Source organism: Tsukamurella tyrosinosolvens (genome assembly GCF_900104775.1).
GTDB lineage: Bacteria > Actinomycetota > Actinomycetes > Mycobacteriales > Mycobacteriaceae > Tsukamurella > Tsukamurella tyrosinosolvens.
This window is the reverse complement of sequence record NZ_FNSA01000003.1, coordinates 3,190,675-3,304,569: the sequence shown is the minus strand read 5'-3', so window position 1 is coordinate 3,304,569 and position 113,895 is coordinate 3,190,675. Positions and strand designations below refer to the sequence as shown.

108 protein-coding genes, 1 pseudogene and 1 riboswitch (2 of these 110 cut by a window edge) are annotated in these 113,895 nt (G+C 70.8%); of the genes and pseudogenes, 65 read left to right on the top strand and 44 right to left on the bottom strand.

Annotated features, from left to right (window positions below):
* From BLW32_RS18375 to BLW32_RS18315, 13 genes are all read left to right on the top strand, one after another.
* Positions 1-1,079 carry the 3' portion of a dihydroorotase gene (locus tag BLW32_RS18375; RefSeq protein WP_068739089.1) on the top strand. 235 nt of this gene lie to the left of the window's left edge, so the window shows 1,079 of its 1,314 coding nt (coding positions 236-1,314); its start codon lies off the left edge, out of view; the stop codon is at positions 1,077-1,079.
* A complete protein-coding gene (locus tag BLW32_RS18370) occupies positions 1,076-1,567 on the top strand; it encodes a PH-like domain-containing protein (RefSeq protein WP_082791149.1) in 492 nt (163 codons plus the stop codon). Before BLW32_RS18375 ends, BLW32_RS18370 begins: the two co-directional genes overlap by 4 nt.
* A complete protein-coding gene (gene carA / locus BLW32_RS18365; RefSeq protein WP_068739088.1) occupies positions 1,568-2,692 on the top strand; it encodes a glutamine-hydrolyzing carbamoyl-phosphate synthase small subunit in 1,125 nt (374 codons plus the stop codon). It abuts the gene before it with no gap.
* Complete coding sequence (carB, locus tag BLW32_RS18360) at positions 2,692-6,021, top strand: carbamoyl-phosphate synthase large subunit (RefSeq protein WP_068739086.1); 3,330 nt, start codon at positions 2,692-2,694, stop codon at positions 6,019-6,021. The genes carA and carB overlap by 1 nt, the downstream gene beginning before the upstream one ends.
* Complete coding sequence (gene pyrF, locus BLW32_RS18355) at positions 6,018-6,812, top strand: orotidine-5'-phosphate decarboxylase (protein WP_068739083.1); 795 nt, start codon at positions 6,018-6,020, stop codon at positions 6,810-6,812. The genes carB and pyrF overlap by 4 nt, the downstream gene beginning before the upstream one ends.
* 78 nt (positions 6,813-6,890) lie before the next feature.
* Positions 6,891-7,373 (top strand): cation:proton antiporter regulatory subunit, encoded by a 483-nt coding sequence (locus tag BLW32_RS18350; RefSeq protein WP_068520865.1) that lies wholly within the window; start codon positions 6,891-6,893, stop codon positions 7,371-7,373.
* Complete coding sequence (locus tag BLW32_RS18345; protein ID WP_068520862.1) at positions 7,370-8,581, top strand: cation:proton antiporter; 1,212 nt, start codon at positions 7,370-7,372, stop codon at positions 8,579-8,581. Before BLW32_RS18350 ends, BLW32_RS18345 begins: the two co-directional genes overlap by 4 nt.
* Before the next feature lie 364 nt (positions 8,582-8,945).
* Complete coding sequence (gene mihF, locus BLW32_RS18340) at positions 8,946-9,260, top strand: integration host factor, actinobacterial type (protein ID WP_068520860.1); 315 nt, start codon at positions 8,946-8,948, stop codon at positions 9,258-9,260.
* Between the two features lie 6 nt (positions 9,261-9,266).
* Complete coding sequence (gmk, locus tag BLW32_RS18335) at positions 9,267-9,863, top strand: guanylate kinase (protein ID WP_074850696.1); 597 nt, start codon at positions 9,267-9,269, stop codon at positions 9,861-9,863.
* Between the two features lie 47 nt (positions 9,864-9,910).
* Positions 9,911-10,183 carry a DNA-directed RNA polymerase subunit omega gene (gene rpoZ, locus BLW32_RS18330; RefSeq protein ID WP_068520856.1) on the top strand — a complete coding sequence of 91 codons (273 nt, stop codon included), beginning with the start codon at positions 9,911-9,913 and terminating at the stop codon, positions 10,181-10,183.
* An 11-nt stretch (positions 10,184-10,194) separates the two neighbouring features.
* Positions 10,195-11,433 (top strand): bifunctional phosphopantothenoylcysteine decarboxylase/phosphopantothenate--cysteine ligase CoaBC, encoded by a 1,239-nt coding sequence (gene coaBC, locus BLW32_RS18325; RefSeq protein ID WP_068520852.1) that lies wholly within the window; start codon positions 10,195-10,197, stop codon positions 11,431-11,433.
* A gap of 38 nt (positions 11,434-11,471) precedes the next feature.
* On the top strand, positions 11,472-12,695 hold the full coding sequence (gene metK, locus BLW32_RS18320) for a methionine adenosyltransferase (protein ID WP_068739081.1): 1,224 nt from the start codon (positions 11,472-11,474) through the stop codon (positions 12,693-12,695).
* A gap of 17 nt (positions 12,696-12,712) precedes the next feature.
* A complete protein-coding gene (locus BLW32_RS18315; RefSeq protein ID WP_068739079.1) occupies positions 12,713-14,704 on the top strand; it encodes a primosomal protein N' in 1,992 nt (663 codons plus the stop codon).
* Between the two features lie 9 nt (positions 14,705-14,713).
* Here the strand turns inward: BLW32_RS18315 and BLW32_RS18310 are convergent, their stop codons facing one another.
* The gene (locus BLW32_RS18310) at positions 14,714-15,388 is read right to left on the bottom strand and encodes a TetR/AcrR family transcriptional regulator (RefSeq protein WP_068523162.1); all 675 of its coding nucleotides are present in this window, start codon (positions 15,386-15,388) and stop codon (positions 14,714-14,716) included.
* A gap of 62 nt (positions 15,389-15,450) precedes the next feature.
* Here BLW32_RS18310 and BLW32_RS18305 point away from each other — a divergent pair, with 62 nt between their 5' ends.
* Entirely contained in the window at positions 15,451-16,023 is a 573-nt protein-coding gene (locus tag BLW32_RS18305) for an ester cyclase (RefSeq protein ID WP_068739076.1), read from the top strand.
* 10 nt (positions 16,024-16,033) lie between these two features.
* Here the strand turns inward: BLW32_RS18305 and BLW32_RS18300 are convergent, their stop codons facing one another.
* Complete coding sequence (locus BLW32_RS18300) at positions 16,034-16,342, bottom strand: hypothetical protein (protein WP_068520845.1); 309 nt, start codon at positions 16,340-16,342, stop codon at positions 16,034-16,036.
* A 108-nt stretch (positions 16,343-16,450) separates the two neighbouring features.
* On the opposite strand from BLW32_RS18300, the gene BLW32_RS18295 reads away from it, so the two are divergent.
* Positions 16,451-18,328, top strand: a complete 1,878-nt coding sequence (locus tag BLW32_RS18295; protein WP_082791148.1) for a neutral/alkaline non-lysosomal ceramidase N-terminal domain-containing protein — start codon at positions 16,451-16,453, stop codon at positions 18,326-18,328.
* Here the strand turns inward: BLW32_RS18295 and BLW32_RS18290 are convergent.
* From BLW32_RS18290 to pdhA, 3 genes are read right to left on the bottom strand one after another with little or no spacing between them, the layout of a single operon-like run.
* Positions 18,289-19,581 carry a dihydrolipoamide acetyltransferase family protein gene (locus BLW32_RS18290; RefSeq protein ID WP_068739673.1) on the bottom strand — a complete coding sequence of 431 codons (1,293 nt, stop codon included), beginning with the start codon at positions 19,579-19,581 and terminating at the stop codon, positions 18,289-18,291. The genes BLW32_RS18295 and BLW32_RS18290 overlap by 40 nt on opposite strands.
* Positions 19,578-20,582, bottom strand: a complete 1,005-nt coding sequence (locus BLW32_RS18285) for an alpha-ketoacid dehydrogenase subunit beta (protein WP_068739074.1) — start codon at positions 20,580-20,582, stop codon at positions 19,578-19,580. The genes BLW32_RS18290 and BLW32_RS18285 overlap by 4 nt, the downstream gene beginning before the upstream one ends.
* 3 nt (positions 20,583-20,585) lie before the next feature.
* A complete protein-coding gene (pdhA, locus tag BLW32_RS18280; RefSeq protein ID WP_068626846.1) occupies positions 20,586-21,713 on the bottom strand; it encodes a pyruvate dehydrogenase (acetyl-transferring) E1 component subunit alpha in 1,128 nt (375 codons plus the stop codon).
* Between the two features lie 153 nt (positions 21,714-21,866).
* Between pdhA and BLW32_RS18275 the strand changes: the two genes are divergently transcribed.
* The gene (locus tag BLW32_RS18275; RefSeq protein ID WP_068739072.1) at positions 21,867-22,358 is read left to right on the top strand and encodes an Lrp/AsnC family transcriptional regulator; all 492 of its coding nucleotides are present in this window, start codon (positions 21,867-21,869) and stop codon (positions 22,356-22,358) included.
* Between the two features lie 78 nt (positions 22,359-22,436).
* On the opposite strand, the gene gdhA is transcribed toward BLW32_RS18275, so the two are convergent.
* On the bottom strand, positions 22,437-23,780 hold the full coding sequence (gdhA, locus tag BLW32_RS18270) for an NADP-specific glutamate dehydrogenase (RefSeq protein WP_068739069.1): 1,344 nt from the start codon (positions 23,778-23,780) through the stop codon (positions 22,437-22,439).
* A gap of 105 nt (positions 23,781-23,885) precedes the next feature.
* Positions 23,886-24,938 (bottom strand): alpha/beta hydrolase family protein, encoded by a 1,053-nt coding sequence (locus tag BLW32_RS18265; RefSeq protein ID WP_068520835.1) that lies wholly within the window; start codon positions 24,936-24,938, stop codon positions 23,886-23,888.
* A gap of 145 nt (positions 24,939-25,083) precedes the next feature.
* On the opposite strand from BLW32_RS18265, the gene def reads away from it, so the two are divergent.
* From def to BLW32_RS18250, 3 genes are read left to right on the top strand one after another with little or no spacing between them, the layout of a single operon-like run.
* The gene (gene def / locus BLW32_RS18260; RefSeq protein ID WP_068520833.1) at positions 25,084-25,620 is read left to right on the top strand and encodes a peptide deformylase; all 537 of its coding nucleotides are present in this window, start codon (positions 25,084-25,086) and stop codon (positions 25,618-25,620) included.
* Positions 25,620-26,555 (top strand): methionyl-tRNA formyltransferase, encoded by a 936-nt coding sequence (locus BLW32_RS18255; protein ID WP_068739068.1) that lies wholly within the window; start codon positions 25,620-25,622, stop codon positions 26,553-26,555. The genes def and BLW32_RS18255 overlap by 1 nt, the downstream gene beginning before the upstream one ends.
* A complete protein-coding gene (locus BLW32_RS18250; protein WP_068523160.1) occupies positions 26,501-27,910 on the top strand; it encodes an RsmB/NOP family class I SAM-dependent RNA methyltransferase in 1,410 nt (469 codons plus the stop codon). The genes BLW32_RS18255 and BLW32_RS18250 overlap by 55 nt, the downstream gene beginning before the upstream one ends.
* A 78-nt stretch (positions 27,911-27,988) precedes the next feature.
* Here the strand turns inward: BLW32_RS18250 and BLW32_RS18245 are convergent, their stop codons facing one another.
* Positions 27,989-28,936, bottom strand: coding sequence for an LGFP repeat-containing protein (locus BLW32_RS18245; protein ID WP_068739066.1), 948 nt, complete (start codon positions 28,934-28,936; stop codon positions 27,989-27,991).
* 193 nt (positions 28,937-29,129) lie between these two features.
* On the opposite strand from BLW32_RS18245, the gene rpe reads away from it, so the two are divergent.
* The 7 genes from rpe to BLW32_RS18210 all read left to right on the top strand — a co-directional run bounded on the left by rpe (position 29,130) and on the right by BLW32_RS18210 (position 34,373).
* Positions 29,130-29,807 (top strand): ribulose-phosphate 3-epimerase, encoded by a 678-nt coding sequence (rpe, locus tag BLW32_RS18240; RefSeq protein ID WP_068739064.1) that lies wholly within the window; start codon positions 29,130-29,132, stop codon positions 29,805-29,807.
* Positions 29,808-29,809: 2 nt separating this feature from the next.
* Entirely contained in the window at positions 29,810-30,802 is a 993-nt protein-coding gene (gene ribD, locus BLW32_RS18235; RefSeq protein WP_068739062.1) for a bifunctional diaminohydroxyphosphoribosylaminopyrimidine deaminase/5-amino-6-(5-phosphoribosylamino)uracil reductase RibD, read from the top strand.
* 45 nt (positions 30,803-30,847) lie between these two features.
* Positions 30,848-31,006, top strand: a riboswitch (FMN riboswitch).
* Between the two features lie 55 nt (positions 31,007-31,061).
* The gene (locus BLW32_RS18230) at positions 31,062-31,694 is read left to right on the top strand and encodes a riboflavin synthase (protein ID WP_068739060.1); all 633 of its coding nucleotides are present in this window, start codon (positions 31,062-31,064) and stop codon (positions 31,692-31,694) included.
* 2 nt (positions 31,695-31,696) lie between these two features.
* A complete protein-coding gene (locus tag BLW32_RS18225) occupies positions 31,697-32,944 on the top strand; it encodes a bifunctional 3,4-dihydroxy-2-butanone-4-phosphate synthase/GTP cyclohydrolase II (protein ID WP_068520822.1) in 1,248 nt (415 codons plus the stop codon).
* Entirely contained in the window at positions 32,941-33,420 is a 480-nt protein-coding gene (gene ribH, locus BLW32_RS18220) for a 6,7-dimethyl-8-ribityllumazine synthase (RefSeq protein ID WP_068739059.1), read from the top strand. The genes BLW32_RS18225 and ribH overlap by 4 nt, the downstream gene beginning before the upstream one ends.
* Positions 33,417-33,863 (top strand): 6,7-dimethyl-8-ribityllumazine synthase, encoded by a 447-nt coding sequence (locus tag BLW32_RS18215; protein WP_068739056.1) that lies wholly within the window; start codon positions 33,417-33,419, stop codon positions 33,861-33,863. Before ribH ends, BLW32_RS18215 begins: the two co-directional genes overlap by 4 nt.
* Positions 33,864-33,920: 57 nt before the next feature.
* Positions 33,921-34,373 carry a PH domain-containing protein gene (locus tag BLW32_RS18210; protein WP_068520816.1) on the top strand — a complete coding sequence of 151 codons (453 nt, stop codon included), beginning with the start codon at positions 33,921-33,923 and terminating at the stop codon, positions 34,371-34,373.
* A gap of 4 nt (positions 34,374-34,377) precedes the next feature.
* Here BLW32_RS18210 and BLW32_RS18205 read toward each other — a convergent pair whose 3' ends face one another.
* From BLW32_RS18205 to BLW32_RS18175, 7 genes are all read right to left on the bottom strand, one after another.
* Complete coding sequence (locus BLW32_RS18205; RefSeq protein ID WP_068626838.1) at positions 34,378-35,865, bottom strand: aldehyde dehydrogenase family protein; 1,488 nt, start codon at positions 35,863-35,865, stop codon at positions 34,378-34,380.
* Entirely contained in the window at positions 35,862-37,442 is a 1,581-nt protein-coding gene (locus BLW32_RS18200) for a GMC family oxidoreductase (RefSeq protein ID WP_074850693.1), read from the bottom strand. The genes BLW32_RS18205 and BLW32_RS18200 overlap by 4 nt, the downstream gene beginning before the upstream one ends.
* Positions 37,443-37,543: 101 nt before the next feature.
* The gene (locus BLW32_RS18195) at positions 37,544-38,998 is read right to left on the bottom strand and encodes a peptide MFS transporter (protein ID WP_068739055.1); all 1,455 of its coding nucleotides are present in this window, start codon (positions 38,996-38,998) and stop codon (positions 37,544-37,546) included.
* A 40-nt stretch (positions 38,999-39,038) separates the two neighbouring features.
* Complete coding sequence (locus BLW32_RS18190) at positions 39,039-40,049, bottom strand: ankyrin repeat domain-containing protein (protein ID WP_068739052.1); 1,011 nt, start codon at positions 40,047-40,049, stop codon at positions 39,039-39,041.
* Positions 40,050-40,089: 40 nt separating this feature from the next.
* Positions 40,090-41,100, bottom strand: coding sequence for a hypothetical protein (locus tag BLW32_RS18185; RefSeq protein ID WP_068739050.1), 1,011 nt, complete (start codon positions 41,098-41,100; stop codon positions 40,090-40,092).
* A 190-nt stretch (positions 41,101-41,290) separates the two neighbouring features.
* Positions 41,291-41,566, bottom strand: coding sequence for a TA system antitoxin ParD family protein (locus BLW32_RS18180; RefSeq protein WP_231857272.1), 276 nt, complete (start codon positions 41,564-41,566; stop codon positions 41,291-41,293).
* A 102-nt stretch (positions 41,567-41,668) separates the two neighbouring features.
* Complete coding sequence (locus tag BLW32_RS18175) at positions 41,669-42,334, bottom strand: DUF4352 domain-containing protein (protein ID WP_068739046.1); 666 nt, start codon at positions 42,332-42,334, stop codon at positions 41,669-41,671.
* 439 nt (positions 42,335-42,773) lie between these two features.
* Between BLW32_RS18175 and BLW32_RS18170 the strand changes: the two genes are divergently transcribed.
* A complete protein-coding gene (locus BLW32_RS18170) occupies positions 42,774-43,121 on the top strand; it encodes a Uma2 family endonuclease (protein ID WP_082791145.1) in 348 nt (115 codons plus the stop codon).
* Here the strand turns inward: BLW32_RS18170 and BLW32_RS18165 are convergent.
* A complete protein-coding gene (locus BLW32_RS18165) occupies positions 43,093-43,992 on the bottom strand; it encodes an intradiol ring-cleavage dioxygenase (protein WP_068739043.1) in 900 nt (299 codons plus the stop codon). The genes BLW32_RS18170 and BLW32_RS18165 overlap by 29 nt on opposite strands.
* Before the next feature lie 160 nt (positions 43,993-44,152).
* Between BLW32_RS18165 and BLW32_RS18160 the strand changes: the two genes are divergently transcribed.
* The 9 genes from BLW32_RS18160 (at position 44,153) to BLW32_RS18120 (ending at position 55,156) form a co-directional block, all read left to right on the top strand.
* Positions 44,153-44,842, top strand: a complete 690-nt coding sequence (locus BLW32_RS18160; RefSeq protein ID WP_068739041.1) for a hypothetical protein — start codon at positions 44,153-44,155, stop codon at positions 44,840-44,842.
* A gap of 63 nt (positions 44,843-44,905) precedes the next feature.
* Positions 44,906-46,564 carry a long-chain fatty acid--CoA ligase gene (locus tag BLW32_RS18155; protein WP_231857271.1) on the top strand — a complete coding sequence of 553 codons (1,659 nt, stop codon included), beginning with the start codon at positions 44,906-44,908 and terminating at the stop codon, positions 46,562-46,564.
* A 59-nt stretch (positions 46,565-46,623) separates the two neighbouring features.
* The gene (locus BLW32_RS18150) at positions 46,624-47,859 is read left to right on the top strand and encodes a hypothetical protein (RefSeq protein WP_068739039.1); all 1,236 of its coding nucleotides are present in this window, start codon (positions 46,624-46,626) and stop codon (positions 47,857-47,859) included.
* A gap of 77 nt (positions 47,860-47,936) precedes the next feature.
* Positions 47,937-48,287, top strand: a complete 351-nt coding sequence (locus BLW32_RS18145) for a hypothetical protein (protein ID WP_068739037.1) — start codon at positions 47,937-47,939, stop codon at positions 48,285-48,287.
* A 67-nt stretch (positions 48,288-48,354) separates the two neighbouring features.
* The gene (gene uvrC / locus BLW32_RS18140; RefSeq protein ID WP_068739035.1) at positions 48,355-50,355 is read left to right on the top strand and encodes an excinuclease ABC subunit UvrC; all 2,001 of its coding nucleotides are present in this window, start codon (positions 48,355-48,357) and stop codon (positions 50,353-50,355) included.
* Complete coding sequence (locus BLW32_RS18135) at positions 50,352-51,419, top strand: SLC13 family permease (protein ID WP_068739033.1); 1,068 nt, start codon at positions 50,352-50,354, stop codon at positions 51,417-51,419. The genes uvrC and BLW32_RS18135 overlap by 4 nt, the downstream gene beginning before the upstream one ends.
* Before the next feature lie 112 nt (positions 51,420-51,531).
* On the top strand, positions 51,532-52,572 hold the full coding sequence (locus BLW32_RS18130) for an iron ABC transporter substrate-binding protein (RefSeq protein ID WP_225535824.1): 1,041 nt from the start codon (positions 51,532-51,534) through the stop codon (positions 52,570-52,572).
* Positions 52,569-54,098: an ABC transporter permease gene (locus BLW32_RS18125; RefSeq protein ID WP_175546320.1), complete on the top strand. Its 1,530-nt coding sequence runs from the start codon at positions 52,569-52,571 to the stop codon at positions 54,096-54,098. The genes BLW32_RS18130 and BLW32_RS18125 overlap by 4 nt, the downstream gene beginning before the upstream one ends.
* Positions 54,095-55,156, top strand: coding sequence for an ABC transporter ATP-binding protein (locus BLW32_RS18120; RefSeq protein WP_068739029.1), 1,062 nt, complete (start codon positions 54,095-54,097; stop codon positions 55,154-55,156). Before BLW32_RS18125 ends, BLW32_RS18120 begins: the two co-directional genes overlap by 4 nt.
* Here the strand turns inward: BLW32_RS18120 and BLW32_RS18115 are convergent.
* The 3 genes from BLW32_RS18115 to BLW32_RS18105 form a co-directional block, all read right to left on the bottom strand.
* Positions 55,147-55,731: a DUF6928 family protein gene (locus BLW32_RS18115; RefSeq protein WP_074850689.1), complete on the bottom strand. Its 585-nt coding sequence runs from the start codon at positions 55,729-55,731 to the stop codon at positions 55,147-55,149. The genes BLW32_RS18120 and BLW32_RS18115 overlap by 10 nt on opposite strands.
* 66 nt (positions 55,732-55,797) lie before the next feature.
* Positions 55,798-57,771 carry a gamma-glutamyltransferase gene (gene ggt, locus BLW32_RS18110; protein WP_068739667.1) on the bottom strand — a complete coding sequence of 658 codons (1,974 nt, stop codon included), beginning with the start codon at positions 57,769-57,771 and terminating at the stop codon, positions 55,798-55,800.
* A 74-nt stretch (positions 57,772-57,845) separates the two neighbouring features.
* Positions 57,846-58,319 carry a M15 family metallopeptidase gene (locus BLW32_RS18105; protein ID WP_231857269.1) on the bottom strand — a complete coding sequence of 158 codons (474 nt, stop codon included), beginning with the start codon at positions 58,317-58,319 and terminating at the stop codon, positions 57,846-57,848.
* A 185-nt stretch (positions 58,320-58,504) separates the two neighbouring features.
* Here BLW32_RS18105 and rapZ point away from each other — a divergent pair, with 185 nt between their 5' ends.
* From rapZ to BLW32_RS18060, 9 genes are all read left to right on the top strand, one after another.
* Positions 58,505-59,362 carry an RNase adapter RapZ gene (rapZ, locus tag BLW32_RS18100; protein WP_068523156.1) on the top strand — a complete coding sequence of 286 codons (858 nt, stop codon included), beginning with the start codon at positions 58,505-58,507 and terminating at the stop codon, positions 59,360-59,362.
* Positions 59,359-60,321, top strand: coding sequence for a gluconeogenesis factor YvcK family protein (locus tag BLW32_RS18095; RefSeq protein ID WP_068520778.1), 963 nt, complete (start codon positions 59,359-59,361; stop codon positions 60,319-60,321). Before rapZ ends, BLW32_RS18095 begins: the two co-directional genes overlap by 4 nt.
* A 63-nt stretch (positions 60,322-60,384) precedes the next feature.
* Positions 60,385-61,362 (top strand): DNA-binding protein WhiA, encoded by a 978-nt coding sequence (whiA, locus tag BLW32_RS18090; RefSeq protein ID WP_173677386.1) that lies wholly within the window; start codon positions 60,385-60,387, stop codon positions 61,360-61,362.
* Between the two features lie 139 nt (positions 61,363-61,501).
* Positions 61,502-62,518, top strand: a complete 1,017-nt coding sequence (gene gap / locus BLW32_RS18085; protein ID WP_068739025.1) for a type I glyceraldehyde-3-phosphate dehydrogenase — start codon at positions 61,502-61,504, stop codon at positions 62,516-62,518.
* Positions 62,518-63,756, top strand: a complete 1,239-nt coding sequence (locus BLW32_RS18080) for a phosphoglycerate kinase (RefSeq protein ID WP_068739023.1) — start codon at positions 62,518-62,520, stop codon at positions 63,754-63,756. The genes gap and BLW32_RS18080 overlap by 1 nt, the downstream gene beginning before the upstream one ends.
* Positions 63,753-64,535: a triose-phosphate isomerase gene (gene tpiA, locus BLW32_RS18075; protein ID WP_068739021.1), complete on the top strand. Its 783-nt coding sequence runs from the start codon at positions 63,753-63,755 to the stop codon at positions 64,533-64,535. Before BLW32_RS18080 ends, tpiA begins: the two co-directional genes overlap by 4 nt.
* Positions 64,536-64,602: 67 nt before the next feature.
* A complete protein-coding gene (gene secG / locus BLW32_RS18070; protein WP_068520767.1) occupies positions 64,603-64,839 on the top strand; it encodes a preprotein translocase subunit SecG in 237 nt (78 codons plus the stop codon).
* A 139-nt stretch (positions 64,840-64,978) separates the two neighbouring features.
* Positions 64,979-67,732: a phosphoenolpyruvate carboxylase gene (ppc, locus tag BLW32_RS18065; RefSeq protein ID WP_068739019.1), complete on the top strand. Its 2,754-nt coding sequence runs from the start codon at positions 64,979-64,981 to the stop codon at positions 67,730-67,732.
* Between the two features lie 69 nt (positions 67,733-67,801).
* Positions 67,802-68,245 carry a limonene-1,2-epoxide hydrolase family protein gene (locus BLW32_RS18060; protein WP_068739017.1) on the top strand — a complete coding sequence of 148 codons (444 nt, stop codon included), beginning with the start codon at positions 67,802-67,804 and terminating at the stop codon, positions 68,243-68,245.
* Positions 68,246-68,249: 4 nt separating this feature from the next.
* Here the strand turns inward: BLW32_RS18060 and BLW32_RS18055 are convergent, their stop codons facing one another.
* Together BLW32_RS18055 and BLW32_RS18050 are read right to left on the bottom strand one after the other, a co-directional pair.
* Positions 68,250-69,908, bottom strand: a complete 1,659-nt coding sequence (locus BLW32_RS18055) for a serine/threonine-protein kinase (RefSeq protein ID WP_068739015.1) — start codon at positions 69,906-69,908, stop codon at positions 68,250-68,252.
* A gap of 142 nt (positions 69,909-70,050) precedes the next feature.
* Positions 70,051-71,199, bottom strand: a complete 1,149-nt coding sequence (locus BLW32_RS18050; protein WP_068520759.1) for an acyl-CoA dehydrogenase family protein — start codon at positions 71,197-71,199, stop codon at positions 70,051-70,053.
* A 212-nt stretch (positions 71,200-71,411) separates the two neighbouring features.
* Between BLW32_RS18050 and BLW32_RS18045 the strand changes: the two genes are divergently transcribed.
* From BLW32_RS18045 to BLW32_RS18030, 4 genes are read left to right on the top strand one after another with little or no spacing between them, the layout of a single operon-like run.
* Complete coding sequence (locus BLW32_RS18045) at positions 71,412-71,747, top strand: YbaB/EbfC family nucleoid-associated protein (protein WP_068626834.1); 336 nt, start codon at positions 71,412-71,414, stop codon at positions 71,745-71,747.
* Entirely contained in the window at positions 71,744-72,052 is a 309-nt protein-coding gene (locus BLW32_RS18040; RefSeq protein ID WP_068739013.1) for a hypothetical protein, read from the top strand. Before BLW32_RS18045 ends, BLW32_RS18040 begins: the two co-directional genes overlap by 4 nt.
* Positions 72,049-72,990, top strand: a complete 942-nt coding sequence (locus tag BLW32_RS18035; protein WP_068739011.1) for a WXG100-like domain-containing protein — start codon at positions 72,049-72,051, stop codon at positions 72,988-72,990. The genes BLW32_RS18040 and BLW32_RS18035 overlap by 4 nt, the downstream gene beginning before the upstream one ends.
* A 21-nt stretch (positions 72,991-73,011) precedes the next feature.
* Positions 73,012-73,704, top strand: a complete 693-nt coding sequence (locus BLW32_RS18030) for a VOC family protein (protein WP_068739009.1) — start codon at positions 73,012-73,014, stop codon at positions 73,702-73,704.
* On the opposite strand, the gene pgl is transcribed toward BLW32_RS18030, so the two are convergent.
* Genes pgl through tkt form a run of 5 tightly spaced genes read right to left on the bottom strand, consistent with a single transcriptional unit; the run spans position 73,701 to position 80,110 of the window.
* Complete coding sequence (pgl, locus tag BLW32_RS18025) at positions 73,701-74,459, bottom strand: 6-phosphogluconolactonase (RefSeq protein WP_068739007.1); 759 nt, start codon at positions 74,457-74,459, stop codon at positions 73,701-73,703. The two genes, BLW32_RS18030 and pgl, sit on opposite strands and share 4 nt — an antisense overlap.
* The gene (locus BLW32_RS18020) at positions 74,459-75,373 is read right to left on the bottom strand and encodes a glucose-6-phosphate dehydrogenase assembly protein OpcA (protein ID WP_068523155.1); all 915 of its coding nucleotides are present in this window, start codon (positions 75,371-75,373) and stop codon (positions 74,459-74,461) included. The genes pgl and BLW32_RS18020 overlap by 1 nt, the downstream gene beginning before the upstream one ends.
* Positions 75,370-76,890, bottom strand: a complete 1,521-nt coding sequence (gene zwf, locus BLW32_RS18015) for a glucose-6-phosphate dehydrogenase (protein WP_068739004.1) — start codon at positions 76,888-76,890, stop codon at positions 75,370-75,372. The genes BLW32_RS18020 and zwf overlap by 4 nt, the downstream gene beginning before the upstream one ends.
* Before the next feature lie 6 nt (positions 76,891-76,896).
* Positions 76,897-78,003 (bottom strand): transaldolase, encoded by a 1,107-nt coding sequence (tal, locus tag BLW32_RS18010; RefSeq protein WP_068739002.1) that lies wholly within the window; start codon positions 78,001-78,003, stop codon positions 76,897-76,899.
* Positions 78,004-78,010: 7 nt separating this feature from the next.
* Entirely contained in the window at positions 78,011-80,110 is a 2,100-nt protein-coding gene (gene tkt, locus BLW32_RS18005) for a transketolase (RefSeq protein WP_068739000.1), read from the bottom strand.
* Between the two features lie 304 nt (positions 80,111-80,414).
* Here tkt and BLW32_RS18000 point away from each other — a divergent pair, with 304 nt between their 5' ends.
* A complete protein-coding gene (locus tag BLW32_RS18000) occupies positions 80,415-81,395 on the top strand; it encodes a heme o synthase (RefSeq protein ID WP_068520740.1) in 981 nt (326 codons plus the stop codon).
* Positions 81,395-82,024, top strand: a complete 630-nt coding sequence (locus BLW32_RS17995) for a maleylpyruvate isomerase family mycothiol-dependent enzyme (protein WP_068738998.1) — start codon at positions 81,395-81,397, stop codon at positions 82,022-82,024. The genes BLW32_RS18000 and BLW32_RS17995 overlap by 1 nt, the downstream gene beginning before the upstream one ends.
* Here BLW32_RS17995 and BLW32_RS17990 read toward each other — a convergent pair whose 3' ends face one another.
* Positions 82,025-82,600, bottom strand: coding sequence for a TetR/AcrR family transcriptional regulator (locus BLW32_RS17990; RefSeq protein WP_068738996.1), 576 nt, complete (start codon positions 82,598-82,600; stop codon positions 82,025-82,027).
* 74 nt (positions 82,601-82,674) lie between these two features.
* Complete coding sequence (locus tag BLW32_RS17985; protein ID WP_068738994.1) at positions 82,675-83,640, bottom strand: quinone oxidoreductase family protein; 966 nt, start codon at positions 83,638-83,640, stop codon at positions 82,675-82,677.
* A gap of 88 nt (positions 83,641-83,728) precedes the next feature.
* On the opposite strand from BLW32_RS17985, the gene BLW32_RS17980 reads away from it, so the two are divergent.
* Positions 83,729-84,298 carry a dihydrofolate reductase family protein gene (locus BLW32_RS17980; RefSeq protein WP_068738992.1) on the top strand — a complete coding sequence of 190 codons (570 nt, stop codon included), beginning with the start codon at positions 83,729-83,731 and terminating at the stop codon, positions 84,296-84,298.
* A gap of 31 nt (positions 84,299-84,329) precedes the next feature.
* Here the strand turns inward: BLW32_RS17980 and BLW32_RS17975 are convergent, their stop codons facing one another.
* The 5 genes from BLW32_RS17975 to mptB are packed head-to-tail and all read right to left on the bottom strand — an operon-like array spanning position 84,330 to position 89,162.
* Positions 84,330-84,623, bottom strand: a complete 294-nt coding sequence (locus BLW32_RS17975; RefSeq protein ID WP_068520730.1) for a hypothetical protein — start codon at positions 84,621-84,623, stop codon at positions 84,330-84,332.
* Entirely contained in the window at positions 84,620-85,600 is a 981-nt protein-coding gene (locus tag BLW32_RS17970; RefSeq protein WP_175546301.1) for a COX15/CtaA family protein, read from the bottom strand. Before BLW32_RS17970 ends, BLW32_RS17975 begins: the two co-directional genes overlap by 4 nt.
* Before the next feature lie 39 nt (positions 85,601-85,639).
* Entirely contained in the window at positions 85,640-86,425 is a 786-nt protein-coding gene (locus tag BLW32_RS17965; RefSeq protein WP_068738990.1) for an ABC transporter permease, read from the bottom strand.
* Position 86,426: 1 nt separating this feature from the next.
* Positions 86,427-87,359, bottom strand: a complete 933-nt coding sequence (locus BLW32_RS17960) for an ABC transporter ATP-binding protein (protein ID WP_068520725.1) — start codon at positions 87,357-87,359, stop codon at positions 86,427-86,429.
* A gap of 6 nt (positions 87,360-87,365) precedes the next feature.
* The gene (gene mptB / locus BLW32_RS17955) at positions 87,366-89,162 is read right to left on the bottom strand and encodes a polyprenol phosphomannose-dependent alpha 1,6 mannosyltransferase MptB (RefSeq protein WP_068520723.1); all 1,797 of its coding nucleotides are present in this window, start codon (positions 89,160-89,162) and stop codon (positions 87,366-87,368) included.
* 64 nt (positions 89,163-89,226) lie between these two features.
* On the opposite strand from mptB, the gene BLW32_RS17950 reads away from it, so the two are divergent.
* The 7 genes from BLW32_RS17950 to BLW32_RS17920 are packed head-to-tail and all read left to right on the top strand — an operon-like array spanning position 89,227 to position 95,467.
* Positions 89,227-89,967 carry a helix-turn-helix transcriptional regulator gene (locus tag BLW32_RS17950; protein WP_170181024.1) on the top strand — a complete coding sequence of 247 codons (741 nt, stop codon included), beginning with the start codon at positions 89,227-89,229 and terminating at the stop codon, positions 89,965-89,967.
* A complete protein-coding gene (gene sufB / locus BLW32_RS17945; RefSeq protein ID WP_068520717.1) occupies positions 89,964-91,394 on the top strand; it encodes a Fe-S cluster assembly protein SufB in 1,431 nt (476 codons plus the stop codon). Before BLW32_RS17950 ends, sufB begins: the two co-directional genes overlap by 4 nt.
* The gene (sufD, locus tag BLW32_RS17940; protein WP_068520714.1) at positions 91,394-92,569 is read left to right on the top strand and encodes a Fe-S cluster assembly protein SufD; all 1,176 of its coding nucleotides are present in this window, start codon (positions 91,394-91,396) and stop codon (positions 92,567-92,569) included. The genes sufB and sufD overlap by 1 nt, the downstream gene beginning before the upstream one ends.
* A gap of 18 nt (positions 92,570-92,587) precedes the next feature.
* On the top strand, positions 92,588-93,358 hold the full coding sequence (gene sufC / locus BLW32_RS17935; RefSeq protein ID WP_068520712.1) for a Fe-S cluster assembly ATPase SufC: 771 nt from the start codon (positions 92,588-92,590) through the stop codon (positions 93,356-93,358).
* Entirely contained in the window at positions 93,355-94,626 is a 1,272-nt protein-coding gene (locus tag BLW32_RS17930; RefSeq protein WP_068738988.1) for a cysteine desulfurase, read from the top strand. Before sufC ends, BLW32_RS17930 begins: the two co-directional genes overlap by 4 nt.
* A complete protein-coding gene (sufU, locus tag BLW32_RS17925) occupies positions 94,626-95,084 on the top strand; it encodes a Fe-S cluster assembly sulfur transfer protein SufU (RefSeq protein ID WP_068738986.1) in 459 nt (152 codons plus the stop codon). Before BLW32_RS17930 ends, sufU begins: the two co-directional genes overlap by 1 nt.
* Complete coding sequence (locus BLW32_RS17920; protein ID WP_068520706.1) at positions 95,081-95,467, top strand: metal-sulfur cluster assembly factor; 387 nt, start codon at positions 95,081-95,083, stop codon at positions 95,465-95,467. The genes sufU and BLW32_RS17920 overlap by 4 nt, the downstream gene beginning before the upstream one ends.
* A gap of 1,065 nt (positions 95,468-96,532) precedes the next feature.
* On the opposite strand, the gene BLW32_RS17915 is transcribed toward BLW32_RS17920, so the two are convergent.
* Entirely contained in the window at positions 96,533-97,192 is a 660-nt protein-coding gene (locus BLW32_RS17915; RefSeq protein WP_068738984.1) for a hypothetical protein, read from the bottom strand.
* A gap of 993 nt (positions 97,193-98,185) precedes the next feature.
* Here BLW32_RS17915 and BLW32_RS17910 point away from each other — a divergent pair.
* The gene (locus BLW32_RS17910; protein ID WP_074850687.1) at positions 98,186-99,397 is read left to right on the top strand and encodes a DUF6161 domain-containing protein; all 1,212 of its coding nucleotides are present in this window, start codon (positions 98,186-98,188) and stop codon (positions 99,395-99,397) included.
* A 122-nt stretch (positions 99,398-99,519) separates the two neighbouring features.
* On the opposite strand, the gene BLW32_RS17905 is transcribed toward BLW32_RS17910, so the two are convergent.
* A complete protein-coding gene (locus BLW32_RS17905) occupies positions 99,520-100,530 on the bottom strand; it encodes an HNH endonuclease (protein ID WP_170181023.1) in 1,011 nt (336 codons plus the stop codon).
* Positions 100,531-101,249: 719 nt separating this feature from the next.
* Here BLW32_RS17905 and BLW32_RS17895 point away from each other — a divergent pair.
* Positions 101,250-101,540, top strand: a complete 291-nt coding sequence (locus BLW32_RS17895) for an uL1 family ribosomal protein (RefSeq protein WP_139286257.1) — start codon at positions 101,250-101,252, stop codon at positions 101,538-101,540.
* A 9-nt stretch (positions 101,541-101,549) separates the two neighbouring features.
* Here the strand turns inward: BLW32_RS17895 and BLW32_RS17890 are convergent, their stop codons facing one another.
* From BLW32_RS17890 to BLW32_RS17875, 4 genes are all read right to left on the bottom strand, one after another.
* Positions 101,550-101,849 carry a hypothetical protein gene (locus tag BLW32_RS17890; protein WP_068738976.1) on the bottom strand — a complete coding sequence of 100 codons (300 nt, stop codon included), beginning with the start codon at positions 101,847-101,849 and terminating at the stop codon, positions 101,550-101,552.
* Between the two features lie 237 nt (positions 101,850-102,086).
* Positions 102,087-103,907: an SAVED domain-containing protein gene (locus BLW32_RS17885; RefSeq protein WP_074850683.1), complete on the bottom strand. Its 1,821-nt coding sequence runs from the start codon at positions 103,905-103,907 to the stop codon at positions 102,087-102,089.
* On the bottom strand, positions 103,904-105,370 hold the full coding sequence (locus tag BLW32_RS17880) for a HesA/MoeB/ThiF family protein (RefSeq protein WP_068738974.1): 1,467 nt from the start codon (positions 105,368-105,370) through the stop codon (positions 103,904-103,906). The genes BLW32_RS17885 and BLW32_RS17880 overlap by 4 nt, the downstream gene beginning before the upstream one ends.
* Positions 105,367-106,374, bottom strand: coding sequence for a nucleotidyltransferase domain-containing protein (locus BLW32_RS17875; protein ID WP_068738972.1), 1,008 nt, complete (start codon positions 106,372-106,374; stop codon positions 105,367-105,369). The genes BLW32_RS17880 and BLW32_RS17875 overlap by 4 nt, the downstream gene beginning before the upstream one ends.
* A gap of 314 nt (positions 106,375-106,688) precedes the next feature.
* On the opposite strand from BLW32_RS17875, the gene BLW32_RS17870 reads away from it, so the two are divergent.
* The gene (locus BLW32_RS17870) at positions 106,689-107,057 is read left to right on the top strand and encodes an XRE family transcriptional regulator (RefSeq protein ID WP_068738971.1); all 369 of its coding nucleotides are present in this window, start codon (positions 106,689-106,691) and stop codon (positions 107,055-107,057) included.
* Positions 107,058-107,060: 3 nt separating this feature from the next.
* On the top strand, positions 107,061-107,624 hold the full coding sequence (locus BLW32_RS17865; protein ID WP_068738969.1) for an ImmA/IrrE family metallo-endopeptidase: 564 nt from the start codon (positions 107,061-107,063) through the stop codon (positions 107,622-107,624).
* 91 nt (positions 107,625-107,715) lie between these two features.
* Here BLW32_RS17865 and BLW32_RS17860 read toward each other — a convergent pair whose 3' ends face one another.
* Entirely contained in the window at positions 107,716-107,919 is a 204-nt protein-coding gene (locus tag BLW32_RS17860; protein ID WP_197467573.1) for a helix-turn-helix domain-containing protein, read from the bottom strand.
* A gap of 346 nt (positions 107,920-108,265) precedes the next feature.
* On the opposite strand from BLW32_RS17860, the pseudogene BLW32_RS27925 reads away from it, so the two are divergent.
* Both BLW32_RS27925 and BLW32_RS17850 read left to right on the top strand, forming a co-directional pair.
* Positions 108,266-108,352: pseudogene (locus BLW32_RS27925) on the top strand (metal-sulfur cluster biosynthetic enzyme); the annotation flags it as partial.
* 13 nt (positions 108,353-108,365) lie between these two features.
* Entirely contained in the window at positions 108,366-108,956 is a 591-nt protein-coding gene (locus BLW32_RS17850) for a hypothetical protein (protein WP_068738967.1), read from the top strand.
* A 10-nt stretch (positions 108,957-108,966) separates the two neighbouring features.
* Here the strand turns inward: BLW32_RS17850 and BLW32_RS17845 are convergent, their stop codons facing one another.
* The 4 genes in view from BLW32_RS17845 to BLW32_RS17830 are tightly spaced (at most 17 nt apart) and all read right to left on the bottom strand, a layout consistent with a single transcriptional unit that may run on beyond the window.
* Positions 108,967-111,648 (bottom strand): fumarate reductase/succinate dehydrogenase flavoprotein subunit, encoded by a 2,682-nt coding sequence (locus BLW32_RS17845; protein ID WP_068738965.1) that lies wholly within the window; start codon positions 111,646-111,648, stop codon positions 108,967-108,969.
* Between the two features lie 17 nt (positions 111,649-111,665).
* Positions 111,666-112,418 (bottom strand): ABC transporter ATP-binding protein, encoded by a 753-nt coding sequence (locus BLW32_RS17840; protein WP_068738963.1) that lies wholly within the window; start codon positions 112,416-112,418, stop codon positions 111,666-111,668.
* Complete coding sequence (locus BLW32_RS17835) at positions 112,415-113,254, bottom strand: ABC transporter permease (RefSeq protein WP_068738961.1); 840 nt, start codon at positions 113,252-113,254, stop codon at positions 112,415-112,417. Before BLW32_RS17835 ends, BLW32_RS17840 begins: the two co-directional genes overlap by 4 nt.
* Positions 113,251-113,895, bottom strand: partial view of an ABC transporter substrate-binding protein gene (locus tag BLW32_RS17830; protein WP_068738959.1) — the end only. 699 nt of this gene lie beyond the right edge of the window; only the last 645 of its 1,344 coding nucleotides appear in the window; its start codon lies beyond the right edge, outside the window; the stop codon is at positions 113,251-113,253. Before BLW32_RS17830 ends, BLW32_RS17835 begins: the two co-directional genes overlap by 4 nt.

The following is a 113,895-nucleotide window of genomic DNA, read 5'->3' as shown; positions in this document are numbered from 1 at the left end:
CTCTCGGCGGATACACCGCGGTCTTCGCCATGGCCAACACCAGCCCCGTCGCCGACTCCGCCGTGGTCACCGACCACGTGTACCGCCGCGGCCAGGAGGTCGGCCTGGTCGACGTGCACCCCGTCGGCGCCGTCACCGTCGGCCTGAAGGGCGAGAAGCTCGCCGAGATGGGCATGATGGCCGCCGGCCCCGGACGGGTGCGGATCTTCTCCGACGACGGCGTGTGCGTCGCCGATCCGCTGCTCATGCGCCGCGCGCTCGAGTACTCCGCCTCGCTGGGCGTGGTCATCGCGCAGCACGCCGAGGAGCCGCGGCTGACCCGGGGCGCCGTGGCGCACGAGGGGCCCGAGGCCGCGCGCCTCGGCCTCACCGGCTGGCCCCGCGCCGCGGAGGAGGCGATCGTCGCCCGCGACGCGCTGCTCGCCCGCGACGCCGGCGCCCGCGTGCACATCTGCCACGCCTCCACGGCCGGCACCGTCGAACTGCTGCAGTGGGCGAAGGGCCAGGGCATCGCGATCACGGCCGAAGTGACCCCGCACCACCTGCTGCTCGACGACTCGCGGCTGCAGACGTACGACGCCGTGAACCGGGTGAATCCGCCGCTGCGCGAGGCCTCCGACGTGGCCGCCCTGCGGAAGGCGCTGCGGGACGGTGTGATCGACTGCGTCGCCACCGATCACGCGCCGCACGCCGAGCAGGACAAGTGCTGCGAGTTCGCCGCCGCCCGCCCGGGCATGCTGGGGCTGGAAACGGCGCTGGCGATCGTCGCGCAGGTGTCGGTGGAGACCGGCGACCTGAGCTGGCGCGACGTGGCGCGGGTGATGAGCGAGAAGCCCGCGCAGATCGCGCGCCTCGACGATCAGGGACGGCCGATCGGCGTGGGCGAGCCCGCGAACCTGACGCTGGTCGACCCCGACCTGGGGTGGACCGTGCGCGCGGACGAGCTCGCGAGCCGCTCGCGCAACACCCCGTTCGCGGAGTTGAGCTTCAAGGCCAAGCCCGTGCTCACGGTGCTCCGCGGCCGGGTCACGGCCCGCGACGGGGTGGCCGCGCAGCCGGGGACCGGGGTGCGGGCGTGAGCGTCAGCGACTTCGCCACGCTCCTGCTCGTGCTCGTGGTGCTCGCGGGCCTCTTCTCGCTGATGGCCTTGGGCTGGCGCCGCCGCGGGCAGCGTCAGGCGGCGTCGGTGGGCGAGATCCCCAGCACCCCCGAGCAGCTCAGTGAGCTGGTCTTCGGCCCGGTGTCCGGCGTGTACGTCGGCAGCACCGTGGCGCCGCACTGGCAGGACCGAGTGGCGGTGGGGGACTGGGGCTACCGGGCCACCGTGAACCTGAGCCGCTACGCCGACGGCTACCTGATGGAGCGCGGCCGCGGCAACCCGATGTGGATCGCCGACGAGCACCTGGTGGAGGTGCGGCGCGCCTCCAAGCTGGCCGGCAAGGTCATGCCCGGCGACGGACTGCTGGTGTTCCGCTGGGAGCTGCCCACCGGCACCGTCGTGGACACGGGCTTCCGCGCCGACGACAAGACGACGTATCGAAAACTGATGGACGTGAGGGAAAGTTAGATGGCTGCCGACAACAAAGCACTCCTGGTTCTCGAAGACGGGACCGTGCACCGCGGGGTCGAGTTCGGCGCCGTCGGGCAGACCCTCGGCGAGGCCGTCTTCTGCACCGCGATGACGGGCTACCAGGAGACGCTCACCGACCCGTCGTACGCGCGGCAGATCGTGGTGGCGACCGCCCCGCAGATCGGCAACACCGGCTGGAACGACGAGGACGACGAGTCCCGCGGGGACAAGATCTGGGTCGCCGGCTACGCCGTGCGCAACCCCACCCGCCGGGTGAGCAACTGGCGCTCCAGCGGCACCCTCGAGGGCGAGCTGGTGGACCAGGGCGTCGTCGGCATCGCCGGCATCGACACCCGCGCGCTGGTGCGCCGCCTGCGCGACCACGGTTCCATGCGCGCCGGCGTGTTCTCCGGCGACGCCCTCGCTCCCGACGCCGAGCTCCTCGACCGGGTGCGGGAGCAGCCGTCGATGAAGGGGCAGAACCTGATCGGCGAGGTCTCGACCACCGAGTCCTACACGATCGAGCCCGAGGGCGAGGCCCGCTTCACCGTGGTCGCCGTCGACCTCGGCATCAAGACCAACACCCCGCGCATGTTCGCCGAGCGCGGCATGCGGGTGCACGTGGTGCCCTCGACGATCACGCTCGACGAGGTGCGCTCCTTCAACCCGGACGGCTTCTTCCTCTCGAACGGCCCCGGCGACCCCGCCACGGCCGCGCACGAGGTGGAGCTCACCCGCGGCGTGCTGGACGCCGGCCTGCCGCTGTTCGGCATCTGCCTGGGCAACCAGCTGCTGGGCCGCGCCTTCGGCCTGGAGACGTACAAGATGAAGTTCGGCCACCGCGGCATCAACATCCCGGTGGTGGAGCACACCACCGGGCGGATCTCGATCACCGCGCAGAACCACGGCTTCGCCCTCGAGGGCGAGCGCGGCGCCGAGTTCGACACCCCGTTCGGCCGCGGCCGCGTCAGCCACGTGTGCGCCAACGACGGGGTCGTGGAGGGCGTCGAGCTGCTCGACGGCCGCGCCTTCTCCGTCCAGTACCACCCGGAGGCCGCGGCGGGACCGCACGACGCCGCCTACCTCTTCGACAAGTTCGCGACTGTTATGGGAGACAAGTAATGCCACGGCGCACCGACATCCAGCACGTCCTGGTGATCGGCTCGGGCCCGATCGTGATCGGCCAGGCCTGCGAGTTCGACTACTCCGGCACCCAGGCCTGCCGCGTGCTGCGCGCCGAGGGACTGCGCGTCTCGCTGGTGAACTCGAACCCGGCGACGATCATGACGGACCCCGAGTTCGCGGACGCCACCTACATCGAGCCCATCACCCCCGAGTACATCGAGAAGGTCATCGTCGCCGAGCGCGACAAGGGCTTCCCGATCGACGCCGTGCTCGCCACCCTCGGCGGTCAGACCGCGCTCAACGCCGCCGTCGGCCTGCACGAGCAGGGCATTCTCGACAAGTACGGCATCAGCCTCATCGGCGCCGACTTCGACGCCATCCAGCGCGGCGAGGACCGGCAGAAGTTCAAGGACATCGTCGCCAAGATCGGCGGCGAGTCCGCCCGGTCCAAGGTCTGTTTCACCCTGGACGAGTGCAAGGAGACGGTCGCCGACCTCGGGTACCCGGTCGTCGTGCGGCCGTCGTTCACCATGGGCGGCCTCGGCTCCGGCATGGCCTACGACGAGGCCGACCTGATCCGCATCGCCGGCGCGGGCCTCGCCGCCTCGCCGACCGCGAACGTGCTCATCGAGGAGTCGATCCTCGGCTGGAAGGAGTACGAACTCGAGCTCATGCGTGACGGCCGCGACAACGTGGTGGTCGTCTGCTCCATCGAGAACGTCGATCCCGTCGGCGTGCACACCGGCGACTCGGTGACGGTGGCCCCGGCCATGACCCTCACCGACCGTGAGTACCAGATCATGCGCGACCAGTCGATCGCCATCCTCCGCGAGGTGGGTGTCGACACCGGCGGCTGCAACATCCAGTTCGCGCAGGACCCGCGCGACGGCCGGCTGGTCACCATCGAGATGAACCCGCGCGTCTCGCGCTCCTCGGCGCTGGCGTCCAAGGCCACCGGCTTCCCGATCGCCAAGATCGCCGCGAAGCTCGCCGTGGGCTACACGCTCGACGAGATCCTCAACGACATCACCGGCGAGACCCCGGCGTGCTTCGAGCCGACGCTCGACTACGTCGTCGTCAAGGCGCCGCGGTTCGCCTTCGAGAAGTTCCCCGGCGCCGACGACACCCTCACCACCACCATGAAGTCGGTGGGCGAGGCGATGAGCCTGGGCCGCAGCTTCGCCGAGGCCTTCGGCAAGGTCATGCGCTCCCTGGAGACCAAGCGCCACGGCTTCTGGACCGGCGCCCCCGTCGAGGGCACGCTCGAGGAGCTGCTGGAGCGGATCACGACACCCAAGGACGGCCGGTTCTACCTCATCGGCCGCGCCTTCGAGCTGGGCGCCACCGTGGAGCAGGTCTTCGACGCCACCGCGATCGATCCCTGGTTCCTCGAGGAGATCAAGGCCGTCATCGACCTCGGCACGGACGTGCGCGACGCCGACCTGACCCCGGACCTGGTGCGGCTGGCCAAGACCCACGGCTTCTCCGACCTGCAGATCGCCGAACTGCGTGGCGTGGGCGAGGACGAGATCCGCGCGTACCGGCACGAGCACGACGTGCGGCCGGTGTTCAAGACCGTCGACACCTGCGCCGCCGAGTTCGAGGCCAAGACCCCGTACCACTACAGCAGCTACGAGCTCGACCCGTCGGCGACCACCGAGGTGGCCCCGCAGACGGAGCGGCCCAAGGTGCTCATCCTCGGCTCCGGACCGAACCGCATCGGCCAGGGCATCGAGTTCGACTACTCGTGCGTCCACGCCGCGCTCACGCTGAGCGAGGCCGGCTACGAGACTGTGATGATCAACTGCAACCCGGAGACGGTCTCCACCGACTACGACACCGCCGACCGGCTCTACTTCGAGCCGCTGACCTTCGAGGACGTCCTCGAGGTCTACCACTCGGAACAGCGCTCCGGCGAGGGCGGCCCGGGCGTCGTCGGCGTCATCGTCCAGCTGGGCGGGCAGACGCCGCTCGGCCTGGCCGCGCGCCTCAAGGCCGCGGGCCTGCCCATCGTCGGCACCTCGCCCGAGGCGATCGACCTCGCCGAGGACCGCGGCGAGTTCGGCCGCGTGCTCACCGAGGCGGGCCTGCCGGCGCCGAAGTTCGGCACCGCCACCACCGCCGACGGTGCCCGCGAGGTCGCGGCCGGCATCGGCTACCCGGTGCTCGTGCGCCCCTCGTACGTGCTCGGCGGCCGCGGCATGGAGATCGTCTACGACGAGCAGGCGCTCCTCGACTACATCTCCCGCGCCACGGAGCTCGCCCCCGACCGCCCGGTCCTCGTCGACCGGTTCCTGGAGGACGCCGTCGAGATCGACGTCGACGCCCTGTGCGACGCCACCGGCGAGGTCTTCATCGGGGGCATCATGGAGCACATCGAGGAGGCCGGTATCCACTCCGGCGACTCGGCGTGCACCCTGCCGCCCACCACGCTGGGCCGCGCCGACATCGACGCGGTGCGCGCTGCCACCGAGGCGCTCGCCCGCGGTATCGGCGTGCACGGCCTGATGAACGTGCAGTACGCGCTCAAGGACGACGTGTTGTACGTCCTCGAGGCCAACCCCCGCGCCTCGCGCACCGTGCCCTTCGTCTCCAAGGCGACCGCGGTGCAGCTGGCGAAGGCCTGCGCCCGGGTCATGCTCGGCCAGAGCATCGCCGAGCTGCGCGAGCAGCAGATCCTGCCCGCCGAGGGCGACGGCTCGCACATGCCGATCGACGCGCCGGTCTCCGTCAAGGAGGCGGTGCTGCCGTTCAACCGGTTCCGCCGCGCGGACGGCACCGGCGTCGACTCGCTGCTCTCGCCCGAGATGAAGTCCACCGGCGAGGTGATGGGCGTCGACCGCGACTTCGGCACCGCCTTCGCCAAGTCGCAGACGGCGATCAGCGGCTCGCTGCCCGCCACCGGCAACGTCTTCGTCTCGGTCGCGAACAAGGACAAGCGCGCGCTGATCTTCCCGATCAAGCGCCTCGCCGACCTCGGCTTCTCGATCCTCGCCACCGAGGGCACCGCGGACGTGCTGCGGCGCAACGGCGTCCAGGTCGAGACGGTGCTCAAGCACTCGGACGTGATCCCCGAGGGCGAGCAGTCCATCGTCGAGAAGATCAAGGCCGGCGACGTGGGCCTGATCATCAACACCCCGTTCGGCAACGCCGGCCCGCGCGTCGACGGCTACGAGATCCGCACCGCCGCGGTGCAGGCCTCCGTGCCGTGCGTGACCACGGTGCAGGGCGCCTCGGCGGCCGTGCAGGGCATCGAGGCGGCGCTCCGCGGCGGCATCGGCGTCAAGAGCCTGCAGGACATGCACGCGGCGCTGGTGAACCGGTGACCTTCGCCGCGCGCGTCGCCACCGCCGCCTCCGCCCGGGGGCGGCTGGTGGTGGGCATCGACCCGCACCCGCCGCTGCTCGCCGCGTGGGGACTGTCCGACGACGCCGCCGGCGTGCGCGCCTTCGGCCTGCGCTGCGCCGAGGCCTTCGCGGGCGAGGTCGGCTTCGTCAAGCCGCAGGTCGCCTTCTTCGAGCAGTTCGGCGCCGCCGGCCTGCTCGCCCTGGAGGAGGTCATGGCCGCGTGCCGCGAGGCCGGCGCTGTCGTGATCGCCGACGCCAAGCGCGGCGACATCGGTTCCACCATGGCGGGTTACGCGCGCGCCTGGCTCGGCGACTCGCCCCTGGCGGCCGACGCCGTGACCCTGTCGCCCTACCTCGGGTACGGCTCGCTCCGGCCCGCGATCGACGCCGCCCGCGACTCCGGGCGCGGCGTCTTCGTCCTCGCGCGTACCTCCAACCCGGAGGGCGCGCAGGTGCAGGCCGACGGCGTCGGGCAGCGCATCGTCGACGACGCGCGCGCCGACAACGCCGACGGAGCAGGCACCGTCGGCCTCGTCGTGGGCGCCACCCGCGATCACGGCCTCGATCTCGACGGCCTGAACGGGCCGATCCTGGCGCCCGGGTTGGGCGCGCAGGGCGCGACTCCGGCGGACCTGGCGGCGATCTTCGGCACCGGCGGCACGGTGCTGCCGAACTCGTCCCGGCAGGTGCTCGGCGCGGGGCCGGACGCGTCCGCGCTGCGCTCCGCAGCGCTCGCGGTGCGGGACGAGGTCGAGCGCTCCCTCGGCTGACCGCCCTGCTCGCCCGATCGATCCCGTCCCGCCCGATCCCGTCCTCGCCCGGTGCACGGGGGGGTTATCGTCGACGGGGTGAACGTCGATGTGACACCGCTTCCCGGCATCGGAGTGCGCAAGGATTTCGAGCTCGCCACCGGCAGGCGCGTCGGAGTGGTGGCGCACCGCGACGGCACCGTCGAACTGTTCCTCTCGGAACGCGACGATCCCGACGCGTGCGCCGCGCAGGTGCCCCTGTCCAGCGAGGAGGCGGGCGTCCTCGCCAACCTCCTCGGGGCGCCGCAGCTGGTCAATCAGCTGCGCGCCGATCAGCGCGAGCTCGAGGGCGTCAACACCCGGCAACTGCCGATCCTCGCCGGCTCGCCCTACGACGGGCGGACGCTGGGGGAGACCCAGATGCGGACCCGGACCAAGGTCTCCCTCGTCGCGGTGATGCGGGCTGGTGAGGTGCAGCCCTCGCCCGGGCCCGAGTTCGTGTTCACCGCGGGTGATCTGCTCGTGGTGGTCGGGACGGCCGAGGGGCTCGAGGCCGCCGCGCAGATCCTGACGAACGGGTGACGCTCCACCTCGACGAGAACACGGTCGCGCTGATCGAGCTCGGAGCCGTCTTCTTCGTCCTGGGCTTCCTCGGTCGCGCCGCCAGCAAGGTGGGCGTCTCGCCGATCCCGCTGTACCTGATCGGCGGCCTGGCCTTCGGCGTCGGCGGCGTGATCCCACTCGGCGAGGCCTCGGACTTCAGCCGCACCGCCGGCGAGATCGGCGTGATCCTGCTGCTGCTCATGCTGGGCCTCGAGTACACCGCGGCCGAGCTCACCACGGGCCTGCGGCAGTCCTGGCTCGCGGGCGTGCTCGATCTCGTGCTCAACGCCACCCCGGGGGCGATCGTCGCCCTCGCGCTCGGCTGGGGGCCGAAGGGCGCCCTCGTGCTGGCGGGCGTCACCTACATCTCGTCGTCGGGCATCGCCGCGAAGGTGCTCAGCGACCTCGGCCGCCTCGGTAACCGCGAGACGCCCGTGGTGCTCTCCGTGCTGGTGATCGAGGACCTGGCGATGGCGGTGTACCTGCCGATCCTCACGGCGGTGCTGGCGGGCATCGGGCTCCTGGGCGAGATCTCCGCGGTGACGATCGCCGTCGTCGTCGTCACCGTCGTGCTGATCTCCGCCGTCAGGTACGGGCACCGCGTCTCGGCGCTCGTCTACAGCGACGACCGCGAGGTCTTCCTGCTCAAGCTCATCGGGGCGGCGCTGCTGGTGGCGGGCGTGGCCTCGGCGCTGCAGGTCTCCGCCGCGGTCGGCGCCTTCCTGCTCGGCATCGCGATCTCCGGATCGATCGCGCACGAGGCGACCCGCCTGCTCGAGCCGCTCCGCGACCTCTTCGCGGCGCTGTTCTTCGTGGTCTTCGGCCTGAACACCGACCCGCGCGCGATCCCGCCCGTCCTCGGCTGGGCGGTGCTGCTCGCGGTGCTCACCACCGGCACGAAGCTCGCCACCGGCTGGTGGGCCGCCCGGCGGGTCGGCGTCAAGCGGATGGGCCGGGCGCGCGCGGGCGCGGCCCTGGTGGCGCGCGGGGAGTTCTCCATCGTCATCGCCGGGCTCGCCGTCGCGGCGGGCGCCGTCGACGGCCGACTCGCGGCCCTGGCGACCACGTACGTCCTGATCATGGCGGTGGTGGGGCCGATCATCGCGCGCGTCGTCGAGCCCGCGGTCCGGGCGGGGGAGCGGACGATGCGGCGCGTGCGCTCCGACGCCTCGCCGTCGGCGGGCTGAACGCCGCGGCACACCCCGTGACGACGGGAAACGGGGCCGTGACGACCGGGAACGGGCCGCCGACACGCCCGGGCCCGCCGCGAAGTGCAGGTATTTTCGCAGGTCACATGAGTTTCACCCGTCACATCGACGAGTCGTCTCGAGTGCGGTCCTACCGTTCTGAAAGCATTGCGGTGCAACGGTTCTCGATTGCAACGCACATCGTGTGCAGTGGTACGCGCCACCGAACCTCGGGGACGCCTACATCACCGCCAAACCGCAGGTGAGAGGGGGGTGGGGTTCCCATCCCGAGCGAATCGTGGGTACCGTCGCAGGAGTCGCAAGTTCGCGGCAAAGACCTAAGTACATCGAAGACGGAGGAATCGTGGCCCTTCCCCAGTTGACCGACGAGCAGCGCGCCGCTGCTCTGGAGAAGGCAGCTGCCGCTCGTCGTGCACGCGCCGAGCTGAAGAACCGGCTGAAGAGCGGCGGCACCACCCTGCAGCAGGTGCTGAAGGACGCCGAGACCGATGAGGTGCTCGGCAAGATGAAGGTCTCGGCTCTGCTCGAGGCCCTGCCCAAGGTGGGCAAGGTCAAGGCTCAGGAGCTGATGACCGAGCTGGAGATCGCCCCCACCCGCCGCGTGCGCGGTCTGGGCGACCGGCAGCGCAAGGCGCTGCTCGAGAAGTTCTCCGCCTGACACGTAGTGTCCGGAGAAGTTCCCGCGGGCCGGAGGGGCCGACTGGTTGTACTGGTCGGCCCCTCCGCCGTCGGTAAGTCGTCAGTGGTCAGCAAGCTCCGCTCGGAGGTGCCCGACCTGTTCTTCTCGGTGTCCGCCACCACGCGCGATCCGCGCCCCGGTGAGGTGGACGGCCGGGACTATCACTTCGTCGGCGATCAGGGCTTCGACCGCCTCATCGCCGACGGTGCCCTCCTCGAGTGGGCGGAGATCCACGGCGGCCTGCAGCGATCCGGGACGCCCGCGCAGCCCGTCTACGAGGCGCTCGACGCCGGGCGGCCCGTGCTGGTGGAGGTGGACCTCGCCGGCGCGGCCAGCGTCAAGGAGGCGCTGCCCGAGGCCGTCACCGTCTTCCTGAGCCCGCCGACCTGGGACGAGCTGGAACGACGGCTGCGCGGCCGCGGCACCGAGAGCGCCGAGAAGATCGCGCGCCGGCTCGAGACCGCGCGGGCCGAGATGGCCACGCGCGACGACTACGACGCGGTCGTCGTCAACGACGACTTGGACCGCGCCGTGAGTGATTTGGTATCCTTGCTGGTCGGACCTGTCGCGCCCAGCGCGTAGACTGGGCGACGAAGCGAGTTCGTGAACTTTTGTGACGTAGGAGACGCGTGAGCACCACCACTGAGACCGTGTACGACCAGCCGCTCGGCATCACCAACCCGCCGATCGACGAGCTGCTCGAGCGCACCTCCTCGAAGTACGCCCTGGTGATCTACGCGGCCAAGCGCGCGCGGCAGATCAACGACTACTACAACAGCCTGTCCGACGGCATCCTCGAGTACGTCGGCCCGCTCGTCGAGCCGGGCCTGCACGAGAAGCCGCTGTCGATCGCGATGCGCGAGATCCACGAGGATCTCCTGGAGCACACCGAGGGCGAGTGAGCTAACAGCCCATGATCATCGTCGGTGTCGGCGGCGGCATCGCCGCCTACAAGGCGTGCGCTCTGGTCCGGCATTTCACCGAACGCGGGCACGAGGTGCGGGTGATCCCCACCGAGTCCGCGCTCAAGTTCGTCGGCGCCGCGACGTTCGAGGCGCTGTCGGGCAACCCCGTCCAGACGGGTGTCTTCGAGTCGATCCCCGAGGTGCCGCACGTGCGCCTCGGGCAGTCGGCCGACCTCGTCGTGATCGCGCCGGCGACCGCCGATCTGATGGCGCGCGCCGCCCAGGGACGGGCCGACGACCTGCTCACCGGCACCCTGCTCACCGCGCGGTGCCCGGTCGTCTTCGCCCCGGCGATGCACACCGAGATGTGGGAACACCCCGCCACCCGCGCCAACGTCGCCACGCTGCGCGAGCGCGGCGCCGTCGTCATCGAGCCCGCCTCGGGGCGGCTCACCGGTAAGGACACCGGCGCGGGCCGGCTGCCCGAGCCCGACGAGATCGGCGCGCTCGCCGACGTGCTGCTGGAGCATCCCGGCGCCCTGAACCGCGACCTCGAGGGCCGCAGAGTCGTCGTCTCGGCCGGCGGCACCAAGGAGGCGCTCGACCCCGTCCGCTACCTGACGAACCGCAGCTCCGGCAAGCAGGGGTACGCCCTGGCCCGGCTCGCGGCGCAGCGCGGCGCGCACGTCACCCTGGTCGCGGGCAACACCGTCGGCCTCGCCGACCCGTCGGCCGTCGACGTAGTGCGCATCGCCTCCGCGCTGGATCTGCAGGCCGCGATGGCCGAGCACGCCGCCGACGCGGATCTCGTGATCATGGCCGCCGCGGTCGCCGACTACCGGCCCGCCGACGTCGCCACCACCAAGCTCAAGAAGGGCGCCGACGGTAAGAGCGAGGCCCTCGAATCGATCACCATGATCGAAAACCCCGACGTGCTCGCCGGTCTCGTCGCCGCGCGGCGCGACGGCACCCTGCGCTCCGACGCCGTCATCGTGGGCTTCGCCGCCGAGACCGGCGACGCGGCCGGCTCGGTTCTGGACTACGGGCGGGCCAAGCTGCGCCGCAAGGGCTGCGACCTCCTGGTCCTCAACGCCGTCGGCGACGGTCGCGCCTTCGAGGTCGACGAGAACTCCGGCTGGCTGCTCGGTGCTGACGGCGGCGAGACCGCCCTGCCCCTCGGGTCGAAGACCGCGATGGCCGCGCGCATACTGGATGCCGCCGTCGCCCGGGTGCACGCCGCCCGCTAGCCTTTCCAATCGCAAACATCATCGAGAGGACGTCCGAAGTGGTTTCCGGTTTCGCCAGTTCCGCCCACCGCCTGTTCACCAGCGAGTCGGTCACCGAGGGCCACCCGGACAAGATCTGTGACGCCATCTCGGACTCCATCCTCGACGCCCTCCTCGCCGAGGACCCGACGTCGCGCGTCGCGGTCGAGACCCTCGTCACCACCGGCCAGGTCCACGTCGCCGGCGAGGTCACCACCTCCGCCTACGCCGACATCCCGCACATCGTGCGCGACAAGGTTCTCGAGATCGGCTACGACAGCTCCGCCAAGGGCTTCGACGGCAACTCCTGCGGCGTGAACATCGCGATCGGCGCGCAGAGCCCCGAGATCGCGCAGGGCGTCGACCGGGCCTACGAGCACCGCGTCGACGGCGCGCAGGACGAGATCGACGCCCAGGGCGCCGGCGACCAGGGCCTGATGTTCGGCTACGCCTGCTCGGACACCCCCGAGCTGATGCCGCTGCCGATCTCGCTCGCGCACCGCCTCTCGCGCCGGCTCACCGAGGTCCGCAAGAACGGCACCCTGCCCTACCTGCGTCCGGACGGCAAGACCCAGGTCACCATCGAGTACGCGGGCGAGCAGCCCGTCCGCCTCGACACCGTGGTCATCTCCAGCCAGCACGCCGCCGACATCGACATCGACGGCATGCTCGCCCCCGACCTGCGCACCCACGTCCTCAACACGGTCATCACCGACCTCAACCTGCCCAGCCTCGACACCTCCGAGGTGCGGCTGCTGGTGAACCCGACCGGCAAGTTCGTGCTCGGCGGACCGATGGGTGACGCGGGCCTGACCGGCCGCAAGATCATCGTCGACACCTACGGCGGCATGGCCCGCCACGGCGGCGGCGCCTTCTCCGGCAAGGATCCGTCGAAGGTGGACCGCTCGGCCGCGTACGCGATGCGCTGGGTGGCGAAGAACGCCGTCGCCGCGGGCCTCGCGGAGCGGATCGAGGTGCAGGTCGCCTACGCCATCGGCAAGGCGGCGCCCGTCGGCCTGTTCGTCGAGACGTTCGGCACCGAGCAGCTCGACCCGATCAAGATCCAGCAGGCCATCGCGCAGGTCTTCGACCTGCGCCCGCGCGCCATCATCAACGACCTCGACCTCCTGCGGCCGATCTACGCGCCCACCGCGGCGTACGGCCACTTCGGTCGCACCGACATCGACCTGCCGTGGGAGCGCACCGACCGCGTGGACGCCCTGCGCTCCGCGGCCGGCCTCTGACACCCGCCCCGACCGGTGTGACCGCACTCGGCCCCGCCGAGGCCGCACAGGCGGCCGTCGAACTCCCGATCGCCCGCGTCCTGCCCCTGCTGCAGGTCAGCCACCTCGATCGGGAGTTCGACTATCTCGTGCCGCCCGAGCTGCACGAGCAGGCGCAGCCGGGCGTGCGAGTGCGCGTCCGGTTCTCGGGCCGGCTCGTCGACGGCTACCTTCTCGAGCGGCTCCCGCGCACCGAGCACGAGGGCAGGCTCGCCCCGCTGCAGCGCGTGGTCTCCCCGCTGCCCGTCCTGACGCCGCCCGTGCTGCGACTCGTCACCGAGGTCGCGGCGCGCTACGCGGGGACCCGGGCCGACGTGCTGCGGCTCGCGATCCCGCCGCGGCACGCGCGCGTCGAGAAGACGCTGCTCGAGCAGGAGCCCGCCGCGCCGACGGTGCCGGAGGCGCCCGCAGCCGCCCTCGGCGAGTACACGCACGGCGCCCAGTTCGCGGCGGCCGCCGTCGCAGGACGGTCGCCGCGCGCCGTCTGGCAGGCGCTGCCGGGGGAGGACTGGGCGGCGCGCCTCGCCGAGCTCGCGGCCACCGTCGTCGCGTCCGGGCGCACGGCCCTGCTGATCGTCCCGGACCAGGCCGATCTCGACCGGCTCGCCGCCGCGTGCGCGGACCTCGACCCCGCGGTGCTGGCCGCCGGCCTCGGACCGTCGGCCCGCTACCGGCGGTGGCTCCTCGCGCTGCTCGGCCGCACCCGCGTCGTCCTCGGCACTCGCAGCGCCGCGTTCGCGCCGCTGCCGGACCTCGGCCTCGTCGCCCTGTGGGACGACGGCGACGAATCCCTCGTCGAGCCGCGCGCGCCGTACCCGCACACGCGGGAGGTCCTCGCGCTGCGCGCGCACCAGGAGGGCGCGGCGCTCGTCCTCGGCGGCTTCGCCCGCACCCCCGAATCGCAGGCGCTCGTGGAGGCCGGCTGGGCCGCGGAGATCACCGCGCCCCGCGAGCTAGTGCGCAGCCGCTCGCCCCGCATCGCCGGGACCGCGGACTCGGACGTCGCCCTGGCCCGCGACCCGCTCGCGCGCTCGGCGCGCCTGCCGGCCGCGGCCTTCGCGGCCGCGCGGGAGGCGCTCGACGCCGAGCGCCCGGTGCTCGTGCAGGTGCCGCGCCGCGGCTACGCGCCGGCGCTGTCCTGCGAGCGATGCCGCACCCCCGCCCGGTGTCGCCGCTGCCACGGCCCCCTCGAGCAGGCCGATCGCGGCGTCCTGCGCTGCCGCTGGTGCGCGCACGAGGACTCCGGGTACCGGTGCCAAGCCTGCGGCGGGACCACGATGCGGGCGGTGATCGTCGGGACGATGCGCACCGCCGAGGAGCTGGGCCGGGCCTTCCCGGGGGCGGCCGTCACCGTCTCGGGCGGCGAGACGGTGCACGCCGACGTCCCTGCGGGGCGGCGGATCGTGGTCGCGACGCCCGGCGCGGAGCCCGTGGTCGAGGGCGGCTACGGCGCGGCGCTGCTGCTCGACGGGTGGTTGCTGCTGGGCCGGGCGGACCTGCGCGCCGCGGAGGAGACCTTCCGGCGGTGGATGAACGCGACCGCGCTGGTCGCCGCCGACGGCGCCGTCGTTTGCGGCGCCGATGCCGGGATCCGCGCGGTGCAGGCCCTGATCCGCTGGGACGCGGCCGGTTTCGCCGCCGCCGAACTCGCCGAGCGGGCCGAGGTCGGCTTCCCGCCCGCCACCCACCTCGCCGCGCTCGACGGTGCCGAGGCCGACATCCGGGCCGTCGCCGACACCGCGACCCTGCCCGACGGTGCCGAGGTGCTCGGCCCCGTCGACCTGCCGCCCGGGGTGCGGATCCCCGGCGCCCCCGACGAGGGGCCGCCGCCGCAGCGGCTGCTGGTGCGCGTCGCGCGGCGCGACGGGCGCGCGCTCGCGCGGGCGCTCTTCCTGGCACAGGTGGGGCGGAGCCTGCGGCGTGAGGGCAACCCCGTCCGGATTCAGATCGACCCGCTGCGGATCGGCTAGTCCGGACCGTCAGCGCTGCGGGAGCCGGGCCTCGACGGCGCTGATCGACAGGGCGATCATGTACTCGAACTCGGCGTCCGCGTCGAACCGCGCGAGATCCGCCGCCACCGACTCGACGGCCGGCAGGCCGCAGGCCGCGAGGCCCGCCTCGCGGCGCGCGATGGCCTCGGCGTCCGTCATGCCGAACGTCGGTGCCGCCTCGAACTCGCGGAGCAGGGTTCCGATGAGGGCGGCGAGCTGCGAGCGCATGAGGTGAACGGCCTCGGCGGGCGGGAAGCCGGCGGTGAGGAGGACCTCGAGGATCGACTGGGTGGGCGCGAGCGCGGCCACGGACTGCACCTGCCGGGTCAACACCAGCGTCGCCGCCCGGGGGTGCGCCTGCGCGGCGGTGCGGAACGCGCGGGCCACGCCCGCGAGGTCGGCGCGGAGATCGCCGGTGGGCTCGTGCACGACGATCGACCGGAGCAGGTGCTCGGTCACCGCATCGAGCAGGTCGTCCTTGTCGCGCACGTGGTTGTAGAGGCTCTTCGCGTCCACCGACAGGTGCCGCGCGATGGACCGCATCCCGACCTCGGCGACCCCGTCGCGGTCGATCAGCGTGAGCGCCGCCTCGACGACCGCGTCGCGCGAGAGTCTCGGCGCCCCGAGGGCGGGGCGCCCCCGACGGGGCCGCGGCGTGGTCATGAACCCCATCATCCCCTACTTTCGGCACCCGAAATTATCCACACTGTGGGTAAAATGGCGCCATGATCGCCCACACGTCCCGTTTCGTGATGCCGCCCGCGTCCGTGCTCCGCGCCCGCGAGAAGGTGGTGCTCGACCACTTCCACGACGAGGTGCGCCAGGACTGGGACGCCACGCTCTCGACGTTCCCGCACCCGCACTACGAGCTGATCGCCCCGATGACGGTGCACGACGGCGACGGCGAGGTGCGCGACTACTACGCGGACACCCGCGTCGCCTTCCCCGACCAGGACCACGAACTCATCGCGCTGCGGCACAGCGTGGACGCGGTGATCGTCGAGTTCTGGCTGCTCGGGACGCAGCGCGGGCCGCTCGGAGCGATCCCGCCCACCGGCGGTCGTCACCGCACCCGGATGACCGCCTACTTCGTCTTCGACGAGCAGGAGAACCTCGTCGCCGAGCGGATCTACTTCGACCAGCTGACCATCCTGCGGCAGCTCATCGCGGGCCTGAACCTGCGCAGCCCGAAAGGCCTGGTGACGCTGGGGCGGGTCCTCGTCGGCGCGCTCCGGATGTCCGGTCGCGAGCCCGACCCGAGGCTGACGCGGACCGCGCCGCCCGGCCTCGACGACTGACCCGCTGGGGTCACTCCTCCTCGTCGGGCGCGGTCGCCTCGATCAGCTCGTCCGCCGTCGCGGCCTCGGGGTCCGGGCGCGGCTCGCTCGCGGCCGCCGGCTCGGCGCCGTTCTCGATGGGGTCCGACGCCGATTCGGGCGCGGCGACCGGTTCGATGATGCCCGGCGACTCGGGCGCAGTCCCCACCTCGCGCGGGGAGTCCCCGGTCTCGATGGTGGCGGTGGGGGGCTTCTCGGTCTCCTCGTCGGCGGCGGCCGCGATGCCGGCTCCGGAGAAGGTGATGGCTGCGGTGGCGACTATTGCTGCGAGAGTACGCATGTCGATGTCCTGGTGTCGGCTGCGGTGGCTGGCGACCGTTCCTTCATCGCGCGACCGACCTTACGCCGGTCGACGCCGCCGCGCAGGGGACGTTCTAACCTCGAAACCGTGACTGCGACGGGTTGGCGGGCCGGCTGGGCGAAGACGGACATCACGGGGGAGCCGTGGGGCGTCGGCCTGATGGGCTACGGCATGCCGGGCCAGCGCGGCCGCGGCCTGCTCACCCGGCAGTGGGCGCGCGCCGTCGTCGTCGCCACGCCCGCGCACCGCGTGGCCTACGTCGTCGCCGACATCGGGATGTTCTTCCAGGCGGCCGTCGACGAGATCACCGACCGGCTCGCCGCCGCGACCGCCGGCCGCCTCTCCGCGGAGAACGTCGTGCTCACCGCCACCCACACGCACTGCGGCCCCGGCGGCCACGGCCGGCACCTGCTGTACAACATCACCACCCTGGGGCAGCACCGCCGCACCTTCCACCGCCTCGTCGACGGGGTGGTGCGCGCCGTCCTCGACGCGGAAGCGGCTCTTGCGCCCGCCGAGCTCTCGCTCGCCCGCGGCGAGCTGCGCGACGCCTCCGTGAACCGCAGCGCGAGCTCCTTCGACCGGAATCCGGACCGCGACCTGTTGCCGCTGCGCATCGACCCCGCCGTCACCCTGCTGCGCATCGAGCGCGATGGGGAGCTGCGCGCCGCGGTCGACTGGTTCGCCGTGCACTGCACGTCGATGGGCAACGGCAACCGCCTCCTCAGCTCCGACAACAAGGGCTGGGCGGCGGCCGCCTGGGAGGCCGCCGAGCGCGCGGACCGTCCCGACTTCGTCGCCGCGTTCGCGCAGACCAACGCCGGCGACATGTCGCCGAACCTCGGCGGCAGCGCCGGCCACGGCCCCACCGACGACGAACGGGACAACACCGCCGAGATCGGCCGGCGCCAGCTCGACGCCGCACGCCGCCTCGCCGACGGGCCCGGCCGGCCGCTGACCCCGGCGCTCGACTACCGGCTCACGTATGTGGACCTCGGCGCCGCGCAGACCGCGACCGGCCCCACCGGGCGGGCCGTCCTCGGTGCCGCCTTCGCCGCCGGCACGACCGACGGGATCGGGTCGCCGGCGTTCCACCAGGGGCTCGGCAACCGCATCGGCGCGATCAGCCGGGCGCTGTATCGCCGCCGGCCGGTCCTCGCCGCGCAGCAGGCTCCGAAGGAGATGCTCCTTCCGGCAGGGGCGCTCGGCTGGGTGCAGGAAACCCTGCCCGTGCAGCTGATCCGGCTGGGAGAGCTGCACCTGCTCTGCCTGCCGGTGGAGGTCACCGTCATGGCGGGGGCCCGGCTCCGTGCCGCCGTCGCCGCCGCGGCCGGGATCGACGCCGACGACGTGTTGGTGCAGGGCTACGCCAACGGCTACGCCCACTACCTCACCACGCCCGAGGAGTACGACGCGCAGCGCTACGAGGCCGGGAGCACCGTCTTCGGGCGCAACGAGCTCGCGGCCTTCGTCGAGGCCGCCCAGCGGATCGCCGCCGACCTCGCCGCGGGTCGCCCCTGCGAACCGGGCACGCCACCGTCGCGGCAGCGCGCCGGGCGGATCGGGTCACCGGCGGGCTCGACGGTGCTGAGCCGTCCCCGCCCGGTCCGCGTCGCGGCCGTGCGGACACCGGCTCCGGACGGCCTGCTCGCCGTCGACTTCGACTGCCCGCACCCGAACCGGGTGATCCCCGACAGCTACGCACGGGTGGAGCGGCGTGACGGTGACCGCTGGCTGCCCGTCGCCGACGACGACGCGCCGTCGACCGAGATCACCTGGCGACGAAGGGGATCGGCGTTCACCGCGACCGTCACCGTCGACCTCGCCGGACGGCCCGGCGAGTACCGGGTCGGCTACGCCGAGGCCGTGCCGGGCCGGTACACCTGGGTCGTCGTCCGGGTTCCCCAGCCTCTCTCGGCGACCGCTCAGAGGTACGCGAGCGCCCGGACCGGGTCCTCGACGTAGTCGGCGAACAGCCGTAGGAAGCCGCCCGCCTCGCCGCCGTCGCACACGCGGTGGTCGAAAGCGAGGGAGATCTGGGCGACCTTGCGAACGACGATGGCACCGTCGACCACCCAGGGCCGGTCGAGGATCCGCCCGATCCCCAGGATCGCCGCCTCGGGGTGGTTGATGATCGGTGCGGAACCGTCGACGCCGAAGACGCCGTAGTTGTTGAGCGTGAACGTGCCCCCGGTGAGCCGCGCGGGCGGCAGCGCGCCGTCCCGGGCGAGGGCGGTGGTCTCGGCCAGCCGCCGTGCGAGCTCCACCGTGGTCAGGGTGTCGGCGTCCGCGATGACGGGGACCACGAGCCCCCGCGGCGTCTGCGCCGCGATGCCGAGATGCACCCGCCCGTGCTGGACGATCTGCCGACGATCGACGTCGACGGACGCGTTGAGCTGGGGGAACCGCCGCAGGGCAGCGACCGTGAGCCGCGCGAGCAGTGCGAGCAGGCCCACCCGCTCCGCGCCAGGGAGCGTCGCGTTCATCGCGGCCCGCGCGTCGAGGAGCGCGGTGGCGTCGACGTCGACCCAGGTGGTGGCCTCCGGGATCTCGCGGCGGCTGGTGGTCAGCTTGTCCGCCACGGCCTTGCGGAGGCCGTTGAGCGGGATGCGGACGTCGCTCCGGCCCGCCGCCGTTCCCTCGTGCGCGGGGGCGGCCGTGCGGGCGGCGAGGGCCGCGTCGACATCCGCGCGGCGGATGACGCCGCCCACGCCCGAGGGACGCACCGTCGACAGGTCCAGTCCGTGCTCGCGCGCGAGGTCGCGCACCACCGGCGAGATGACCCGCGCGACGGCCGGCGCCGCCTGCGCGCGGGGCGGGGCCTCGTGCTCGCGGGGCGGGGCCGGCGGGGATGCGACGGTCCGCGGCGGTGCCGCCGCGCGTCGCCGGCGGGCTGGCTTGTCCGCGCTCGTCCCGTAGCCGATGAGCACGTTCCCCGACGGCTCGTCGAGCGGCGGGGCGGCGGTGGTCGTGGGGCTCGGGGCGCCCACGGAGATCAGCGGCTCGCCCACGCGCAGCGTCGCGCCCGGCGCGCCGTGGAGGGCGGTGACGGTGCCCGCGAACGGCACCGGCACCTCGACGGCGGCCTTGGCGGTCTCGACCTCGACGACCACCTGGTCGACCGTCACGGTGTCGCCGACGCCCACGCGCCAGGACAGGATGTCGGCCTCGGTCAGTCCCTCGCCGAGGTCGGGGAGCAGGAAGACCTGATCGCTCACGGTGCCACCGCCCAACGGGCGTCGACCCGGTCGTCCCACTGCAGCCGGTCGACGGCGTCCAGGATCCGGTCCACCCCGGGCAGGTGCAGCCGCTCGAGCTTCGGTGGGGGATAGGGGATGTCGAACCCGCTGACCCGCAGCACGGGCGCGTGCAGGTGGTGGAAGCAGCGCTCCTGCACGCGGGCCGCGATCTCGGCGCCGACGCCGGCGAAGCCCTGCGCCTCCTGCACCACCACGCACCGGCCGGTGCGTCGCACCGACGCCGCCACGGCCTCGTCGTCGAAGGGGACCAGCGTGCGCAGATCGACCACCTCGAGCGAGATCCCGTCCTCCGCCGCGGCGGCCGCGGCGTCGAGCGCGACGTCGACCGACGGGCCGTACGCGACCAGCGTCGCGTCGCGGCCCTCGCGCCGCACGACGGCCCGGCCCATCGGTGCGCCGACGGTGAGATCGGCCTCCGCCGAGGCGAAGTAGAGACGCTTGGGTTCGAGGAGGACGACGGGGTCGGGATCGTCGATCGCGCGCCGCAGCAGGGTGTACGCGTCGCCGACGGTGGCGGGCGCCGCGACCTTCAACCCGGGCGTGTGGACGTAGTACGCCTCGCTCGAATCGCAGTGGTGCTCGACGCCGCCGATGCCGCCGGCGTAGGGCACGCGGATCACCATCGGCACCGAGAGCGCGCCGCGGGTGCGATTGCGCAGCTTGGCGACGTGCGAGACGATCTGTTCGAACGCGGGGTAGGCGAAGGCGTCGAACTGCATCTCGACCACTGGCTTGAATCCCGCCATGGTCATCCCGACGGCGAAGCCGACGATGCCCGATTCGGCGAGCGGCGTGTCGAAGCAGCGGTCGGCGCCGAATTCGCGGGTGAGTCCGTCGGTGACGCGGAAGACCCCGCCGAGGGTGCCGACGTCCTCGCCGAAGACCACCACGTCGGGATCCGCGGCGAGGGCGTCGCGCAGCGCGGTGTTCAGGGCCTGGGCCATGGTGTGACGGGGCATGTCTCAGTCCTCCTCGGTGGCCGCGGCGGCGGCGAGCTCGGCCTCCACCTGCGCCTGCTGCTCGCGCAGCTGCGGGGTCGGCTCGGCGTAGACGTGCCGGAACAGGTCGGCGGGATCGACGGGGCGGTCGGCGTTCATCCGGTCGCGCAGGTCGGCGGCGGCCGCCTCGGCCTCCTCGGCGACCGCGGCGACGACCGCGTCGTCGATCCGGCCGCGCGCCCGGAGGTGGGTCTCCAGCCGGGTGATCGGGTCGCGGCGCAGCCACTCCTCGACCTCCGCGGACGTCCGGTACCGGGTCGCGTCGTCGGCGTTGGTGTGCGCGTCGATGCGGTAGGTGTGGGCCTCGACGATGACGGGCCCGTTGCCGGACCGGACGAAGTGCGCCGCCTCCTGCATCACGCCCAGCATGGCGATCGGGTCGTTGCCGTCCACCTGTTCGGAGCCGATGCCGTACCCCACGCCCTTGTGCGCCAGGCTCGGCGCGGCGGTCTGCCGGGAGAGCGGCACGCTGATCGCGAAACCGTTGTTCTGCACGAGGAAGACGACGGGCGCGTGGAAGACGGCGGCGAAGTTCAGCGCCTCGTGGAAGTCGCCCTCGCTGGTGCCGCCGTCGCCGCACAGGGCGAGCGCGATGGTGTCGGTGCCGCGCAAGTGCTCGGCGTGGGCCACGCCGGCGGCGTGCAGCAGCTGCGTGGCGAGCGGCGTGCACTGCGGCGCCGTGCGCAGGGCCGCGGGGTCGTAGCCGCAGTGCCAGTCGCCGGCCAGCAGGGTCAGCACCTGCACCGGGTCCACGCCACGGGCGGCGAGCGCCACCGAATCGCGGTACGTCGGGAACATCCAGTCCGTCGGGCGCAGGCACATCGCCGCGGCGATCTGGCACGCGTCCTGCCCGTGCGAGGACGGGTAGACGGCGAGCCGGCCCTGCTTCGTCAGCGCCGTCGCCTGCGCGTCGAACCGCCGCCCCAGCACCATGCGGCGGTACATCTCGACCATCCGGTCGTCGTCGGGGTGCGGGTAGCGCGCGTGCGAGTCGGTGAGCTCGCCCGCCTCGTCGAGGTACTGCACGGGCGTGTCGGCCGGAAGGAACTTCCGGTACGTCGGCTCGCCCGCGAGGTCGCTGGTGGTGGTCACGTCGTCCTCCCTGCTCGGGTTGCTCTTCGAGCGTGCACCCCGCGGACGGGATTCACGTCGAACCGATCAGTAGCGAGACGATCGTCGTAGCATTGCCGGGGAAATGAGCCGATCATCCAGGATCGGGGCGTGACGCGGGACGGAGCTGGACGGATGGCGGACGGTGCCGAGCACCCGGGTCTGGACGACTTCGACCGGCGGATCCTGCAGGTGCTGGCGGAGGACGGCCGCATCTCGATGCGGGCGCTCGCCGAGCGCGTGCACGTCTCGCGGGCCAACGCCTACGTGCGCGTCGAGCGGCTGGAACGCAGCGGGGTGATCCGCGGCTACGCGGCTCGGGTCGACCACGAGCGGGCGGGCTACGGCACGTCGGCGTACATCGGGCTGTCGATTCGCCAGGACGCGTGGAAGGGCGTCGCCGAGCACCTCAGCGAGCTGCCCTACGTCGAGCACTTCGCCCTGGTCGGCGGCGATTTCGACGTGCTCCTCCTGGTGCGGACCCCGGACAACGCGGCGCTGCGCGACGTCGTGCTCGTGAGCCTGCAGGCGCTCGACGGCGTGCGCTCCACCCGCACGTGGCTGATCTTCGACGAGGCCGACGGCCCGGGCGCGCTCGGACCGCCCGATCCCGGCACCGTCGGGTAGGGCCCGGCGCCGTCGGACAGCGCGACGGCCCGGCCACCGCGGAGGCGGGCCGGGCCGTGCGTCGAGCGGGGGGCGGCGTCAGACGACGCCGAGGGCGAGCATCGCGTTCGCGACGCGGATGAAGCCGGCGATGTTCGCGCCGGTCACGTAGTCGCCGGGGCTGCCGTACTCGTCGGCCGTCTCCAGGCAGCGGTCGTGGATGCCGCGCATGATGTCGGCGAGCCGGTCCTCGGTGTAGTCGAAGGACCAGGAGTCGCGGGAGGCGTTCTGCTGCATCTCCAGCGCGCTGGTGGCGACGCCGCCGGCGTTGGCCGCCTTGCCCGGCGCGAAGGAGACCTTGGCCTCGGCGAAGAGCTTCACGGCGTCCGGGGTGCACGGCATGTTGGCGCCCTCCGCGACGAAGTTCGTGCCGTTCTTGATGAGCCGGTCGGCGGCGTCGCCGTCGAGCTCGTTCTGGGTGGCGCAGGGGAGCGCGATGTCGCACGGTACGTCCCAGACCGACCCGCCGGGCACGAAGATCGCGCCGCGCTCGGCCGCGTAGACGTCGATCCGCGCACGGCGGCGCTCCTTGACGTCCTTGAGCAGCTCCAGGTCGATGCCCTTCTCGTCCACCACGTAGCCCGACGAATCGGAGCACGCGATGACGGTGCCGCCCAACTGCTCGACCTTCTCCGTCGCGTACACGGCGACGTTGCCGGAGCCGGAGACCACGACCCGCTTGCCCTCGAAGGAGTCGCCCTGCGTCTTGAGCATCTCGCCCAGGAAGAACACCGCGCCGTAGCCGGTGGCCTCGGTGCGCACCTGCGAACCGCCCCAGGTGAGGCCCTTGCCGGTGAGGACGCCCGACTCGTAGCGGTTGGTGATCCGCTTGTACTGGCCGAACAGGTACCCGATCTCGCGGCCGCCCACACCGATGTCGCCCGCGGGGACGTCGGTGTACTCGCCGATGTGGCGGTAGAGCTCCGTCATGAAGGACTGGCAGAAGCGCATGATCTCGCCGTCGCTGCGGCCCTTGGGGTCGAAGTCCGAGCCGCCCTTGCCGCCGCCGATCGGCAGGCCCGTCAGCGAGTTCTTGAAGATCTGCTCGAAGCCGAGGAACTTGACGATGCCCAGGTACACCGACGGGTGGAACCGCAGGCCGCCCTTGAAGGGGCCGAGTGCGGAGTTGAACTCGACACGGAAGCCGCGGTTGAGCTGCACGTTGCCGTTGTCGTCCTGCCACGGCACGCGGAAGATGATCTGGCGCTCGGGCTCGCAGAGGCGGCGGATGACGGCCGCGTCGACGTACTCGGGGTGCTTGGTGACCACCGGCGCGAGCGAGTCGAGGACCTCCTTCGCGGCCTGGTGGAACTCGGTCTCCCCGGGGTTCCGCCGGAGGACCTCGTCGTACAGCGTCCCCAGCGTGCCCTCAACGTGCGCCATTGCACAGTCCCTTCTGTCCGTAATGACCGTCAGGGGCACATTACGGTGTAAGCAATTGCAGCGGGCTCGCGCCCTGCGCCCGGCGGGATCGCGCTCCCGCCACCGTCACCCGCGCGGCCGGAACTCGTCGACGTAGCCCAGGATCGCCTTCTGCACGACCGGCCAGTACCGGTTCTGGGACTGCGACGGGAGGTAGATGTTGTGCCCCGCGCCGGGCAGCAGCACGGTCTCACCGCGGCCGCCCTTGGCCTTCAGCGCGGCCACGAAGGCCTCGCACCCGGCGGGCCGGACGATGCGGTCCGCGGTGCCGTTGAAGCACGTGACCGGGACCTTGGGGTTGATGTTCTGGATCGGGTCGGCCACCGCGAACTGCTGCGGGAACTCGTCCGGCAGGCCGAGGAAGAGCCGCGTGTTGACGTTGCCGTCGGCCACCGCGCGGCGCATGTCGAGCACGCCGCCCATCGAGACCACCGCCGCGGGGGTCACCGCGGGAACGCTGCCCATCGCGCCGGGCGTGAGCATCGACCGGGCCGAGGCCCACACGGCCAGCTGGCCGCCGGCGGAGTGTCCGGCGACGACCACGTCGTTCAGGTCCAGGTTCGGCGCGTACTGCGCCTTCACCGTCTGCAGGAAGTCGATCGCCGCGGCGGTGTCGGTGAGCGTGACGGGGTAACCGCCGCCCGCCCCGATCCGGCGGTACTCGACGTTCCACACGGCGACGCCGTGGCTGACCAGCGAGCGCGCCATCTCCGACATCGATCCCGCCGCGGACGGCGTGCGCCAGCCGCCGCCGTGCAGGAGCACCACGACGGGGATCTGCGCGGGGAGCTGGATCGTCGTGCGGGCGCTGAGCGGGCCGCCAGACGGGTTCTGCTGCAGCGCCGGATTGGCGGGCAGGTACAGCTCGCCGTAGTTCTGCTCGGGATCCGGAGCGCCGTCCGGGGTGGGGTAGACGATGCGCTGCGGCTGCGTCACCGGGAACTTGCCGACGAGCGACGCCGCGTTCATCGGCGGGTACGAGGCCGAGGGGGACGCGGGCGCCGACGACGACGGAGCACCGGTCCCACCCTGCACGGTGGTGGTGCACGCCGTGCCGAAGAGCACGGAAAGGCATACGGCGGCGCCGATCAGCGGCCGCCGGGCGCGCGCGAGCTGCACGTCGACCCTCTCTCGCCCGGCGGGGGCGGTTCATGGCGTTTCCGTCCGGAATCCTAAGGCAACCCTCGCTCGAACTGCTAGTGCGGGCGCGCCGCTGTGACCGGTGTGGCTGCCCCGCTCCCGGTCCGGGCTGGATAATGGGGGAATGAGTGTGCTCCCCGTTCGCATCTATCCCGACCCCGTGCTGCGCACGCCCGCCGACGAGGTGACGGTCTTCGATGCCGACCTCGCGCGGCTGGTGGACGACATGATCGACACGATGCACCACCACAACGGCGCCGGCCTGGCCGCGCCGCAGGTGGGCGTGAGCAAGCGGGTGTTCGTGTACGGCTGCGGCGGCCGGGAGGGCCACCTGATCAACCCGGTGTGGCGGGCCGTCGGCGACGAGATGCAGACCGCGGCCGAGGGCTGCCTGTCGATCCCGGAGGTGCGCGGCGACTGCACCCGGCACATGCACGTCGTGGCTGAGGGCGTCGACGTCACCGGCGCGCCCGTGACCATCGAGGCGACCGAGATCCTCGCCCGCTGCATCCAGCACGAGAGCGACCACCTCGACGGCGTCCTGTACCTGAGCCGGCTCGCCCCCGAGGAGCGGAAGGCCGTGATGCGCGTCATCCGCAGCTCCCCGTGGTTCACGGACCCCGCCGCCACACTCGCCGCCGGCGCGGGAGGCCTCGCCTGATGCGGCTCCTCTTCGCGGGCACCCCCGAGCCCGCCGTCCCGGCGCTGCGCGCGCTCCTCGCCTCCGACCACGAGGTGGTCGGCGTGCTCACCCGGCCCGACGCCCGCTCGGGCCGCGGGCGCGGCGTGCGGCGCTCGCCCGTCGGGCAGGTCGCCGACGAGGCGGGGATCCCCGTGCTCACCCCCGCCACCCTGCGCGACCCGGAGGCTCGGGCGGCGATCGTCGACCTGGCGCCGGACTGCTGCCCGGTGGTCGCGTACGGCGGGATGATCCCGCCCGACCTGCTGGACGTCCCCGTCCACGGATGGATCAACCTGCACTTCTCGCTGCTCCCCGCGTGGCGCGGCGCGGCGCCGGTCCAGGCGGCGCTCGAGGCCGGCGACGAGGTCACCGGCGCTTCCACCTTCCGCATCGAGGCGGGCCTCGACACCGGGCCCGTGTTCGGCGTGCTCACCGAGCGGATCCGGCCCGACGACACCGCGACGGTGCTGCTCGCGCGCCTCGCCGAGCACGGCGCGGAGCTGCTAACCCGCACCGTCGACGGGGTGGAGGCCGGCGCGCTGCAGGCCCAGCCCCAGTCCGCCGACGACGTCTCGCATGCGCCGAAGGTGACCGTCGACGCCGCGCGGGTGCGCTTCGACCTGCCCGCCGGCGCCGTCGACCGGCACATCCGCGCGATGACCGACGCGCCCGGCGCGTGGGTGCCGCTCGGGGATGCCCGGCTCAAGCTCGGGCCCGCCGTCGTGGACGCCGAGTCCGAGCGGCTGGCCCCCGGCGAGCTGCGCGTCACCAAGCGCGAGGTCCACGTGGGCACCGCCACGGCGCCGCTGCGGCTCGGCACCGTCCAGCCGCCCGGCAAGAAGCCCATGCCCGCCGCCGACTGGGCGCGCGGCGCCCGGGTCGAGTCCGGCACCATCCTCGGAGGCGACCAGTGACCGATCCTGCGCGCAGCGCTGCGCTCGAAACCCTCGCCGCGGTCCGCGAGCGGGGCGCGTACGCCAACCTGGTGCTGCCCGGCCTGCTCCGGGACAAGCGGCTCAAGGGCCGCGACGCGGCCTTCGCGACCGAGCTCACCTACGGCACCTGCCGCGCCCAGGGGCTGCTCGACGCGGTCATCGAGAGCGCCTCCGGGCGGCCCGTCGCCGACATCGACGGGCCCGTGCTCGACGGGCTGCGCCTGGGTGTCTACCAGCTGCTGCGCACGCGAGTGGGGGCGCACGCCGCCGTCTCGGAGACGGTGGACGCGGTCAAGGCGACCTCCGGGCGCGGCGCCGCCGGCTTCGCCAACGCGGTGCTGCGGAAGGTGTCCAAGGACGACGAGGACACCTGGGTCGCCCGGGTGGCCCCGCCCGCCGCGGACGACCTGATCGGGCACCTCGCGATGCAGTACGCGCACCCGCGGTGGATCGCCGAGGCGTTCTGGGAATCGCTGCGCGCCAACGGTATCAACTCGATGGGGCAGCTGCAGGCGCTGCTCGCCTCCGACGATTCCCGGCCGCCCGTGCACCTCGTCGCGCGGCCGGGGGAGATCTCGGCGGAGGAGCTCGCGCTCATCGTCGAGGGGGAGACCGGCCGGCTCTCGCCCTACGCGGTGTACCTGCCCGGCGGCGACCCGGGCGCGCTCGAACCCGTCCGCGACGGCCTCGCGGGGGTGCAGGACGAGGGCTCGCAGCTGGTGGCCCGTGCCGCCGCCGTCGCGCCGCTCGAGGGGCCCGACGGTGGCCGCTGGCTCGACCTGTGCGCCGGGCCGGGCGGGAAGGCCGCGCTCCTCGGCTCGCTCGCCGCGATCGACGACGCCCGGGTCGACGCCGTCGAACCCGCCGAGCACCGCGCGGAACTGGTCCGCAAGGCGGTTCGCGGTCTACCCGTGGCCGTGCATGTGGCCGACGGCCGCGCGTCGGGGCTGGAGCCGGGCTACGACCGCGTGCTGGTCGACGCCCCGTGCTCGGGGATCGGTGCCCTGCGCCGGCGGCCCGAGGCGCGCTGGCGCAAGAAGCCCTCCGACGTCGCGGACCTGACGGTGCTGCAGCGCGAGCTGCTGACCGCGGCCGCGGAACTCACCCGGCCGGGCGGCGTGGTGCTCTACGCGACCTGCTCGCCGCACGTGGCCGAGACGCTCGGCATCGTCGGCGACGACGAGCTGCTCGCGGCCGCCGGACTGGAGCGGATCGACACCCGCCCGCTGGTCCCGGAGACGGACCTCCCGCTCGGCGACGGCCCGCACGTCCAGCTCTGGCCGCACCTCCACGGCACCGACGGCATGTTCTTCCAGGCGCTCCGCAAGCGCTAGCCAACGAATTGAACACCGTTTCCGTTCACCGCGACCTGCGGTTTCAGTGAACGGAAACGGTGTTCAATTCAGATGGGGTCAGCCCTTGAGGACGCCGCCCTTGGTGAATTCCTGGGCGCCGTTCTTGACGTCGCCCTTCGGGTAGCCCATGCCGAAGGCGCCGCCGCCCTTGACCCACTGGTCCTTGATCTTGCCGGAGACGACGTGCGCGCCGTACTCGGGCGACCAGACGATCGAGCCGTTCTGGAAGTCGTTGTACGCACCCGCGACGGATCCGGCCGTCGGGCCGCCGACGGAGAGCTCGCTCATCAGCGGGAAGCCCAGCTTGCCGGTGGGGCCGCCCTGCTTGACGTAGAGGTCACGGATCGCGCCGGTGACGCCGGCCGCCTTGCCGCCGTTGACCTTCGGGTTCCAGTAGATGGTGCCGTTGGTGAACTCCTGCACCTTCGATCCGCCCGCGACGTCCTTCTCGACGCCGAGGGGCTGGCCGTACTTCTTCTGGCCGCCGTCCTTGGTGAAGGTGTCGTTGATCGCGCCCGTGACCGCGAACTTCAGCGGCTCGTCCGGCTTGGTGTCGGCGGCGGGCGTGGTCGCCGCGGCCTGGCCGGCGAGCAGCTGGCCGAGGAGCTTCTGCGCGTTCGGGTCGCTGCCGAACATCTTGACCAGCGTCGCCACGTCGGTGGTGGGCAGCTGCCCGGTCGCGAGGATCTGCTGGACGCCGGGGATCTTCGCGAGCTCGGTGAGCGCGGGCTGCGCGGAGGCGGGCACGGCGTTCGCCGTGGAGACGAGCGGCGTGCCGGCCGCGGCGGGCGTCGCCGCGGGGGCGGCAGCTGCCGGTGCCGCAGCGGCAGGTGCTGCCGGGGCGGCGGGCGCTGCCGCAGCCGGAGCGGCCGGGGCGCCGGCGGGGGCGACCGGAACCGCGGGGACGGCGGGCGCGGCGGGATCGGCCATCGCGGGAGCCGCAGCGACGAGGGCAGCCGCGGCGACCGCCACGAACGTGGTCAAGGTGGTGCGTGCGATCCGCATGACGACCTCTCAAAGAATCGACGACACGAGAGTTACCCGTGTGATTAATGAGGCTGATGTTACTAGAGTGACAAATGAAACACAACGACGCGGCGGTGCGCGCCCGTGAATCCGCGGCCGAGCGCCCTCGCGTTGGACGATCCGGCCTCGTGTGCGCGCAACACTGCGGGTTCGCAGACGTAGAATCCGACGCATGTCTTCGCCGATGATCGCGCCGTCCATCCTGTCCGCCGATTTCGCCCGACTCGGGGCCGAGGTCGAGGCCGTGAGCGGGCCGGAGGGCGCCGACTGGGTGCACGTCGACGTCATGGACAACCACTTCGTCCCGAACCTCACCCTGGGCCTGCCCGTCGTGGAGAGCCTCCTCAAGGCCACGGCGATCCCGCTCGACTGCCACCTCATGATCGACGACCCGGGCCGCTGGGCGCCGCCGTACGCCGAGGCCGGCGCGTACAACGTCACCTTCCATGCCGAGGCCACCGACGACCCGGTCGCCGTCGCCAAGGACATCCGCGCCGCGGGTGGCAAGGCGGGGCTCGCGATCAAGCCGGGTACCGCCTTCGAGCCCTACGTCGAGATCCTCAAGAGCTTCGACACGCTGCTCGTCATGAGCGTCGAGCCCGGCTTCGGCGGGCAGTCCTTCATCGCCGACGTGCTCGACAAGGCCCGCGCCGCCCGGCGTCTCGTCGACTCCGGCGAGCTGCGCCTGCTCGTCGAGATCGACGGCGGCATCAACGCCGACACCATCGAGCAGGCCGCCGCTGCGGGTGTCGACTGCTTCGTGGCCGGCTCCGCCGTCTACAACGCCGCCGACCCGGCCGAAGCGCTGCGTAAGCTCCGCGCTCAGGCCGCCGCCGTCTCGCGCCCCTGACGGTGGACCTGCAGGCCGCGCTCGCGCTGGCCGTCGAGGAATCGGCGGCCGCCCGCGGGATCAGCACCCCCAATCCGCCCGTCGGCGCGGTGATCCTCGCGGCCGACGGCACCGTCGCCGGACGAGGCCGCACCGCCCCCGCCGGCGGACCGCACGCCGAGGTCGTCGCCCTGGCCGATGCGGGGGAGGCCGCGCGCGGCGGCACCGCCGTCGTGACCCTCGAGCCGTGCGATCACACCGGCCGCACCGGGCCCTGCACGCAGGCGCTGATCGCCGCCGGGATCGCGCGCGTCGCCTACGCCGCCGCCGACCCGAACCCGCTCGCCGCCGGGGGAGCCCACACACTGCGCGCGGCCGGCGTCGAGGTCGAGCATCTCGCCGTCGAGCCGTGGCCGCTCACCGAGTGGCTGTTCCGGCAGCGGCACGGTCGACCGATGGTCACCGTGAAGCTGGCGGCCACCGTCGACGGCCGGATCGCCGCCCCCGACGGCACCAGCCAGTGGATCACCGGACCCTCCGCCCGCGGGCGCGCGCACGCCGAACGCGCCCAGCTCGACGCGATCATCGTGGGCACCGGCACCGTCCTCGCCGACGACCCGGCGCTCACCGCGCGCGATGCCGACGGCGAGCCACTGAAGCACCAACCGACCCGGATCGTCCTGGGGGAGCGCGAGATCCCCGCCGGCGCGACGGTGCTCACCGGTCCGGGCGAGGTACACGTCGTCCGCAGCCGCGATCCGCGCGCCGCGCTGGAGGCCGCAGGCGACGCCGTGCACGTCCAGGTCGAGGGCGGCGCGACGGTGATCGGCGCCTTCGTCGCCGCGGGCCTCGTCGACCGCGTCCAGGCGTACATCGCCCCGGTCCTGCTCGGCGCCGGGCTGCCCGCCCTGACGGTGCCCGGCGTGGGCACCCTCTCCGACGCGACGCGGTTCCGCCTCGACACCGTCGAGCGGCTCGGCGACGATGTGCTGGTCACACTGTTGCGTTCTGTCTGAGCCCAACACTTGGGGCCGGAGCCGGTGAGTGCTACCTTCGGAAGCGGAAGTTCTCAGGGCGGGGTGCGATTCCCCACCGGCGGTGATGGACTCCGGGCGATCCCGGTGTTCGAGCCCGCGAGCGCCCCACCGCGAGGTGGGGGTCAGCAGATTCCGGTGCGATCCCGGAGCCGACGGTCATAGTCCGGATGAAAGAGAACTACGCGGGCGTACCCCGCGTCGTCGTGCCGCCCTGAGGCCGAAGTGGCAGGAGCGGCGGATGTTCACCGGCATCGTCGAAGAGTTGGGCGTGATCACCGCCCGCGAGGACCTCCCGGATGCGGCCCGTTTCACGGTCCAGGGCGATCTCGTCACCTCCGATGCGAAACACGGCGATTCGATCGCGGTCAACGGTGTCTGCCTCACGGTCGTCACCGTCGAGGGCGGAGCCTTCACCGCCGACGTCATGGAGGAATCGCTCCGCCGCAGCTCGCTCAGCAAGCTCGGCCCGGGCGACCGCGTCAACCTCGAGCGCGCCGCCGCCGTGAACTCCCGGCTCGGTGGACACATCGTCCAGGGCCACGTCGACGGCACCGGCTCGGTCCTGAGCCTGAGCCCGTCCGAGCACTGGACCGTCGTGCGGCTCGCCCTCCCGGAGCAGCTCGCCCGCTACGTCGTCGAGAAGGGCTCCATCACCATCGACGGGGTCTCGCTCACCGTCTCCGCGCTCGGGCAGGGGGTCACGGGCGACGACGCGCAGCACTGGTTCGAGGTCTCGCTCATCCCCACCACGCTCGAGCTCACCAACCTCGGCGGGGCCGAGCCCGGCACCGTCGTCAACCTCGAAGTGGACATCGTCGCGAAGTACGTCGAGCGCCTGACCGGATTCGCCGGGCGCGAGGAGGAGAAGTAGCCATGACGAGAATGGATTCGATCGAGCGCGCCATCGCGGACATCGCCGCAGGCAAGGCCGTCGTCGTGGTCGACGACGAGGACCGGGAGAACGAGGGCGATCTGATCTTCGCCGCCGAGAAGGCGACGCCCGAGCTGGTGGCCTTCATGGTCCGCTACACCTCCGGCTACCTGTGCGTGCCGCTCGACGGTGCGACCTGCGACAAGCTGGGCCTGCCCCCGATGTACTCGACCAACCAGGACAAGCACGGCACCGCCTACACGGTCACCGTCGACGCCAAGGAGGGCGTGGGCACCGGCATCTCCGCCGCCGACCGCGCCACCACCATGCTCAAGCTCGCCGACCCCAGCTCGACGGTCGACGACTTCACCCGGCCCGGGCACGTCGTGCCGCTGCGCGCCAAGGACGGCGGCGTGCTGCGCCGCCCCGGCCACACCGAGGCCGCCGTCGACCTGGCCACCCTGGCCGGGCTCGCCCCCGCCGGCGTGATCTGCGAGATCGTCTCGGAGAAGGACCCGGGCGGCATGGCGAAGTCCGACGAGCTGCGGGTCTTCGCCGACGACCACGGCCTCGCCATGATCTCCATCGCCGACATGATCGCCTGGCGCCGCAAGAACGAGAAGCACGTCGTGCAGGTCGCCTCCGCGCGCATCCCCACCCGCTACGGCGACTTCCAGGCCGTCGGCTACACCTCGATCCACGACGACGTCGAGCACGTCGCGCTGGTCAAGGGCGACATCACCGCCGACGACGGTGCCGACGTGCTCGTCCGCGTGCACAGCGAGTGCCTCACCGGCGACGTCTTCGGCTCGCTGCGCTGCGACTGCGGGCCCCAGCTCGACGCCGCGATGGAGATGGTGGCCCAGGAGGGGCGCGGCGTCGTGCTCTACATGCGCGGGCACGAGGGCCGCGGCATCGGCCTCATGCACAAGCTGCAGGCCTACCAGCTGCAGGACGGGGGCGCCGACACCGTCGACGCGAACCTCCAGCTCGGCCTGCCCGCCGACGCCCGCGACTACGGCCTCGGCGCGCAGATCCTCGTCGACCTCGGCATCACGTCGATGCGCTTGCTCACCAACAACCCGGCCAAGCGCGTCGGCCTCGACGGCTACGGCCTGCAGATCACCGAGCGGGTCGCGATGCCGCTGCGCGCCAACGCCGAGAACATCCACTACCTGCGCACCAAGCGCGACCGGATGGGGCACGACCTGCGCGACCTCGACCACTTCGACCAGGGAGGTACCGCGTGAGCGGCGCTGGAATCCCCGACATCGCCCTCGACGGTGCCGCCGACCTGCGGCTGGCCGTCGTCGCCTCGCGCTGGCACGACACCGTCTGCGAGGCGCTGCTCGCGGGCGCGCTCCGGACGGCGGAATCCGCGGGCGTCCGGCACGTCACCGTCGAGCGGGTCGCGGGCGCCGTCGAGCTTCCGGTCGTCGCGCAGGAGCTCACGAAGAACCATGACGCGGTCGTGGCGCTCGGCGTCGTGATCCGCGGCGGAACCCCGCACTTCGAGTACGTCTGCGACGCGCTCACCGCGGGCCTGCTCCGCGTCTCGCTCGACGCCGGCGTCCCCGTCGGCAACGGCGTCCTCACCACCAACACCGAGGCCGAGGCCCTCGACCGCGCGGGCCTGCCCGGCTCGGCCGAGGACAAGGGCGAGCAGGCCGCGTCCGCGGCGCTCGACACCGCGCTCACCCTGCGCCGGCTGCGGGGCGATCGATGAGCCGCATCGCCCTGGTCCAGGCCACGTGGCACCGCAACATCGTCGACCGGGCCCGCGAGGGCTTCGTCGCGGAGTGGACCCGCCTCGGCCACGACGGTGCCGACGTGGACGTCTTCGAGGTGCCCGGTGCGTACGAGATCCCGCTCACCGCGAAGCGGCTCGCCACGAGCGGGCGCTACGCGGCCGTCGTCGCCGCCGGCCTCGTCGTGGACGGCGGCATCTACCGCCACGAGTTCGTCGCGACCGCCGTCATCGACGGCCTCATGCGCGTGCAGCTCGACACCGACGTCCCCGTGTTCTCGGTGGTGCTGACGCCGCACCACTTCCACGAGCACGACGAGCACACCGCCTACTTCGAGCGGCACTTCGTGGGCAAGGGTGCCGAGGCCGCGCGGGCCGTCGACGCCACCCTGGCGGTGCACGCCGCGCTGCCGACCGCCTAGCACCCCTCGGGCCGCGCGCGATCGGCCGCTGTCCGCTTTCCGTAGAATGGCCCCGTGATGACCGACGCCACCACGCAGCCCGTGCTCGAAGTGACCCCGCGCAAGATCAAGATCTACGCCTGGTCCTTCGCGGTGGTGCTGGTCCTGGGCCACGCCTTCGTCGCCTGGCTGCTCAAGGCCGGCGGCGACTCCGGGCTCACCTTCCGGCTTTCCGACCAGATCGGGATGTTCGTCATCGGCCTGATCCTCGCGGGCGGCGCGCTGCTGTTCGCGCGCCCGCGGCTGCGTCTCGGGCCCGACGGGGTGACGGTGCGGAACCTGCTCAACGAGAACACCTACCCGTGGGACATCGTCGAGGGCTTCTCGTTCCCCGAGGGCGCGCAGTTCGCACACCTCGAGCTCCCGCGCGACGAGTTCGTCGCTATCTGGGCAATCCAGGCCCGCGACGGCGAGCTCGCGGTGCAGTCGTTGGACCGCGCCCGCGAGGTCGCCGCCGTCTACCAGCGCTGAGGCGCTACTTGATGGTGCCGCCGCGCCCGTGCAGGATCGTCATGAGCTGCGTGAGCTGACCCTCCTGCGCCGCGGTGCGCGCGAAACTCGTCAGGTTGAGCAGCGGGTTGAACCGCTTGCGGGCGATGCCCTTGGCGTAGGTGAACTCGCGCAGGCCGTCGGGGCCGTGGATGCGGCCGAAGCCGGACTCGCCGACGCCGCCGAAGGGCAGGTTCGGCACCCCTGCGAACGTGATGATGCCGTTCACCGCCGCCATGCCGGAGCGGATCCGGTCCGCCAGCTCCATGCCGCGGGCCTTCGAGAAGACCGTCGCCGCGAGGCCGTACTTCGTGGCGTTGGCGAGCTCGACCGCCTCGTCCATGGTATCCACCTTCGCGACCGTCACCGTCGGCCCGAAGGTCTCCTGCGTGACCGCGATCGAGTCCTCGGGGACGTCGACGAGCACCGTCGGCTGGACGAACCGCTCACCGACCGCGTCGACGCCGCCGACGAGCGCGCGGCCGCCGCGGGCCAGGGCGTCCTCGATGTGCGACTTGATGATCGCCAGCTGGCTCGGCATCGTGATCGGGCCGATCTTGGAGTCGTCCGAGTCGTTCGCGGTGACCTCGCGGGCCTTGGCGACCAGCTTCTCCAGGAACGGGTCGTAGACGTCCTTGTGCACGTAGACCCGCTCCACGCCGACGCAGGTCTGGCCCGCGTTGGCGAAGGCGCCCCAGGCCGCGGCGTCGGCGGCGGCGTCGAGGTCGGCGTCGCGGTCCACGAGGAAGGCGTCCTTGCCGCCGGCCTCGATGACCACCGGCGTGAGCGTCTCGGCGCACGCGGCCATGACCTTCTTGCCGGTGTTGGTGGAGCCGGTGAACGCGACCTTGTTCACGCCGGAGGTGCACAGCGCGTTGCCGGTCTCGCCGAGGCCCGTGACGGCCTGCAATACGGGACGGCCGACGGCTTCCTCGAACGTGCGGGCCAGCCACACGCCCACTCCCGGCGTGTACTCGGAGGGCTTGAAGACCACGGCGTTGCCGGCCGCCAGGGCGTACGCGATCGACCCCATCGGGGTGAAGACGGGGTAGTTCCACGGGCCGATGACGCCGACCACGCCCAGCGGGTGGTAGCGCACCGTCGCCGACTGGTTCGCCATGACCAGGCCCGAGCCGACGCGGCGCGGCCCCAGGACCTTCTTGGCGTGCGACGCGGCATAGGCCAGGTGGTCGATGCCGAGGGCCGCCTCGAGCAGGGCGTCGCCGTGCGGCTTGCCCGTCTCGTCGTGCACGATCTGCGCCAGCTGGTTGATCCGCCGGGTGATCACGCCCTTCCAGGTGTTGAGGGCCTGCTTGCGGCCCTCGAAGCCGATCTCCTGCCACCAGTCGGCCTGCTCGCGGGCCCGCGCGACAACGGCGTGCACGTGGTCCGTCGAGTGGATCGGGTAGGTCTCGACCACGTCGCCGGTGCGGGGGTTGAGGGAGTCGAAGGTCTTCGTGTTCGCTGCGGTCATGCTGACTTCCTGATCTCGTCGGCCGCCTTCTCGGCGATCATGATGGTGGGGGCGTTCGTGTTGCCGCGGGTGATCATCGGCATCACCGAGGCGTCGACCACGCGCAGTCCCTCGGTGCCGCGGACGCGCAGCTGCGAGTCGACCACCGAGTCCTCGCCGGACCCCATGGCGCAGGTGCCGACCGGATGGAACAAGGTCTGGGCGTACGTCCGGATCAGGGCGAGGAAGTCGTCGTCCGACGGGTCGTCGGGCAGGTGCCAGGGCGCGCCGAGGTTGCGCGCGATCGGGCCCTGGCGGCACAGCTCGAACCCGGCCCGCGTGCCCGCGAGGAGCGCTTCGAGGTCGGCCTGCTGGTCGAAGTAGTTCGGTTCCAGCGACGGGTGCCAGTCGGGGTTCGCCGAGCGCAGGCGCAGCGTGCCCCGGCTGGCGACGTCGACCAGGGTGGGGCCGCAGATGAACCCGCGCTTCGTCGGCTCGTGCAGCATGTTGTCGTAGAAGCCCGAGCCCATGACGTGGTACTGCAGATCGGGGTGCTCGAGGTCCTCGCGGGAGCGGAAGAAGCCGCCGGCCTCGCCACCGTTCGAGGCGAGCGGGCCGTTCCCGAAGATCTTCCAGCGCAGGAGGTTCTGCAGGTTCTGCGCCTCCATGAGGTCGCTGACGCCGTGGGTGTCGAAGATGATCGGGACGATCGGATGGTCGTGCAGGTTGGCGCCGACCCCGGCCAGCGCGGAGCGGACGTCGATGCCGTGCTCCGCCAGGTGCTCGGCCGGGCCGATGCCCGAGAGCATCAGCAGCTGGGGCGAGTTGATCGCGCCCCCGGAGAGGATCACCTCGCGGCGCGCCTTCGCGGTGTGCTCGGAGCCGCCCTGGGCGAACACGACGCCGGACGCGCGGTCACCGTCGAACGTGACCCTCCGCGCCGCGGCGCCCAGCGCGACCGTGAGGTTGGGCCGCGAGCGCGCCGGCTCGATGTAGGCCTTGTCGGTGGACCAGCGCCGGCCGCCCTTGCAGGTGACCTGGTAGAGGCCCGCGCCGTCCTGGGACGCGCCGTTGAAATCGTCGTTGCGGGCGAGCCCGGAGCTGACGGCGCTGCCCACCCAGGCGTCGACCAGAGGGTGCGTGTACACCCGGTCCTCGACGGTGAGCGGGCCGCTCGTGCCGTGGAAGTCGTCCCGGAGCCGGGTGTTGCCCTCGGCCTTGATGAAGTACGGCAGGACGTCGTCGTAGGACCAGCCCTGCGCACCGAACTCGGACTCCCAGGCGTCGAAGTCCGCGCGGTTGCCGCGGATGTAGATCATCGCGTTCATCGACGAACAGCCGCCGAGCGCCTTCATGCGCGGCCAGTACGTGGGCCGGTCGTCGAGGTGCTTCTGCGGGGTGGTGGTGTAGTTCCAGTCCCATTTGGTCTTGAACAGCGCGGAGAAGGCGAGCGGGATGTGGATCTCGTCCGCATCCGCCTCGCCGCCGGCCTCGAGGAGCAGGACGGACACGCCCGGATCCTCCGACAGTCGCGCCGCCATGACCGCGCCGGCACTGCCGGCCCCCACCACGATGTAGTCGTACTCGTCCGCCGGCAAACCCGCTCCTCGCGTCGTTCCAGTGCTTGCCCACGAAGTTACTCGCAAGTCTCGTGGGCGTGAAGGGAATGAACAGGTTCGACGGTGCCCTCAGCGCACCCTCAGGCGACTGCGGGGGCGAGGCGCTTGATCATCGGCGTCAGGGCCACCACGACGAGGCCGATCGCGATGGCGGTGCCGCCCAGGACCAGGAAGTACGGCGCCTCGTCGTTCTGGTCGTAGAACGTCGCGAGCCGGCCCGCGAGGGCGGTGCCGAGGCTGATCGACAGGAAGTTGAGCGCCACCATCTGCGCGGCGAACGCGCGCGGGGCGAGCTTCGTCGAGACGCTCAGCCCCACGGGCGAGATGCACAGCTCGGCCAGCGCGAAGATCAGCATGATCCCGAGCAGGCCGATCAGCGGCGCGGTGTTCACGCCCGCGGGCATGAGCAGGAAGGCGAGGAAGGCGACGCCGATGCCCATGGTGCCGATGGCGAACTTGATCGGCGTGCTGGGCTGGCGCGAGCCGAGCTTCGTCCACAGCGCCGCGAAGACCGGCGCGAAGATCAGGATGTACACCGGGTCGACGGACTGGATCCACGACGCCGGGAACTCCCAGCCGCCCAGGCTGCGGTCGAGGCGCTCGTCGGCGTAGACGGCGACGAAGGTGAACATCTGCTGGAACAGCGCCCAGAACGCGACCTGGGAGAGGAAGAGCGGGATGAAGGCCTTGACCCCGTTGCGCTCGGCACCGTCGACCCGGTTGCTGCGCAGGAGGAAGACGAAGTAGGCCAGGGAGATCGCGGCCACCGTGATGATCACGGCGTCCACCAGGTTCTTCGCGGTGATCACGCCGAGCAGGATGAGGCCGACGAAGATCGCGATCGCGACCACGCCGCCGGCCACCACGCGCTGGATGTCGGTGCGCGAGGCCGGGTTCGGCACCTCCTGGCTGATCCGCGGCAGCATCTTCCGGGTGAGGCCGTACTGCAGGAGGCCGAGCGCCATGCCGACCGCCGCGAGGCCGAAGCCCCAGTGGAAGCCGACGTTGTCCTGCAGGTAGCCGGTCAGCAGCGGACCGATGAAGGCACCCAGGTTGACGCCCATGTAGAACAGCGAGAATCCCGCGTCGCGGCGGGTGTCGCCGTTCGGGTAGAGGTCGCCGACCACCTTGGTGGCGTTGCCCTTCACGCCGCCGGAACCGACGGCGACGAGGACCAGGCCGATCGCGACGCCCGTCGCGCCGGGGATCGCCGCGAGGGCGATGTGGCCGGCCATCACCAGGCAGGCGGAGTAGAAGAGGGTGCGCTCCGCGCCGAGGAGGCGGTCGGAGACCCAGGCGCCGGCGATCGTCGAGAGGTAGACGAAACCGCCGTAGGCGCCGACGATCCCGAGCGAGGTGGTCTTGTCGAAGCCGAGGCCGCCCTCCGACGCCGAGTAGTACAGGTAGTACGCGAGGATCGCCTGCATCCCGTAGAACGAGAAGCGCTCCCACATCTCGACGCCGAACAGGTTCACCAGCGGCCACGGGTGTCCGAAGAAGCGGGTGTCGGGTTTGTAACCGGGGGTGGTGGTCATTCGTTGATGTAATCATGCCGGGGCCGCCCGGCGTGGCAGCTCAGCGCAGGAGTCGCTCGGCCTCCGGCTGGTACGCGTGCTCGGCCCACTCGCGCGGGGTGCTGCCGTACCGCCCGTCGACGACGGCGCGGTCGGCCCCGGCGTCGAGGAGCGCGCGGATGAGGTCGAGGTCGCTCGCCCAGGCCGCGTGGTGCAGGGGTGTGGCGCCCTCCGCGTCCGTCTCGTTCGGGTCCTCGGGGACGTGGCGGACGGCTGCGGTCGCCCCGGTGACGTCGATGCCGTGCTCGGCGAGGAGGGCGAGGCGCGCGGCGAAGCCGTGCTGCGCGGCCCAGTCGATCTGACGCCGCCAGACCTGCTGGCGGGTCTCGGTCTCCGCGCCCGCACGGGTCTCCCACGGGCTCGGCCCGGCGTCGGCGAGACCGTGCGCGAAGAGCAGCTCGAGGTGCGAGTCGTCGGGCCGGAACATGCGGTTGTAGAGCGTCTGCTGGTCGACGGGGTGCGCGCCGCGGTCGAGGAGGAGTGTCGCGAGTTCCTCGGAGCGCGGGTGCCGGGGCTGGCGGCCCGCGCCCTGCTCGCCCTCGCCGAAGACTCCGGTGAGGGCGGTGAACGGGGTCGGGAGCCCGGAGTGCAGGAACCCGGTGTTCGGGTCGGCGCCGGCGTCGAGGAGTAGCGAGGCCGCCGCCAGCGAGTCGTCCCGTGCGCTCGGGAGCGGGACCCGCGAATAGCAGAGGTAGGTCACGGGGTGCCAGCCGAACGGGCCGCCGGCGGCCGTGGCGAGGGACGGATCGGTGCGGAGGTGTGCGGCGAGTGCCTTCGTGTCGCCCGCGGTGGCGGCGGCCCAGATGCTGCGGTCGACGATGCCGGGGGCGCTCGCGAGCAGGGTCGCGGCGTCGCCCCAACGGGGCGGCGCGTCCGACGGGCCGTAGCGCAGGCAGGCCAGCGAGCAGAACAGGTCCTCGGGTGCGAGCGCGGCCTCGTTCACGGCGCACGGGTCGACGGTGAGGTCGGCGTTCGAGGCCGCGGGGGATCCGCTGCGTGCTCGGTCGGTCATGGCGCCTCTCGGTCGGTGCTCGCCCGGTTGGGTGTCGCGGTCAGCGCAGCAGGTTGGTGCGGGCCACCTGCTCGCGGAGGAAGTGGAACTGGGCGTCGAGGCTGGCCTGCAGGTCGCGCAGCTCGTCGGCGTGGTGCTGGAAGCGCAGCGCGTCGGCCTCGTTGCCGACGGCGTCGCGGTAGAGCTGGTCGAGCAGCTCGCGGTGCGCGCTGCTGTTGGTGCGGTCGAGGATCTGCAGGTCGCCGAGGAGCCGTTCGACGGGGCGCAGTTCGCCGAGGTACTCGGCGAGGGCCGCGACGTGATCGCGGAGGGCGTCCTCGGCCAGGCGGGCGGCGTGGGTGTACTCGTCGATGTGCTGGGCCAGCGCGGGAGTGGCCGGCGAGGCGCCCGACGGCCGCGGGGTGTCGGTGCGCATGCGCCACACGCGGTAGGCACGGTGGCTGATGTCTTGCAGAGTGGCGTCGAGGTTGATCCGGACGCGGTGCTGATCGAGCAGCGGGTTGTTCCACGCGGGGGAGCGGCGGATCTCCTCGGTGAGCAGGACCGCGACGCCCAGGAGCCGCGTCTCCACCCGGGTCTGGCCCGGTTCCGCCTCGGGGTTGTACGCGGGCGTGCGCTCGGCCCGGAACGGCCACGGATTCGCGTCGAGGCGCGCCTGCTCCCGCTCGGCGAGTCCCCGGCGGTACTTGCTGACCCGCCATCCGTGCACGCCGAGCACCCCCGCAACCGCGAGGAGTAGTAGGAGGAACGCGCCCACGCCCACCGTCGCGATGGCATCGCTGACCAGGAAGGCACCGAAGAGCATCACGACCGCGACGACCGCGCCCTTCTTGATCTGGGGTGGCGGCCCGTATTGCAGGTGTGCCAGGTAGCCGGGGGTGTTGCTCGCGGTGAACCGCCGGTAGGCGTCGTCGATCGCGGTCGCGCGGAGGTTCTGCAGGAAGTGGGCCGCGTCGTGCGCCGCGGCCTGCGCCTGCTCCCGCCCGACCGGGACCGCGTCCGCCGCCGTGGTCACCCGCTGGGCGATCTCCTGGGGCACCGTCTCCGCCATCTCGAACCTCCTCCAGAGCCCTACCTCGAATGTACCGGCGTCTCGTAGCACTGAGATTTCGTTGGCTCGGCGGCGTCGAGGCGGTTGGTCATTGTCAATCGTCCGAAAGGACGGCCTCCGTGCCATCGGGGTGGTGTTCGACGAGGCGGCCCTGGTCGTCCAGGACAACGGTGACGATTCCCTCCGCGGCTCACATCTCGCCGAAATCGGTCTCGTACAGTCTCTGCTGGAGTTCCACCCGGAAGAGTGCGCCGTACAGCCGCGCTTCTTCGGGGGTGAGAGCACTGATGGGGAAGGTTCCAGCACGGGCGGCCTCAACACGGCGTCGTGAAGGGGTGTCGTGCGTGATCTCTCGGCCGACCCTGACCCAATGATCGATCTGGCCGGCAACGGATCTGCCTCGTCGAGCGGCTTCGGCGTGGGCGTGTTCGACGATGTCGTCGGCGATTCGGACTGTGTGCGACATCGTGGTCCTCCTCCGTCGATCAGATCGACGCGATAACACAATGCTAGGCGCGGTTGTGGCGCTCCGGCCACCGCCGAGACGGTGGTCCGGAGCTCCTGTCGACTACTTCAGCGCGACCTTGGCGCCGCCCGAGAACATCGAGTCGTGCAGCTCGATGGTGGCGGGCTCGGCGTCCTTGGGCATGTCGAAGACGACCTTGACCTGCACCGTGTTGCCGGGGTTGATGTTGTCCCACACCGGCACGTCGGAGTCGCCGAGCGCGATCTGCGCCATGGAGTCCGACTCGAACGAGCGACCCTGGACGTCCTTCACCTTCTGCGACGACGGGCTGAAGCTCTGCGGCTTGGTGCCGATGTTCTTCACCGTCATCGCGACGACGACGAACTGGCCCTGGGCCTTCTTCGCGAGGTACGGGTTGTCGCCCACCTCAGCGAGTCCGGTCTGCACACCGGTGACCACGAACTCGAACTTCCCGTCGCGCACGGGCGTGTTCAGGCCCTCGGCCTTCGGGTCCGCCTTTGTGGTGGGCGCGGCCCCCGTCGTGGTGCCGCCGGCGGCGGTCGCCTCGTCCTTGTCACCGCCGCCGGTGGCGACGGAGACGACTACCAGGAAGGCGATCACCGCCAGCACGATCCACGGCCACTTGCGCTTCTTCTTGGCAGGGGGAGCGGGCGGAGCGCCGTATGGTGCGGGCTGCCCGGGATACGGCTGTCCGGCGTAGGGCTGACCGGGCTGCTCGGGCTGCAGCGGGAAGGGCTGCTGAGACATGACGAATCCTCGATTCTTGGGATCAGTGAAGTCGACGGGAGGCGGGAAGTGCCTCACGTCGTGAGTGGAGCCCTCGGCTCCGGTGGATCAGGCCGACGGTGCGCAGAACGCGCCCGTCAGAAGTGGTGACTGTTAGTTCACGTCAGAATGGCTGTGCATGCGGTCATTTCATCCTCCCCAGGACCTGATGGAAGGAGCATCGCACCGCCCACTGACAAGTTTTTGGTGGCGGTCTTCGGCATCGCGGTAGTCTCAGGTCAGCGGTTCGGCGGAACTCCCGCCGAGGGCAGATCCCCACTCGCTCTTCTCTCGATGGCGGGCCCCGGCTCGGAACTACGCGCAGCACCGGCGCCGGCGGCCGCCTTCTCGACAGCTCGGAACAGGCCGCCGCCCTCAGCGGGCCCGCAAACACGTCGCGACGTCGTCCTAGAGTCGGGCGTTGGCCGCTGCGACTCGACCGCACCGCCTTTCGCTGGAGGAGTGGCGCGCCTTGGGGGAAGCCACGGCGTCGCGCGTGGAGCTTCACGAAGGGGCGCAGGAGCCGCACTCAGCGGCCGATGTGCTGCTCGCCGTTGAGGTGCTGTCGCCCGGCACCCGCCGGGTCGACCTGGTGATGATGCGGAGTGAGTACGCCGACGCAGGGATTCCCCACTACTGGATCGTCGACCTGGACGCGTCCATGCTCGAAGCGCTCGCCTTCTCCGACGACGGATACGAATCCGTCACGGTGACAAGAACAGCTTCCGAGCCGTTCGCGGTCACCGTCGACCCGACCCGCCTCGCGTAGCCGGGTCGGTCCGCGTATCCACCCCCACCGGCAAGGACGAGCGGTAGCCGGCCCGTACGTCACCGGTGACGGTGGCCAGCTGATGCTCGCCGTCCTCGCGGAAGACGCTGTCGGAGGCCAGTGACACGCGACTGAACGTTCGCACCGACGACTCGTACCCCGCGGTGGCGTAGACGGCGTCGCAGACATCCTTCGGGAAGGCCAGCTGTGAGGTGGCGATGGCCGCCGTCGCGTCGGTGATGTCGGCCCGGTCGCGGTAGACCTCGAAGTGGACGTGCGGCCACCGCCCCTCGTAGCAGGCGGGGAAGATGCTGGTGAAGCGCACGACCGCGGCATCGTCGGCGATCTGCACGCCGCGCAGGTAGTTCTGGTCGGTCGCGCCGGCGGTGTACAGCGAGTAGCGGCCCTCGCGATCGCAGTGCCAGACATACACGGCGGCGCCCGCGAAGGGCGCACCGTCGCGCGCGAGGTCGCGCACCGTCAGCTCGAGGGTCATTGGCACGCCGTCCGCGGTGCCGGACATCGCGCCGAAGCTCGACCGGATGTCGCTGCGCACCACGCCGTCGGTCTCCAACACGTCGGGCCCGTTCGACCCGTCGCCAGGGTACGGTCCCGCCGTCTCCTCCGGGATCTCGGCGAGGGTCGCGATCGTCGGAGCCGAGCCTGCCGCGGAAGAGGGTGCGGTGGCGGACGCCGTCGATCCGCCCGGAGAACTCGTTCCGCACGCCGCCAGCCCGACCCCGGCGGCACCGATGCCGAGCGCGGCGAGCATCCGCCGTCGGCTCATCAGCGTGCCGAGATCGAAGCTCAGCCCCTGGTCGACGACCTCCTCGTGCGGGCGGGGCAGGGGGCGTCCCTCGTAGGTGCGCATGACGGTCCTTCCGGCGGAGTCGGCATCCGCGACGAAAGGAACGGTATCGGCCCATTCGCGCTCCCGCCGTGGAGTTCGCTGTGAGGCCGCTGGGAACCGCTGAGTTCACGAGACTGTCAGTGCCCGGCGCTACCGTTCGGGCATCGTCGAAGGGGGCACGATGTCGGACCTGGAGCCACTGCTCACCGCGCAGATCGTCCCGCCCGATCGGGCGGCGGACTTCCTGCGCGCCATGGACATCGAGATCGAGGACCTGTACGCCGCCGTGACAGCGGGGGAGCGCGCAGCCGATGCGCTCGACCACTTCGCCCCGCCCATGGCGCCGGGCTTCGTGCGCTGGGTCGAACTCGTCGCGGAGCTGCGCCGGCGGCTCGCGGCGACGGGACGGTGGTTCCCGGACAACAGGCGCGGCCAGCCCGCAAGCCGGCACATCGCCAGCCGCCGCACGCTCACGGTGATGAGCGGCGACGAGGCCACCGGCAGCGCCGGGTCGGCACACGGGCCGCGCATGGTCCGGCGCAAGGGGACGGCAACCGCGGATTCCTTCCGGCCCGACGAGGTGTTGTTCCCGCTCGCGGACCTCCGCCCCGCGGCCCGGTTCGACGGTGCGCTCGCCGGCACCTGGGTGCTCCTCTACTGCGACGACGGCGCAGCGGTTCGCCTGGAGGTCTCCCAGCCGTCCGGCTTCGACGAGGACTCGGGGCAGTTCACGGGCTGGATGGTGCGGGTCTTCCTCGACGACTGGCGCCCGGGCGACCGGCGGCCCGGCGACAGGCGGAGCCCGGAAGCGGGACTCGAGTCGGGCCTCGGCGCCGCGACGGACCTGCAGCTGTTCCGGTCGGTCGCCTGAGCCGTCCCGGTGAGCTGGCCGAAACCGGGCCGCGCACCGTCGGACATGCGGTACGCATGGTCCATGCCTGAGCGGATCCTGCCCCTGACCTCCACGATGCAAGACGAGCACCTGTCACTGGCGACGCTGCTCCGCCACGCCACGACGTGGTACGCGGACGCCGCCGAGGTCGCCACGTGGACGCCCGAGAAGACGACCCGGATGAGCTTCGGCGAGATGGGGCGCGAGGCCGCCCGCCTCGCGAACGCGCTGAAGGCCCTCGGCGTCGTCCCGGGCGACCGCGTCGGCACGTTCCAGTGGAACAACAACGAGCACATGACCGCGTACGTCGCGATCCCCGCGATGGGCAGCGTGCTGCACACCATCAACATCCGGCTGTTCCCGGACCAGATCACCTACATCGCCAACCACGCCGCCGACCGCGTGATCATCACCGACGGCAGCCTGATCCCGCAGCTCAACGCCGCGATCGGCGGCATGACCACCATCGAGCACGTCATCGTGGTCGACGGGAACAAGGACGAGGTGGAGGCACCGGCGGGCGTGCAGCTGCACGACTACCGCGACCTGCTCGACGCGCAGGCCGACGAGTACGACTGGCCCGAGATCGACGAGCGCGCGGCGGCGGCCGCCTGCTACACCTCCGGCACCACCGGTGACCCCAAGGGCGTCATGTACAGCCACCGCAGCATCTGGCTGCACTCCACCGCGGTCTGCGCGAGCTACGGCCTCGGGATGGGTCCGAACGACACCGTGCTGCCGATCGTGCCGATGTTCCACGCGATGAGCTGGGGCACGCCGTTCGGGGCGCTCATGTCGGGCGCCTCGCTGATCCTGCCGGACCGCTACCTACAGCCCGAGCCGATGGCCCGCCTCCTCGCCGAGGAGAGGCCGACCATCTCCGCCGCGGTGCCGGCGGTGTGGATCGGCATCGTCAACCACCTGGACGCGCACCCGCAGGACATCAGCCATCTGCGGCACATCGCGTGCGGCGGCTCGGCGGTCCCGCTGAGCCTCGCCAAGGCGCTCGACCGGCACGGCGTGCAGATCGTGCAGGCGTGGGGCATGACGGAGACGTCGCCACTCGCCAGCATCGCGTGGCCGCCGCGTGGGGTGACGGGCGAGGACGCGTGGGCCTACCGGAACACCCAGGGCCGGTTCTTCCCGGGCGTGCAGGGCAGGCTCGTCGACGACCTGGGCGAGGTGGTGCCGGCGGACGGCGAGACGCAGGGCGAGGTGCAGGTCCGCGGACCGTGGGTCACCGGTAGCTACTACAGCCCGGAGGGGTCCGAGCCGGTGGGGCCCGACAAGTTCGAGGGCGGCTGGTTGCGCACGGGCGACATCGGCAAGTTGTCCGCCGACGGCTACGTGACCCTCGTCGACCGCTCGAAGGACGTGATCAAGTCCGGCGGCGAGTGGATCAGCTCCGTCGAGCTCGAGAACGAGGTGATGGCGCACCCGGCGGTGCTCGAGGCGGTGGCGATCGGCGTGCCCGACCCGAAGTGGGACGAGCGGCCGCTGGTCGCGGTGGTGCTCCAGCCGGGCGCGGAGGTCACCATCGCTGAGCTGCAGGAACACCTCGCCGGGAAGTTCGCGAAGTGGCAGATCCCCGACAATTGGGCGTTCATCGCGGAGGTGCCGAAGACCTCCGTGGGCAAGTTCGACAAGAAGGTGCTCCGCGCTCAGCACGCCGCGGGCGACCTCTCCGTCGTCCAGGAATAGATACTCGGACGGGCGTGTCAGAACACCTGGGGTTGACACGATGATGCATTCTGAAAGGCATGCCCGAGCAGTCTCACGATCCGCGCTGGGTCGCCGCTGCTAATTGGGCGGCGGCCGGCGGCTTCGGCGTGGGCGCGATCGCCCAGCGCGAAGGAGTCACCCGGATCGACGCGCTGCTGGCGATCGCGGACGAGTGGGCACGGTACCCGCACCTGTTCACCAGACCGGCCGCTGTGGTGCCACCGGTGGGCGTGGAGCAGTGCCCCGAGTGCGGGATCTGGTTCTCCGACGTCGAGGCGCACCGCGTGGTGCACCGGCGCGGGCGGCAGCGCCCCAAGACGACGCGCGCCCGGCCCGCGAGCCGACAGCGGACCGTCGAACCTGTGCGGACCGGTGGCCGCCCCGTGCGCCCACGTGCCTCTCCCGCAGGCCTGGACGGCGCCCTGGAGCCCCCGCCGCCCGGCAGGGGGGTCCCGCTGACCGAACTGCCGCCGGATGCGCCCTGGGCCACCTGGGCCGAGGCGGCCAACTGGGCCGCGGCGAACGGGCTGGGGCCGAGCCGCCTCGCCGACCGGGTCGGCACCGATGCCGCCTCCGTGACGGTGGCGATCATCGACGCGTGGAGCCACGACCCCGCGGCGTTCACCGTGCCGGCGGCCGTCGACGCCCCGGGCGGTGCACTCAAGCAGTGCCCGGCGTGCGGTCTGTGGTTCGCGAGCGTCGACAACCACGTCGCGGCGCACGGCCGGATCAGCGGTCGCCGCCGAGGCTCGGCCCGCACGCCGGCGCGGTGGGGCTCGCGTACCGAGCACGACGGGCACGCCGCCCCGCGCACCGCCTTCGAGCACGCGATGGAGCGCGAAGGGCTGCTCGACCAGTACCTCGAGCTGCGGCGCTGCGTCCTCGAGCACCTGAGCCCCGCGCAGTTCCGCACCCGCATCGACGCCACCGACCCCCGGGTCGCCGAGCTCCTGGGGCGGATGGCCGCGCACGCCGAGTACACGACCGCGCTGGGCGACCTGATGCGCTCGCGGGAGGGCCTGCTGGACGACGACGGCGACCGGGTGCAGTGCCACCTGTGCGGACTGTGGATGGCGATGCTCGCGCCGCACCTTCCGATGCACCGGATCGATGCGGAGGCGTACCGCGGCCGGTTCGGCCTCGCCGCCGACGACGCTCTCGCGTCCCGCAGCATGGTCCCGCCGCGACTGCGCGCACCCCGCCGCGCCGCCGGTACCGCCGCAGGTGCCCCCGCCGAGGGGAGCGCCGTCGGCGTGCCCGCCGTGACCGCCTGACGGGTCCCTGACGGGTCCCAGCGAATCCGCAGGCTGCGTCATGCTCGCGCGCAGGACCGGCCGTCAGGCTTGCCGACATGACGACGATGACGAAGATGATCGGATCCGCACTCCTCGGAGCGACCGTGGTCGGCGGCCTCGCCACGGTCGGTGCCGGCGCCGCCGCGGCTGCGCCGAACCCGGCTCAGCCCGGCGCGCCGGGCGTCGGCCAGGGCACCCGCCCCGCCGCGAAGCCCGCCCCGCGGCCTCTAGCCCGGCCCGCGCCGAACCAGGTTCCGCGCCAGGTCGCCCTGCGGCCGAACGGGCAGAACCCGAACTGGCGGCCCGGGCCGGTGTACCGGCAGGGAGCGTGGCACACGCCGGTCTGGGATCAGGGGCGCAACCACTGGGGCTTCTGGCTCGGGCCGATCTGGATCCCCGTCGGCTGACGCCCATCGGCCGGCGCCCCGCCCGCCCGCACCCGAACCTGTCGGCCACCCGTCCTAATCTGGACGGGTGGCCGATCCGCAGAGTTACCGTCCCGCACCGGGCACCATCCCCACGCAGCCCGGCGTGTACAAGTTCCGGGACAAGCACGGCCGCGTCATCTACGTGGGCAAGGCGAAGTCCCTGCGCAGCCGCCTCAACTCCTACTTCGCCGACGTCTACGGCCTGCACCCGCGGACGTACCAGATGGTCACCACCGCCGCGTCCGTCGAGTGGACCGTCGTGGGCACCGAGGTCGAGGCGCTGCAGCTCGAGTACAACTGGATCAAGGAGTTCGACCCGCAGTTCAACGTCCGCTACCGGGACGACAAGACCTACCCGATGCTGGCGGTCACCCTCAACGAGGAGTACCCGCGGCTCTACGTCTACCGCGGGCCCCGGCGCAAGGGCGTGCGCTACTTCGGGCCGTACAGCCACGCCTGGGCCATCCGCGAGACGCTGGACCTGCTGCTGCGCGTCTTCCCCGCGCGCACCTGCTCGGCCGGGGTCTTCAAGCGGCACAACCAGATGGGCCGCCCGTGCCTGCTCGGGTACATCGACAAGTGCTCCGCGCCCTGCGTCGGCAAGGTCAGCGCGGCGGAGCACCGACAGATCGTCGAGGACTTCTGCGACTTCCTCGCCGGCAAGACCGACAACCTCATCAAGCAGCTCGAGAACGACATGCTCGGCGCCAGCGAGGACCTCGACTTCGAGCGCGCCGCGCGCCTGCGCGACGACGTGGCGGCGCTGCGCAAGGCCGTCGAGAAGCAGGCCGTGGTGCTCGGCGACGGCACCGACGCCGACGTGATCGCCTTCTCCGCCGACGACCTCGAGGCGGCGGTGCAGATCTTCCACGTCCGCGGCGGGCGTGTCCGCGGGCAGCGCGGCTGGGTGGTGGAGAAGCCGGGCGATGCGGAGCAGAACGAGCACGCCGAGCTGCTGGAGCAGTTCGTCACGCAGTTCTACGGCGAGGAGGTCGAGCGTGCGAAGCAGTCGGGCGACGGCGCCGCCAACCCCGTGCCGCGCGAGGTCCTCGTCCCCGTGCTGCCGGACGACGCGGACGAGCTGCAGGACTGGCTCACCGGGCTGCGCGGCGCCCGGGTCTCGCTGCGGATTCCGCAGCGCGGCGACAAGCGCACGCTCATGGAAACGGTGGAGCGCAACGCCGTCGAGGCCCTGCACCAGCACAAGCTCAAGCGCTCCGGCGACCTCACGGCCCGCTCGGCGGCGCTGCAGGGGCTCCAGGACGCGCTGGACCTCGACGAGGCGCCGCTGCGCATCGAGTGCGTCGACATCAGCCACATCCAGGGCTCCGATGTCGTTGCCTCGCTCGTCGTCTTCGAGGACGGCCTGGCGAAGAAGTCCGACTACCGGCACTACGGGATCAAGGAGGCCGCGGGCGACGGCCACAGCGACGACGTCGCGTCGATCGCCGAGGTCACCCGTCGCCGCTTCCTGCGCCACCGGGCGGACGCCCGGCAGGCCGAGGCGGAGGGCACCGGCGGGGAAGACGTCGCCGACGACAACGGGGGAGACCTCGCCCCCGAGGCAGCGCTCGACCCGCAGACGGGGCGCCCGCGCCGGTTCGCGTACCCGCCCAACCTCTTCGTGGTCGACGGTGGCGCGCCCCAGGCGGCCGCCGCGCAGGAGGTCCTCGACGAGCTCGGCGTGACCGACGTGGCCGTGGTCGGCCTCGCGAAGCGGCTCGAGGAGGTGTGGGTGCCGGGGGACGAGGACCCGGTGATCCTGCCGCGCAGTTCGGACGCGCTGTTCCTGCTGCAGCGGGTGCGCGACGAGGCGCACCGGTTCGCGATCTCCTTCCACCGCAGCAAACGGTCCAAGCGGATGACGGCGAGCGCGCTCGACGCGATACCCGGGCTCGGCGATACCCGGAAGACCGCGCTGCTGCAGCACTTCGGCTCCGTCACCAAGCTCCGCGAGGCCAGCCTCGAGGAGATCGTCGAGGTGCCCGGGATCGGGATGACCACGGCCCGCACCGTGCTCGACGGCCTGCGCACCGACGGCGCGTGAACGCGACCGACGTGGTGGCGCAGGTCGCGCCCGTTCTCGTCTTCCTCCTCGCCATCACCGTGGTCGCCGAGGTCGCCCAGCTCGCCGGGTTCTTCGACGCCCTGGGCGTGCTCGCCGCCCGGCTCGGAGGCGGCCGCGTGGTACTCATGTGGCTCTGTGTCGTGGCGGCGGCGTGCGCGGCGACCATCGTGCTCAGCCTGGACACGACGGCGGTGCTGCTGACCCCCGTCGTGCTGGCGGCGGCGACGCGCCTCGGGATGGCGCCCCTGCCCTTCGCGATGACCACGGTCTGGCTCGCGAACACCGCCTCGCTCCTGCTGCCGGTCTCGAACCTCACCAACCTGCTCGCCGTCTACCACCTCGAGGGCGGCGTGCGGGCCTACGTCGCCCTCTCCTGGCGGCCCGCGGTGGCGGCGATCGCGGTCACCGTCGTCGTGCTGTGGCTGCTGCACCGCCGGGACCTGCGCGGCCGCTACGAGATCCCCGGCTTCGAGCAACCCTCCGACCGCGTCCTGTTCGGCGTCGCGGCCGTCGTCTGCCTCGCGCTGGGTCCGGCGTTCGCGCTCGGTGTCCCGCCCGCCGCGGCGTCGACGGTGGCGGCCCTGGTCCTGGTGGCGACCCTCGCGGCCCGGTCGCCGCAGCGGCTCCGCGACATCGTGGTGCCGTGGCGGATGGTGCTGATCCTGGCGGCCGTCTTCGCCGCGGTCCAGGTGCTCCTCGCGGTCGGGCTCGAGGGTGTCCTGCGCGAGGTCGCGGGGGCGGGCACGGCACCGTCGGACCTGTTGCGGGTGGCGGGCGTCGGGGCGCTCGCCGCGAACGGGGTGAACAACCTGCCCGCGTACCTGGCCCTCGAGCCCGTCGCCGCCGGCGACCCGCTGCGGCTCATGGCTCTGCTCGTCGGCGTCGGCGTGGCGCCGATCGTCACCCTGTGGGCCTCGCTCGCGACGCTGCTCTGGCGCGAGCGGTGCGCCCGCGCGGGCGTGCGGATCTCCGCCCGACGGTTCGCGTTCCACGGCGTGTTGCTCGCCGTCCCCGCGACGGTCGCCGCGGTCCTGGTTCTCTGACGCGTCAGGTATGTCCGGTTGCTCCCCATCTCGTCGGGCTTAGTGTAGCGTCGCCTTACTCTCGCCCGTCGTGAGTGATTTCGTTGCTCAAGAAAAGGATTCGACGATGTCGTTGCGCAAGCGCTCCACCCTGGCCGCCGCACTGGTGGCGGTGGCCTCCCTCACGATCACGGCCTGCGGGTCGAGCGGCGACGGTGCGGCACCGTCGAGCTCCACCGCGGCGGGCGGCGACCTGACCCTCTACAACGCCCAGCACGACACCCTCACCAAGGAGTGGGTGGAGAAGTTCACGGCGGAGACCGGCATCAAGGTCACCATCCGGCAGGGCAAGGATTCCGAACTGGCGCAGCAGATCATCGCCGAGGGCGACCGCTCGCCCGCCGACGTCTTCCTCACCGAGAACTCGCCCGCCATGACCCAGGTCGAGAACAAGGGCCTCTTCGCCGACGTCGACCCGGCGACGCTCGCGCAGGTCGGCAACGGCCTCAAGCCGTCCACGGGCAAGTGGACGGGCATCGCGGCCCGCTCGACGGTACTGGTCTACGACAAGCGCAAGGTGACGCCCGAGCAGCTGCCGAAGTCGATGGCCGACCTCGCGATGCCGGAGTGGAAGGGGCGCTGGAGCGCGTCGCCCTCGGGCGCGGACTTCCAGGCGATCGTCTCGGCGTACCTGCAGCTCAAGGGCGAGCAGGCCACGAAGGACTGGCTGAAGGCGATGAAGGACAACGCCAAGGAGTACAAGGGCAACGGCGCCGCCATGAAGGCCGTCAACGCCGGTGAGGTCGACACCGCTCTGATCTACCACTACTACTTCTACGGCGACCAGGCCAAGACCGGCGAGAACTCCGGCAACGTGGGCACCCACTACTTCAAGAACCAGGACCCGGGCGCCTTCGTCTCGATCTCCGGCGGTGGCGTGCTGAAGTCGTCGAAGAAGCAGGCGCAGGCCCAGCAGCTGCTCAAGTTCATCACCTCCAAGGCCGGCCAGGAGGTGCTCGAGAAGGGCACGTCCTTCGAGTACCCGGTGGCTTCGGACGTTCCGGCCAACCCGAAGCTCGTCCCGATGGCGGACCTCCAGGCCCCGACGGTCGACCCGGCCAAGCTCAACGGCCCGCAGGTCGTGACCCTGATGACCGAGGCGGGCCTGCTCTGAGGCTGCTCACCCTCGCGGCCGCCGCTCTGGCGGCGGTCGCGGCGGTGCCGCTGGGCTTCGTCGTCTACACGACGATCGATACGGGCTGGGCGGAATCCGCCCGGCTCGTGTTCCGGCCCCGCGTCGCCGAACTCCTCTCCAACACCGTGCTCCTCACGGTGATCGCCGTGCCGCTCAGCGTGATCGTCGGCGTCGGCGGCGCCTGGCTGGTCGAGCGGACCGCGCTGTGGGGACGCCGCGCGTGGTCGCTGCTCCTGGCGGCGCCGCTCGCGATCCCCGCGTTCGTCGGCAGCTACGGCTGGGTCTCCGCGATCCCGTCGCTGGGAGGTCTGTGGTCGGGCGTCCTCATCGCCGTCCTGTTCTACTACCCGCTCGTCTACATCCCGGTCGCGGCGGCGCTGAGCCGCCTCGACCCCGCGCTCGAGGAGTCCGCCGCCGCGCTCGGCCTCGGCCGGTGGGCGGTGTTCGCCCGGGTCGTGCTCCCGCAGTTGCGGCTCGCCGCCCTCGGTGGGGCCGTGCTCGTGGCGCTGCACCTGCTCGCCGAGTACGGGGCGTTCGCCATGATCCGGTTCGACACCTTCACCACTGCGATCATGGTCCAGTACCAGTCGACCTTCAACGGCACCGCCGGGTCGATGCTCGCCGGGGTGCTGGCGCTGCTGTGCCTGTTCCTGCTCCTCGCCGAGGTGGCCGCGCGCGGCCGGGCCCGCTACGCGCGGGTCGGCTCGGGCGCGGTTGCGACGCCGGAGCGGATCCCGTTGGGCGGCTACCAGGCCGGGGCGCAGCTCGCGCTCCTGGCGCTGGTGGGCGCGGCCCTCGGGCTCCCGTTGTGGTTCGTCGTGCGGTGGACCGTGCGCGGGGCTGCGCAGACGGTGCCGGCCGATCTCCTCGGGGCGCTCGGCACGTCGCTGGGCTACGGGGCGGCGACCGCCGTGCTCACCGTCGCCGCCGCCTTCCCGCTCGCCTACCTCGCCGTGCGCCGGCCGAACCGGATCACCCGGACGCTCGAGGCGTCGACGTACGTGAGCAGCGCGATGCCCGGCATCGTCATCGGCCTGGCGCTGGTCACCGTCTCGATCCGCGCGCTTCCCGACCTCTATCAGAGCGCGACGGTGCTGATCCTCGCGTACGTGCTGCTGTTCCTCCCGCGCGCCGCCGTGGGCCTGCGGGCCGGGCTGGCGCAGGCGCCGGTCTCGCTGGAGGAGGCGGCCCGCGCCCTCGGTGCGCCGCCGCCGATCGCGTTCGCGCGCATCACCCTCCGGCTCACCGCTCCCGCCTCCGCGGCGGGCGCGGCCCTCGTCTTCCTCGCCGTCACCAACGAGCTGACCGCGACGCTGATCCTGGCGCCCAACGGCACTCGCACCCTCGCGACGGAGTTCTGGGCGCGCAGTAGCGAGATCGACTATCCCGGCGCCGCGCCCTACGCCATGGCGATGGTGCTCCTGTCGCTGCCCACCACCTACCTGCTGTTCCGCCAGTCCCGACGGGCCGCCGGACGCGCCACTCGGACGAGAGGAGCTGCATGAGTACCGAACTCGCCCTGCGCGGGCTCACCAAGCGGTACGGCGCCGACACCGTGCTGCGGGACGTCGACCTGACGGTGCCCGCCGGCTCGATCACCGCCGTGGTCGGGCCCTCCGGATCGGGCAAGACCACGCTGCTGCGCCTCGTCGCGGGCTTCGCGCGGCCCGACGCCGGGTCGGTCCGGCTCGGCGACCGCGACCTCGCCTCGGACTCCGCGTGGGTCGCCGCGCACCGCCGCGCCGTGGGCTACGTCGCGCAGGACGGCGCGCTGTTCCCGCACCTCTCCGTCGCGCGCAACATCGCCTTCGGGATGGGGGCATCGCTGCCCGTGCGCCGGCGTGCCGCCGCCGGCCGGGTCGAGGAACTCCTGGAGACTGTCTCGCTGGATCCCGCGCTCGCGCGGCGCTATCCGCACGAGCTGTCCGGCGGCCAGCAGCAGCGCGTCGCGCTCGCACGGGCGCTCGCGGGGAGCCCGCGGATCATGCTGCTCGATGAGTCCTTCTCGGCCCTCGACGCGGGCCTGCGGGTCGCGACCCGCGCCGCCGTCGCCGACGTCCTCGGCGCCGCGGGCATCACCACCGTGCTCGTCACCCACGACCAGGCGGAGGCCCTCTCCTTCGCCGACCAGGTCGCGGTGCTCCGCGGCGGCGCCCTGGAGCAGGTCGGTCCGCCCGCGCGGGTCTACGCGCGCCCCGCGTCGGAGGCCGTCGCGCGGTTCCTCGGCGACGTCGTCGTGCTCGACGGTGCGCTCGACGGCGCCGTGGCCGAGACGGTGCTGGGGCGGATCCCCGTCGCCGGGGCCGACGGTGCCGCCGCGCCCGGCCCGGTGCCACTGCTGTTGCGCCCCGAGCAGATCCGGATCGCGGGGGAGGGGGTGCCCGCCACCGTCGTCCGGGTCGAGTTCTTCGGGCCGGACGCCACCGTGGGCCTGACGCTCGCCGACGGTGCGGGCATCGAGATCCGGCACCCGAGCACCGAGCTGCCCGCGCCCGGCGATGAGGTGCGGCTGCACGTCGTGGGGGAGGCCGTGATCCTCGAATCGCCCGCGGCTCAGCGGTAGACGAGGAGCGGCACAGTCGCCGGATCGATGTTGTCCGCGGAGTACGGACCTTCGTAGCAGTACCCGAGGCGATCGAGGATGGCGTTCTCGGTGATCCAGCCGAAATCGTCGTCCTCACCGTGGAGGTCGCGTTCGAACGGCAGCCTTCCGCCTTCGTCGACGATCACCCCGTCGTCACTCGAGCCGGCGAACGACCGGATCAGTTCTCCGCCGCGCCAGGCGGCGAAGCATCCCATGTCGACGACGGAATGGAGTACGAACACGTCCGCGTCGTAGTCGTCGATCAGCGCCACGCCCCAGCCCTCGACGGTCTGCTCGAACCAGGACAGCACGTCGTCGCTGGCGACGATGACGAGGTCGCCGTAGACCGCCACCGCGATCTCGCCGTCCTTGGGGTAGACGTCGACAGAGAGATCACCTGTCCGGTGCGATCGACGCGATCGGCCCCAGGAACGCTTGCCGAGGACCGCGGTCGCCAGGGCATCGCTCGCGTCGACGTCCAGCGGCGGCAGGTTCCGAAGCCTATCCGCCGGATCGGATCGGCACGCGACGACGAAGTTGCACTTCATTCCCATGCCGAGATCGTAGGCGCGGTGCCTTGCGTGGCGCTTGGACCGGGCCAGTGAGCTCCGGGGTTCGGATCAGCTGCCGCCGAGCACAACCCCCTCGCGGCGCGGGTCGGCGCCGCCGGCGTACACGTCGCCCTGCTTGACGATCGCCGAGAGCCCGGACACCTGCGGTGCGAGGTTCAGCGTGTGCCCGAGGGCGCGCAGCTGCTCGACGACCTTGCGGCCCTCGTCGGTGTTCAGCGTCGGGTGCGCGCTGTCCACGTTCGTCTTCGCCGTGTTGGCCGCGCCGAAGTTCGCGAGACCCACGGCCTGCTGCGGGTTCAGCTTCCAGTCGGTGAGACCGATGATCGTCTTGATCACGTACTGGATGATGACCGCGCCGCCCGGAGAGCCCAGCGCGCCGATCGCCTCGCCGCGGGCACCGTCCGCGCCGCGGCCGAAGAGGATCGTCGGCGACATCGAGCTGCGGGGGCGCTTGTTCGGTTGAACCCGGTTCGCCACCGGCAGCCCGGCCGAATCCGCGGGCTCCGCGGAGAAGTCGGTCAGCTGGTTGTTCAGCAGGAAGCCGTCGACCATGTGGTACGAGCCGAAGGCCGACTCGACGGTGGTGGTCATCGACGCCACGTTGCCGGCCTTGTCGAGCACCGTGATGTGGCTGGTGCCGTGCTCGGGCGTGGTGGTCACGCCCGGTGTGGCGGTGGGGAACTCGCCAGGCTTCGCCGTGCCCATGGTCTTGTTCCGGTCGATCAGCTTGGCGCGGCCCTCGAGATAGGCGGGGTTCACCAGCGCGGCGGGGGAGCCGCCGGGCAGCGGGATGAAGTCGGGGTCGGCGATGTACTTGTCGCGGTCCGCGTAGGCGAGGCGCTCGGCCTCGGAGATCAGGTGGATGGCCTCCGCGGTGGGGATGCCGCCGTCGGGACCGGGATCGCCGCCGTGCACCGCATCGGGCCCGAGCTTCGACAGGTCGAAGGAGTTGAGGATGCCGAGCGCCTGCGCCACGGTGATCCCGCCGGACGAGGGGGCGGGCATGCCGCACAGCTCGCGGTCGCGGTACGGGGTGCAGACGGCCTCGCGGGTCTTCACGGCGTACTGCGCGAGGTCCTCCACCGTCATCGTGCCCGCCGTGCGGCCGCCGGTGGTGTCGCGCACCGAGGCGACGATCGCCTCGGCGATCGGACCCGTGTAGAAGGCCTTGGCGCCCTCGGAGGCGATGGCGCCCAGGGTCTTCGCGTACGCGGGGTTGGTGAGCTTGACGCCCGCCTTCTTCGGCGCGCCGTCGGGCTCGAGGAAGTAGGCCCGCAGCTCCGCGTCGTTGGCGAAGTTCTTCGCCTCGTCGGCGATGGCGCCGGCCAGGCGCGGGCTGATCTCGAAGCCGTCGTCGGCGATCCTCACGGCGGGATCGAAGAGCTCGCGCCAGGTCTTGCTGCCGTGCTCGCCGTGGACGGCCTCCAGGAGGCGGAGCGCGCCGGGGACGCCGATCGCCCGGCCCGAGGAACGGGCGTCGGGCTGGGGCGCCGTCCGATCGGTCGGTGAGATCCAGCGCAGGTAGTTCTCGTCGGCGCCCGCGGGTGCGGTCTCGCGGCCGTCGTAGGCCTGCACCTTCTTCGTCTTCGCGTCGTAGTACAGCAGGAACGCGCCGCCGGCGATGCCGGAGGACTGCGGCTCGACGAGGCCGAGCACCGTCTGCGCCGCGACGAGCGCGTCGGCCGCGCTGCCGCCCTGGTCGAGCACCTCGCACGCCGCCTTCGTGGCGAGCGGATTCGCGGTGGCGACGCCGTAGTCCTTGGTGTGCGTCACGGGCAGCCCGGAGCGGTATCCGGACGCGCCCTCGGGGTTGGTGCTGATGTCCTTCGGGCCGCTGGGGGACGCCGCGGCCGACGGCCGGTACATGGTCCCGGTCGGGGCGGTCGCGTCGCAGCCTCCCGCCGCGATCGTCACCGCCGACGGTCCGCCGGACGGCCCGCCGTCCGAACCGGAGGTACCGCACGCGGTGAGCGCGAGGGGAATGGCGACTGCGGCCGCGGCCGCCGACCTGAGACGGAGCATGACATCCTCCACGGGAATCGGATCATCGAAACCTAACACCGCCCCGTGAGGGGTGCGAAGGGTTCGGCGAGACGTCAGCGGTGCGCGGCGTCGGGCACCGTCGGCGGGCACACTCCACCTGCGCGGGTGGCGAGTTCGAAGTGCCACCACTCGTTGTCGAACGTGCGGCACAGGCCCCAGCGGTTCCCGTTCGCCGCCAGCCACGCGGCGCCCTGCCACGGCCCGACGTCGATCGCCTCGCCGCTGACGTGGGTGGACTCGGCGGGCGGGAGCACCCACCGCCTGGCTTCCGCGGGGGAGCCGTACCGGGCGAGCCCGTCTTGCCACAGCCACTGCTGCTGGTCCCAGGAGCGCTTGCCCGACGTGATGCTGAGCACCGTGCCGTTCGCGGCGGCGGCGCGGTACGCCGCCGAGTAGGCCTCCGCGAGGGCCGGATCGAGACCCGCGGTGCCGGGCACCGTCTCCGCCGACGCCGCCGGAGCCACCAGCACGGACGCCGCGACGGCGAGGGCGGCGGCGGTCACGGAGGCGGCACGGGGGACGGACACGACGACGACTCTAGGCGGTCGGCGGTCGCGGGTGGACGGCCCGTCGAGACCACCGCGGGAACCGGCCGCGGTGGCTAGGCTGGAGCGGTACCGACGAGCCAGGAGGAGGTTCCGTGCGCCCGACCGGGAATCCGGACGACCGAGCCGAGGAGCGGACCGTCGGCGAACACCGCAGCGACGGCCCCATGGACGTGCTCCTGGTGACCGGCCTGTCCGGCGCCGGACGGGGCACGGCGGCCAAGGTGCTCGAGGATCTCGGCTGGTACGTCGCCGACAACCTGCCGCCCGCGCTGATCAGCAACATGGTCGACATCTCGCTGTCCGACGAATCGCGGATCCACCGCCTGTGCATCGTGACCGACGTGCGGAGCCGCACCTTCACCGGCGACTTCGCGAACATCCGGCGGGAGTTGGCGGAGAAGGACATCGAACCCCGCGTGCTCTTCCTCGACGCCTCCGACGAGACCCTCATCCGCCGGTTCGAGCAGGTGCGCCGCAAACACCCGCTCCAGGGCAGCGGCACCCTCGCCGAGGGCATCGCCGCCGAGCGGCGCATCCTGCAGCCCATCCGCTCCACCGCCGACCTGGTGCTGGACACGTCGACCCTCTCGGTGGCGCGGCTGCGCGAGACGATCGAGAACTCCTTCCGCACGCTGCGCTCGGGCACGATCACCGTCACCGTCGAATCCTTCGGCTTCAAGAACGGCATCCTGCTGGACGCCGACATGGTGCTCGACGTGCGCTTCCTCCCGAACCCGTTCTGGGTGCCCGAGCTGCGCCCGCTCAACGGGCTGACCGACGAGGTCTCCGGTTACGTGCTGGGGCAACCGGGCGCGTCCGACTTCCTCGACACCTACGCGCAGCTGCTCGATCCGCTGCTCGCCGGGTACCGCCGCGAGGGCAAGACCTACCTCACCGTGGGCATCGGCTGCACCGGCGGCAAGCACCGCAGCGTCGCCATGACCGAGGAGCTGGTGCGCCGGCTCGCGGGCCGGCCGGGCATCGAAGTCCGTGCCGCGCACCGGGATCTGGGGCTCGAATGACGGCGCTCAAACTGGCCTCCCTCGGCGGCGGCCACGGGCTGTTCGCGACCCTGCGGGCGGGCCGCGCCCTCGGCGCGGAGATCACCGCCATCGTGACGGTCGCCGACGACGGCGGATCCTCGGGCCGGCTGCGGAGCGAGCTCGGCATCATCCCGCCCGGCGACCTGCGGATGGCGCTGGCGGCGCTCATGCCCGACGACGACCGCGGCGAGTTCTGGGCCGGGATCCTGCAGCACCGCTTCGGAGGCGGCGGCGCAATGGCCGGGCACCCCGTCGGGAACCTGCTCCTCGCGGGGCTGTGCGAGGTCCTCGGCGACCCCGTCGACGCGCTCGACGCGATCGCCGACCGCTTCGGTGTCCAGGGACGCGTCCTGCCGATGGTGCCGGGGCCCTTGCGGATCGAGGCCGACGTGACCGGGCTGGAGGACGATCCCCGCCTGTCGCGCGTGATCCGCGGGCAGGTCGCCGTGGCCGTGACGCCGGGGCACGTGCGCCGGGTCCGGCTGCTGCCCCCGCACCCCGAGGCGTGCACCGACGCGGTCGAGGCGATCCTGGCCGCCGACGTGGTCACGCTCGGCCCCGGATCGTGGTTCAGCTCCGTCATCCCGCACGTGCTCGTGCCCGAGCAGGTCGACGCGTTGCGGCGCACGACCGCGCGGCGGGTACTGATCCTCAACCTGGCTCCCGAGCCCGAGGAGACCGGGGGCTACTCGCCCGAGCGACACCTGCACGTGCTGGCCGCCCATGCCGACGGGCTGCGCTTCGACGACGTCCTCGTCGACGCCCGGACGGTGCCCCCGGGCGCCGAACGCGAGCACCTCATCCGCGCCACCGCGCTCCTGGGTGCGACGCCCCACTTCGTGGACGTCGGCGTGCCCGGGACGCACCAGCACGACCCCGAGGCACTGGCAGCCGCGATCGCGAAAGTGGCCTACAGTGAACTCTCGGACCGCGAATAGTCAACCTTTTCCTTTCCCATCCGATGTAGTCGATATTTTCCCTAGGAGGGTCCAGCTGTGGCGCTGACATCCCAGGTCAAGGACGAGCTGAGCCGGCTCTCCATCACCCAGGTGAGCGCGCGCCGCGCCGAGGTCGCCTCGCTGCTGCGCTTCGCCGGCGGCCTCCACATCCAGGGCGGCCGGGTGATCGTCGAGGCCGAAGTGGACACGGGGATCACCGCCCGGCGGCTCCGCAAGGAGATCCTCGACCTGTACGGCTACAACTCGGACGTGCACGTGCTCAGCGCGGGCGGCCTGCGCAAGGCGGCCCGGTACATCGTCCGCGTGGTCAAGGACGGGGAGGCGCTCGCCCGGCAGACGGGCCTGCTCGACATGCGCGGCCGGCCGGTCGTCGGGCTGCCCTCGCAGATCGTCGGCGGCTCGGTGCACGACGCGGAGGCCGCCTGGCGCGGAGCCTTCCTCGCCCACGGCTCGCTCACCGAGCCCGGCCGCTCCAGCGCGCTCGAGGTGTCGTGCCCCGGCCCGGAGGTCGCTCTCGCCCTCGTCGGTTGCGCGCGCAGGCTCGGCGTGACCGCCAAGGCGCGCGAGGTGCGCGGGGCCGATCGCGTGGTCGTCCGCGACGGCGAGGCCATCGGCGCGCTGCTCACCCGCATGGGTGCCAACGACACCCGCCTCGTCTGGGAGGAGCGCCGGATGCGGCGCGAGGTCCGGGCGACCGCGAACCGGCTCGCGAACTTCGACGATGCGAACCTCCGCCGCTCCGCCCGGGCCGCCGTCGCGGCCGCCGCGCGCGTCGAGCGGGCGCTCGAGATCCTCGGTTCCGACGTGCCCGACCACCTGGCGCAGGCGGGCTCGCTGCGCGTGCAGCACCGTCAGGCCTCCCTCGAGGAGCTCGGGCAGCTCGCGGACCCGCCCATGACCAAGGACGCCGTCGCCGGACGGATCCGCCGCCTGCTGTCGATGGCGGACAAGCGCGCCGCCGCCGACGGGGTGCCGGACACCGAATCGGCCGTCACTGCGGACATGCTCGACGAGGGCTGACCGGCCGCGCGTCGCGCCGCGAAAGCCGACTGAACGGGCACGATCGGCGCCAACCGCAGAACTGGTAATAACCAAGCGGACGGGGTGTTCCGGGGCTACCGTTGGCGGGCAGGTATTCCTGACCCGAAGGAGCACTACAGTGACGGTTCGCGTAGGTGTCAACGGATTCGGCCGGATCGGCCGCAACTTCTTCCGGGCGGTCGCCGCCCAGAAGGCGCTGGGTACCACCGACGTCGAGATCGTGGCGGTCAACGACCTGACCGACAACGCGATGTTGGCCCATCTCCTCAAGTTCGATTCGATCCTCGGGCGCCTCGATGCGGACGTGGTCGCCGACGGCGACACGATCCGCGTGGGCGATCAGGTGATCAAGGCCCTCGAGGTCCGCGAGGGCCCGTCGGCGCTGCCGTGGGGCGACCTCGGCGTCGACGTCGTGATCGAGTCGACGGGCATCTTCACCGCCCGCGACAAGGCGCAGGGCCACCTGGACTCCGGCGCCAAGAAGGTGATCGTCTCGGCCCCCGCCGCCGGCGCCGACCTCACCGTCGTCATGGGCGTCAACGACGACAAGTACGACGGCAGCCAGCACGTCATCTCCAACGCCTCGTGCACGACGAACTGCCTCGGCCCGCTGGCGAAGGTCGTCAACGACGAGTTCGGCATCGTCAAGGGCCTGATGACCACGGTCCACGCGTACACGCAGGATCAGAACCTGCAGGACGGCCCGCACAAGGACCCGCGCCGCGCGCGCGCCGCCGCGATCAACGTCGTGCCCACCTCGACGGGCGCGGCCAAGGCCATCGGGCTCGTGCTGCCCGAACTGGAGGGCAAGCTCGACGGGTACGCGCTGCGTGTGCCGATCCCCACCGGCTCGGTCACCGACCTCACCGTGCAGCTCGCGAACAAGGCGACGGTCGAGGAGATCAACGCCGCGATGAGGGCCGCCGCGGAGGGCAAGCTCAAGGGGATCCTCAAGTACTACGACGCCCCGATCGTCTCGTCGGACATCGTCACCGACCCGCACAGCTCGCTCTTCGACGCGGGTCTGACCAAGGTGATCGACGATCAGGCTAAGGTCGTGTCCTGGTATGACAACGAATGGGGCTACAGCAACCGCCTCGTCGACGTGACTGATCTGGTAGGTAAATCGCTCTGATGACCGTTTCCACTCTTTCCGACCTGCTGTCCGAGGGCGTCGAAGGACGCACCGTGCTGGTCCGCAGCGACCTGAACGTGCCGCTCGATGACGCCGGCGTCATCACCGACGCCGGTCGCATCATCGCCTCGGTGCCGACGCTGAAGGCGCTCGCCGAGGCCGGCGCGAAGGTGATCGTCACCGCGCACCTCGGCCGGCCGAAGGGCACGCCCGACCCCAAGTTCTCGCTCGCTCCCGTCGCGGCGGAACTGGCGGAGCGCCTGGGCCGCAACGTCCAGCTCGCGGGCGACGTCGTGGGCCAGGACGCGCTCGCGCGCGCCGAGGGCCTCACGGACGGCGACGTGCTCCTCCTCGAGAACGTGCGCTTCGACCCGCGCGAGACCAGCAAGGACGACGCCGAGCGCGAGGCGCTGGCGCGCGACCTCGCCGAGCTCGTCGACGTCTCCTCGCACGCCGGCGAGGGCGCCTTCGTCTCCGACGGCTTCGGCGTCGTGCACCGCAAGCAGGCCTCCGTGTTCGACGTCGCGAAGCTGCTCCCGGCGTACGCCGGCGGCCTCGTCGACGCCGAGGTGCGCGTCCTCGCGCAGCTGACCGAGAACCCGTCCCGGCCCTACGCCGTGGTCCTCGGCGGCTCCAAGGTCTCCGACAAGCTGGGCGTCATCCGCGCGCTGGCGCCCAAGGTCGACACCCTGGTGATCGGCGGAGGCATGGCCTTCACCTTCCTCGCCGCGCAGGGCTACTCCGTGGGCACCTCGCTGCTGCAGGAGGACCAGATCGAGATCTGCAAGCAGCTGCTCGAGGAGTTCGGCGACGTCCTGCACCTGCCGGTCGACGTCGTCGTCGCCGACGCCTTCGCCGCCGACGCGGCCTCGAAGACCGTCGCCGCCGACGCGATCGAAGACGGCTGGATGGGCCTCGACATCGGCCCCGAGTCCACGCAGCGCTTCGGTGCCGTGCTCACCCAGGCCAAGACGGTCTTCTGGAACGGCCCCATGGGAGTCTTCGAGTTCCCGGCCTTCGCGGCGGGCACGAAGGCCGTCGCGGAGGCGGTCATCAAGGCGACCGGCAACGGCGCCTTCACCGTGGTGGGCGGCGGCGACTCGGCCGCGGCCGTGCGCACGCTGGGCCTCGACGAGGACGGCTTCAGCCACATCTCCACCGGTGGCGGTGCCTCGCTGGAGTACCTCGAGGGCAAGGAGCTCCCGGGGCTGAAGGTGCTCGAAAGGGGTGACGCATGAGCCGTAAGCCGCTCATCGCCGGCAACTGGAAGATGAACCTCAACCACCTCGAGGCGATCGCGGTGGTGCAGAAGCTGGCCTTCGCCCTGCCGGACAAGTACTTCGCGCACGTCGACGTGACGGTGATCCCGCCGTTCACCGACCTGCGCTCGGTGCAGACGGCCGTCGACGGCGACGACCTGAAGATCACCTACGGCGCGCAGGACCTCTCGCCGCACGACTCCGGCGCCTACACCGGCGACATCTCCGGTGCCTTCCTCGCCAAGCTCGGCTGCACCTACGTGGTCGTCGGGCACAGCGAGCGCCGGACGATCCACGGCGAGACGAACGAGATCGTGCTCGCCAAGACCAGGGCGGCGCTGCGGCACGGCCTGACGCCGATCGTGTGCATCGGCGAGGGCCTCGACATCCGTGAGCAGAGCACCCAGGTCGAGTACAACGTCGAGCAGCTCAAGGGCTCGCTCGCCGGTCTCACCGCGGAGGAACTGTCGAAGACGGTCATCGCCTATGAGCCCGTCTGGGCGATCGGCACCGGCAAGGTGGCGACCCCGCAGGACGCGCAGGAGGTGTGCGCCGCGGTGCGGGCCACCGTCGCCGAGCTGGGCGGCGCCGAGGTCGCCGCAGGGATCCGCGTGCTCTACGGCGGCTCGGTGTCCAGCAAGAACGTGGGCGAGCTCGTCGCGCAGCCCGACGTGGACGGCGGCCTCGTGGGCGGTGCCTCGCTCAAGCCCGACGAGTTCGCCGCGCTCAGCGCCATCGCGGCTGGCGGACCGCTGTAGTTCGGCGCGCCGCACGCCCTGATCGACCGACGCCGACCGGAAGGTACACTGGATCCTCGTGGAAACATTGCAGCTGGTGCTGAAGATCGCCATCCTCGTGCTGAGCCTGCTGCTGGTGGTGCTCGTCCTGCTCCACCGCGGTAAGGGCGGCGGCCTCTCGTCGCTGTTCGGCGGCGGCGTGCAGTCGTCGCTCTCGGGCTCGTCGGTGGTGGAGAAGAACCTCGACCGGGTGACGATCTTCGTCGGCATCATCTGGACGGTGTGCATCGTCGGCGTGACGCTGAGCATCAAGCTGACGTCCTAGACGTCGCTCTCGACTTTGGCGAGGCGCCTCGAACCCGCAGGGTTCGGGGCGCCTTCGTCGTTGACGGGCGCCGCCGGGCAGGCCGCCCATATGAGCGCTCACCTCGAAATCTGAGCAGGCGGTAGGAATACTGCCCAGCATGACCAGTGACCCGGGCCGCGCCGCCACCGAACCCCTCCGCGACGACATCCGGCTGCTGGGCGGGATCCTCGGCGACACCGTCCGCGAACAGGCCGGACCACAGATCTTCGACCTCGTCGAACGGGCCCGCCAGGAGTCCTTCGCCGTCCGCCGGTCCGAGCTGGACCGCGAGCAGCTCGCCGCCCTGTTCGCCGACGTGCCCACCGCCGAGGCGATCCCGGTCATCCGCGCCTTCTCGCACTTCGCCCTCCTCGCCAACCTCGCCGAGGACCTGCACCGCGAGCGTCGCCGCGCCATCCACGTCCGCGCGGGCGAGCCGCCCCAGGCCTCGTCGCTGGCCCACACCTACGGACTCCTGGAGGACGCCGGGCTCGACGGTGCCGACGTCGCCGCGGCGCTCCGGCACGCGCTCGTCGTGCCCGTGATCACCGCCCACCCGACCGAGACCCGCCGGCGCACCGTCTTCGACACCCAGCACCGGATCACCGAGCTCATGCGCTACCGCGACCGCACGCAGCTGGACGCGCGCGAGGAGGAGCGGGTGCAGGTCGGGCTCCGGCGCCAGATCCTGACGCTGTGGGACACCGCCCTCGTCCGGCTCGAGCGGCTGCGCATCCAGGACGAGATCGAGAACGGCCTGCGCTACTTCGACTCCGCCTTCCTGCAGGTGATGCCCGCCATCAACCGCGAGGCGCGGATCCGGCTGCGGGAGCTCTACCCGGGAACGCCCCTCCTGTCCGAGCCCATCGTGCGGCCCGGCTCGTGGATCGGCGGCGACCGCGACGGCAACCCGAACGTCACCGACGAGGTGGTCACCATGGCGTCCCGGCGGGCCGCGGCGACCGCGCTCGGCCACTACCTGCGCGAGCTCCTGCAGCTCGAACAGGAGCTCGCCCTCAGCTCGCGCCTCACCACCGTCGCCGACGAGCTGCTGACCCTCGCCGCGTGGGACGACTCGCCCAAGCGCGCCGACGAGCCCTACCGCCGCGCCCTGCGGGGCATCCGCGGGCGCCTCACCGCGACCGCCGACGCCCTGCTCGACGAGCAGCTGGACGCGCGCGCCGAGATCGGGGCAGAGCCCTACGGCGGACCGTCGGAGCTCCTCGCGGACCTGGGCGTCGTGGACTCCTCGCTGCGGGCCGGCGGCGACGGTCTCATCGCCGACGACCGTCTGCAGGCGCTGCGGGAGGCCGTGAACACCTTCGGCTTCCACCTCTCCGGCCTCGACATGCGGCAGAACTCCGACGTGCACGAGGAGACCATCGCCGAGCTCTTCGCCTGGGCCGGCGTGCATCCCGACTACACCGCCCTCGACGAGGACGAGCGCGTCCGTCTCCTCACCGCAGAGCTGCGGCTGCGCCGCCCTCTCGTGGGACCGGGAGCTGCGTTCTCCGAGCAGACCACCAAGGAGCTCGGCGTGCTGCGCGCCGCGGCGCGCGCGGTGGAATCCTTGGGCGCCCGGGCGATCCCGAACTACATCATCTCCATGTGCACGTCCGTCTCGGATCTGCTCGAGGCCGCGGTGCTGCTGAAGGAGGCGGGCCTGCTGCGGCCCGACACCGACGGTGGCGCCGAGTGTCCCGTGAACATCGTGCCGCTCTTCGAGACCATCGAGGACCTGCAGCAGGGCGCCGCCACGATGCGCGCCGCGTTCGCCGTGCCGGCGTACCGCTCGCTGGTCGACGGCAAGGGTGGACTGCAGGAGATCATGCTGGGCTACAGCGATTCCAATAAGGACGGCGGCTACCTCGCCGCCAACTGGGCGCTGTACCGGGCCGAGCTCGACCTCGTCGCGATGGCGCGCGAGGCCGGGATCACGCTGCGGCTCTTCCACGGTCGCGGCGGCACGGTGGGCCGCGGTGGTGGGCCGAGCTACGACGCGATCCTCGCGCAGCCGCCGGGCGCCGTCCGCGGCTCGCTGCGCCTCACCGAGCAGGGCGAGATCATCGCGGCCAAGTACGCCGAACCCGCACTGGCCGTGCGGAACCTGGAGTCCCTGGTGGCGGCGACCCTCGAGTCCTCGCTGCTCGACGTCGAGGGCCTCGGCGACGACGCGGAGGAGGCCTACGCGGTCCTCGACGAGCTCGCCGCCCTCGCCCGGGATGCCTACGGCGACCTCGTGCACCGCACGGACGGGTTCGTCGAGTACTTCAAGACCTCCACGCCCGTGGAGGAGATCGGCTCGCTGAACATCGGTTCGCGCCCCAGTTCGCGCAAGCAGACGTCGAAGATCTCGGACCTGCGGGCGATCCCGTGGGTGATGGCCTGGTCGCTCTCGCGCGTCATGCTGCCCGGGTTCTACGGCACCGGAACGGCGTTCGAGGCGTGGATCGGGGGAGAACCGGCGCGACTGGAGCGACTGCGCGACCTGTACCGGCGGTGGCCCTTCTTCCGGTCGGTGCTCTCCAACATGGCGCAGGTCCTCGCCAAGTCGGACCTCGGTCTGGCCGCCCGCTACGCGGACCTCGTGCCGGACGCGGCGCTGCGGGAACGCGTCTTCGGCAAGATCGCCGACGAGCACCGCCGCACCATCGAGATGTACTTCGCGATCACCGAGACCGACGACCTGCTCGCCGACAACCACGCGCTCAAGCGCTCCGTGTTCAACCGGTTCCCGTACCTCGAGCCGCTCAACCATCTGCAGGTGGAGCTGCTGCGCAGGTACCGCTCGGGCGACGAGGACCCCCTGGTGCAGCGCGGCATCCTGCTGACCATGAACGGCCTCGCGACCGCCCTGCGCAACTCCGGCTAGCTTCTCCGCATCGAGTTCTCCGCCCCAGGGCGGAGGACTCGGCGGCCCCGCGGCGGTACTGTCGGCCGCATGACTGACGTGGTTGTGCAGGACGAACAGGCGACGGTACTGGCCTTCCTCGCCGATATGCAGGACGGACGTGCCGAGGAGGCGGTCGCAGCCTTCGACGAGGACGTGGTCTACACGAACGTGGGCCTGGCGACCCTGCGCGGGCGGAACCGCGCGGGCCGGGTGATCCGGCTGCTCGCGCTCCCCGCCCTCGGCTTCGGCGTCGAGGTCACCTCCATCGCGTCCGACGGTGCCCTCGTGCTCACCGAGCGCATCGACGAGCTGCGGGTGGGTCCGCTGCGCGTGCGGTTCTGGGTGTGCGGCCGGTTCGATGTGCAGGACGGCCGGATCGTGCTGTGGCGCGACTACTTCGACAACGTCGACATCGCGAAGGGCGTCGTGCGCGGCGTGCTCGCGCTGGCGATCCCCGCCGCACAGCGGAAGATGACGCCGCTGCAGCGCTGAGGCGTCAGTTGTAGCTGGTGCTGCCCTCGACGGGGTGGGTGTCCGAGATGAGCTTCGCGGCGCAGTGATCGCGGTCGATGCTCTGCTGCAGGCACCACGCCTTCGCCGGTTCCGGGCTGTCCCAGCTGCTGCCGGCGTAGATCGCGATCCAGTACTGGCGGTTGTGCTCGTACACCGACCAGTCGGTGCTCGACAGGACGCGCACGGAGCCGAACCGCTGATCGAAGTACGCGATCTCGCCGAGGATGTCGGCCTCGTACCAGGTCTTGCCGAGGTCCTGCACGCCCGACCACTTCGATGACAGCTGGGCGACCCAGCGGTTGTTCAGCGTCGCGAGGACGACGGACCGATCCGCCGCCGCGCGACTCTGCAGGGCCGTGAGGGGGTTCGGAGCGGCGGTCGTCGTGGTCGGCGTCGTGTCGGTGGTGGTCGGTGCGGCTGGCGTGGCAGTCACCGTCGCGGTTGCGGTGGCGCCCGCGGTCTGCGCGATCGGGGCGGTCCTGCGGTCCGACAGCGCGACGTAGCCCAGCACGGCCGTGGCCCCGATCAGCACCGCCGCGACGACGGCGAGGATCGGCACCGCCCGACTCTTCGCGGGCGGCGGTGCCTGCTGGTAGGCCGGGGCCACCGGGTACGACGGTGCGGCCGGGTACGACGGGGCGTGCGGGTGGGACCCCGCTCGCGGGTACGACGCCGGCGGCGACGGTTGGGAGACGACGGTGGGGTCGGAGTACGCCGGCGGATGCGGCTGCGAGATCACGGTGGGATCGGACGGCTGTGCGAGTGGCCGGATCAGCGTCTGCTCGTAGGCGGGCGAGGGGAGCGGGACGTCGACGCTGTGCCCGGCGAGCGCCTCCCGCGCGGCGCTCGCCAGCTCGCCGCAGCTGCTGAACCGGTCGGCCGGATCCTTCGCCATGCCCCGCGCGATCACGGTGTCCATCGCCGGCGGGACCGACGCCTCCGTGCTCGGGCGGGGGATCGGGGCCGTGAGGTGCTGCTTGAGCATGGCGCCGAGGCTGTCGCCGCGGTACGGGGCGTGCCCGGTGAGCGCCTCGAACAGGACGCACGCCAGCGAGTACACGTCGCTCGCGACGGTGGCCGAGTCACCGTCGAACCGCTCGGGCGCCGCGTACGCCTGCGAGCCGACGAACAGTCCCGCCGACGTCATCCGGGACTGCGTATCGGCGACCGCGAGCCCGAAGTCGAGCAGGTACGGGAACCCCGACTCGGTGAGTTCGATGTTGGCGGGCTTGACGTCCCGGTGCACGAGGCCCTTGGCGTGCGCCGCGTCGAGCGCGCCGGCCACCTGCTCGACGAGGGAGACGGCGCGGTCCGGAGGCAGCGGACCGTCGTGCAGGACCTCCGCGAGATTGCGGCCCTCGACCAAGCGCATGTCGATGAACAACACCCCGTCGATCTCGCCGAAGTCGTGGATGGGGATGACGTGCGGGTCCGCGAGGCGCGCCACCGTCTGCGATTCGCGGGAGAAGCGCTCGCGGAACTGAGGATCCTCCGCGGCCGATGCGTGCAGCAGCTTCAGCGCGACGTCCCGATCGCGCTGCGCGTCGTGCGCGAGGTAGACCTCGCCCATGCCGCCGCGGCCGAGCAGGCGGCCGATCTCGTACGGCCCCAGCGTGCTCCCGCTGCGCGTGCCCTCGCTCATGGACGTCCCCTCCCGCTGCGTGCTGCGCTGATCGTAGCGGGATCGACCGACAGGAACGGCCGTGATGAGCCAGACTCCGGAGACGGGAACGCCCGGGTGACATCCGAACGGATGACACCCGGGCGCCGGGGATCTCGTGCGCTCAGAGCGTGCGCGCGATGATCTCCTTCATGATCTCGTTGGTGCCGGCGTAGATCATCTGGACGCGGTTGTCGACCCAGAAGCGCGCCGCCGGGTACTCGGCCATGTAGCCGTAGCCGCCGAACAGCTGCAGGCACTCGGACGCGACCTCCTGGGCACGGTCCGAGGTCCACCACTTCGCCATCGCCACCGTCGGGATGTCGAGCTCGCCCTTGACGTGCTTCTCGATGCAGTCGTCCACGAAGACCCGCGCGATGGTGGTCTCGGTGAGCGCCTCGGCGAGCTTGAACTTGGTGTTCTGGAAACCGAAGATGGGGCGGCCGAAGGCCTCCCGCTCCTTGGTGTAGCGCAGGGTCTCCTCGAAGATGACCTCCATGCCCGCGACGCAGGCCTGGCCGATGATGAGGCGCTCCTGCGGCAGCTGCTGCATGAGCTGGTAGAAGCCCTGGCCCTCCTGGGTGCCGAGGAGGTTCTCGACGGGCACGTGCACGTCGTCGAAGAACAGCTCGGAGGTGTCCTGGCCCTTCTGGCCGATCTTGTTGAGGATGTTGCCCTTGCGGAAGCCCTCGCGGTCGGCCTCGACCAGGATCAGCGAGATGCCGGCGGCGCCCTCGTCGGGGTTGGTCTTGCAGACCAGGACCACGATGTCGGCCTGCTGGCCGTTCGTGATGAAGGTCTTGCTGCCGTTGATGACGTACTCGCCGCCGGTCTTGATGGCGCGGGTCTTCACGTTCTGCAGGTCCGAGCCGGTGCCGGGCTCGGTCATCGCGATGGCGCCGACAGCCTCGCCGGAGGCCATCTTGGGCAGCCAGGCCTGCTTCTGCTCCTCGGTGCCGTACGCGAGGATGTAGTGCGCGACGATGCCGTTGTGCAGCGAGACGCCCCAGCTGGTGTCGAAGGCCTGCGCCTGCGCGGCGATGAGCACCGACTCGTGGCGGAAGTCGCCGCCACCGCCGCCGTACTCCTCGGGGATCGACAGGCACAGCAGGCCCAGTTCGCCGGCCTTGTTCCAAAGGTCGCGATCGACGTGGTGCTGCTCGGCGAACTTCTCGATGTTGGGGGTGAGTTCCTTCGCCAGGAACTTGTCCGCGAGGTCGCGGAGGGCGTCGAGCTCGTCGTTCATCCAGCTCGAGCGGCGGCGTGCGGCCATGGGGTGACCACCTTTCTGCGGAGGGTTGCCGCACCACTAAATCAGAACCGGCTCGTCGAAAACAAGCACGGGTGAAGGATTCGGGGGATAGGTGCAGGTCGGAAGGGTGGACCGGCGTGCCGAGGGGGCGCCGCAAAAATCTTCGGAACCGTTCGTGGAGCCGGTGCGTCTAATTGATGCGGAGGAAAAACCAACGAGATCGGGGGAACGAGTTGGACACGACACCGCAGTTCTGGTCGGACGCCGCTCACGCGGAGAAGACGTCCGAGCAGGCGCACGAGGTTCGTGAGCGATTGGCCCGGGTATCGGGCACCGGGACGGCGGCACGGGGGGACGTGCGGGTCACCGTCGGAATGGGGGGACGGCTCACGGGCGTGGTGATCGCGGGCCGCGCGATGGAGTACTCGGGGGAGGCTCTGAGCGCGGAGATCATGACGGCGGCCTCCCTGGCCGAGAAGGCTGCGGCCAGGGAGGTCCACTCGATCGCCACCGAGTTCTATCCGGGACTCGACTTCTGGGATCAGTACACGGGGGAGGCGGAGCGATGACGGACTGCGTGATCTCACCGGCCACCGCGGCCTCCCATGAGAGCGCGCTGACCACGATCGCGACGACTGTGAGCGCGGCCGGGACGACGTCGTCGTCCAATCGCGTCGGTGACGGCGACTACGGCGCCCTGTTCGGATGGCTCGCAACTCGTGTGAACGATGCTCTCGACGACCTCACGGAATCGGTCTCGAGGCACAGCGGCGAGCTCGAGACGCACCGCGCGGAGTTCCGGCGGAACATCACCGTGAACCAGCAGACGGATCAGGGTGGCGCGACCGCGTTGACGGAAACCGGGCGGCGATGAGCGGCGACGGCGTGATCGGCACCGTCGGCGATGCGGTCGCGGGGGTGCCACTCGCCGAAGCCGTGGTCGACGCTGCGGAGGCGGTGGTCGAGGATCAGAGCGCGATGGGGCTACTCGCCGCGGTCGTGAGCATCGGCTCCGAAGTGAGCAGTGCTGTGCAGGATCCGATCGGCACCTTCTTCGCCTCGGGCGTGGGCTGGGTCATCGAGGCGATCCCGGCGCTGAAGTCGTCCCTCGACGCCGTCTCCGGAAATCCGGACAAGATCGAGGATCTGAGCGAACTCTGGACCGAGAAGGTCGCCACCCCACTCGCCGGCGTCGCCGATGCGGTGCGGACGGCTTCGTCCGCCACGTCGTCCGGGTGGTCGGGTGTCGATGCCGACGCGTATCGCAAGGCCACGACCGCTCTCGCCGAGCACAGTGAGGCTCTCGGCACCGCGGCGAGAGCCACTGCGACCGGGGTGAGCATCGCGGGAGCCCTCGTCGTCGAGGTCCGCAACTTCATCAGAGACGAGCTCGCGTCCCTCGCGGTGTGGGCCGCCGCGAGCTACGCCGCCGCCACGGCGTCATCGGTTCCCACCGGCGGTGCCTCGGTCGTCGCGGCGACGAACTCGATCCTGCTGCGCGGCGCGACCCTCGCCCAGAAGTTCGCCGGGGTGCTGCGCAAGCTCACGACCAAGCTGGAGGCGCTCGCCGAGAAGGTGTCCGCTCTCGGTACGGCCGCGCGGGCACTGAAGCGCACCAGCACCGGCATCGACAACGTGGCCGCGGCGACGACCCGCGCGGTCGATGACGGCGTCGTCGTTCAGACCGCCTTCCATCTCGCCGGAAACAGCCCCGTCTCCTCGCTCGGCGAGGTCGCCGTGTCAGCGGGGACCAGTGGAATCAAGGCGATGGGCGACGGATGGTCGGCGTGGTCCGAATCAGCCCCGGCGTAGCAGCTACGGCAGGATGGCGGGGTGACCTTCGACGCTGCGCGTGACCTGCTGATCCTCGACGTCCCGACCGAAGCGCGAGTCGCGCACGCCCGGCTGCTCGGCGGCGACCCGGCGGAGCGATACACCGCGGGCGGGATCGATGTGACGGTCGGCGCACCGTCGTGGGCCAAGAGCTCAGGCCTGCTCGTCGCCGCGGACGACGTCGCCGCGGCGGCGACGCTCGCCGAGCGGCGCGGCTTGCCGCTGACCGATATCGGCGCCGGATTCGCCGGTGCCGCCGACGGACTCGTTCTCGGTCTCGCGGGCCCGACGGAACCCGCGGCCGGGCCGGGCGCGGAGATCACCGGCGTCGACCACGTCGTGCTCACCTCGCCGAACCGCGACCGCATCATCGCGACGCTGTGCGGCCGGCTCGACTTCGACCTGCGCCTGGACCGGGTGCAGTCGTGGGGCGTGCACCAGTTGTTCTTCCGCCGCGGCGACCTGCTCGTCGAGGTCGTCCTGCAGGAGGGGGAGGACGCCGACCCAGCGGGCCCGGACGGCCTGTGGGGCGTGGCGTGGCGCACCGTCGACGCGGACGCGACGCACACCCGCCTGACCGAGCAGGGCATCACCGTGAGCGATGTGCGGCGCGGCGCGAAGCCGGGTACGCGGGTCGCCACGGTCAAGGACCCCGCGCTGGGCGTCCCGACGATCGTGCTGGAGCAGTCCTAGCCGAGCTGGGAGGCGGCGGCACCGTCGAGGTACCAGACGGTCTCCTCGGAGCCGTGCGCGCCGGCGCAGGGCCAGTCCTCGGGCGAGGCGCCGCCGACGCCGGCGGCCACGGCCTCGGCCTTCTCGGCGCCGGAGACGAGCAGCCACACGCGGCGAGCGGCGCCGACCGCCGGCAGGGTGAGCGTGAGGCGCCGCGGCGGCGGCTTGGGGGAGTCGCGCACCGACACCACGACGGCCTCCGTCTCGCGGACCGCGTCGGTGTCCGGGAAGAGCGAGTTGATGTGGCCCTCGCCGCCCATGCCGAGCAGGTGAACGTCGAACCGCGGCACCGTGCCCTCGCCCGCCGTGACGGCGTTGCCACGGGCGGAGGCGTTGTCCGCCAATCGCTTCGCGTAGACGCGGGCCGCCAGGGCTCCGTCGCCGCTGAACTCGTCGGAGGCGGGGAAGCGGTAGACGTTCGCGTCCGGGATCGGCACGTGGGCGAGCAGCGCGTCCTCGGCCTGCAGCACGTTGCGGTCCGGGTCGTCGCCCGCGACGAAGCGCTCGTCGCCGAAGAAGACGTCGATCCGCGACCAGTCGATCACCCTGTCCCGCAGCGCCGCCGAGAGCGCGTTGCCGTTGGTGCCGCCGGTCAGCACGATCGAGGCGAAGCCCCGCTCGGCCTGCGCCCGCTCGATCACCGCCACCAGGTCGTCGGCGGCCGCCGCGACGAGGGCGTCGGCATCGTCGAACGTGCGGACGGTGGGCTCGGTCATCAGGGCATCTCCGATCGGTCCACGTCGGACACGCCGCCCAACGCCGTGTAGTAGATGTCGTCGTCGTCGAGGCGCCGCAGCTCCTCCGCGAGGCAGTCCGCCACGTCCCGGCGCCGGATCGCGACGCGGCCGTCGGGCTGCCCGGGCCGGACGAGGACGGCCGTGGAGTTCTGGTCGAACTCGAGGCGCAGCGGCCCGCTCGCGCGGTCGAGCTGCACCTCGAAGCTGCCGGCGCGGCGCCGGACGGGGACGTCGAGCTGCGCGCGGAGCCAGCCCGCGAGCAGGTCGATGCCGGGGCTGTTCGACGGGCCTGTGACCACCGCGGAGGTGATCGGCTCGAACGGTGGCTGGTCCAGCGCCGACGCCAGGAGCGCGCGCCACGGGGTGATCCGCGACCACGCCAGATCCGAGTCGCCGGGGGCGAATCCGTCGCGGCGGCCGGCCAGGACCGCCACGGAATCGTCGGACGCGGTGGCGTCGGTGATGCGGCGCGTCGCGAGCGCGCCCACCTTGTCGGCGGACGGCACCGCGGGCGCCGCGCCGGGCCACCAGGCGACGACGGGCGTATCGGGGAGCAGGAACGGCACGATCACGGACGCGCCGTGATCGGCCAGCTCGCCGAACAGGCGCAGCACCACGACCTCCGACGCGCCGGCGTCGCCGCCCACGCGGATCTGGGCGTCGAGGCGGGTCCGTTCGGCGCGGGGGCCGCGGGCCACCACGATCACGCGGCACGGGTGCTCGCGCGACGCGGCGTTGGTGGCCTCGATCGCGCTCTCGGTGGGCTCGCCCTCCTCCGCGGAGATGATGAGCGTCAGCACGCGGCCCAGGGTGACCGCGCCGCCCGACTCGCGCAGGCGGACCAGTTGCTTCGAGACGTCCTGCGTGGAGGTGTCCGGGAGATCGAGAATCATGGGCGCCGCCACGTCCTTCCGGTCCGGGCCAGCATCGCATCGGCCGACGCCGGGCCCCACGACCCGGACTCGTACTCCTCGGGCCGGCCGCCCTCGGCCCACAGTGCGAGCACCGGATCGAGGATCTTCCAGGACAGCTCGACCTCGGCGTTCACCGGGAACAGCGACGGCTCGCCCAGCAGCACGTCGAGGATCAGCCGCTCGTAGGCCTCCGGCGAGCTCACCGTGAAGGCCTCGCCGTAGCTGAAGTCCATGTTGACGTCGCGGACCTCCATGGAGCTGCCCGGCACCTTCGAGCCGAACCGGAGGGTCACGCCCTCGTCGGGTTGCACGCGGATGACGAGCGCGTTCTGGCCCAGTTCCTCGGTCATGGTGTCATCGAAGGGCAGGTGCGGGGCGCGCTTGAACATCAGCGCGATCTCGGTGACGCGGCGCCCCAGCCGCTTGCCCGTGCGCAGGTAGAAGGGCACGCCCGCCCACCGCCGGGAGGCGATCTCGACGGTGATCGCGGCGTAGGTCTCGGTGGTGGAGGTCTCGCTGAAGCCCTCCTCCTGGAGCAGGCCCACGACCTTCTCGCTGCCCTGCCAGCCGGGCCCGTACTGGCCGCGCGCGGACGTCTCAGCGAGCGGCTCGACGGGCGACGTCGCCGAGAGCACCTTGATCTTCTCCGCCTGCAGCTCCGCCGGGTGGAAGCTGGTCGGTTCCTCCATCGCCACCAGCGCCATGAGCTGCAGCAGGTGGTTCTGGATCACGTCGCGGGCGGCGCCGATGCCGTCGTAGTAGCCGGCGCGGCCACCGAGGCCGATGTCCTCGGCCATGGTGATCTGGACGCTGTCCACGTAGTGGCTGTTCCAGGTCGGCTCGAACAGCTGGTTCGCGAAGCGCAGCGCGAGGATGTTCTGCACCGTCTCCTTGCCGAGGTAGTGATCGATCCGGAAGACCGAATCCTCGGCGAAGACGTCGTTGACCACCGCGTTGAGCTTCTGCGCGGACTCGAGGTCGTGCCCGAAGGGCTTCTCGATCACCACGCGCCGCCAGCCCTCGGACTGATCGGCGAGGCCCGAGCGCTTGAGCTGCTCGCACACCGTCGGGAAGGCGTCCGGCGGGATGGAGAGGTAGAACGCGGTGTTGCCGCCGGTGCCGCGCTCGGCGTCCAGGTCGGCCAGCGCCGCCGAGAGCCGGTCGAAGGAGTCGTCATCGTCGAACGCGCCCTGGACGAACCGGATGCCCTCGGCCAGGCGCTCCCAGACGTCGTCCCGGAACTCGGTGCGCGAGTGTGCCTTCGCTGCCTCCCGGACCGTCGCCGCGAAGTCCTCATCGGTCCACGGGCGGCGGCCGAAGCCCACCAGCGAGAAGCCGGGCGGGAGCAGGCCGCGGTTGGCCAAGTCGTACACGGCGGGCATCAGCTTGCGCCGGGACAGGTCGCCCGTGACGCCGAAGATCACCAGGGACGAGGGCCCCGCGATCCTCGGCAGGCGACGATCGCGGGGGTCCCGGAGCGGATTGGTCCAGGTCACCGGGTGCTAGGCCCCGGCCTTGAGCTGCTCGGCGGTCGCGTCGAGCAACTGCTGCCAGGCCTGCTCGAACTTCTCCACGCCCTCGGTCTCGAGGAGCTCGAAGACGGCCGCGAGGTCGACGCCCGCGCCCTGCAGGTCGGCGAAGACCTGCGCCGACTCCTCGGCGCGACCGATGATCGTGCCGTCGGTGACCGTGCCGTGATCGGCGAACGCCGCCATCGTGGCGCCGGGCATGGTGTTCACGGTGTTCGGCGCGATCAGCTCCGCGACGTACAGGGTGTCGGGGTACGCCGGGTTCTTCACGCCCGTCGACGCCCACAGCGGCCGCTGCACGTTGGCGCCCTCGATCGCGGCGAACCGGGCGGCGCCGAAGATCTCCTCGTAGGCGGCGTAGGCCAGGCGCGCGTTGGCGAGGCCCGCCTTACCGCGCAGGGCGAGCGCCGCGTCGGTGCCGATCGCGTCCAGGCGCTTGTCGATCTCGGTGTCCACGCGGGAGACGAAGAACGACGCGACGGAGTAGATCTCGGCCACGTTCCGGCCGGCCGCGGCCGCCGCCTCGATGCCGTCGAGGTAGGCGTCCATGACCTGGCGGTGACGCTCGACCGAGAAGATCAGCGTCACGTTCACCGAGATGCCCTCGGCGATGACGCGGGTGATCGCGGGCAGCCCGGCGAGGGTGGCGGGGATCTTGATGAGCACGTTCGGCCGGTCGACGATCTTGTGCAGCTCGATCGCCTGCGCGACGGTGCCCTCGGTGTCGTGCGCGAGGCGCGGGTCGACCTCGATCGAGACGCGACCGTCGACGCCGCCGGTCCGCTCGAAGACGGGGGCCAGCACGTCGCACGCCGCGCGGACGTCGTCGGTGGTGACGGTGCGGATCGTCTGGTCGACGTCGGCGCCGCGGGCGGCGAGCTCGCGCACCTGCTCGTCGTACTCGGTGCCCTTGGACAGCGCGGACTGGAAGATCGCCGGGTTCGTGGTGACGCCGGTGACGGAGTCCGTCTGCGGGAGCTCCGCGAGCTTGCCGGACTGGATCAGGCCGCGCGAGAGGTCGTCGAGCCAGACGGAGACGCCGGCCTCGTAGAGCGCGGCGAGATTCGGGTTCTGAGCCATGGTGTGGTTATCCCTTCAGGTTGGCGAGGGACTGCTCGGCCTTCTGGGCCACGTTCTCGCCGGTGAATCCGTACTTAGCGAACAGGACCTTGTCGGAGGCGGACTCGCCGAAGTGCTCGAGCGACACGACCTCGCCGAAGCCGCCGACGATGCGCCACCACGACTGGGCGATGCCGGCCTCGACGGCGACGCGCGCCTTGACCGCAGGCGGCAGCACGCTGTCCTGGTACGCCTTGTCCTGGGCGTGGAACCACTCGACCGAGGGCATGGAGACGACGCGCGCGCCGATGCCCTTCGCGGCGAGCAGGTCCGCGGCCTGCAGTGCCAGCTGCACCTCGGAGCCGGTGCCGATGATGATGACGTCGGGGGTGGCACCGTCGGCATCCTTGAGGACGTAGCCGCCGCGCGCGACGCCCTCGGCGGACGTCCCGGGCAGGATCGGCACGCCCTGGCGGGTGAGGATCAGGCCGGTGGGGCCGTTGCCGCCGGTGCGCTCGAGGGTGGCCTTCCACGCCGCGACGGTCTCGTTGGCGTCGGCCGGGCGGACCACGTTCAGGCCCGGGATCGCGCGGAGCGCGGCGAGGTGCTCGACCGGCTGGTGCGTCGGGCCGTCCTCGCCGAGACCGACCGAGTCGTGCGTCCACACGTAGATCGGGTCGATGTCCATGAGGGCCGCGAGGCGGACGGCGGGGCGCATGTAGTCCGCGAACTGGAGGAAGGTGCCCGCGTAGGGGCGGGTCTTGCCGTGCAGCACGATGCCGTTGAGGATCGAGCCCATCGCGTGCTCGCGGATGCCGAAGTGCAGGGTGCGGCCGTAGGGCTGTGCGTTCCAGTCCTCGGTCGAGATCGACGTGGGGCCGAAGGAATCGGCGCCCTTGATCGTGGTGTTGTTCGAGCCCGCGAGGTCGGCGGAGCCGCCCCACAGCTCGGGCAGGGTCTGCCCGGCGGCCGCGAGGAAGGCGCCCGACGCGGCGCGGGTCGCGATGGCCTTGTCGTCGACGCTCCAGGTGGGCAACTCGGCGTCCCAGCCCGCGGGCAGCGTGCCGGCCTCGAGCCGGTCCAGCAGCGCCTTGCGCTCCGGGTTGGTGGCGGCCCAGGCGTCGAACGTCGCGTTCCACGCCTCGTGCGCGGACCGACCGCGCTTCACCAGCTCGCGCGCGTGCGCGATGACTTCGGGGGCCACGTCGAAGTCCTTCGCGGGGTCGAAGCCGAGGATCTCCTTGACCGCGGCCACCTCGTCGGCGCCCAGCGCGGAGCCGTGCACTCCGCCCGTGTTCATCTTGTTGGGGGCGGGGAAGCCGATGATCGTGCGCAGGACGATGATCGACGGCTTGTCGGTGACCGCCTTGGCGGCCGCGACGGCCTCCTCGATCGCGGTGACGTTCTCGCCGCCCTCGACGTACTGGACGTGCCAGCCGTACGCCTCGTAGCGCTTGGCCACGTCCTCCGACAGGGCGATGTCGGTGTTGTGCTCGATGGAGATCTTGTTGTCGTCGTAGAAGACGACGAGGTTGCCCAGCTGCTGCGTGCCCGCCAGCGAGGACGCCTCGGAGGTCACGCCCTCCTCGATGTCGCCGTCGGAGGCGATGACGTAGACGAAGTGGTCGAACGGGCTGGTGCCCGGCGCCGCCTCCGGGTCGAACAGGCCGCGCTCGTAGCGCGAGGCCATCGCCATGCCCACAGCGGACGCGAGGCCCTGGCCCAGCGGGCCGGTGGTGATCTCGACGCCCTTGGTGTGCCCGTACTCGGGGTGGCCGGGGGTCAGGGAGCCCTCGGTGCGCAGCGCCTCGAGATCGCTCAGCTCCAGGCCGAAGCCGCCCAAGTAGAGCTGCAGGTACAGCGTCAGGCTCGAGTGGCCGCAGGACAGGACGAACCGGTCGCGGCCGATCCAGTGCGTGTCCGACGGGTCGTGGACCATGACCTTCTGGAACAGGGTGTAGGCCAGGGGAGCGAGGCTCATGGCGGTGCCGGGATGGCCGTTACCGACCTTCTGCACCGCGTCGGCCGCCAGCACCCGGGCGGTGTCCACCGCACGCGTGTCGAGATCGGTCCAGTCGGCGGGGTGATGCGGCGTGGTGAGGGCGTGGATCTCGGCGGTGCTGGTCACGGCTGGCGGACTCTCCTGGTCGTGTGGGCGTGCGTGCTCAAGTGTGAACCCTACTCGGCGGCGACGCACGGTCTGCGGAAACTACCGGGTAGGTCGACGGGTGGCCGTCGCCCCGCTCCGCGGCGGTGAACCCGATTCGGCGACGCGGGACCGGAGGACTACCATGGCTCGTAGTAGATGGGGTCGGCGCCGGTCGCGGACCCGCGGCGGGACAGCTGTCCCACCGCCCGCGGTCGGTCAGCCCCGACCGGGGAGGAAGTGAGTCCGGCTACGCCCGGACCCGTCAGGAGAGAGTGCGGCACAGATGGTTTTCAAGGGCGGGCACGGGACGAACACCCCAGACGCTCGCTCGGCGGCCGCGCCGGTCCCCGCGTCCTTCGCCGGACGCGCCTGGCAGACGGTGCTCGCGTACATCGCGCTGACCAAGCCGAAGGTGATCGAGCTCCTCCTCGTCGCCACCATCCCGGTGATGCTGCTGGCCGATCGCGGCCACGTGAACCTGCCGCTCATCCTGTCGACGCTGTTCGGCGGCTGGCTGGGCGCGGCCTCGGCGAACACGCTGAACATGGTCGCGGACGCCGACATCGATCAGAAGATGAAGCGCACCGAGCGGCGCCCGCTCGCGCGGCACGCCGTGCCGGTCCGGCACGCGCTGATCTTCGGCCTGGTCCTCGCTGCGGCCTCGTTCGCGTGGCTGTCGGTGATGGCGAACCTGCTCGCGGCCGTTCTGGTGCTGGTCACGATCGCGTTCTACCTGTTCGTGTACACGATGCTGCTCAAGCGGCGCACCTCGCAGAACGTGGTCTGGGGCGGCGCCGCTGGCTGCATGCCCACCCTCGTCGGCTGGGCGGCCGCGACCGGCACCATCGAGTGGCCCGCGATCGTGCTGTTCCTGGTGATCTTCTTCTGGACGCCGCCGCACACCTGGGCGCTCGCCATGCGCTACAAGGAGGACTACAAGGCCGCCGGCGTGCCGATGCTGCCCGTCGTCGCGCCGGAGACCACCGTCGCCCGACAGATGGTCTGGTACACCTGGGCCACCGTCATCACCACGCTCGTGCTGATCCCCGCCGCCGGTCTGGTCTACGCGATCGCCGCCGCGCTGTGCGGCGCCTGGTTCCTCTACGCGGTGCACAAGCTGTACGCGCAGACCAAGGCGGGGCAGGAGATCAAGCCGCTCAAGGTCTTCCTGCAGTCGAACAACTACCTCGCCGTGCTGTTCTGCGCGCTCTCGGTGGACTCGATCCTCAACTACAGCACCGTCTGGCAGTTGCTCGGTCACTGATGGCCGCCTCCGAGCGCGACCTCTGGCCCCTGATCTTCGCCGAGCGCGCCGCGCTCGCCGAGGACCTCGCCGCCCTCGCGCACGAGCGATGGGACACCCCGTCGCTCTGCGCGGGGCTGACGGTGCGGGAGGTCCTGGCTCATCTGACCGCCGGGGCATCCGACAATCCGCTCGTCTGGTTCGCGGGCGTGCTCCGTCACCGCTTCGACTTCGACGCCAACGTCGCGCAACGCCTGGCCAAGCGCCTGGGGGACCGTCCGGCGGACACCCTCGAGCAGTTCCGCGCGGTGCGGACCAGCCGGACCAAGGCGCCGATCCCCGTCGGCGCCATGCTGGGGGAGATCGTCGTGCACGGCGAGGACATCCGGCGCCCGCTCGGCATCGTCCGCGCCCACCCGGCGGAGGTGCTCGAGCGCGTCGCCGGGTTCTACGCCGGTTCGGACCTGATGCTCCCGTCGGCGACCCGGGCCCGCGACCTGCGGCTCCGCGCCGTCGACGGTTCCTTCGACGTGGGCTCGGGGCCGGAGGTGACCGGCCCGCTCATCGCGCTGATCATGGCGCTGACCGGCCGCGACGACTACCTCGCCGAACTCGGTGGCCCGGGGTTGGCGGAGTTCGCCGCCCGCTGATCAGGCCGGCGCGATCCCCAGCGCCGCCTTCACCGTCGCGCGGACGCGGCGGTGCACCTCCTCCGGCGACGAGGCGTCGAGCTTGCCGTCGAGGTGCAGGAACGCCAGCCCGTGCACCAGCGCCCAGACGGCCGTGGCGGTGTCCTCGGAATCGGCGGCGCCCTGCAGCGTCTGCTGGATGAGGCCCGTCAGATACCCCTTGATCGCCTCCACGGCCTCGACGCGTTCGGGTTCGGTGCCGCAGGGCTCGGCGAACATCGCGCGGAAGAGCCCGGTGCGCTGCAGCGCGAAGTCCACGTAGGCGATCGCGATGTCGGCCAGGTCGTCCGGGCCCGACGGGGCCGGGCACGCCGCAGCGAGCGCTGCCGCCAGCTCGCGATAGCCGACGGCCGCGACGGCCGAGATCAGCGCGCCGCGGTCGGGGAAGTGGCGGTAGGGCGCGGCCGTGGACACCCCGGCCCGCCGGGCGACGGCACGGAGCGAGAGGTCGGTCGCGCCGCCCTCCTCGTCGAGGATCTCGACCGCCGCGCCGACGAGCGCGCCGGGCAGGTCGCCGTGGTGGTACGTCGTGCTCATGACGATCAATCTACAGGAGTGTTGACACTGCTCACATCATCCGCCGCGGGTGTCGCCCCGCGCGGGCCGCGCCGTCAGGGGAGGAGCGCCACCGAACCCGTGGTGCGGCGCGCCTGCAGGTCCGTGTGCGCGCGGCCGGCCTCGGCCAGAGGGTACGTCGCGCCGACGGTGAACCGCAGCGAGCCGTCGCGCAGGCCGTCGAGCACCGCCCCGCTGCGCCGGGCGAAGTCCTCGGCGGTGGCGACGTGGTGCGCCAGCGTGGGGCGCTGCACGAACAGCGAGCCCAGGGGGTTGAGCCGCTGCAGGTCGAACGGCGGCACCGGGCCGGATGCCGCGCCGAACAGCACGACGATGCCCTTGTGCCGCGTCGCGAGCAGCGACGCCTCGAAGGTGTCCTTGCCCACGCCGTCGTACACGGCGGCGACGCCCGCGCCGTCGGTCAGCTCCCGCACGCGGGCCGCGACGTCCTCGTCGTAGCGCAGCACCTGCCAGGCGCCCGCCTCGCGCGAGAGGCGCTCCTTCTCGTCGGTCGAGACCGTCGTGATCACGCGCGCGCCGAGGGCGGTCGCCATCTGCGTCACCAGCAGGCCCGTGCCGCCCGCGCCGGCGTGCACGAGCACGGTGTCTCCGGCCTGGACCGGGTGCGAGTCGTGCGTCAGGTAGTGGGCCGTCATGCCCTGCAGCAGGACCGACGCCGCGACCTCGGGCGCGACCCCGTCGGGCACCACGACGGTGCGGTCCGCCGGCACCGCGACGAGCTCGGCGTACGAGCCCGGACCCTCGCACCAGGCGACCACGTCGCCCACGGCGCGGTGCGTGACGCCCTCGCCGAGCGCGACGACGGTGCCGGAGCCCTCGCTGCCCGGGATGTACGGCAGCGCCGTGGGATACATGCCCTCGCGGAAGTAGGTGTCGATGAAGTTCACGCCGATGGCGCTGGTGCGGACCAGCACCTGACCGGGGCCGGGCACCGGATCCGGCGCCTCGCCGTAGGTCAGGACTTCCGGGCCGCCGTGTTCTGTCACCGTGATCGCGCGCATGACTCATCTCTACCGCACGCGGTGTGGCAGGGTCGACGGGGCTGCAGAATCCGGCCTGCGTACATCCCGTCGACCGAGGAGTCCTCGCTTGCGTTCACTCGTGTACTACGTCGCCGTCTCGCTCGACGGCCGGATCGCCGGCCCCGAGGGCCAGTACGACTTCTACCCCGTCGACGAGGAGTACTCGCGGCAGATGAACGAGGAGTGGGGCGACGGCCTGCCGACGGGCCTGCACGAGGCGCTCGGCATCACGCCGCCGCTGACGAAGTGGGACACCGTCGTCATGGGGACCACGACGTACCGGATCGGCGCCGATGTGGGCGTGAACGACCCGTACTCGCACCTGCGCACGATCGTCTACTCGCGGTCGCTGGACGCCGCGGACTTCCCGGAGGTCGAGGTGATCGCCGAGGACCCCGTCGCGCACATGCGGGCGCTCAAGCAGGAGGACGGCGGCGACATCTGGCTGTGCGGTGGCGGGAAGCTCGCCGCGACGCTCGCACCCGAGGTCGACCGGCTGGCGCTGAAGATCTACCCCGTGACCGCGGGCGACGGCGTCCCGCTCTTCGCGGGCGGCTTCGCACCGCAGCAGTGGAAGCTGGTCTCGCACCGCGCGTTCGACATCGGCGTGATCCTGGCGCAGTACGAGCGCGCCTGAGTCGCGCTCGGCGGACCGTACCGGGCGAGTACTAGCGGGACGCCGCCCGGTAGCCGGCCATCCGCTCGTGGTGGCCGGGCTCCGTGGTGGCCTTGCTGACCAGCTCGCGGTCCCACTCGGAGGTGTCGAGGCCGGCCTTCTCGGCGGCGTCCTTCGCCTGCGCGGGGTTCGCGACGATCTGGTCGCCCATGATCCCGTCGCCGCCGACGAGGGTGATGCGCACGCCCTCCTCGCCCATGTTCTGCAGCACGGCGGTCGCCCCGTCGTGCTGCGCGGCGAAGCGCTTCAGGCGGGAGACGACGTTGCCGGGGGCCTGCTCAGTCATGCCGCCACCTTATCGGTCGGGACGTCGGAGGCGCGCAGCACCCGCGCCCGCATCAGGCGGTACAGGATCGCGGTCTCGGCGATCACCGACATCGCGCCCGCCACGTGCAGCACGACGAGGAGTGCGGGGACACCGGTGAAGTACTGGACGACGCCGATGAGCGACTGCGCGGCGACCACCGCGAAGACGATCTTCAGCCGCCGCCGGACGGCCTCGCTCGACGGTCCGCGGACCACGAGCACCGCGACCCACACCAGGATCGCGACGTACGCCGCGACCAGCAGGCCGTGCGTCAGCGACAGGGCGGGGATGGACAGGTCGAGCCGGTCGATCGCCTTCGGATTGGTGCGGTCGCCCGCGTGCGGGCCGGCGGCGGTGACCACGACGCCCGCCGCGAGCACGAAGGCCATGACGACCGCGGAGAGCGCGACGAGCCGCCGGGCGCCCGCGGGTGCGGCTTCGATCTCGACGCCGTCGTCGGGTTCACCGACCTTGGCGTACAGCGTCGCCGCGATCCACACCATCGCGCAGGAGACCAGCATGTGTGCGCCGACGACCCACCAGCGCAGGCCCGTGAGGACGGTGACGCCGCCGAGGATGCCCTGGGCGAAGGTCGAGAACGGCAGGATCCAGGCGTAGACCAGGATCTCGCGGCGGCGCCGGGCGCGGGTCACGGCGAGCACGATCGCGATCGACGTGGTCACCACGATCCACACCGCGATCTGCCGGTTGCCGAACTCGATGGCCTGGTGCCACCACGGGACCTCGTCCTGAGGGATCGGCAGCAGGGAATCGTCGAAGCACTTGGGCCAGGTGGGGCAGCCCAGTCCGGAGCCGGTCACGCGCACGACCGATCCGGTGACGGCGATCAGCGCCTGCGAGAGTAGCGCGGCGAGCGCGAACCGCTGCTGCGCCTTCACGCTGGGAAGCGGCAGGCGGTCGACGAGGCGCAGGAAGAGCTGGTACACGCCGATCATCGTACGTGGGTGCCCCGCGGCTACTACGGCCTGTAGTGGTTAACCGGTGAACCGGAACAGTCGGACGGCGAGAGCGGAGCCGACGACGCCCCACGCGGCGAGCACCGCCAGGCCGAACCAGTCGACGGCGCCGAGCGTCGTCGCGCGGGTCAGTGCCTCGGTCAGCGCGCCCGACGGGGACAGCCGCGCGAGCACGAGCACCACGTCCGGAACGTGCTCGCGCACGACGACGAGCGAGGCGATCGCGCCCATGACGAACCACAGCAGGTTCGCCAGCGCGAGCACGACCTCGGCCTTGAGCGTGCCGCCCAGCAGGAGGCCCAGCGAGGCGAAGGCGAAGACGCCCAGCGCGAGGATCGGCACCCACAGCGCCAGCCCGACGGGCTCCGGCCGCCACCCCAGCGCGAGGCCGATCCCGCCGAGGATCACCGCCTGCAGGATCACCACGATCACCACGGCGAGGGTCTTGCCGCCGATGACGCCCCAGCGCGGCAGCGGCGTGGCGCCGAGCCGCTTGAGCGCGCCGTAGCGCCGGTCGAAGCCCACGGCGATGGCCTGGCCGGTGAACGCGGTCGACATCACCGCCACGGCCATCACGGCCGGGACCAGGGAGTCGATGCGGGTGGCGTCCCCGCCGATCGGCAGCACGGCGAAGCCGACGAGCAGCGCGATCGGGATGAACATGGTGAGCAGCAGCTGCTCGCCGTTGCGCAGCAGGAGCGTGAGCTCCATGCGCGTCTGCGCCGCGAGCATCGCGGTCGGGCGCGCGGCCTCGGGATTCGGCAGGAAGGTGCCGGGGGCGAATCGGGGCTCGGTTCGGGTCACGTCATCCCCTCAGGTCGCGGCCGGTCAGGTCCAGGAAGACGTCCTGCAGGGTCCGCGTTCCCACCCGCAGGTCCGTCAGCAGGGCGCCCTGCGCGGCGAAGTGCGCCGTCGCGTCGGCGATCACCGCGGGGGTCACCTCGGCGCCGCGCACCACGTAGACGGAGCCGTGCGCGTCCGTCGCGTCGACCGTCGCCGTGAAGCCGGTGCCCAGCCGGGCGGCCAGGGCCGCGGGGTCCAGGCCCGACGGTGCGGTCACCCGCAGCTCGTGCTCCGCGCCGTGGCGCGTGAGTTCCTCGGGCGTGCCGTCGGCCACCGCGCGGCCGCGGTCCATGATGACGACGCGGTCGGCGAGCGCCTCCGCCTCGTCGAGCAGGTGGGTGGTGAGCAGGACGGTGACGCCGTCGTGGCGCAGCGCGGCGACGAGGTCCCAGACGAGCAGCCGCGCCTGGGCGTCGAGACCCGCGGTGGGCTCGTCGAGGAAGACCAGCTCGGGGCGGCCGACGAGCGCGCACGCGAGGGACAGCCGCTGCTGCTGGCCGCCGGAGAGCCGGCGGTAGCTGACGTTCACCACGTCGGTCAGGCCCAGCGTGGAGAGCAGCCAGTCGGGGTCGTGGGGGTTCGCGGCGTACGCGGCCACGAGGCGCAGCATCTCGCCGGTCTTGGCGCCGGGGTAGGCGCCGCCGCCCTGCAGCATGACGCCGATCCGGGGCTTGAGGCGGGCGGCGTCCGCCACCGGGTCGAGGCCGAGGACCTCGATGCTGCCGGAATCGGGGGAGCCGAAGCCCTCGCACATCTCGACGGTGGTGGTCTTGCCGGCGCCGTTGGGCCCGAGCAGGGCGAGAACGCTGCCGCGCTCCACGGTGAGATCGAGCCCGTCGACGGCGACGACGTCGCCGAATCGCTTGGTGACGGAGGTCGCGGACAGTGCGGGCACGGGAAGTCAGACTACTCGGCCGCGCCGGCGGCGCCGTTCGCGGTGGCGCGGCAGCTCGAAGGCCAGGTAGACGGCGAGCGCGACGATGACGACCGTCGACATCCCCGCCTTGGCGATCACGTAGGGCTCGATCTCGCCGCCGTTGGGCATGAGCATCACGGAGATCACGCTGGAGACGATGACCGCCGCCAGGCGGAAGCCGGGCGCGGTGGCCCACGCGGCGAGCGGCACGATCGCCCACAGCAGGTACCAGGGCTGCACGACGGGGAACAGCAGCACCAGCGCCGCCATCGAGATGCCGAGCGACCCGACGGGGTGGATCCGCCCCGACAGGGTGGCGATGAGCATGCGCAGCACGATCACGGCGGCGAGGGCGGCCGCGATCGGCCGGGTGATCGCGAGGATCGCCGTGGTGTGGTCGCCGAGGCCCAGGAGCACCCCGACCTGCCCGGTCCCGAGGCCCAGCACCGTCGGGATGGAGAGCCAGGAGCGGACCTTGTTGGCGGTGCCGAGGGTGCCGGCGTCGAGCCAGCCGTAGCCGAGGCCCGTCGTCTGGCAGACCGCGACCACGACGACGACCAGCACGACCACGAGGAAGCCCGCGGAGGTCGCGAGCGCGACGAGGGTGCGGCCCGCGTTCGGTCTCCACTCGGCCAGGGCGGTGCGCCAGTCGCGCAGCCGTCCGCCGATGTTGGGGAAACTGCCGCCGAGGCGTCGCGCGAGGGCCATGCCGATAAAGCCGAGCGCGAGCACGGACGTGATCTTGATCAGGCCGGACAGGGCGATCATCGCGGCGCCCGCGGTCAGCAGGCCGCCCGCTCCGGTGGGGGCGAAGCCGTCGAGGAAGGGGAGTCCGGAGTCGATGGCGCGCAGCGCCCACTCCATGCCGACGAGCATCATGCCGAGCATGAGCGCCTCGTTGTGGATACCCGCGATGAGATGGAAGATGACCAGCGGGTTCGCGGCGCCCAGCCACAGCGCGGCGACCTCGTTCACGCCGCAGCGGCGCGCGAGCCGCGGCAGAGCCCACACGATCATCGCCACGCCCGCGAGGGCGAGCACGCGGTGCAGCACTACGCCGGCGACGACGTTCTCGCCGGTCAGCCACGTGATGCCGCGGCCGAGGTAGAGGAAGAGGGGGCCGTACGGGGCCGGGGTGTCGCGCCAGATGTTCGGCACCGAGCGGGTGAAGACGTGGTCGATGCCCAGCGCCGCGGCCGGCCCGATCTTGTACGGATCCAGCCCGCGTGCGGTGATCTCCGATTGCGCGAGGTACGAGTAGACGTCCTTGCTGAACATCGGCGGCGCGAACAGGAAGGGCAGCACCCACAGGGCGAGGATCCGGTCGAAGCCGCGGCGGGTCAGCCGGCGCGGCGGCGCGGGCTCGGCGTGCGCGTTCGGATTCAGGTAACCGATGGTGTACCTGCGCAGCAGCACCCACGCGATCATCAGCATCGCCGTGCCGACCATGGTCACCGTGAGGGCCGTGGACTGCATGCGGAACATGAGGCCGATCAGCCGCCGCCCGGCGATCGGGTTCTGCACCACGGGGAACGAGCCCACGCCCAGCGCGCCGAAGGCGATGAGCACGGCGCCGACGCCGCCGAAGGTCGCGATGGTCCGGACCGTCCGCTTCTCCTGCGCGTTGAGGTCCGGGTACTGCTGCTCGTCGGAGTGCAGGCGGTTCACCGTGCCGCCGGGGCCGTTCGCTGCGATGCCCGACGGTGCCCCTCCGGGCTTGGTCAGGCCGAGGTAATCCGCGAACGTGCGCACGGGAGCGGGGAGAGAAGGGGTTGCGCGCACGTCCGCAAGAGTAGACCGTGCCCGTGGCCGGGCGTGGGCGGTAGGCGCTGAGCTTAGCCTGACCTTGCTGGAAGTGCTGGGCGAATTAGGAAACAATCGTGTTGTGAAATACGAGCAGCACGAGGCGCACGCCTCATCGGCCCAGCGTGACGGGGACACCCGTGACGCCGTGGTCGGGCTGCTCATGAACCGGGGCCAGGCCACCGCGGCCGATATCGGCGAGGCCCTGGGTATCACGACGACCGCCGTGCGCCGCCACCTCGACAATCTGCTCGAGGCGGGCGACGTGACGGTCGCGCCACCGTCGGGCCTGGGCGGCCGGGGGCGGGGACGTCCTGCGAAGGAGTTCCTGCTCACGCCCTCCGGGCGGCGGCGCCTCGGCCAGGGCTACGACGCCCTGGCGGTCGACGCCCTCCGCGCCCTGCGCGAGGTCGGCGGCGAGGAGGCGGTGCGCACCTTCGCGCGGCGCCGGGCCGAGCAGGCCATCGGCACCATCAGCCCCACCGAGTCCGCGGACCCGGTGGACGGTGCCCGTAGGATCGCGGCGTCGCTCTCGGACGCCGGATTCTCCGCCGATGCCCGAGAAGTGGGCAACGGCGTCCAGATCTGCCAACACCACTGCCCGGTGTCGGAGGTCGCATCCGAATTCCCCGAACTGTGCGAGGCCGAAATTTCGGCGATCGAACAGGCGTTGGGAACTCATGTACAGCGTTTGGCCACCATCGCCAATGGTGACCGCGCATGCACCACCCACGTGCCTCTTGAGCGCGTGGTCCGCGAGCAACCCGCTAAGGAGCTTCGATGACAACGGTCGAGAACGGCCCGCTGTCCCAGGAGGAGACCATCGCCTCCCTGGGCACCTACGGCTACGGCTGGCACGACTCCGACGCCGCCGGCGCGTCGGCCCAGCGCGGACTCTCCGAGGCCGTGGTCGCGGACATCTCTGCGAAGAAGAACGAGTCCGAGTGGATGCTGCAGCAGCGCCTCAAGGCCCTCAGCATCTTCGAGAAGAAGCCGATGCCCTCCTGGGGCAGCGACCTCGACGGCATCGACTTCGACAACATCAAGTACTTCGTGCGCTCCTCCGAGAAGCAGGCCGAGTCCTGGGAGGACCTGCCCGAGGACATCAAGAACACGTACGACAAGCTCGGCATCCCCGAGGCGGAGAAGCAGCGCCTCGTCGCCGGCGTCGCCGCGCAGTACGAGTCCGAGGTGGTCTACCACTCGATCCGCGCCGACCTGGAGGAGAAGGGTGTCATCTTCATGGACACCGACACCGGTCTGCGTGAGCACCCGGAGCTCTTCGAGGAGTACTTCGGCTCGGTGATCCCCGCGGGCGACAACAAGTTCTCGGCGCTGAACACCGCCGTGTGGTCGGGCGGCTCGTTCATCTACGTGCCCAAGGGCGTCCACGTGGACATCCCGCTGCAGGCCTACTTCCGGATCAACACCGAGAACATGGGCCAGTTCGAGCGCACCCTGATCATCGTCGACGAGGACGCCTACGTGCACTACGTGGAGGGCTGCACCGCGCCGATCTACAAGTCGGATTCGCTGCACTCCGCGGTCGTCGAGATCGTCGTCAAGAAGGGCGGCCGCTGCCGCTACACGACCATCCAGAACTGGTCGAACAACGTCTACAACCTGGTCACCAAGCGGGCCAAGGCCGAGGCCGGCGCCACCATGGAGTGGATCGACGGCAACATCGGCTCCAAGGTCACCATGAAGTACCCGGCCGTGTGGATGATGGGCGAGCACGCCAAGGGCGAGGTGCTCTCCGTGGCGTTCGCCGGCGAGGGCCAGCACCAGGACACCGGCTCGAAGATGGTGCACTTCGCGCCGAACACGTCGAGCAACATCGTCAGCAAGTCGGTCGCCCGCGGCGGCGGCCGGGCGAGCTACCGCGGCCTGATCCAGATCAACAAGGGCGCGCACGGCAGCAAGTCCACCGTGAAGTGCGACGCGCTGCTGGTCGACACGATCTCCCGCTCGGACACCTACCCGTACGTCGACATCCGTGAGGACGACGTGACGATGGGCCACGAGGCCACCGTCTCGAAGGTCTCCGACGACCAGCTCTTCTACCTGATGAGCCGCGGCCTCACGGAGGACGAGGCCATGGCCATGGTGGTGCGCGGCTTCGTCGAGCCCATCGCCAAGGAGCTGCCGATGGAGTACGCGCTCGAGCTGAACCGCCTGATCGAACTGCAGATGGAAGGGTCCGTGGGCTAGTGAGCAACACTCTCAACGAGGCCGTCGAGGCCCACCCCGTCGCCAACAAGGGCGAGCTGTTCACGTCCTTCGACGCGGCCGCCTTCGAGGTCCCCAGCCACCGCGACGAGGCGTGGCGGTTCACGCCGCTGCGCCGCCTCAGGGGCCTGCACGACGGGTCCGCGCAGGCCGACGGTGCCGTGACCGCCACCGTCGACGCGACGCCGGAGGGCGTGAGCTTCGAGACCGTCGCCAAGGGCGACGAGCGACTCGGCCAGGGCGGCACGCCCTTCGACCGGGTCGCGGCGCAGGCCTTCACCTCCATGACGGAGGCCTTCGTGCTGACCGTCGCCAAGGAGGCCGAGGTCGCGGAGCCGGTGTTCGTCCGCATCGCCGGGCCGGGCGAGGGGAAGACCGCCTTCACGCACATCCAGGTGCGGCTCGAGCGGCACGCCCGCGCCGTGGTCGTGCTCGACCACACCGGCTCGGGCACGGTCGCCGAGAACATCGAGATCATCCTCGGCGACGGTGCCGCGCTGCAGATCATCGACGCGCAGGACTTCGCCGACGACGCCGTGTGGGTCACCCAGCACCACGTGCGCGTGGGCCGCGACGCCCACGTCCGGCACTTCGCGGTGCAGCTCGGCGGCGAACTGGTCCGCATGACCCCGCGCGTGCAGTTCGACGCCCCCGGCGGCAACGCCGAACTGTTCGGCCTCTACTTCGCCGACGACGGCCAGCACCTCGAGCAGCGCCTGCTGGTCGACCACTCGGTGCCGAACTGCAAGTCGAACGTCGTCTACAAGGGCGCGCTGCAGGGCGATCCGTCCTCGAAGCTGCCCGACGCGCACACCGTGTGGGTCGGCGACGTGCTGATCCGCGCCGAGGCCGAGGGCACCGACACCTTCGAGCTCAACCGCAACCTGGTCCTGACCGACGGTGCCCGCGCCGACTCGGTGCCGAACCTGGAGATCGAGACCGGCGAGATCGAGGGCGCGGGCCACGCCAGCGCCACCGGCCGGTTCGACGACGAGCAGCTGTTCTACCTGCGCTCGCGCGGCATCCCCGAGGACGAGGCCCGCCGCCTGGTCGTGCGCGGCTTCTTCCAGGAGCTGATCGACCGGATCTCCGTCCCCGAGCTGCGTGAGCGGCTCTCCGCAGCCATCGAGAACGAACTCGCCACCGCCGGCGTCTAAGACTGATAGGGAATCATTTTGTCCACTCTGGAAATCCGTGACCTGCACGTCAACGTCGTGCAGGCGGACGAGAACGCCGAGCCGATCCAGATCCTCAAGGGCGTCGACCTGACGATCAACTCGGGCGAGACCCACGCGATCATGGGCCCCAACGGCTCCGGCAAGTCCACGCTGAGCTACGCCATCGCCGGCCACCCCAAGTACGAGGTGACCCAGGGCACCATCACCCTCGACGGCGAGGACGTCCTCGCGATGACCGTCGACGAGCGCGCCCGCGCCGGCCTGTTCCTGGCCATGCAGTACCCCGTCGAGGTGCCCGGCGTCTCGATGTCGAACTTCCTCCGCTCGGCCGCCACCGCGGTCCGCGGCGAGGCCCCCAAGCTGCGGCACTGGGTCAAGGAGGTCAAGGAGGCGATGGGCGAGCTGTCCATCGACGCGCAGTTCGGCGAGCGCTCGGTCAACGAGGGCTTCTCGGGCGGCGAGAAGAAGCGCCACGAGATCCTCCAGCTGGGCCTGCTCAAGCCGAAGTTCGCGATCCTCGACGAGACCGACTCCGGCCTCGACGTCGACGCCCTGCGCGTCGTCTCCGAGGGCGTGAACCGCTACGCCGAGCGGGAGAACGGCGGCGTCCTGCTCATCACGCACTACACCCGCATCCTGCGCTACATCCACCCCGAGTTCGTGCACGTCTTCGTGAACGGCCGGATCGTGGAGTCGGGCGGCTCCGAGCTGGCCGACGAGCTGGAGGAGAACGGCTACGTGAAGTTCACCGAGGCCGTCGGAGCATGACCGCCTCGGTGAAGTCCGCCCTGGACATCGACGCGATCCGCGCCGACTTCCCGATCCTGTCCCGCTCGGTCCGCGACGAGAAGCCGCTGGTCTACCTGGATTCCGGCGCGACCTCGCAGCGCCCGCGCCCGGTCCTCGACGCCGAGTGGGAGTTCCTCACCACGCACAACGCCGCCGTGCACCGCGGCGCGCACCAGCTGGCGGAGGAGGCGACCGACGCCTACGAGGACGCGCGCGCGGCGATCGCGGAGTTCGTGCGGGTCTCGCCGGACGAGCTGGTGTTCACCAAGAATGCGACCGAGTCGCTGAACCTGGTGGCGTACACGCTCGGCGACGACCGCTCGGCCGCCGTCCTCGGCGGGCATCGCCTGCGCGAGGGCGACACCGTCGTCGTCACCGAACTGGAGCACCACGCGAACCTCGTGCCCTGGCAGGAGCTGTGCCGTCGCACCGGCGCCACGCTCAAGTGGTACAGCGTCACCGACGAGGGTCGCATCGACCTCGACTCGCTGGAGCTCGATGATTCGGTGAAGATCGTCGCGTTCACGCACGCGTCCAACGTGACCGGCGCGATCGCGCCGGTGCCGGAGCTGGTGGCGCGGGCGCGCGCGGTCGGCGCCCTCGTGGTGCTCGACGCGTGCCAGTCGGTGCCGCACAGCCCCGTCGACTTCGCCGACCTCGACGTGGACTTCGCGGCCTTCTCGGGCCACAAGATGTACGGCCCGTCCGGCGTCGGCGTGCTGTACGGCAAGCGCGAGCTGCTCGCGCAGCTGCCGCCCTTCATCACCGGCGGCTCGATGATCGAGACCGTCACCATGGAGGGCTCGACCTACGCCGCTCCGCCGCAGCGCTTCGAGGCGGGCGTGCCGATGACCTCGCAGGTCGTGGGCCTCGGTGCCGCCGTGAAGTACCTCGGCGCCCTCGGTATGGCCGACGTCGCCGCGCACGAGCACGCGCTCGTGGGCGCCGCGCTCGACCGGCTCGACGCCATCGAAGGCCTGCGGATCGTCGGCCCGACCGAGAACCGGGACCGGGGGAGCGCCGTCTCCTTCGTGGTCGACGGCATCCACGCGCACGACCTCGGGCAGGTGCTCGACGACGAGGGCGTCGCCATCCGCGTGGGCCACCACTGCGCGTGGCCGCTGCACCGCCGGTTCGGCGTGGCCGCGACGGCCCGCGCGTCCTTCGGCGTCTACAACACGCCCGCCGAGGTGGACGTGCTCGCGGACGCGATCGTCAAGGCCCAGAAGTTCTTCGGGGTGATCTGATGCGCATGGAGCAGATGTATCAGGACGTGATCCTGGACCACTACAAGCACCCGCACGCCCGCGGGCTGCGCGAGCCCTTCGAGGCCGAGGTCCACCACGTCAACCCCACGTGCGGCGACGAGGTGACCCTGCGGGTGCACCTGTCCGACGACCGGGAGACCGTCGTCGACGTCTCGTACGACGGCCAGGGCTGCTCGATCTCCCAGGCCTCCACCTCGGTCCTCACCGACCAGGTGATCGGCGAGCCCGTCGGTGAGGCCCTGAAGATGCTGCAGTCCTACACGGAGATGCTGCAGTCCCGGGGCCAGGTCGAGGGCGACGAGGACCTCATCGGCGACGGCATCGCCTTCGCCGGTGTCTCGAAGTACCCCGCGCGCGTGAAGTGCGCATTGCTCGGCTGGATGGCGTTCAAGGACGCGCTGTCCCAGATCATCGACTCGGAGGAGAAGACGGCATGAGCGAGAACGCTGCTGAGGCCGCCGGTACCGCGGCCGACCCGGCGCAGGCCGGCGACAACCCGCTGAACCTGCCCACCCTGTTCGACGTCGAGGAGGCCATGCGCGACGTGGTCGACCCCGAGCTGGGCATCAACGTGGTCGACCTGGGCCTCGTCTACGACCTCAAGGTCGACGACGACGCCGCGGTCCTCATCGACATGACCCTCACCTCGGCCGCATGCCCCCTGCAGGACGTGATCGAGGACCAGACCCGCGCCGCGCTCGTCTCGTCCGGCCTGGCGACCGACGCCAAGATCAACTGGGTCTGGATGCCCCCGTGGGGCCCCGACAAGATCACCGACGACGGCCGCGAGCAACTGAGGGCGCTCGGCTTCACCGTCTGACGAATACCTGGCCGCATGAACTGCATAACCGCAGTCCAGGCGGCAGTTTTGTGCCGGTCGGCGTAGTCGCGCAATGGTTCAAGTACGCGACTGCTTCGAGGGTGAAACACGATTGCTCGCCGCGTCCGCGAGGCATTCCTGAGCGGTCGAATGCTCTGTTTTCCTCCAGCTGTGCGTAGTTTTGTGCGGAATCTGGTCCGCCCACGCCCGCGAAGCTGGTGCGGTGGGTACCGGGCGGGCGATGGCGGGTGCTGTGTGATTGGCGCGATTGCACGAAAGCGTCGTAGAAGTCGAGGTTACAGAGGGTGATCGGGGTGCTGTGGGCCACTGGCAGGTACTTCAGAACTACGATCTGGATGCCGCCATGGGGGATTGTCTGCAGGGGTTCCGGCTGGCTGTGATGACGGGGTGACTGCGGCACACTGTGCGACGACGAGTGCAGACCTAGTTCGAATCACGTCGATTGCAGGCAGGGTTTTCGGACGGCCATGTTGGACGGGGATCTGGTGATCGCGAAGGTCGACGCACTCCGGTCCTAGCTTGCGAGCACGGTCTACCAGCCCCGCGCCTACCTGGCCACGTGCTTCCCGCAGGACGGCGACGGCGGATCGACGTGAGTCTGGGCATGTACTCGCTTCGACTCGCTGTACGCGAACGTCAACGGCGAGTCCGGACACTACCCAATGATGATCGCTCGGAGCTTGGACCAGAACCCTTTGGTGTTCGACACATTGTGGTGCCATCGAGAGGAATACTCTGCTCGTTCATCGGCAGCATGTTTGGCACCATGAGCGGTGACGGCGTTGACGATGTCGTCCTGGTTGCCAGTGCCGCGCAACATCCCATACGCAGTCAGGGCCGTGCCCTTGAGCCTGCGATCGCGTGATTGGCTGCGTTCGTGTGGTTGCTCTCGCACTGTGATCGGCCTCCTCAACGGGTCACTGTGCCACTGACTGACCTCAGTGAAGTCACATTCGGAGCTCCGCAGACCAAGGGGAGCAAGCCGCCGGGGAGCCCAGGACCGGCTTACGTAACGGTCGGATGACCGCTCCGCCCTCGCAGCGTTCAGCTGTACCTCGGCGGCGGCCATGGGGCACTGCGATCCTTGATTCCGCACGGATCAGGGATCGTGGTCGGCGTGTAGGACTCGGAGTCGATCTGAGAATCTGAGTTCGCCCACCGCGCGATGACCTGGCCCAATCGCTTCATTGTCGACCAATCCTTCACCACCGAGGCGTCGATCGACATGGATTGCGCGCAGGCGGAGACGGTTCCGAGCGCCTGGTCGAAATCTTCCTCGGTGCAGTGGGGGCCACCGGTCGGCAACGCTCGAGCGCACTGCTTGGCGCGCTCGGCGGAGACCTTGTAGGTCGTGTAGTCGAGAATGGTGATGTACTCTTTCTCGGTCATCGGGCATGCGGAGCGGGCCTCGTTGTCCGCAACCTCGAACTCGTCGTTGGCAGTGGTGGTCTTCTCGGCCCGAGCTGGATCGTCGATCTTGATCCGGCTGATTGCTCGGATCTTCTGGTCGACCGTCGACAGTCGTGTGCTGCACTCCTTGGAACGATCCTCGTACTCAGACGCTCGAGGGCCCACGAAGGCGAACGTGCCGACGATGATCGCGACGAGCAGGCCAGCAACGGGCACCCCGACTCTCATGACCCAGCTCTTGCCGTGCTCGCGGGGCACGAACCGATCGAGGTTCGCGTACTTCTTGCTCGACATCCTCCGATGAACCCTTTCCATGGATCGAGTGCTGTGGCAAACGCAGACGCCACCCGAATCATTATCTCCACTCGAAGGCAACGCCCGGCTGCCCGACTGTGTGCGGCGTTGTGGTTGCTTGGTGTTCACCGGCGCAGGGCCCCACCATCCTCTCCATATCGACGATTGGATCGGTAGCCCTGCAGACGACCAAGCCTGATCAACCCCGATGCAGGCGTCGACGACTCGCCACAGATTCTCGGAACCGATCATTGAGCAGGTGCGTCTCATTGACATGGACGATGAACACAGTGAGCACGAAGACGCGCCCGCTCTGCCCGATGGGGCGAGGACTACTTCGACCGGCAGCGTATGAGCTGGCAGGCGCTGCGCGACGACGGCGTGATCGATGTCTCTGACACCGCCGAGATCATCCACCGGCAGCTGGGCATGTTCGAGCGGAGGCGTCCAGTCAGCAGGAGCCTGACGAGATTGTGTCCCGACAAGGGACCTTCTGGCGGCAGGGACATCCGTTGAGGCGGCCGACCCTGCTCGGCATCGGCGTCGTCATGTCGATGGTCCTGGCCGGCTGCTCGACGGTCATCGCCGGAGAGGCGATTCCCGATGCGACGAAGGAGGTGAAGCTCGACACCGACAGCTTCAACACCGCGCCGCGGAAGGTGCCCGCCCGCGAACCGACCGATGCCGAGCGGAAAGTCGTGGTCGCGGGCCTTCTGGCAGACCGAATGGTCCTGCCCAACGAGTTCAATCCCGAAAACATCGGAACCGGCGTGCGAGCACATGTCAGGCGATGTGGGAATGGCATGTGCGGAATTCGCCCTCGCCACCGACGAACGAGACTGCGGACTGCGAGTCTGCGGCCTCGTCTGGGGCAACGCATCGCAGCGCGGCCTGTTGGTTGGCCCGGTATGCGAATATCGACAAGGCTGTCGACGGGATCCGGTGGCAGGCCTGAGTGCGATTGCAGCTCTCAAGACGAGGGAGGAACCGTTCATGACGACCAGTGCCCAGCGGTACCGCGAGCATCGTGTGTGGGAGACGCTGCGCCTCAAGCGTGAAGCGCTTGAGGCCGCTCGATACGGTGATGCCGGTACTGAGCAGAAACGCCAGGACGTTCTTGAGTGGCTGACCGAAGCCGAGAAGACACGGACAACCTCGCAACCGGCACTTTATCTTTCGGCGCTGGAGCAACTCGGTCAGGCACTCAACGAACTGCCCATCGGTGACGCCGAGTTCCGGCAGTACATATCTGTTACTCGACAACCGCAGAACCCTCAGTACGTGTGGAAGCTCGAGGCGGCACTGCGGGAGTTGCCACTGCCGCCGCCCAAGGGGCTGGCGCAGTCGTACGTGCAGTTGCTCGACGACGAGGTCGCAGTCAGAACCGTGCGTCTCGATGAGCTGGAGAGCCGGATCGCTGAAACCGAGGAAGGTCTGCGTCAGCGACTGGTGAAGCTGAACGAGCTCGATACCGATCTCGATGCGCTCCATGAACGGATCGAACAGGAACGAGCGGCGATCGCAGACGTCTCCTCGACAGCCGAGAGCAGGATCTCGTCTGATTGGGATGATGCTCTCGCGGCATGGAAGGCGCGCCGTTCGGAAACGGATGAGAAGAACGACGCCGAAGCGCTCACTCGCATCGCCACACTCGGAGCGATCGCCAAGGCGGGGGAGGCCTTGGCGGAGCACGCTGCTGGCGATCTCAGCGCTACCGATTGGACACAACGAGCGACACGAGAGCGAAAGACCGCTGTGGGGATGCGATGGGGTGGGATATTCGTCTTTGTCCTTGCCGTCGCCCTCGGTGGCTTTATCGTCAAAGAGGCCATCGGCAAGAACTTCGACCTCACCGTCGGTGACGCCATTCTGCGATCGTCAGTGGCCATCGTCGTCGCTACCTTTGGTGCTCTGCTCCTGCGTGAATCGAGCCGGCATTTCCGGGAGGCAGACACCGCCGAGGATGTCGCACTGTCATTGCGAGCTCTCGCGCCCTTCTATGCCGGATCCGGTGAGGAGATCAGACTTGATGCCCGGAGGCAGGTCGGCGATGCCGTGTTGGTCAAGAACGTGCTCTCCCGATTCGCACACCGAGACGCAGCCAAGCACGCTGCTGACCCGACTGGTCTTGAACTTTCGACCCTGATCGACCAGGCAACCAAGGCGCTCAAAGGTGAGAAGGACGGTGCCAAACCCTCGTCCTGATGACGGCGACACGCCAAGTATGACAAGGTCAGTCACTCCATGAGCGAGGAAGCAACCGCTGGGATTGCCCGACGTAAGGGGGGATCGCGCCAACGTGGCGGTCACAGTGCCTTGGTTCGGAACTATCGATCTGAGTGGCGCGCGAGGTAGTTCGTGAAGGCGCACACTCGATCCCAGTAGGGGAGATCCGTGTACTCGGACAGGGCCAGAATGTGTTTGCGTACCCCGGTCCTCTGAATGTGATCGACCGCATCGAAGTAGTGTCCAAGCAGATCCGTGGGGCACTGGTTGCTCATCCAGAACTTGAGCAGCTCGATCGACGTGACGCCATGGTCCTTCCAGAATTCAAAGACCTCGGCGACCTCGATGCTCGTCGAACGAGTTCGGGCGCTCGAATCATTAGTGCCGCTGAGGGGAATCCGCCCGTACGTGAATCGCTCGGCTGCTGGACTCAAGGAGTCGCGTCCACCACGGACCATAGCGTCGAGTGTCGAGAGCGCGGTGTGTGGCGAACGGGCGTATCGCGGAAGATCAAGATGAAGCCCGCGCCACTCGCGAGAATATCTCGGGCGGTTGAGTCCAGTGATGTGCAGGTACTCCTGGACAGCGGCCAGAACGTGCGCGGAGTCCTCACCGAATCGGCTCCACCATTCGGCATTTCGATATCGCAGGGGTAGTTCGCGCGTGCAGCGCTCGAAGCAATCGATCGCGTCGGGAGAGTTCTCAACATGCCAGCCGTGTTCGAGGCAGCGGACTGTCACCACGAGCGCTCCGTCGCTGGTGCTGTGCTCAATGCGCATGCTGTCGCGGACGAAATCATTGAAGCTGTCGCCGTTGACGAAAGACCTGACCCTCGCCATCCGGGCGTGCACAGCCGGGTTGGGGACCGGTCCATTGCTTCGAGCGTGATTGCAGTCATGACAAGAGGCGACGTAGTTGGTCGGAGCGTCGATACCTCCGTATGGGTTGCGGGGGATGTAGTGGTCTACCTCGAACAGACGCGGTGTGGGGGCGAATCTGTTCCGAACGAGCTGGGTGCCACAGTGTCCGCATCGACCGTCCCAGAGCCGAAGGACAACGAGGCGACTGCGTGCGGCCGTCGTCGGCCAGGTCCCCATGGTGAACTCCTCCATGATCAGAGACCGTAGCCCGGACGCGCCGCACCCCTGCGGTGACATGCGTAACCGTCTCGACTGAGGGCAGCAGCTGAGAACATCATCCGCCGACCCGCATCCACGTTTCCGGGTTACCGCCCTCGATCACGCGTCTCGCCCTGCCGCCAAACCGTGCCAGCGCTTCGTTGCATGCGAAGATCATGGGCCCAGTCAAGTGAGCCATTCTCGGCACCAATCGAACAACCGTTGTCTTTGTGGCCCTGTGGTTTTCGAACCCAAAGCGATCCTGTCGAATATCTCAGTCTTCTTCGCAGAGTGGTACATCAGGTCCACTTCTTTGGCGCACTGGAGGTGCGCACCTGGCTGCCGGTGAGATCACCAAGGTCCGGGAGGTCCGGAAGGGCGCGGGCGTAGCTCTGCCAGGCCGAGCTCTGTCCGTGAACCAATAGCGTTAAGGAAGCCCGACGGGATGCGTTTGTGGGGTCTACGTTGAATCGCTGAGGGCCTTGGACGCCTCGACAACGAGCCGTCCAAGGCCCGCATCGTGCCGCAGTGCTGCCCACGCCCGCCGGGACCCGTGACACGGATTCTTGACCGCATAGTCACGCAGCCAGCCCCGCAGCTCCGCATCCGGATCCTGCAGCGTGTCAGCGACTTTCGTGCGACGGAAGGTGGAGCGGGAGAGCCCGACCGCACGCCAACCCCACCGAATGCTCTCTACGCAGGAAGGGGCCGACGTGACCGAAGATGCATCGTTGCGGTGGGACGCCCTGCCCGAGGGCCAGCGCCATCCGAAGAACCTCGCGATCCTCGCCGTCGAGCACCTGGTAATGCCTGCGAGCTACCCGTGCCGCGTCACGGTCCTCCAGGACGTCGACTATCGGAAACCCGAGATCTCCGTGCTCGTTGCGTTGCCCGACGGCCGCGAGCGCACCGTCAAAATCCTCGATGGTGATGACCCGGTCACGCTCGCGGCGAGGATCAGGGGCGCGGCCGACCAACTCGTCAGTGATAGCGAGGGCGCGTAAGGGGCATCGTCATTGTTCTTCGTCGAGTGCTACGAACAGCTCAACGAGCAGCGGCTCGAGCCTCCTGGTCGCCTCGGCGTCAGCGACGTCGCCCTGGACCAGCAGCTCGGCGTGCTGGCTCGTCGGCAGTGCCAAGACGTCGTCCTGGGTCAGGCACCGGGCGACCAGCGGGTGCTCGAGGCCGCGGATGGAGCCAACGGCTCGCTCGAACGAGACCGCACCGAGGTACATGCCCGGTCTCCTTGTGATGACGGCTGCCCAGTTCTCCGGTGTCATCGCGCTCGTCGGCGTGACCACATGGTCGTCCATATCTCAGATTCTTTTGTGTCGCGGGCGGGCGCGGTTGTAAGCGTGGAGGAGCCGTCCCGGGGCCTGGGGCAGGAGCGTGACGTTGCCCCGTCATAGACGATCTCGACAGCGTCGCGGTCGTCGACCACAAGATCGATGAGCGAGGGCAGCATCCTGCCGGCCTCTCTGGCGCTGATCGCGTGCATGATCACCTCCTCATCGTGTTTGGTCCATCCGGACGGTGATGAACGAGAACTATCAGCTCGCGTCTTCGTTCGGGGCCGAGAGCCGTTCGGCCGGTGAATCGCGTCTCGCGAGCACGTCAGTGATCGGTCCGACCGTCGTGCCTGGTTCGAGGGCGATCATCGGCTTGTACGACGGTCCGCGCGATATGTCGCCGTCCAATTCGTAGACAACGGTTCGGAGGGTGTTCAGGTGGCGACCGAGGAGTACGGCCATCGTGAACGGTCCGTGGAAGGCGAGGTTTACCTCGGCACGTCCGTGGCGGGCTGACAGTTGCCGGATTCGTTGCGCGATGTTGATGCTGAGACGAGCTGCCTCGCGTGGGTCGATGCGCTCGGACCCCTCAAGTGAGAGAATCTCCACTTCGGAGAATCCCTCGCCGTCGTCACTTACAAGCCGGTCGAACACTGTGCGATCCGGCTCCGGTGTCAGGGTGACAAAGACCGCGACCCTATCTGGTTTCCCTGCACCTCGACCATGTCCAGGGGGGACCATCTCGGTCCTGAGCCGTGTGATGTTCGGGTCGTCTTCGGGGACAGTGGCTTCCCAGGTTTTGCCCTGGACATCCACCACCACGAGGTTGCCCAACTTGGTCTCCGGTAGCGCGGCCCCCAGGGCGAGTCCGACTGATAGGTGAGCGCCACCCGAGATGCGGACGCGCGGTGAGTTTGCCGCGTAAACGGCATCACTGGTCAACGGGAGTGTTCGTCGCAGGTATTCGAGTCCTTCGGGGGAGGGGAGTCGGCCGGTGTCGGGCGGCTTGATTCGGAGGTGCAGGTCCGACTCATCGGCATCGCTCGCGAACGCGACTGGGCGGCTCTGTACACGAATCGTGAAGTCCCGGCCGTCGGCGTGGATTGCGGGCTTTCGTCGCTCGATGCGGTGCATGAGGAGATCGCGCACAATCTCGATTTGGCCCGCCTGTTCTAGCATGTTGGCCTGTTTCTTGTCGGCCAGAGTGCGGGCTGGCGCAAGCCTGAGGAGCCGGTCCGGAGCGTCGTAGTCGCATTTCGAGTTGTTTCCTCGAGCGACAGCGTTGGCGATGCACAGGCCGAAAGCTGGATCACGATCGAGCTGGAGTAGCCGGGGCAATTCGCGCTCGCGGACGATGATGCTGTCGACGATATCCGGTGTTACGAGGAGAACGGCTGCTGAGAGCCCGGCGGTCAGGGCCTGTTCGAGGCGATCGGTGGTTGTCCCTGGTCGGAGGTCGATGCGATCGCGCCATACTACGAGGCCGGCGGCGCGGAGCAGATTCTCCAGGGACTCTGCTTGTGGGGTCCCGTCCGATTGGCGGTAGGAGATGAAGACGGGGCCGTCGCCTCGCACAGCGCCGGATGGCAGTGGACCTAGTGGCTTGAACCGCGACGGCGGGACTGAGACCGACGCTGTGCGCGTCGCAGTACGGCCAAATCGTGTGCGTCGGGCAATGAGACCGCGGAACTCGCCGGTAGCGCCAGGCGAGTAGACGAGCATTGCAAGTGGGCCATCGCTGCCTTTGGCGGCGGCGCGGATGGCAGCGATGTCGATCGGACTGGGGGCGGATGGAATGGGATGACTGTGCCATTCGCCGACGTACCCGATCGGGTCATCGGCTGCTCGTGGTGCGAGGAATTCCTTGAGGAGCGCATTCGCGCGGGCGTCGTCGCGAACATACCTGTCTGTTGTTGCCTTGGCACTGCCGATGGCCAAGGCATGGGTGACTATTACGTTGCTGTCTTCTCGGTATCCGAGGAGGATGCCGCCAGCCTCCAGAGGGAGGCGTCTCGCGGTCTCGGATGCGATGGCCTGCTGGGCTTCTGCATGCACGTCGATGTTCGGCGATGGCCGAGTCACTGGGGCCTCCTTACGGCGCTGATTGAGAGTTCTCGCATTTCTCCGGCGACGTGGACTGGTCGACCGACGAGTAGTCCGATCGCGTGGCGGACTGTCGCTGCGGCCGCCTCGACGACTGCGTATGGCGGGGTAGGGGAGACCGGGCTGCCACAGCCGGCGTCGAACACCTCTGGCACGAACTGATGCGCGCTAACGGCGGTCCGAGGCAGTGGGTCCGCCCCATCGATCGGCGGCAGCAGATCGATTCGGTAGCTTGCGCCGTCGCCTTGGATCGTCGCCGAGAGGATCCGCTTGGAGAGTGTCTGCGCAGTGACGTGGAGGAGTGCGGTGGTGGCGAAGTCAGCGGTGGCGTTGACCACGAGATCATGGCTATTGAGAAGATCGGCGGCTTTGCCGCCCGTGGTGAGCGTTTCGTTCATCGGTGTGATGTCTGTGGCTGCGATGTCGCCGCGTGTAACCAAGTGCTGCTTGACTGCGTTGACCTTCGACAGTCCTATGGATTCGCGGCCGACGAGGTGACGGACGAGGTTCCCTGGCATGACGACGTCGCCGTCGATGAGCGTGAGATGACGGATACCGGAACGCACGAGCATGTCGGCGACGAATGAGCCGAGGGCTCCGACGCCGATGATGGCCACGCGGCATCTGAGGAGTTCGGGGGCGAGAAGGCCCGCACGCGCAGCTCTGGCGGTGTCGGTGTCGGCTCCTGAGCGCAGGCGTCTGGCGGCGATGCTGCCGCCGACGGTCGGCCAGACTTCGAGCGTGATCGCGCCGTCGTGCAAGCCACGACGGTAGGTCAGTACCAGGATGGTGATCGAGTGGTTGCGAATCTTACGGTCCAGGTCGACGGTGGGTTTGATGCGAACGGATATGTCGTCCCATGTTCTTGGTGGTACGTCTACGTCGCCGAGGTCGGCGAGATATCCCAAGCGAACTTTGGTGGGCTTCGAGTACTTCGTCGGCTTGGTGCCGCCAGCGATCCGCATCGTGTTGTTCCGCGCCGGCCGGAACTGAACGAACCGGCCGCGGAACTGGGTCAGGTCGTCGTAGAGGTACAGCCGTTCATCCTCAGACGGTTCGAAGTAGCGGTCGAGATCGAGGTCGGGGCGGTCGCCTGGCCATCCGGAGTCCGCTTGGTCGAACCAGGCGGCGACGTGCTCTAGGAACGCAGGCGCTTCCGCCCACCACAAGCCGTCGTGATCGTCCTCTGCGACCAGACAGAGCGAACCGTCCAATTCTCGGTGCCAGGACCATGCGACGGCATCAGGGCTTACCGGGGTGACGCGGGGCGGTTGGAACGGGAACCGAGACCGCAGCGTGATCAGCACGTCGGTGGTCTTCCCGGAATGGGTGATGGGCCCCCGCCAGCCATCGTCGCTTTCGATGAAGCCCGCGCGGATCAAGCCTTCCTCGAAGTGCTGGCGCGAGTAGCCGACGTAGTCGTCGTACGCGGCAGCAGTCACCCGAAAGTCCTCGTTCCTGCCGGGACCACCCGCGCCCCCGCCGAAATCGCCGACACGCGCTTCGAGCCATCATCGTTGAATCCACGCGGCATCTGGAACACCCTCTCGCCATCTCCGTTCTCGCCCAACAGCTCCTGAAAGATCAGCGCCGCCTTGCCCTCATCCTCCTCCTTGAGCGCACCGCGCGCAGACTCCGCGGCGTCAGCGAAGCGGGTCCGGGCCGCATCGAGCTCTTCGCTGGTTGCGCGGATGCTGATCGTGTGCCCAGCCAAGGTGGGGTCATTCACGCCGATGCCGTAGCTGACGAAGCCGTCGATAGTCTGGCTGACCTCTTCGAGAGCGGACACGTAGTACTCGACGTGATCGTTGCCCGACACCAGACCGGAGGCGAACGCTTGATATGTCGCCACCTCGATGAAGAACCCGCCTGGCTTCTTCGCGCCGAGGAGGGAGCGGCGGGTCTGACGCAACAGCTTGACCGTCGGGACGTAGTAGGCGTCGTGGGCTGCGTTCATCTCGCTCGACAGGGAGGTCAGGGTCTCGGGATTAGTACGCACCCATGTGTCCATGTCACCCTTCTGCGGGATCTCCCAAGTGTCTCCGTCCCAGTGCGGACGCGCAGGGACGGCATCGACATATAGGTCGTACTCGGGGAACGACACCTGAAGGCTTCGGTCCTGGCGCTTTGTCCTGCGATGCCCATCGGGGTCCGTGCCGAACTCGGCATGAAGCACGGCGAAGAACCGGTCGAGGATGTCCTTCGATGTGACATCGCTAGGGACATCCGGGAGTCGCACGAACACGTCGACGTCCTTGACGCGCTTGATGGATACGTTGCGCTTGTAGGAGCCGATCAGCACGGGATTCACGCCGTACTCGGCGAGCTTCGCGTCGGCTTCGAGTGCGTCGCGCACTAGCCGATGCGCTTCGGGGGCATTGACTTTGTCGTCGCCGGGCTCGATAGAGCTCAGCGCATCCTTGAACTGCTGTCTGAGGTGAGCCATCGGGCCCTCCGATCTCGTTGTGGTTACACATGAGTGGCTCTGAGCCTGCCGCACACCACCGACAACTTGAGCTGGTGTGCGGCAGGCGGCCTACTTCTTCTTGCTCTGCTTGCCGGTGCTCTCGTTGGTCGTGGTCTTCGGGTGACTCTTCACCGTGGACTGCTTGACGAATCGCCCGGTGATCGCGCTGCGTCCTCGCTTGCCTGCCATACCTCTCACCCCCCTCACGTGTTGCATATCCGGTCGTGTGTTTCAATTCTAACACACTCTGCGTCGAGGTCGATTCGGCGTTGCGGATGTGAGACACTAGGGTCATGGCCAAGACTACGATCAACACGGCCGCGCTTTACGCTGCGCTGGATGCCGCCCGTCAGGAGCGTCAACTCTCTTGGCGCTCGTTGGCGGGCGAGGTCGGCGTGAGTCCTTCACTGCTCTCGCGGCTCGGTAACGGCCTAAAACCCGACACTGACGGGTTCGCCACGATCATCGCGTGGCTCCGGCTCCCCGCTGAAGACTTTTTCGAGCACGAGGGGCGAAGCACCGTCGATGACGGCCGAGAACCTGACCTCATGGCCCAACTTGCGCCGCTCTTGCGCGCACGCAAGGACCTCAGCGAGACCGACATCAAGTACCTGCAACAAGTGATCGGCGCAACCGTCGAACGTGCACGAGCGCAAGGATGACCTGTGCGGCGAGGATTCAAGACCGAGGCGAAACGCCTCGCGCTGGAGCTACGATCTGAAATCGGCCTCGATGCGCACGTGCCCTTCGAGCCCTACGCGTTCGCCGCGGAGTACGGAATTCCAGTCGTCCAGCTCAGCGACCTCGAAGGTGAAGCCCGCTCCCACTTTCTGAGGGCTGACGGGAGTGTCCTATCGGGAGCGTTAATCCCGCACGGAACAGGCTTGATCATCCTGGAGAACGATGCTCAACCGCTGGCCCGCAGGCGCACCACCATGTGTCACGAACTCGCCCACGTCGTCCTTGAGCATCAGTTTGGTGTATCCCTCTCAGACGAGAGGAGGTGTGGGCTCGGCGGCGATCAAGAAGCAGAAGCCGACTGGCTGTCCGGCGAGATGCTGATTCCCACCGATGGAGCCTTCCGACTCGCCCGAGCAAACGCCACCGATGAGGCTGCGGCAGTCGAATACGACGTCAGCCTGGCTGTCGCCCGCTGGCGGATGAATCACAGCGGAGCTCGCAAGGTCATCGAGCGATCGCGGGCCAAATGGGCCAGGAGCACGAGCTGACCAACTCCGCGAGCGCGGGCAACGGATCATCTGGCGGGTGGCGCGATTGCGAGGTCCCTTGATGTGGTCCGTCCGGGTATCCGCGCATCTATCACTCGATCGTCGCGAGAAGGTCGGCTGGCTTCACGTCGAGAGCGTGGGCGAGCTTGACGATGACGTCGAGGGTGGGGTTCCGGCGTGATCGTTCCAGGCCGCTGATGTAGGTACGGTCGAGCCCGACGTGGCGCGCGAAGGCTTCCTGGGATGACCATCCGCGCTCGTGGCGCAGATCGCGGAGGCGCTCGCCGAAGGCGATGCGATGCGCCGGATGGTCATGTATCTACGATTTCGATGGGCGGACAATGAGTCCACAGAGTGCAAGTCGGAGATCCAGTCCCGCGTGGATTGGCAAGCTCAGCGAGCAGCCGCCCGCCTCACGAAGGCGAGAGTGGTCCCGCAAAAGGCCTGGGCTGTACCTGATCGGCCATCGATTCGGTTACCGCTATCACCCCGGATCACCCACGTGCCCCTGATTGGTCCCTGCCCTCTTCAGTGGCCGAATTTTGTGCGGAGTTTTGTGCGTAGTTCGCCTCATGGTGAGCCTCTTTGGATAGGCTAAAGCCATGTTCAGAGCGGTATTTTGGTTCCAAGGAGGTTCCCCCAACTGGGTCTGGATGCCGCCGTGGGGCCCGGACAAGATCACCGACGACGGCCGCGAGCAGCTGCGCGCCCTGGGCTTCACCGTCTAGGACCGCGCCGGCGATGCCGCTGCGCAACAGGGTCGACCCGTGGGGCCGGATCGTCGCCGATCCGGCCCGCGGTGTTTTCCTGGGTAACCGCGGAATCCTGCACGACGAATCCGGCACCGTCGTCCGCGAGCACGCGAACGCCATGTGGATCGCGTGCCGGCTCGACTTCAACGGCCGCTACCGCTCCCCGCGGCAACCCGAGCCCCGCAAGTACACCCAGCTCTTCCTCTTCGACGAGGCCACCGCCTACGCCGCCGGTCATCGCCCGTGCGGCGAGTGCCGCAACGCCGACTACCGCGCGTTCAAGCGACTCTGGGCCGTCGCGAACCCCGACGTCGAGAACACCCCGAAATCGATGGACCGCACGCTGCGCGCGGAACGCCGGGCCGGGAACGCACCCGTCACCGCGACGCCGCCCGACGGTGCCGTGGTCACCGACGGCACGGACGCCTTCCTCCGCTGGAACGGCGCCTGGCTGCGCTGGAGCTTCGAGGGCTACACCCCGGCCGAACCGGCGGGGGAGCTGCGCCTACTCACCCCGCCGTCGATCGTTCGCATGCTGGAGATCGGCCTCCCGGTCACCGCGCACCCCTCGGCCGGCTGATCGCGGGTCGTCACCCCGCGGCGAGCGCCAGCCGCGCGTGGGCGCGGACGTCGGCGTCGGAGTCGTCCAGCGCGGCGGTGAGCGCGACGGCGACCGCCGGTACCCCGGGCCACGTCCGCAGCGTCACGACGGCTGCCTTGCGCACGTCCAGATGAGGGTCGGCGAGGGCGGATTCGAGCGCGGCGACGGCACCGTCGGGCCCCAGGGCGACCGCGCCCCGCGCCGCCCCCTGCCGCACCTGCCACGCGCGATCGGCGAGGCCGGCATCGAGCAGGTCCACGTCGGTCGCATCGCCCAGGGCGCCGACCGCCTCCAGGGCCGCCGCTCGGACCAGCGGGTCGTGGTCGGCGGCCAGGGCGCGCACCGCGTCGACGCCGCCGCGGCCCACCGTGGCGAGTCCCGTGGCCGCCGCGATCCGCACTTCCCGGTTCCCGTCGGTGATCGCCCGCGCGAGCGCCTCCCAGTCGTCGTGCGCGACCAGGCCGCTCACGCCCACGACCCGCACGCGGTGATCCGGGTCGGTGCTCAGCGCGGCGAACTGCGCCGGCGTCCCCGCCTTGAGCGAGCGCAGCAGATTCCCGATGGCCGCCCGCACCACGGCGTCCGCGGAGCCGAGGTAGTCGGCCAGCCCGTCCGCCGACGGCAGCACCTCCACCAGCTCGATCAGCCCGGCGGCGGCCGCGCGCCGGACCGCCGCGTCCCCGTCGCCGAGCGCGGCGGCGAGGGGCGCCAGGAAGCCGTCCGGCGCGCCCTCGACGAGGAAGGTGACGGCGTTCCGCCGCACCGTCGTGTCCGGATCGGACAGAAAACGAGAGAGCTCCGCCACGGAGGGGCCGTCCAGCGCCAGCAGCTCGCGCAACCGCGGCGAGACCGCAGGCACGACGGCGGGCCGCTCGGCCGCGGCGGGGATCGCGCCGATCGGCGCCACCGCCAGCGGACCCAGCACCTCGACCGCCGTCGCGGACCCCGGGATGTGGTCGAACTCGTCCACGGCCACCAGGTACGGGGCCACCGGCCGGGTCAGGAACTCCATCTCGCCGTCGGCGCCCACCCTCAGGTTCAGGTGCCGGCCCCACCGCTCGTCGTCGCGCTCCGGCAGGTCCGGGCGGTCGTGGTAGAGCCCCCAGCGGGATTCGGTGCGCGCGAGTGAGGCCTTCGCCGCCATCTCCGCGCAGTCGCGGATGAAGGAGACCTCCACGCACCGCATCAGCTCGTGCGGCGTCCGCGCCCCGAGGCCGCCCACCTCGCCGCGCATCCGCTCGAAGGTCTCGATCGCGATGGTCAGCTTCGGCGCCGTCTTCGGCGGCGCGATGTAGTCGTTCACGAAGCGCCGCAGCTTGTACTCGACCTGGGGCTGCGGCGGACCGTCGGGCCTGCGCGCCGGGCCGTAGATCAGCTCGTGCGCCGCGGAGATCTGCTCGTCCAGGCCGTCGCCGCCCGCCGCCACCGTTCGCGCGTGCCGCACCGCGTCCGCCCCGGCGAGCTCGCCGAAGACGAACGCGCCGATCATGTAGTTGTGCGGCACGCATGCCAGGTCGCCCGCCGCGTACAGGCCGGGCACGGTAGTGCGGGCGTTCTCGTCGACCCACACGCCGGACGCGGAATGCCCGCCGCACAGGCCGATCTCGGAGACGTGCATCTCGATGTCGTGGGTGCGGTAGTCGTGGCCGCGGTTCGCGTGGAAGGTGCCGCGCGTCGGGCGCTCGGTGGTGTGCAGGATCGACTCCAACTCGCCGAGCGTCTCCTCCGGCAGGTGCGAGACCTTGAGGTAGATCGGCCCGCGCGCGGAATGGATCTCGGAGCGCACCTCGGCGATCATCTGCCCGGACCAGTAGTCCGAGTCCACGAACCGCTCGCCGAGCGCGTTCACCTGGTAGCCGCCGAACGGGTTCGCCACGTAGGCGCACGCGGGCCCGTTGTAGTCCTTGATCAGCGGATTGATCTGGAAGCACTCGATGCCGCTGAGCTCGGCGCCCGCGTGATAGGCCATCGCGTAGCCGTCGCCGGCGTTCGCCGGGTTCTCGTAGGTGCCGTAGAGGTACCCCGACGCGGGCAGGCCGAGGCGGCCGCACGGCCCCGTCGCCAGCACCACGGCGCCGGCGCGGATCTCGACGAATTCCCCCGTCCGCGTGTTGAAGGCGACCGCGCCCACGGCCCGCCGCTCGGTCCCGCTGCCGGTGGTCAGCACCCGCACCGGCATCACGCGGTTCTCGATCCGGATGCGCTCGCGCATCTTCTTCTGCCGCAGCACCCGGTACAGCGCCTTCTTCACGTCCTTGCCCTCGGGCATCGGCAGCACGTACGAGCCGGAGCGGTGCACGCGGCGCACGGCGTACTCGCCGTACTCGTCCTTCTCGAACTTCACGCCGTACCGCTCGAGGCGCTGGATCATCGCGAAGCCACGGGTCGCCGTCTGGTAGACGGTGTTCTGGTTGACGATGCCGTCGTTGGCGCGGGTGATCTCGGCGACGTAGTCCTCGGGCTCGGCCTTGCCGGGGATGACGGCGTTGTTCACGCCGTCCATGCCCATCGCGAGCGCGCCCGAGTGCCGCACGTGCGACTTGTCGAGCAGCAGCACGTCGGCGCCCGCCTCGGCCGCGGTGAGCGCCGCCATCGTGCCGGCGGTGCCGCCGCCGATCACGAGCACGTCGCAGGTCAGGCGGGTGCGGTCGGCGATCTCGGGGATGTCCATGGAACTCCTGGTGCTGGTCAGCGGTCGGTGAGGGCGTCGACGACGCCCGCGCGCAGGGCGGAGGACGACGGCGCGCGGCGCACGTCGAAGGACGCGCGGACGGGCTCGCCGCGGCGGCCCAGGACGACGATGCGGTCGCCGAGCAGGATCGCCTCGTCCACGTCGTGGGTGACGAAGACGACGGTGGCGGGGTGGGCGTCGAGGGTGCGCAGCAGCAGCCGCTGCATGTCGCCGCGCGTCTGCGCGTCGAGGGCGCCGAAGGGCTCGTCCATGAGCACGGCGCGGGGCGCACCGGCGAGGCCGCGGGCGAGCTGGACCCGCTGTCGCATGCCGCCGGACAGCTCGCGGGGCAGGTGCTTCGCGTAGGCGGTCAGGCCGACCTCGGCGAGCCACCGTCGGGCCTCGTCGGAGCGACGGTGCCGGGCCACGCCCCGCAGCGCGAGCGCGAGCCGCACGTTGTTCTCGACGGTGCGCCACGGCAGCAGGGCGTCCTCCTGGAAGACCATGGCGCGGTCGCGATCCGGACCGGTCACGGGCGCACCGTCGGCGAGGACGACGCCGGAATCGGCGCGGAGCAGCCCGGCGAGCGCGCGCAGCACCGTCGACTTGCCGCAGCCCGACGGGCCCGTCAGGACCAGGCGTTCGCCGGGCCCGACGGTGAGGTCGAGCGCGCGCACGGCGGTCGCGCCGCGGTAGCCGAGGTCGACGGCGTCGAGTCTCAGTCGCAGCCCGTCGCGCTGCACGGGCGGGCTGACCGCCGGCGCGCTCATCGGTCGCCCCGCGGCAGCCAGCGGGTGACCCGGCGGCCGGCCAGTTCGATGACGGCCGAGGTCAGGAAGCCGAGCACGCCGATCGTCAGCATGCCGACGAACACCGCGGGGTAGTCGACGAGTGTGTACGACTGCCACGTGCGGTAGCCCACCCCGAGGCGCCCGGAGATCATCTCCGCGGAGACGAGGCAGATCCACGCGACGCCCACGCCGACGGACAGTCCGGAGAAGACGCCCGGCAGCGAGCCAGGGAGCACGACGCGCCACAGCACCGCGAGATCTCCGCCGCCCTGGGTGCGCACGGAGTCCTCCCACACGGTCGGGAGGGCGCGGACGGCGTGCCGCACGCTCACCGCGATGGGGAAGAACGCGGCCGTCGCGGTGATCGCGACCATGCCCGCCTCGGACGACGGGAGTAGCAGGATCATGACCGGCACGAGCGCGATCGCGGGGACGGGGCGGGCGATCTCGAGCAGGGTCCCGACGGTCAGCTCGGCGGCGCGGGAGCGGCCCAGCGCGACGCCGGCGGCGATGCCGAGCACCGCGGCGACCGCGAAGCCCGTGCCGATGCGGATCAGCGACTGTGCGAGGTCCAGCCAGTACTCGCCGGTGCGCACCGACTGCGCGAACCGCTCGGCGACGGCGCTCGCCGAGGGCAGAGTGTCGAACCGGATCCAGACGAGCGCCACGTGCTGGGTGGTGAGCAGCTGCCAGACGCCGATCGCGGCGGCGGCCACCGCGATCCGGACCGGCCAGGCAGGGAGAACGGCCCGGCGGGCGGGGGCCGTGGCCGGCCGCCGGAGCGCCGCGGCGGGGAGCGAGTCGAGGGCGGTCACCGTCGGGCCTCCTCGAGGAGGGCGCGGTACTCGACGGGGACGGCGCCGGGGTGCTCCGCGCGGTAGCGGTCGCGGGCGTCGGGGCCCGCGAAGGGGACGAGCGCCGCGCCGTCGCGCAGCCACAGCGATTGGTCGGCGTACCAGCGGGTTCCGGTGAGCGCATCCGAGACGTAGGCGGCGCGGACCTTCCGGTCGGTCGTGGCGAGCGTGCGGATCAACGCCGTCGCGTCGGGCGCGGCCTCGGTGGCGTCGGCGCCGTCGAACCAGATCTCCGCGGACGGCCTCGGCGCGGGGGTGGCGGCGTCGTATCGGAATCCGCCGCGCGCGGCCTGTGCCTCGGCGAGGGGCTTCGGGTCGACGAACCGGTCGACGTCGAGCGGCGTGCCGAACTGGCCGATCGACTGCAGGTACCCGATGTCGCCCTTGAGAGCTCCGATGAGTGGCGCGGTGAGCGTGGGGTTGGGGTCGGTGCCGCCCGGCCCGTTGTACTGGTAGACGACCTCGGCGGGCAGGCCGCTGGCCTGCGCGACGTCCTGCGCGGCCTCGAGCGGGTGCTCGCGCTGGAAGTCCGTCGCGTCGAGTTGCGCCTCGAGGAAGGCGCGCACCACATCCGGGTGCGACGCGGCGTACTTCGTGTTGGC

What these genes read in the sequence shown, in the direction of transcription:
- carA (WP_068739088.1), top strand. Translation starts at nt 1,568, where the DNA reads ATGGCTGCCGACAACAAAGCACTCCTGGTTCTCGAAGACGGGACCGTG.
- carB (WP_068739086.1), top strand. Translation starts at nt 2,692, where the DNA reads ATGCCACGGCGCACCGACATCCAGCACGTCCTGGTGATCGGCTCGGGC.
- coaBC (WP_068520852.1), top strand. Translation starts at nt 10,195, where the DNA reads ATGATCATCGTCGGTGTCGGCGGCGGCATCGCCGCCTACAAGGCGTGC.
- BLW32_RS18310 (WP_068523162.1), bottom strand. Translation starts at nt 15,388, where the DNA reads ATGACCACGCCGCGGCCCCGTCGGGGGCGCCCCGCCCTCGGGGCGCCG.
- BLW32_RS18305 (WP_068739076.1), top strand. Translation starts at nt 15,451, where the DNA reads ATGATCGCCCACACGTCCCGTTTCGTGATGCCGCCCGCGTCCGTGCTC.
- BLW32_RS18300 (WP_068520845.1), bottom strand. Translation starts at nt 16,342, where the DNA reads ATGCGTACTCTCGCAGCAATAGTCGCCACCGCAGCCATCACCTTCTCC.
- BLW32_RS18285 (WP_068739074.1), bottom strand. Translation starts at nt 20,582, where the DNA reads ATGCCCCGTCACACCATGGCCCAGGCCCTGAACACCGCGCTGCGCGAC.
- BLW32_RS18275 (WP_068739072.1), top strand. Translation starts at nt 21,867, where the DNA reads ATGGCGGACGGTGCCGAGCACCCGGGTCTGGACGACTTCGACCGGCGG.
- gdhA (WP_068739069.1), bottom strand. Translation starts at nt 23,780, where the DNA reads ATGGCGCACGTTGAGGGCACGCTGGGGACGCTGTACGACGAGGTCCTC.
- def (WP_068520833.1), top strand. Translation starts at nt 25,084, where the DNA reads ATGAGTGTGCTCCCCGTTCGCATCTATCCCGACCCCGTGCTGCGCACG.
- BLW32_RS18255 (WP_068739068.1), top strand. Translation starts at nt 25,620, where the DNA reads ATGCGGCTCCTCTTCGCGGGCACCCCCGAGCCCGCCGTCCCGGCGCTG.
- BLW32_RS18245 (WP_068739066.1), bottom strand. Translation starts at nt 28,936, where the DNA reads ATGCGGATCGCACGCACCACCTTGACCACGTTCGTGGCGGTCGCCGCG.
- rpe (WP_068739064.1), top strand. Translation starts at nt 29,130, where the DNA reads ATGTCTTCGCCGATGATCGCGCCGTCCATCCTGTCCGCCGATTTCGCC.
- BLW32_RS18230 (WP_068739060.1), top strand. Translation starts at nt 31,062, where the DNA reads ATGTTCACCGGCATCGTCGAAGAGTTGGGCGTGATCACCGCCCGCGAG.
- BLW32_RS18225 (WP_068520822.1), top strand. Translation starts at nt 31,697, where the DNA reads ATGACGAGAATGGATTCGATCGAGCGCGCCATCGCGGACATCGCCGCA.
- BLW32_RS18215 (WP_068739056.1), top strand. Translation starts at nt 33,417, where the DNA reads ATGAGCCGCATCGCCCTGGTCCAGGCCACGTGGCACCGCAACATCGTC.
- BLW32_RS18210 (WP_068520816.1), top strand. Translation starts at nt 33,921, where the DNA reads ATGACCGACGCCACCACGCAGCCCGTGCTCGAAGTGACCCCGCGCAAG.
- BLW32_RS18205 (WP_068626838.1), bottom strand. Translation starts at nt 35,865, where the DNA reads ATGACCGCAGCGAACACGAAGACCTTCGACTCCCTCAACCCCCGCACC.
- BLW32_RS18195 (WP_068739055.1), bottom strand. Translation starts at nt 38,998, where the DNA reads ATGACCACCACCCCCGGTTACAAACCCGACACCCGCTTCTTCGGACAC.
- BLW32_RS18190 (WP_068739052.1), bottom strand. Translation starts at nt 40,049, where the DNA reads ATGACCGACCGAGCACGCAGCGGATCCCCCGCGGCCTCGAACGCCGAC.
- BLW32_RS18185 (WP_068739050.1), bottom strand. Translation starts at nt 41,100, where the DNA reads ATGGCGGAGACGGTGCCCCAGGAGATCGCCCAGCGGGTGACCACGGCG.
- BLW32_RS18180 (WP_231857272.1), bottom strand. Translation starts at nt 41,566, where the DNA reads ATGTCGCACACAGTCCGAATCGCCGACGACATCGTCGAACACGCCCAC.
- BLW32_RS18175 (WP_068739046.1), bottom strand. Translation starts at nt 42,334, where the DNA reads ATGTCTCAGCAGCCCTTCCCGCTGCAGCCCGAGCAGCCCGGTCAGCCC.
- BLW32_RS18165 (WP_068739043.1), bottom strand. Translation starts at nt 43,992, where the DNA reads ATGCGCACCTACGAGGGACGCCCCCTGCCCCGCCCGCACGAGGAGGTC.
- BLW32_RS18160 (WP_068739041.1), top strand. Translation starts at nt 44,153, where the DNA reads ATGTCGGACCTGGAGCCACTGCTCACCGCGCAGATCGTCCCGCCCGAT.
- BLW32_RS18155 (WP_231857271.1), top strand. Translation starts at nt 44,906, where the DNA reads ATGCCTGAGCGGATCCTGCCCCTGACCTCCACGATGCAAGACGAGCAC.
- BLW32_RS18150 (WP_068739039.1), top strand. Translation starts at nt 46,624, where the DNA reads ATGCCCGAGCAGTCTCACGATCCGCGCTGGGTCGCCGCTGCTAATTGG.
- BLW32_RS18145 (WP_068739037.1), top strand. Translation starts at nt 47,937, where the DNA reads ATGACGACGATGACGAAGATGATCGGATCCGCACTCCTCGGAGCGACC.
- BLW32_RS18120 (WP_068739029.1), top strand. Translation starts at nt 54,095, where the DNA reads ATGAGTACCGAACTCGCCCTGCGCGGGCTCACCAAGCGGTACGGCGCC.
- BLW32_RS18115 (WP_074850689.1), bottom strand. Translation starts at nt 55,731, where the DNA reads ATGGGAATGAAGTGCAACTTCGTCGTCGCGTGCCGATCCGATCCGGCG.
- ggt (WP_068739667.1), bottom strand. Translation starts at nt 57,771, where the DNA reads ATGCTCCGTCTCAGGTCGGCGGCCGCGGCCGCAGTCGCCATTCCCCTC.
- rapZ (WP_068523156.1), top strand. Translation starts at nt 58,505, where the DNA reads ATGGACGTGCTCCTGGTGACCGGCCTGTCCGGCGCCGGACGGGGCACG.
- BLW32_RS18095 (WP_068520778.1), top strand. Translation starts at nt 59,359, where the DNA reads ATGACGGCGCTCAAACTGGCCTCCCTCGGCGGCGGCCACGGGCTGTTC.
- BLW32_RS18080 (WP_068739023.1), top strand. Translation starts at nt 62,518, where the DNA reads ATGACCGTTTCCACTCTTTCCGACCTGCTGTCCGAGGGCGTCGAAGGA.
- tpiA (WP_068739021.1), top strand. Translation starts at nt 63,753, where the DNA reads ATGAGCCGTAAGCCGCTCATCGCCGGCAACTGGAAGATGAACCTCAAC.
- ppc (WP_068739019.1), top strand. Translation starts at nt 64,979, where the DNA reads ATGACCAGTGACCCGGGCCGCGCCGCCACCGAACCCCTCCGCGACGAC.
- BLW32_RS18060 (WP_068739017.1), top strand. Translation starts at nt 67,802, where the DNA reads ATGACTGACGTGGTTGTGCAGGACGAACAGGCGACGGTACTGGCCTTC.
- BLW32_RS18055 (WP_068739015.1), bottom strand. Translation starts at nt 69,908, where the DNA reads ATGAGCGAGGGCACGCGCAGCGGGAGCACGCTGGGGCCGTACGAGATC.
- BLW32_RS18050 (WP_068520759.1), bottom strand. Translation starts at nt 71,199, where the DNA reads ATGGCCGCACGCCGCCGCTCGAGCTGGATGAACGACGAGCTCGACGCC.
- BLW32_RS18040 (WP_068739013.1), top strand. Translation starts at nt 71,744, where the DNA reads ATGACGGACTGCGTGATCTCACCGGCCACCGCGGCCTCCCATGAGAGC.
- BLW32_RS18035 (WP_068739011.1), top strand. Translation starts at nt 72,049, where the DNA reads ATGAGCGGCGACGGCGTGATCGGCACCGTCGGCGATGCGGTCGCGGGG.
- pgl (WP_068739007.1), bottom strand. Translation starts at nt 74,459, where the DNA reads ATGACCGAGCCCACCGTCCGCACGTTCGACGATGCCGACGCCCTCGTC.
- BLW32_RS18020 (WP_068523155.1), bottom strand. Translation starts at nt 75,373, where the DNA reads ATGATTCTCGATCTCCCGGACACCTCCACGCAGGACGTCTCGAAGCAA.
- tal (WP_068739002.1), bottom strand. Translation starts at nt 78,003, where the DNA reads ATGGCTCAGAACCCGAATCTCGCCGCGCTCTACGAGGCCGGCGTCTCC.
- BLW32_RS18000 (WP_068520740.1), top strand. Translation starts at nt 80,415, where the DNA reads ATGGTTTTCAAGGGCGGGCACGGGACGAACACCCCAGACGCTCGCTCG.
- BLW32_RS17995 (WP_068738998.1), top strand. Translation starts at nt 81,395, where the DNA reads ATGGCCGCCTCCGAGCGCGACCTCTGGCCCCTGATCTTCGCCGAGCGC.
- BLW32_RS17990 (WP_068738996.1), bottom strand. Translation starts at nt 82,600, where the DNA reads ATGAGCACGACGTACCACCACGGCGACCTGCCCGGCGCGCTCGTCGGC.
- BLW32_RS17985 (WP_068738994.1), bottom strand. Translation starts at nt 83,640, where the DNA reads ATGCGCGCGATCACGGTGACAGAACACGGCGGCCCGGAAGTCCTGACC.
- BLW32_RS17975 (WP_068520730.1), bottom strand. Translation starts at nt 84,623, where the DNA reads ATGACTGAGCAGGCCCCCGGCAACGTCGTCTCCCGCCTGAAGCGCTTC.
- BLW32_RS17970 (WP_175546301.1), bottom strand. Translation starts at nt 85,600, where the DNA reads ATGATCGGCGTGTACCAGCTCTTCCTGCGCCTCGTCGACCGCCTGCCG.
- sufB (WP_068520717.1), top strand. Translation starts at nt 89,964, where the DNA reads ATGACAACGGTCGAGAACGGCCCGCTGTCCCAGGAGGAGACCATCGCC.
- BLW32_RS17930 (WP_068738988.1), top strand. Translation starts at nt 93,355, where the DNA reads ATGACCGCCTCGGTGAAGTCCGCCCTGGACATCGACGCGATCCGCGCC.
- sufU (WP_068738986.1), top strand. Translation starts at nt 94,626, where the DNA reads ATGCGCATGGAGCAGATGTATCAGGACGTGATCCTGGACCACTACAAG.
- BLW32_RS17920 (WP_068520706.1), top strand. Translation starts at nt 95,081, where the DNA reads ATGAGCGAGAACGCTGCTGAGGCCGCCGGTACCGCGGCCGACCCGGCG.
- BLW32_RS17915 (WP_068738984.1), bottom strand. Translation starts at nt 97,192, where the DNA reads ATGTCGAGCAAGAAGTACGCGAACCTCGATCGGTTCGTGCCCCGCGAG.
- BLW32_RS17910 (WP_074850687.1), top strand. Translation starts at nt 98,186, where the DNA reads ATGACGACCAGTGCCCAGCGGTACCGCGAGCATCGTGTGTGGGAGACG.
- BLW32_RS17905 (WP_170181023.1), bottom strand. Translation starts at nt 100,530, where the DNA reads ATGGAGGAGTTCACCATGGGGACCTGGCCGACGACGGCCGCACGCAGT.
- BLW32_RS17890 (WP_068738976.1), bottom strand. Translation starts at nt 101,849, where the DNA reads ATGGACGACCATGTGGTCACGCCGACGAGCGCGATGACACCGGAGAAC.
- BLW32_RS17875 (WP_068738972.1), bottom strand. Translation starts at nt 106,374, where the DNA reads ATGGCTCACCTCAGACAGCAGTTCAAGGATGCGCTGAGCTCTATCGAG.
- BLW32_RS17870 (WP_068738971.1), top strand. Translation starts at nt 106,689, where the DNA reads ATGGCCAAGACTACGATCAACACGGCCGCGCTTTACGCTGCGCTGGAT.
- BLW32_RS17850 (WP_068738967.1), top strand. Translation starts at nt 108,366, where the DNA reads ATGCCGCTGCGCAACAGGGTCGACCCGTGGGGCCGGATCGTCGCCGAT.
- BLW32_RS17845 (WP_068738965.1), bottom strand. Translation starts at nt 111,648, where the DNA reads ATGGACATCCCCGAGATCGCCGACCGCACCCGCCTGACCTGCGACGTG.
- BLW32_RS17840 (WP_068738963.1), bottom strand. Translation starts at nt 112,418, where the DNA reads ATGAGCGCGCCGGCGGTCAGCCCGCCCGTGCAGCGCGACGGGCTGCGA.